Origin of the sequence: Streptomyces sp. NPDC048111, assembly GCF_043202815.1 — a bacterium.
Classification (GTDB): Bacteria; Actinomycetota; Actinomycetes; order Streptomycetales; family Streptomycetaceae; genus Streptomyces.
Genome location: NZ_JBIDBD010000007.1, coordinates 1 through 110678 on the forward strand (window position 1 = coordinate 1; position 110678 = coordinate 110678).

Annotated in this window: 107 protein-coding genes and 1 pseudogene (1 of these 108 running past the window's edge); 49 read left to right on the forward strand and 59 right to left on the reverse strand. The window is 70.2% G+C overall.

The window, feature by feature from the left end:
• Positions 1–316: 316 nt before the first annotated feature.
• The 3 genes from ACGF3I_RS14640 (at position 317) to ACGF3I_RS14650 (ending at position 4044) form a co-directional block, all read left to right on the forward strand.
• Positions 317–835, forward strand: a complete 519-nt coding sequence (locus ACGF3I_RS14640) for a MarR family winged helix-turn-helix transcriptional regulator (RefSeq protein WP_393131786.1) — start codon at positions 317–319, stop codon at positions 833–835.
• Positions 836–972: 137 nt separating this feature from the next.
• Positions 973–3111, forward strand: coding sequence for an MMPL family transporter (locus ACGF3I_RS14645; protein WP_393131788.1), 2139 nt, complete (start codon positions 973–975; stop codon positions 3109–3111).
• 132 nt (positions 3112–3243) lie between these two features.
• Positions 3244–4044, forward strand: a complete 801-nt coding sequence (locus tag ACGF3I_RS14650; RefSeq protein ID WP_393131790.1) for a hypothetical protein — start codon at positions 3244–3246, stop codon at positions 4042–4044.
• Between the two features lie 127 nt (positions 4045–4171).
• Here the strand turns inward: ACGF3I_RS14650 and ACGF3I_RS14655 are convergent, their stop codons facing one another.
• Positions 4172–5149 carry an esterase/lipase family protein gene (locus ACGF3I_RS14655; protein ID WP_393131792.1) on the reverse strand — a complete coding sequence of 326 codons (978 nt, stop codon included), beginning with the start codon at positions 5147–5149 and terminating at the stop codon, positions 4172–4174.
• Between the two features lie 176 nt (positions 5150–5325).
• Here ACGF3I_RS14655 and ACGF3I_RS14660 point away from each other — a divergent pair, with 176 nt between their 5' ends.
• A complete protein-coding gene (locus tag ACGF3I_RS14660; protein ID WP_393131794.1) occupies positions 5326–5472 on the forward strand; it encodes a hypothetical protein in 147 nt (48 codons plus the stop codon).
• Between the two features lie 105 nt (positions 5473–5577).
• On the opposite strand, the gene ACGF3I_RS14665 is transcribed toward ACGF3I_RS14660, so the two are convergent.
• Entirely contained in the window at positions 5578–6147 is a 570-nt protein-coding gene (locus ACGF3I_RS14665; protein WP_393131796.1) for a TetR/AcrR family transcriptional regulator, read from the reverse strand.
• A gap of 82 nt (positions 6148–6229) precedes the next feature.
• Here ACGF3I_RS14665 and ACGF3I_RS14670 point away from each other — a divergent pair, with 82 nt between their 5' ends.
• Together ACGF3I_RS14670 and ACGF3I_RS14675 are read left to right on the forward strand one after the other, a co-directional pair.
• Complete coding sequence (locus tag ACGF3I_RS14670) at positions 6230–7150, forward strand: NADP-dependent oxidoreductase (protein ID WP_393131798.1); 921 nt, start codon at positions 6230–6232, stop codon at positions 7148–7150.
• 138 nt (positions 7151–7288) lie between these two features.
• A complete protein-coding gene (locus tag ACGF3I_RS14675) occupies positions 7289–7861 on the forward strand; it encodes a GNAT family N-acetyltransferase (RefSeq protein ID WP_393131800.1) in 573 nt (190 codons plus the stop codon).
• A gap of 62 nt (positions 7862–7923) precedes the next feature.
• Here ACGF3I_RS14675 and ACGF3I_RS14680 read toward each other — a convergent pair whose 3' ends face one another.
• From ACGF3I_RS14680 to ACGF3I_RS14690, 3 genes are all read right to left on the reverse strand, one after another.
• Entirely contained in the window at positions 7924–8469 is a 546-nt protein-coding gene (locus ACGF3I_RS14680; RefSeq protein ID WP_393131802.1) for a hypothetical protein, read from the reverse strand.
• Positions 8470–8701: 232 nt separating this feature from the next.
• Positions 8702–9457, reverse strand: coding sequence for a hypothetical protein (locus ACGF3I_RS14685; protein WP_393131804.1), 756 nt, complete (start codon positions 9455–9457; stop codon positions 8702–8704).
• Between the two features lie 15 nt (positions 9458–9472).
• The gene (locus ACGF3I_RS14690) at positions 9473–10963 is read right to left on the reverse strand and encodes a hypothetical protein (protein ID WP_393131806.1); all 1491 of its coding nucleotides are present in this window, start codon (positions 10961–10963) and stop codon (positions 9473–9475) included.
• 258 nt (positions 10964–11221) lie between these two features.
• On the opposite strand from ACGF3I_RS14690, the gene ACGF3I_RS14695 reads away from it, so the two are divergent.
• The 4 genes from ACGF3I_RS14695 to ACGF3I_RS14710 are packed head-to-tail and all read left to right on the forward strand — an operon-like array spanning position 11222 to position 15190.
• Positions 11222–11527, forward strand: coding sequence for an acyl carrier protein (locus tag ACGF3I_RS14695; RefSeq protein ID WP_393131808.1), 306 nt, complete (start codon positions 11222–11224; stop codon positions 11525–11527).
• Positions 11524–12741, forward strand: a complete 1218-nt coding sequence (locus ACGF3I_RS14700; protein ID WP_393132275.1) for a beta-ketoacyl-[acyl-carrier-protein] synthase family protein — start codon at positions 11524–11526, stop codon at positions 12739–12741. The genes ACGF3I_RS14695 and ACGF3I_RS14700 overlap by 4 nt, the downstream gene beginning before the upstream one ends.
• Positions 12738–13682 (forward strand): hypothetical protein, encoded by a 945-nt coding sequence (locus tag ACGF3I_RS14705; protein ID WP_393131810.1) that lies wholly within the window; start codon positions 12738–12740, stop codon positions 13680–13682. The genes ACGF3I_RS14700 and ACGF3I_RS14705 overlap by 4 nt, the downstream gene beginning before the upstream one ends.
• Positions 13683–13711: 29 nt before the next feature.
• The gene (locus tag ACGF3I_RS14710; RefSeq protein ID WP_393131812.1) at positions 13712–15190 is read left to right on the forward strand and encodes a patatin-like phospholipase family protein; all 1479 of its coding nucleotides are present in this window, start codon (positions 13712–13714) and stop codon (positions 15188–15190) included.
• A 161-nt stretch (positions 15191–15351) separates the two neighbouring features.
• Here the strand turns inward: ACGF3I_RS14710 and ACGF3I_RS14715 are convergent, their stop codons facing one another.
• The gene (locus ACGF3I_RS14715) at positions 15352–17364 is read right to left on the reverse strand and encodes a flavin monoamine oxidase family protein (RefSeq protein ID WP_393131814.1); all 2013 of its coding nucleotides are present in this window, start codon (positions 17362–17364) and stop codon (positions 15352–15354) included.
• 313 nt (positions 17365–17677) lie between these two features.
• Between ACGF3I_RS14715 and ACGF3I_RS14720 the strand changes: the two genes are divergently transcribed.
• The 4 genes from ACGF3I_RS14720 to ACGF3I_RS14735 all read left to right on the forward strand — a co-directional run bounded on the left by ACGF3I_RS14720 (position 17678) and on the right by ACGF3I_RS14735 (position 22031).
• Positions 17678–19837: an NAD-binding lipoprotein gene (locus ACGF3I_RS14720; RefSeq protein WP_393131816.1), complete on the forward strand. Its 2160-nt coding sequence runs from the start codon at positions 17678–17680 to the stop codon at positions 19835–19837.
• Positions 19838–20067: 230 nt separating this feature from the next.
• Positions 20068–20523 carry a hypothetical protein gene (locus tag ACGF3I_RS14725; RefSeq protein ID WP_393131818.1) on the forward strand — a complete coding sequence of 152 codons (456 nt, stop codon included), beginning with the start codon at positions 20068–20070 and terminating at the stop codon, positions 20521–20523.
• Positions 20524–20735: 212 nt separating this feature from the next.
• The gene (locus tag ACGF3I_RS14730) at positions 20736–21194 is read left to right on the forward strand and encodes a MarR family winged helix-turn-helix transcriptional regulator (RefSeq protein ID WP_393131820.1); all 459 of its coding nucleotides are present in this window, start codon (positions 20736–20738) and stop codon (positions 21192–21194) included.
• A 327-nt stretch (positions 21195–21521) separates the two neighbouring features.
• Entirely contained in the window at positions 21522–22031 is a 510-nt protein-coding gene (locus tag ACGF3I_RS14735; RefSeq protein ID WP_393131822.1) for a DUF3995 domain-containing protein, read from the forward strand.
• 93 nt (positions 22032–22124) lie between these two features.
• Here the strand turns inward: ACGF3I_RS14735 and ACGF3I_RS14740 are convergent, their stop codons facing one another.
• From ACGF3I_RS14740 to ACGF3I_RS14750, 3 genes are all read right to left on the reverse strand, one after another.
• Positions 22125–22838 (reverse strand): nucleotidyltransferase domain-containing protein, encoded by a 714-nt coding sequence (locus ACGF3I_RS14740; protein ID WP_393131824.1) that lies wholly within the window; start codon positions 22836–22838, stop codon positions 22125–22127.
• Positions 22839–23102: 264 nt separating this feature from the next.
• Positions 23103–23537: a hypothetical protein gene (locus ACGF3I_RS14745; RefSeq protein ID WP_393131826.1), complete on the reverse strand. Its 435-nt coding sequence runs from the start codon at positions 23535–23537 to the stop codon at positions 23103–23105.
• A gap of 68 nt (positions 23538–23605) precedes the next feature.
• Positions 23606–24388 carry a hypothetical protein gene (locus tag ACGF3I_RS14750; protein WP_393131828.1) on the reverse strand — a complete coding sequence of 261 codons (783 nt, stop codon included), beginning with the start codon at positions 24386–24388 and terminating at the stop codon, positions 23606–23608.
• A 1855-nt stretch (positions 24389–26243) separates the two neighbouring features.
• Here ACGF3I_RS14750 and ACGF3I_RS14755 point away from each other — a divergent pair.
• On the forward strand, positions 26244–27035 hold the full coding sequence (locus ACGF3I_RS14755; RefSeq protein WP_393131830.1) for a hypothetical protein: 792 nt from the start codon (positions 26244–26246) through the stop codon (positions 27033–27035).
• Between the two features lie 192 nt (positions 27036–27227).
• Here ACGF3I_RS14755 and ACGF3I_RS14760 read toward each other — a convergent pair whose 3' ends face one another.
• The 3 genes from ACGF3I_RS14760 to ACGF3I_RS14770 form a co-directional block, all read right to left on the reverse strand.
• Complete coding sequence (locus ACGF3I_RS14760) at positions 27228–28109, reverse strand: S1 family peptidase (protein ID WP_393131832.1); 882 nt, start codon at positions 28107–28109, stop codon at positions 27228–27230.
• 243 nt (positions 28110–28352) lie between these two features.
• A complete protein-coding gene (locus tag ACGF3I_RS14765) occupies positions 28353–29321 on the reverse strand; it encodes an alpha/beta fold hydrolase (protein WP_393131834.1) in 969 nt (322 codons plus the stop codon).
• Positions 29322–29603: 282 nt separating this feature from the next.
• The gene (locus ACGF3I_RS14770) at positions 29604–30077 is read right to left on the reverse strand and encodes a hypothetical protein (RefSeq protein ID WP_393131836.1); all 474 of its coding nucleotides are present in this window, start codon (positions 30075–30077) and stop codon (positions 29604–29606) included.
• Positions 30078–30463: 386 nt separating this feature from the next.
• Between ACGF3I_RS14770 and ACGF3I_RS14775 the strand changes: the two genes are divergently transcribed.
• The gene (locus ACGF3I_RS14775; protein WP_393131838.1) at positions 30464–30961 is read left to right on the forward strand and encodes a hypothetical protein; all 498 of its coding nucleotides are present in this window, start codon (positions 30464–30466) and stop codon (positions 30959–30961) included.
• Positions 30962–31060: 99 nt separating this feature from the next.
• Here the strand turns inward: ACGF3I_RS14775 and ACGF3I_RS14780 are convergent, their stop codons facing one another.
• Positions 31061–31276 carry a hypothetical protein gene (locus ACGF3I_RS14780; protein WP_393131840.1) on the reverse strand — a complete coding sequence of 72 codons (216 nt, stop codon included), beginning with the start codon at positions 31274–31276 and terminating at the stop codon, positions 31061–31063.
• A 405-nt stretch (positions 31277–31681) separates the two neighbouring features.
• A complete protein-coding gene (locus ACGF3I_RS14785; protein WP_393131842.1) occupies positions 31682–31843 on the reverse strand; it encodes a hydrophobic protein in 162 nt (53 codons plus the stop codon).
• 513 nt (positions 31844–32356) lie between these two features.
• On the opposite strand from ACGF3I_RS14785, the gene ACGF3I_RS14790 reads away from it, so the two are divergent.
• Entirely contained in the window at positions 32357–33148 is a 792-nt protein-coding gene (locus ACGF3I_RS14790) for an SDR family oxidoreductase (RefSeq protein WP_393131844.1), read from the forward strand.
• A gap of 272 nt (positions 33149–33420) precedes the next feature.
• Here ACGF3I_RS14790 and ACGF3I_RS14795 read toward each other — a convergent pair whose 3' ends face one another.
• A complete protein-coding gene (locus ACGF3I_RS14795) occupies positions 33421–33999 on the reverse strand; it encodes a TetR/AcrR family transcriptional regulator (RefSeq protein WP_393131846.1) in 579 nt (192 codons plus the stop codon).
• 74 nt (positions 34000–34073) lie between these two features.
• Between ACGF3I_RS14795 and ACGF3I_RS14800 the strand changes: the two genes are divergently transcribed.
• Positions 34074–35258 carry an FAD-dependent oxidoreductase gene (locus ACGF3I_RS14800; protein ID WP_393131848.1) on the forward strand — a complete coding sequence of 395 codons (1185 nt, stop codon included), beginning with the start codon at positions 34074–34076 and terminating at the stop codon, positions 35256–35258.
• Positions 35259–35322: 64 nt separating this feature from the next.
• Here ACGF3I_RS14800 and ACGF3I_RS14805 read toward each other — a convergent pair whose 3' ends face one another.
• From ACGF3I_RS14805 to ACGF3I_RS14820, 4 genes are all read right to left on the reverse strand, one after another.
• The gene (locus ACGF3I_RS14805) at positions 35323–35574 is read right to left on the reverse strand and encodes a helix-turn-helix domain-containing protein (protein WP_393131850.1); all 252 of its coding nucleotides are present in this window, start codon (positions 35572–35574) and stop codon (positions 35323–35325) included.
• Entirely contained in the window at positions 35574–36074 is a 501-nt protein-coding gene (locus ACGF3I_RS14810) for a DUF2975 domain-containing protein (RefSeq protein ID WP_393131852.1), read from the reverse strand. Before ACGF3I_RS14810 ends, ACGF3I_RS14805 begins: the two co-directional genes overlap by 1 nt.
• A gap of 305 nt (positions 36075–36379) precedes the next feature.
• Positions 36380–37198 (reverse strand): class I SAM-dependent methyltransferase, encoded by an 819-nt coding sequence (locus ACGF3I_RS14815; protein WP_393131854.1) that lies wholly within the window; start codon positions 37196–37198, stop codon positions 36380–36382.
• A 202-nt stretch (positions 37199–37400) separates the two neighbouring features.
• Entirely contained in the window at positions 37401–38132 is a 732-nt protein-coding gene (locus ACGF3I_RS14820; protein ID WP_393131856.1) for a maleylpyruvate isomerase family mycothiol-dependent enzyme, read from the reverse strand.
• A 477-nt stretch (positions 38133–38609) separates the two neighbouring features.
• On the opposite strand from ACGF3I_RS14820, the gene ACGF3I_RS14825 reads away from it, so the two are divergent.
• From ACGF3I_RS14825 to ACGF3I_RS14840, 4 genes are all read left to right on the forward strand, one after another.
• Positions 38610–39626, forward strand: a complete 1017-nt coding sequence (locus tag ACGF3I_RS14825) for a hypothetical protein (protein ID WP_393131858.1) — start codon at positions 38610–38612, stop codon at positions 39624–39626.
• A 193-nt stretch (positions 39627–39819) separates the two neighbouring features.
• Complete coding sequence (locus ACGF3I_RS14830) at positions 39820–40059, forward strand: hypothetical protein (protein WP_393131860.1); 240 nt, start codon at positions 39820–39822, stop codon at positions 40057–40059.
• Between the two features lie 337 nt (positions 40060–40396).
• Entirely contained in the window at positions 40397–40963 is a 567-nt protein-coding gene (locus ACGF3I_RS14835) for a hypothetical protein (protein ID WP_393131862.1), read from the forward strand.
• Between the two features lie 330 nt (positions 40964–41293).
• On the forward strand, positions 41294–41554 hold the full coding sequence (locus tag ACGF3I_RS14840; RefSeq protein WP_393131864.1) for a hypothetical protein: 261 nt from the start codon (positions 41294–41296) through the stop codon (positions 41552–41554).
• Positions 41555–41659: 105 nt separating this feature from the next.
• Here ACGF3I_RS14840 and ACGF3I_RS14845 read toward each other — a convergent pair.
• Positions 41660–41950 (reverse strand): annotated as a pseudogene (locus ACGF3I_RS14845) (NAD(P)-dependent oxidoreductase); the annotation flags it as partial.
• 259 nt (positions 41951–42209) lie between these two features.
• Here ACGF3I_RS14845 and ACGF3I_RS14850 point away from each other — a divergent pair.
• From ACGF3I_RS14850 to ACGF3I_RS14860, 3 genes are all read left to right on the forward strand, one after another.
• Positions 42210–43412, forward strand: a complete 1203-nt coding sequence (locus ACGF3I_RS14850) for a helix-turn-helix domain-containing protein (protein ID WP_393131866.1) — start codon at positions 42210–42212, stop codon at positions 43410–43412.
• A 224-nt stretch (positions 43413–43636) separates the two neighbouring features.
• Positions 43637–44434: an aminoglycoside N(3)-acetyltransferase gene (locus ACGF3I_RS14855; protein WP_393131868.1), complete on the forward strand. Its 798-nt coding sequence runs from the start codon at positions 43637–43639 to the stop codon at positions 44432–44434.
• 266 nt (positions 44435–44700) lie between these two features.
• Positions 44701–45885, forward strand: coding sequence for a serine hydrolase domain-containing protein (locus ACGF3I_RS14860; protein ID WP_393131870.1), 1185 nt, complete (start codon positions 44701–44703; stop codon positions 45883–45885).
• A gap of 164 nt (positions 45886–46049) precedes the next feature.
• Here ACGF3I_RS14860 and ACGF3I_RS14865 read toward each other — a convergent pair whose 3' ends face one another.
• Entirely contained in the window at positions 46050–46895 is an 846-nt protein-coding gene (locus ACGF3I_RS14865) for an alpha/beta hydrolase (protein WP_393131872.1), read from the reverse strand.
• A gap of 92 nt (positions 46896–46987) precedes the next feature.
• On the opposite strand from ACGF3I_RS14865, the gene ACGF3I_RS14870 reads away from it, so the two are divergent.
• The 4 genes from ACGF3I_RS14870 to ACGF3I_RS14885 all read left to right on the forward strand — a co-directional run bounded on the left by ACGF3I_RS14870 (position 46988) and on the right by ACGF3I_RS14885 (position 55704).
• Positions 46988–47926, forward strand: a complete 939-nt coding sequence (locus ACGF3I_RS14870; RefSeq protein ID WP_393131874.1) for a LysR family transcriptional regulator — start codon at positions 46988–46990, stop codon at positions 47924–47926.
• A gap of 72 nt (positions 47927–47998) precedes the next feature.
• Entirely contained in the window at positions 47999–48889 is an 891-nt protein-coding gene (sigJ, locus tag ACGF3I_RS14875) for an RNA polymerase sigma factor SigJ (protein WP_393131876.1), read from the forward strand.
• A 70-nt stretch (positions 48890–48959) separates the two neighbouring features.
• Entirely contained in the window at positions 48960–49418 is a 459-nt protein-coding gene (locus ACGF3I_RS14880; protein WP_393131878.1) for a carboxymuconolactone decarboxylase family protein, read from the forward strand.
• 340 nt (positions 49419–49758) lie between these two features.
• Positions 49759–55704 (forward strand): hypothetical protein, encoded by a 5946-nt coding sequence (locus ACGF3I_RS14885; RefSeq protein ID WP_393131880.1) that lies wholly within the window; start codon positions 49759–49761, stop codon positions 55702–55704.
• Positions 55705–55782: 78 nt separating this feature from the next.
• Here ACGF3I_RS14885 and ACGF3I_RS14890 read toward each other — a convergent pair whose 3' ends face one another.
• From ACGF3I_RS14890 to ACGF3I_RS14900, 3 genes are all read right to left on the reverse strand, one after another.
• Positions 55783–56196, reverse strand: coding sequence for a hypothetical protein (locus ACGF3I_RS14890; RefSeq protein WP_393131882.1), 414 nt, complete (start codon positions 56194–56196; stop codon positions 55783–55785).
• Positions 56197–56255: 59 nt separating this feature from the next.
• Entirely contained in the window at positions 56256–57137 is an 882-nt protein-coding gene (locus ACGF3I_RS14895; RefSeq protein WP_393131884.1) for a hypothetical protein, read from the reverse strand.
• 980 nt (positions 57138–58117) lie between these two features.
• Complete coding sequence (locus tag ACGF3I_RS14900; protein ID WP_393131886.1) at positions 58118–58762, reverse strand: LysE family translocator; 645 nt, start codon at positions 58760–58762, stop codon at positions 58118–58120.
• A 427-nt stretch (positions 58763–59189) separates the two neighbouring features.
• Between ACGF3I_RS14900 and ACGF3I_RS14905 the strand changes: the two genes are divergently transcribed.
• Entirely contained in the window at positions 59190–60563 is a 1374-nt protein-coding gene (locus tag ACGF3I_RS14905; protein WP_393131888.1) for a S41 family peptidase, read from the forward strand.
• 422 nt (positions 60564–60985) lie between these two features.
• Here ACGF3I_RS14905 and ACGF3I_RS14910 read toward each other — a convergent pair whose 3' ends face one another.
• From ACGF3I_RS14910 to ACGF3I_RS14925, 4 genes are all read right to left on the reverse strand, one after another.
• Positions 60986–62131, reverse strand: a complete 1146-nt coding sequence (locus ACGF3I_RS14910; RefSeq protein WP_393131890.1) for a hypothetical protein — start codon at positions 62129–62131, stop codon at positions 60986–60988.
• Between the two features lie 73 nt (positions 62132–62204).
• Complete coding sequence (locus ACGF3I_RS14915) at positions 62205–62984, reverse strand: hypothetical protein (RefSeq protein ID WP_393131892.1); 780 nt, start codon at positions 62982–62984, stop codon at positions 62205–62207.
• A 267-nt stretch (positions 62985–63251) separates the two neighbouring features.
• Entirely contained in the window at positions 63252–64343 is a 1092-nt protein-coding gene (locus ACGF3I_RS14920; protein WP_393131893.1) for a helix-turn-helix domain-containing protein, read from the reverse strand.
• A gap of 329 nt (positions 64344–64672) precedes the next feature.
• The gene (locus ACGF3I_RS14925; RefSeq protein WP_393132277.1) at positions 64673–65944 is read right to left on the reverse strand and encodes a cytochrome P450; all 1272 of its coding nucleotides are present in this window, start codon (positions 65942–65944) and stop codon (positions 64673–64675) included.
• 386 nt (positions 65945–66330) lie between these two features.
• On the opposite strand from ACGF3I_RS14925, the gene ACGF3I_RS14930 reads away from it, so the two are divergent.
• Positions 66331–66948, forward strand: coding sequence for a GNAT family N-acetyltransferase (locus tag ACGF3I_RS14930; RefSeq protein ID WP_393131895.1), 618 nt, complete (start codon positions 66331–66333; stop codon positions 66946–66948).
• A 164-nt stretch (positions 66949–67112) separates the two neighbouring features.
• On the opposite strand, the gene ACGF3I_RS14935 is transcribed toward ACGF3I_RS14930, so the two are convergent.
• From ACGF3I_RS14935 to ACGF3I_RS14945, 3 genes are all read right to left on the reverse strand, one after another.
• Positions 67113–68354 carry an MFS transporter gene (locus tag ACGF3I_RS14935; protein ID WP_393131897.1) on the reverse strand — a complete coding sequence of 414 codons (1242 nt, stop codon included), beginning with the start codon at positions 68352–68354 and terminating at the stop codon, positions 67113–67115.
• A gap of 201 nt (positions 68355–68555) precedes the next feature.
• Positions 68556–69035, reverse strand: a complete 480-nt coding sequence (locus ACGF3I_RS14940) for a GNAT family N-acetyltransferase (protein WP_393131899.1) — start codon at positions 69033–69035, stop codon at positions 68556–68558.
• 177 nt (positions 69036–69212) lie between these two features.
• On the reverse strand, positions 69213–69368 hold the full coding sequence (locus tag ACGF3I_RS14945) for a hypothetical protein (protein WP_393131901.1): 156 nt from the start codon (positions 69366–69368) through the stop codon (positions 69213–69215).
• Positions 69369–69816: 448 nt separating this feature from the next.
• Between ACGF3I_RS14945 and ACGF3I_RS14950 the strand changes: the two genes are divergently transcribed.
• Positions 69817–71106, forward strand: coding sequence for a peptide ligase PGM1-related protein (locus ACGF3I_RS14950; protein WP_393131903.1), 1290 nt, complete (start codon positions 69817–69819; stop codon positions 71104–71106).
• 140 nt (positions 71107–71246) lie between these two features.
• On the opposite strand, the gene ACGF3I_RS14955 is transcribed toward ACGF3I_RS14950, so the two are convergent.
• Positions 71247–71693 carry a hypothetical protein gene (locus tag ACGF3I_RS14955; protein WP_393131905.1) on the reverse strand — a complete coding sequence of 149 codons (447 nt, stop codon included), beginning with the start codon at positions 71691–71693 and terminating at the stop codon, positions 71247–71249.
• A gap of 357 nt (positions 71694–72050) precedes the next feature.
• On the opposite strand from ACGF3I_RS14955, the gene ACGF3I_RS14960 reads away from it, so the two are divergent.
• Positions 72051–72455, forward strand: a complete 405-nt coding sequence (locus tag ACGF3I_RS14960) for a hypothetical protein (protein WP_393131907.1) — start codon at positions 72051–72053, stop codon at positions 72453–72455.
• A 251-nt stretch (positions 72456–72706) separates the two neighbouring features.
• Here the strand turns inward: ACGF3I_RS14960 and ACGF3I_RS14965 are convergent, their stop codons facing one another.
• Together ACGF3I_RS14965 and ACGF3I_RS14970 are read right to left on the reverse strand one after the other, a co-directional pair.
• Positions 72707–73348 (reverse strand): hypothetical protein, encoded by a 642-nt coding sequence (locus ACGF3I_RS14965; protein WP_393132279.1) that lies wholly within the window; start codon positions 73346–73348, stop codon positions 72707–72709.
• A gap of 308 nt (positions 73349–73656) precedes the next feature.
• Positions 73657–74622 carry an alpha/beta fold hydrolase gene (locus tag ACGF3I_RS14970; RefSeq protein WP_393131909.1) on the reverse strand — a complete coding sequence of 322 codons (966 nt, stop codon included), beginning with the start codon at positions 74620–74622 and terminating at the stop codon, positions 73657–73659.
• Positions 74623–74711: 89 nt separating this feature from the next.
• On the opposite strand from ACGF3I_RS14970, the gene ACGF3I_RS14975 reads away from it, so the two are divergent.
• A complete protein-coding gene (locus tag ACGF3I_RS14975) occupies positions 74712–75302 on the forward strand; it encodes a TetR/AcrR family transcriptional regulator (RefSeq protein WP_393131911.1) in 591 nt (196 codons plus the stop codon).
• A 321-nt stretch (positions 75303–75623) separates the two neighbouring features.
• Here the strand turns inward: ACGF3I_RS14975 and ACGF3I_RS14980 are convergent, their stop codons facing one another.
• Positions 75624–76019, reverse strand: a complete 396-nt coding sequence (locus ACGF3I_RS14980) for a nuclear transport factor 2 family protein (protein ID WP_393131913.1) — start codon at positions 76017–76019, stop codon at positions 75624–75626.
• 126 nt (positions 76020–76145) lie between these two features.
• Positions 76146–77417 (reverse strand): MFS transporter, encoded by a 1272-nt coding sequence (locus ACGF3I_RS14985; RefSeq protein ID WP_393131915.1) that lies wholly within the window; start codon positions 77415–77417, stop codon positions 76146–76148.
• Positions 77418–77517: 100 nt separating this feature from the next.
• Between ACGF3I_RS14985 and ACGF3I_RS14990 the strand changes: the two genes are divergently transcribed.
• Positions 77518–78105: a TetR family transcriptional regulator gene (locus ACGF3I_RS14990; RefSeq protein WP_393131917.1), complete on the forward strand. Its 588-nt coding sequence runs from the start codon at positions 77518–77520 to the stop codon at positions 78103–78105.
• A gap of 778 nt (positions 78106–78883) precedes the next feature.
• Here ACGF3I_RS14990 and ACGF3I_RS14995 read toward each other — a convergent pair.
• On the reverse strand, positions 78884–79462 hold the full coding sequence (locus ACGF3I_RS14995) for a quercetin 2,3-dioxygenase (RefSeq protein WP_393131919.1): 579 nt from the start codon (positions 79460–79462) through the stop codon (positions 78884–78886).
• Positions 79463–79605: 143 nt separating this feature from the next.
• Here ACGF3I_RS14995 and ACGF3I_RS15000 point away from each other — a divergent pair, with 143 nt between their 5' ends.
• The gene (locus ACGF3I_RS15000; protein ID WP_393131921.1) at positions 79606–80037 is read left to right on the forward strand and encodes a MarR family winged helix-turn-helix transcriptional regulator; all 432 of its coding nucleotides are present in this window, start codon (positions 79606–79608) and stop codon (positions 80035–80037) included.
• A gap of 312 nt (positions 80038–80349) precedes the next feature.
• Complete coding sequence (locus tag ACGF3I_RS15005; RefSeq protein WP_393131923.1) at positions 80350–81327, forward strand: L-threonylcarbamoyladenylate synthase; 978 nt, start codon at positions 80350–80352, stop codon at positions 81325–81327.
• Between the two features lie 277 nt (positions 81328–81604).
• Here ACGF3I_RS15005 and ACGF3I_RS15010 read toward each other — a convergent pair whose 3' ends face one another.
• From ACGF3I_RS15010 to ACGF3I_RS15020, 3 genes are all read right to left on the reverse strand, one after another.
• Positions 81605–82267 carry a hypothetical protein gene (locus ACGF3I_RS15010; protein WP_393131925.1) on the reverse strand — a complete coding sequence of 221 codons (663 nt, stop codon included), beginning with the start codon at positions 82265–82267 and terminating at the stop codon, positions 81605–81607.
• 77 nt (positions 82268–82344) lie between these two features.
• The gene (locus ACGF3I_RS15015) at positions 82345–82695 is read right to left on the reverse strand and encodes a DUF4190 domain-containing protein (RefSeq protein ID WP_393131927.1); all 351 of its coding nucleotides are present in this window, start codon (positions 82693–82695) and stop codon (positions 82345–82347) included.
• 230 nt (positions 82696–82925) lie between these two features.
• Complete coding sequence (locus ACGF3I_RS15020; RefSeq protein ID WP_393131929.1) at positions 82926–83633, reverse strand: DinB family protein; 708 nt, start codon at positions 83631–83633, stop codon at positions 82926–82928.
• Between the two features lie 656 nt (positions 83634–84289).
• Between ACGF3I_RS15020 and ACGF3I_RS15025 the strand changes: the two genes are divergently transcribed.
• Positions 84290–84835 carry a barstar family protein gene (locus ACGF3I_RS15025; protein ID WP_393131931.1) on the forward strand — a complete coding sequence of 182 codons (546 nt, stop codon included), beginning with the start codon at positions 84290–84292 and terminating at the stop codon, positions 84833–84835.
• 506 nt (positions 84836–85341) lie between these two features.
• Here the strand turns inward: ACGF3I_RS15025 and ACGF3I_RS15030 are convergent.
• Positions 85342–86712, reverse strand: a complete 1371-nt coding sequence (locus ACGF3I_RS15030; protein WP_393132281.1) for an FtsW/RodA/SpoVE family cell cycle protein — start codon at positions 86710–86712, stop codon at positions 85342–85344.
• A gap of 401 nt (positions 86713–87113) precedes the next feature.
• On the opposite strand from ACGF3I_RS15030, the gene ACGF3I_RS15035 reads away from it, so the two are divergent.
• Both ACGF3I_RS15035 and ACGF3I_RS15040 read left to right on the forward strand, forming a co-directional pair.
• Positions 87114–87344 (forward strand): DUF4240 domain-containing protein, encoded by a 231-nt coding sequence (locus ACGF3I_RS15035; protein ID WP_393131933.1) that lies wholly within the window; start codon positions 87114–87116, stop codon positions 87342–87344.
• Entirely contained in the window at positions 87301–87702 is a 402-nt protein-coding gene (locus ACGF3I_RS15040) for a DUF4240 domain-containing protein (RefSeq protein WP_393131935.1), read from the forward strand. Before ACGF3I_RS15035 ends, ACGF3I_RS15040 begins: the two co-directional genes overlap by 44 nt.
• Before the next feature lie 172 nt (positions 87703–87874).
• Here the strand turns inward: ACGF3I_RS15040 and ACGF3I_RS15045 are convergent, their stop codons facing one another.
• The gene (locus ACGF3I_RS15045; RefSeq protein WP_393131937.1) at positions 87875–89176 is read right to left on the reverse strand and encodes an FAD-dependent monooxygenase; all 1302 of its coding nucleotides are present in this window, start codon (positions 89174–89176) and stop codon (positions 87875–87877) included.
• A 197-nt stretch (positions 89177–89373) separates the two neighbouring features.
• On the reverse strand, positions 89374–89505 hold the full coding sequence (locus tag ACGF3I_RS15050; protein WP_393131939.1) for a hypothetical protein: 132 nt from the start codon (positions 89503–89505) through the stop codon (positions 89374–89376).
• 330 nt (positions 89506–89835) lie between these two features.
• On the opposite strand from ACGF3I_RS15050, the gene ACGF3I_RS15055 reads away from it, so the two are divergent.
• Positions 89836–90921 carry an ABC transporter substrate-binding protein gene (locus ACGF3I_RS15055; protein ID WP_393131941.1) on the forward strand — a complete coding sequence of 362 codons (1086 nt, stop codon included), beginning with the start codon at positions 89836–89838 and terminating at the stop codon, positions 90919–90921.
• Between the two features lie 102 nt (positions 90922–91023).
• Here ACGF3I_RS15055 and rpmF read toward each other — a convergent pair whose 3' ends face one another.
• From rpmF to rpmG, 5 genes are read right to left on the reverse strand one after another with little or no spacing between them, the layout of a single operon-like run.
• The gene (gene rpmF, locus ACGF3I_RS15060; RefSeq protein ID WP_393131943.1) at positions 91024–91194 is read right to left on the reverse strand and encodes a 50S ribosomal protein L32; all 171 of its coding nucleotides are present in this window, start codon (positions 91192–91194) and stop codon (positions 91024–91026) included.
• A 28-nt stretch (positions 91195–91222) separates the two neighbouring features.
• Positions 91223–91459 (reverse strand): 30S ribosomal protein S18, encoded by a 237-nt coding sequence (gene rpsR, locus ACGF3I_RS15065; protein ID WP_393131945.1) that lies wholly within the window; start codon positions 91457–91459, stop codon positions 91223–91225.
• Positions 91460–91490: 31 nt separating this feature from the next.
• The gene (locus ACGF3I_RS15070; RefSeq protein WP_393132283.1) at positions 91491–92624 is read right to left on the reverse strand and encodes a CobW family GTP-binding protein; all 1134 of its coding nucleotides are present in this window, start codon (positions 92622–92624) and stop codon (positions 91491–91493) included.
• 14 nt (positions 92625–92638) lie between these two features.
• Positions 92639–92896, reverse strand: coding sequence for a type B 50S ribosomal protein L31 (locus tag ACGF3I_RS15075; RefSeq protein ID WP_393131947.1), 258 nt, complete (start codon positions 92894–92896; stop codon positions 92639–92641).
• A 43-nt stretch (positions 92897–92939) separates the two neighbouring features.
• Positions 92940–93104 (reverse strand): 50S ribosomal protein L33, encoded by a 165-nt coding sequence (gene rpmG / locus ACGF3I_RS15080; protein ID WP_393131949.1) that lies wholly within the window; start codon positions 93102–93104, stop codon positions 92940–92942.
• 62 nt (positions 93105–93166) lie between these two features.
• Here rpmG and rpmB point away from each other — a divergent pair, with 62 nt between their 5' ends.
• The 3 genes from rpmB to ACGF3I_RS15095 all read left to right on the forward strand — a co-directional run bounded on the left by rpmB (position 93167) and on the right by ACGF3I_RS15095 (position 94460).
• Positions 93167–93403, forward strand: coding sequence for a 50S ribosomal protein L28 (rpmB, locus tag ACGF3I_RS15085; RefSeq protein WP_393131951.1), 237 nt, complete (start codon positions 93167–93169; stop codon positions 93401–93403).
• Positions 93403–93708, forward strand: a complete 306-nt coding sequence (gene rpsN / locus ACGF3I_RS15090; protein WP_393131952.1) for a 30S ribosomal protein S14 — start codon at positions 93403–93405, stop codon at positions 93706–93708. Before rpmB ends, rpsN begins: the two co-directional genes overlap by 1 nt.
• Positions 93709–93911: 203 nt before the next feature.
• Positions 93912–94460 carry a GNAT family N-acetyltransferase gene (locus ACGF3I_RS15095; RefSeq protein WP_393131953.1) on the forward strand — a complete coding sequence of 183 codons (549 nt, stop codon included), beginning with the start codon at positions 93912–93914 and terminating at the stop codon, positions 94458–94460.
• Positions 94461–94576: 116 nt separating this feature from the next.
• On the opposite strand, the gene ACGF3I_RS15100 is transcribed toward ACGF3I_RS15095, so the two are convergent.
• Positions 94577–94945 (reverse strand): STAS domain-containing protein, encoded by a 369-nt coding sequence (locus tag ACGF3I_RS15100; protein ID WP_393131954.1) that lies wholly within the window; start codon positions 94943–94945, stop codon positions 94577–94579.
• A gap of 164 nt (positions 94946–95109) precedes the next feature.
• On the opposite strand from ACGF3I_RS15100, the gene ACGF3I_RS15105 reads away from it, so the two are divergent.
• Positions 95110–95580, forward strand: coding sequence for an ATP-binding protein (locus tag ACGF3I_RS15105; protein WP_393131955.1), 471 nt, complete (start codon positions 95110–95112; stop codon positions 95578–95580).
• Between the two features lie 271 nt (positions 95581–95851).
• Here the strand turns inward: ACGF3I_RS15105 and ACGF3I_RS15110 are convergent, their stop codons facing one another.
• The 6 genes from ACGF3I_RS15110 to ACGF3I_RS15135 all read right to left on the reverse strand — a co-directional run bounded on the left by ACGF3I_RS15110 (position 95852) and on the right by ACGF3I_RS15135 (position 101182).
• Positions 95852–97069 carry a cation:proton antiporter gene (locus ACGF3I_RS15110; RefSeq protein ID WP_393131957.1) on the reverse strand — a complete coding sequence of 406 codons (1218 nt, stop codon included), beginning with the start codon at positions 97067–97069 and terminating at the stop codon, positions 95852–95854.
• Positions 97070–97269: 200 nt separating this feature from the next.
• Positions 97270–97908 (reverse strand): pyridoxamine 5'-phosphate oxidase family protein, encoded by a 639-nt coding sequence (locus ACGF3I_RS15115; protein WP_393131959.1) that lies wholly within the window; start codon positions 97906–97908, stop codon positions 97270–97272.
• Complete coding sequence (locus ACGF3I_RS15120; protein WP_393131961.1) at positions 97905–99038, reverse strand: globin domain-containing protein; 1134 nt, start codon at positions 99036–99038, stop codon at positions 97905–97907. Before ACGF3I_RS15120 ends, ACGF3I_RS15115 begins: the two co-directional genes overlap by 4 nt.
• 529 nt (positions 99039–99567) lie before the next feature.
• Positions 99568–99858 carry a hypothetical protein gene (locus ACGF3I_RS15125; RefSeq protein WP_393131963.1) on the reverse strand — a complete coding sequence of 97 codons (291 nt, stop codon included), beginning with the start codon at positions 99856–99858 and terminating at the stop codon, positions 99568–99570.
• A 130-nt stretch (positions 99859–99988) separates the two neighbouring features.
• A complete protein-coding gene (locus ACGF3I_RS15130) occupies positions 99989–100405 on the reverse strand; it encodes a hypothetical protein (RefSeq protein WP_393131965.1) in 417 nt (138 codons plus the stop codon).
• Positions 100406–100765: 360 nt separating this feature from the next.
• Positions 100766–101182 carry a DoxX family protein gene (locus ACGF3I_RS15135; RefSeq protein ID WP_393131967.1) on the reverse strand — a complete coding sequence of 139 codons (417 nt, stop codon included), beginning with the start codon at positions 101180–101182 and terminating at the stop codon, positions 100766–100768.
• A gap of 205 nt (positions 101183–101387) precedes the next feature.
• Between ACGF3I_RS15135 and ACGF3I_RS15140 the strand changes: the two genes are divergently transcribed.
• The gene (locus ACGF3I_RS15140; RefSeq protein ID WP_393131969.1) at positions 101388–102497 is read left to right on the forward strand and encodes a glutamate--cysteine ligase; all 1110 of its coding nucleotides are present in this window, start codon (positions 101388–101390) and stop codon (positions 102495–102497) included.
• A gap of 87 nt (positions 102498–102584) precedes the next feature.
• Here the strand turns inward: ACGF3I_RS15140 and ACGF3I_RS15145 are convergent, their stop codons facing one another.
• Entirely contained in the window at positions 102585–102866 is a 282-nt protein-coding gene (locus ACGF3I_RS15145; protein WP_393131971.1) for a DUF4190 domain-containing protein, read from the reverse strand.
• Between the two features lie 320 nt (positions 102867–103186).
• Between ACGF3I_RS15145 and ACGF3I_RS15150 the strand changes: the two genes are divergently transcribed.
• Positions 103187–103537, forward strand: coding sequence for a hypothetical protein (locus tag ACGF3I_RS15150; RefSeq protein ID WP_393131972.1), 351 nt, complete (start codon positions 103187–103189; stop codon positions 103535–103537).
• Positions 103538–103650: 113 nt separating this feature from the next.
• Here the strand turns inward: ACGF3I_RS15150 and ACGF3I_RS15155 are convergent, their stop codons facing one another.
• Entirely contained in the window at positions 103651–103938 is a 288-nt protein-coding gene (locus ACGF3I_RS15155; RefSeq protein ID WP_359838650.1) for an STAS domain-containing protein, read from the reverse strand.
• The gene (locus ACGF3I_RS15160) at positions 103938–108128 is read right to left on the reverse strand and encodes a SpoIIE family protein phosphatase (protein ID WP_393131974.1); all 4191 of its coding nucleotides are present in this window, start codon (positions 108126–108128) and stop codon (positions 103938–103940) included. The genes ACGF3I_RS15155 and ACGF3I_RS15160 overlap by 1 nt, the downstream gene beginning before the upstream one ends.
• 209 nt (positions 108129–108337) lie before the next feature.
• Here ACGF3I_RS15160 and ACGF3I_RS15165 point away from each other — a divergent pair, with 209 nt between their 5' ends.
• Together ACGF3I_RS15165 and ACGF3I_RS15170 are read left to right on the forward strand one after the other, a co-directional pair.
• Entirely contained in the window at positions 108338–109678 is a 1341-nt protein-coding gene (locus ACGF3I_RS15165; RefSeq protein WP_393131976.1) for a PP2C family protein-serine/threonine phosphatase, read from the forward strand.
• Positions 109675–110031 carry an STAS domain-containing protein gene (locus ACGF3I_RS15170; RefSeq protein ID WP_393131978.1) on the forward strand — a complete coding sequence of 119 codons (357 nt, stop codon included), beginning with the start codon at positions 109675–109677 and terminating at the stop codon, positions 110029–110031. Before ACGF3I_RS15165 ends, ACGF3I_RS15170 begins: the two co-directional genes overlap by 4 nt.
• A gap of 149 nt (positions 110032–110180) precedes the next feature.
• Here ACGF3I_RS15170 and ACGF3I_RS15175 read toward each other — a convergent pair whose 3' ends face one another.
• Positions 110181–110678, reverse strand: the 3' portion of a protein-coding gene (locus ACGF3I_RS15175; RefSeq protein WP_393131980.1) for an adenosylcobinamide amidohydrolase. 201 nt of this gene lie beyond the right edge of the window; the window shows 498 of its 699 coding nt (coding positions 202–699); its start codon lies off the right edge, out of view; its stop codon occupies positions 110181–110183.

Consider the following 110678-nt stretch of genomic DNA (forward strand, 5'->3'; position numbering starts at 1 on the left):
TCGACGGTGTCCCCCGTATTGCGCACCCGCAGCCTGACGACGGCGCTGTCACCGGGGGCGACGGTGGTGGCGGGGGGCTCCAGGGCAGTCCACATGGGCATCCTCGGTACGTAGGGTCTCTCTTCGGCCTTCTTGCCTGCCGCTGCCGACCTCTGAATCACTGTCAGGAAGTCGGTAGAGCACATCAATTGTGCGATGGACGAATGGCGCACCGGTACGCGGGGCAGAGCCCGGCGGCTCCGGCGCCCGGGAGCCGCCGCCCCGCGTGCGCCGGGCGCACCGGGACCGCCCGGGCCCGCCGGGCTACGGTGTGCACGTGGACAGTCGTGAACCTGATGGGGCCCGTGGAGCGGGAGATCGTACGAGCCGGAAGGCGGCGCGGGACGCCCCGCATCCGGATCTCCAGGCGCTGGCCGTCCAGTTGCGCCGCCTGAACGGCGAAGTCAACCGGCTCATCCACGGCTTCGCGGCGGGGCAGGGCCTGCATCCCACCGACGTCCAGGCCCTCTCCGCGATCCTCGACGCGAAGGATCCGCTCACCCCCAGCCTCCTGCGCCGGCGCCTGGGTCTCACCTCCGGCGCGGTCAGTGCGTGCGTCGACCGGCTGGAGCGCGCCGGGCACATCACCCGCGTGCGGGAGAGCACGGACCGCAGGGTGGTCCACCTGCGCTACGTGCCGGGTGCCCAGACGCGTGCCCGCTCCCACTTCAGCCCCCTCGCGGAGGCGACCGAGCGCGTGCGGCGCGGTTTCAGTGACGAGGAACTGGCGGTGGTCCTGCGCTTTCTGGGCACCCTGAACGAGGAGCTGGAGGAGACCCGCCGCCCGCAGGCGTAGTCGGCGCCCCCTTCCCCGGCGCCACATCGCAGCGCGGACGGAGCCAGCACCTGCCGGGTGCGATTCCCTCCACCATTTAACTCAATGATTGAGATACTTTCTCATCGAGCTTCTTTGGCCGTCGACCCGGGAGAACCATGCTCCGTACCCGTGCCACCCGCTGGCTCGTGCCTGTCGTCCTGCTGATCGTCTGGCTCGTCATCGGCGGCGCCCTCGGCCCCTTCGCCGGAAAGCTCGGGCAGGTCGCCACCAACGACCAGGCGGCCTTCCTGCCGCGCAACGCGGAATCGACCCGCGTGATCGACGCGCGACGCGCCTTCCAGGAGAACGAGACCCTGCCCGCCATCGTCGTATGGACCGCTCCGGGCAACGGGCCGCTCAACGACGATCAGCAACGCCAGGCCACCCGCGCCCTGGCGTCGTTGCGCGGTGCACCGGGGCTTGCGGGACAGGTTTCCCCCGCCGTCGCCTCCGGTGACCACAAGGCCCTCCAGGGCGTGGTGCAACTGCGTCCCGACCTCGGCGACGACCTCCCGGACACGCTGGACGCCGTCAAGGAGAAGGCCTCCCGCGTCACCGGCACCACCGTCGCCATCGCCGGGCCGGCCGCCAGCCAGGCCGATCTGTCCGGGGCGTTCGCCGGCATCGACGGCCTCCTGCTCGTGGTCGCCCTCATCACCGTGCTGGTCATCCTGCTGCTGGTCTACCGCAGCATCCTGCTGCCCTTCGTGATCATCCTGGGCGCCGTGTTCGCACTCGGCGCCGCCTGCGCGATCGTCTACGTACTCGCCGACCACGATCTGGTGCGCGTCGACGGACAGGTCCAGGGCATCCTCTCCATCCTCGTCATCGGGGCCGCCACCGACTACGCCCTCCTCCTCACCGCCCGCTTCCGCGAGGAACTCGCCGCCGGCGCCGACCGGTTCGCCGCGATGCGCGCGGCCCTGCGGCGATCCGCCGGCGCGATCGTGGCCAGCGCCGCCACGGTCGTCCTCGGCCTGCTCGCGCTCCTGCTGAGCGACCTCACCAACAACCGGGCGCTCGGCCCGGTCGGCGCCATCGGGATCGTCTGCGCGGTACTGAGCACGCTGACCTTCCTGCCCGCGGTCCTGGTGCTGCTCGGCGGAGCCGCCTACTGGCCGGCCCGTCCCCGGCCCGCCGAGGGCGCCGGAGGCGGGCACGGGGTGTGGCGCCGCATCGCCGCCCGGGTGGAAAGGGCGCCGCGCAGGATCTGGGCCGTCGCGCTGGTGGGGCTGATCGCGTGCGCCGCCTTCGCTCCGACCCTGAACGCCAAGGGCGTGCCCCTGGACGAGATCTTCGTCAACGACGCGCCGTCCGTCGCCGCACAGGCCACCCTCGCCGAGCACTTCCCCGGCGGCTCCGGCAACCCCGCCGTGGTGATCGCCGACGCGGACCGCAGCCGGCAGGTCATCGCCCGGGCCAAAGCGACCCGCGGTGTCGCCGACGCCTCGGCCGTCGGCGCGCAGGGCCGGCCCGGCGGAGCCCCGTACGTCGTGGACGGCGCCGTCCGGGTGGACGTCACCCTGCAGGACCCGGCCGACAGCGACGCGGCCAAGGCCACCATCGCCCGCCTCCGCCCGGCCCTGCACTCCATCGACGGAGCCCACGCCCTGGTCGGCGGCTACACCGCCCAGCAGTACGACACCCAGCACACGGCCGAACGCGACCGCACGCTGATCGTCCCCGTCGTCCTGGCCATCATCCTGATCATCCTCATCGGACTGCTCCGCTCTCTCCTGCTCCCGCTGCTCCTCGTCGCGTCCGTCGCCCTCAACTTCCTTGCCACGCTGGGCATTTCCTCACTCGTCTTCCACCATGCGCTCGGCTTCTCCGGCACCGACGCCTCCGTGCCGCTGTACGGATTCGTCTTCCTCGTCGCCCTCGGCGTGGACTACAACATCTTCCTCATGTCCCGGGCGCGGGAGGAATCCCTGGAGCACGGAGTGCGCGAGGGAATCCTCAAGGCCCTCGTGGCCACGGGAGGAGTGATCACGTCGGCCGGCGTCGTGCTGGCGGCGACCTTCGCCGCGCTCGCGGTCATCCCGCTCGCCTTCCTCGTACAGATCGCGTTCATCGTGGCCTTCGGCGTCCTCCTCGACACCCTCGTCGTGCGCTCGCTGCTCGTGCCGGCACTCGTCCGGGACATCGGGCCGGCGGCGTGGTGGCCGGGCAGCCTGAGCCGGCGTACGCGCGGGCCGGGGCAGGAAGCCGGACAGGGAAGCAGCCCCGGCCAGCCGCCTTCTGGCGGAAGGTGAGTCCTCCGTTCGAAGGCGGATGATCGTTTTTTCGGTCGGGGCGGGGCGGGGCGGCGGCGACGGCATGATCACGACGCCTCGCCCGTGCCTGCGGCAGGCTCATCATGCCGAGACTCCCGGAGGTGGCCCCGCGTGGCCCTCGTCATCGTCATCGCCGTCATCGCCCTGCTCGCCGGACTTGCGGCCAACCGCTGGCTGCGGCCGAGACTGCTCAGCGAGGACGACGACACGGGCATGGCCGTCAAGGACCTCGTCGGGCCGCTCCTCACCCTGACCGTCCTGCTCCTCGCCTTCGTACTGGTCACGGCCAACGGCTCGTACGGCAAGGCGGAGGTCGCCTCACGCGGAGAGGCGCGGGCCCTCGACCAACTCGTGGAGACCGCCGAATACGCCCCCGACCCGCAACGCGCACGCATCCAGGCCGACGCCGTGTGCTACGCCCGGGCGGTGCGCGCGCAGGAATGGCCGGCCATGTCGAACGGCACGGGTTCGTCCGGGCCGAGCGTCTGGTCCACCGATGTCCGCGAGACGTTCCGCCCGCTGGAGGGCAAGCCCGTCTTCGGCATGCTGATCGCCGCCGACAACAAGCGCTCCGACGAGCGGGACGAGCGCCTCACGCAGGCGAGTGCGAGCATCCCCAGCGCCTTCTTCTGGTTCCTTCTCGCCACCTTGTTCATCACCGTGCTGGCGCTCGGCATCTGTGTGCCCCGCAAGAACAACCGGGGTCAAGTGATCACTCTGGCGGTGATCACCGCGCTGCTGACGACGATGCTGGTCATCATCAGGGACGTGGACCGGCCCTTCGGCGGCATCATCGACGTCAAGCCCACGGCGATCGGCGAGGTGGAGCGCCAGGCCAACCGTGACTTCCTCGCCCACCACCCGGCCATTCAGCTCCCCTGTGACGGCGACGGCAAGCGCCGCGCGGCCTGAGGAGGACCGGACATCCGGCAGTGATGTGGTCGCGGTTCCTCCCGTAACCCGGAGCATCTGAAGGGCCCGGCAGAGACGAACTGCCGGGCAACAGTTCGTCACCCGGGCCCCTCCTAGTGCCGCTCGCCTACGGCAGGGGAGGAACGGCGAGGAAGCTCTTGCAGCTCCAGGCGGCGTGCCGGGCCGGGTCCAGGGTGTCCAGCGTCAGGTTGACGGCGTTGGGGGAGTACGCGATGGCGACGTGCCCCGATGTGTCGCCCGGGCACACCCCCTGGAGGGTGAGATTGGTGACCGCCCCCGGCTCACCGGCCGAAGGGGTGAGGAAGCCGGAGGTGTACGGGGTGACCACCTTGTCGTACGTGGTCGCCACGACCGTGTACTTCACTCCGGGCCGGGTGTCGCCCCCGGCGTTGAGCCTGGCCAGGAACCGCGAGCCGGTCACCTGCTCCAGGGTCGCGGGCCCCGCCACCGCGTCCGTCACCGGGGCGACCAGCCTGAACACGGTGCCGAGCCCGTCCACGGTCGTACCGTGGTTGTCAGGAGCGAGCCCGACCAGCCGGTGGACCTTCGCGGCGCCGCCCTCGAACTTCAGGTACTGCCGTGGCATGGGGCCGGCCCCCTGGGAGTGACCGACGAGATCCACCGCGCGGGCCCCTGTGCTGCGCAGCACGCGGTCGACGTAGGCCGCCAGCTCCTTGGCGGACTCCTCGATGGGGCCGGTCGCCTTCGCGCCGATCGCCGTGAGGGGGCCGGTGGCACCGTAGTTGATGGCGTAGACGCAGTAGCCCGCGTCGGCCAGGGCGGGGGCCATGACGTTCCAGTTGTCGTACGCGTTCTCCGCGGTGCCGTGGATCAGCACGACGGGCCGCGGGTGCGCCCGGCGGTCCGCCCCGGGCGGACAGGGCTGTTCGGGGTCCGTCTGGGCGCCCGGGGGACGGGAGTTGGCGACCGCCGGCGACAGCACGGTGGCTGCCAGGGCTCCCACGAAGGTGCCGTGGTCGGGCCGATGGCCGCCCCCACGGGCCGTCGCGGCGGGGGCGGCCAGCAGGAGGGCGAGGGAACATGCGGCGGCTGCGACGGCGGTCGCACCGAATCGCTGGGGCATCGCGGGACCTCACGGGTTGGACGGGCCGGGACGGGAGGGCCGACCGCGCGTGGACCGGGCCGGGGCACCGCCCAGGGGAACGCGTCGAACGGGACGGGGTCACGCGGACTCACCCGGGCGGGTGCCGTACGCACCGATCGCTGAGCCCGTCGGGCCCGCGCTCGCACGCATGCGGGGTGCCGAGCCGGACCGGTCCGGCACATGGGGTGTCGGCCCGGCCCGATGTCGCCGTCGAGCCCGAGGCCCGGTTGGCCGCGCCCGTCGCCGTCGAGTCCGAGGGCCGGCTCGCCGCGCCGTTGCAACTCCGGCCCACCAGGAGCTGACCGTCCTCGGGGCGCTCGCCTGGACTGTCCAGGCACGTGGCCATGTGCCGGCCGTCTGGGCGCGGCGGGGCACGGACGTACGGGTGTAGGGCGAACCGCCGGGCCTCAGCGCAGTGCGTCGGCCCCCCGTACCTCGGCGAGCGCCTGCCGGGCCAGTGCCCCGAAGTCCTCGCCCCTGTCGGCTCGGATCCACCGGTCGTGGGCGATCTCCCATACGAGCGTGCCCAGTTGGGCGGCCACACGTGCGTCGAGGTCCGGGACTCCGCGGCGGCCGAGCGCCTCGATCATCGAGGCGGTGAGATCGATCCTCTTCAGGGCTTCGCGCTCACGCAGTTCCGTATGGGCGTCGAGTACGGCCTGGCGCCGGCCGCTGAACTCCCGGCGGTCGCCGGTGAAGAACGTCCGGCCGAGCGCATCGAGGGCGTACGCCACCGCGTCCAGGGCCCCGGCCGTCGGCGGCGCCGAGGTGATCCCTTCGACGAGCAGGTCGGTCACCGTGCCCCCACCGAAGAGCACCTCTCGCTTGTCCGGGAAGTACCGGAAGAACGTGCTCTTGGTGAGCCCCGCGCGCTGCGCGATCTCGATCACGGTCGTGCTCTCGTAGCCCTGCTCCTCGAAGAGATCGAGAGCGGCGGCGGCGAGTCGTCCTGGTGCGTCGGGTTGCCAGCGAGCCATGGGAGCAGTGTACGGGACTTGGTCCCATCACTCGTGTACGGTCGATGAGACCAAGTCCCATCACTGGCCGGAGAGGTCACCCATGAGCAGAGCTGTGCGCTACCAGCGGTTCGGCGGTCCCGACGTACTCGAACTGCGGGAGATACCCGAGCCGCACGCCACGCCGGACGAGGTGCGCGTGCGTGTCACGGCCGCCGGACTGAGCCCGATGGACTGGCAGATCGCCAGGCAGCCCGCGATGGCGGCGCGGTTCGGGATATCCCTGCCGGCTGGGTTCGGCAGTGACTTCGCCGGCGTGGTGGACGAAGTGGGCACCGGAGCCACGGGGTTCACCACCGGAGACCGGGTGTACGGGGCCGCCATCGGGCGCTCCATCGTCGACTTCGTCCTGGTCAAGACACCGGCTGCCCATCTGTGGCACACCCCGCAGGGCATCGGCGACGAGGTGGCGGCCACGCTACCGGTCTCCGGCCTGACGGCCTGTGCGGCGCTAGCGGCGACCGGGCTCCGTGCCGGAGACACCGTGCTGATCGGTGGGGCGGCGGGCGGCGTGGGCATCTTCGCGGTGCAGCTGGCGAGGCTTGCGGGAGCCCGGGTGCTCGGCACCGCCTCCCGGGGCACGTTCGAGTTCCTGCGCCGACTCGGCGCCGAACCCGTGGCGTACGGGCCCGGCCTGGCGGACCGGGTACTGGCCGTCGCACCCGAGGGCATCACCGCCGCGGCCGACCTGTTCGGGCGCGAAGCGGCCGAGACCGCGCTCGAACTCGGCGTCGCACCCGAGCGAATCTCGGTCGTGGCCGACGGCCCCGCCCCGCCTTCAGGTGTCCGCACGGCGGGCGCCCTCGACGCGAGTCCGGGGTCCCTGCGGCGGATCACCGACGCCATCCGCGCCGGCGGGATCACCGTGCCGATCGCGGCGACCTTCCCGGTCGAGCGCATACGCGAAGCCGTGACGACACAGGCCGAACGGCATGTCCACGGCAAAATCGTGATCGCGCTGTGAACCGCGCCCGGGCCCGTCGTGAACGTACGCCACGCGCTGTTGACCGGGCCCAGGCCCGTTGCGGCCGTACGCCACGCTCCGTTCGGCCCGGACAAAACGCATGGCCGGGGGCGGGCCTGACACGGCAGGATGCCCTCCATGACATGGCCCGCCCCCGAACTGCCCACCGCCCGCCTACGGTTGCGGCCGTTCACCGATGCCGACGCGGCGCCGCTCTACGCGCTGCACAGCGACGCCAACGTGCTGCGCTACTGGGACTCCCCACCCTGGACCGAACCGGCCCGCGCCCAGCGCTTCATCGCGGTCTGCCGCAGGATCGAGGAGGAAGGCACGGGAGCGCGGTGGGCCGTGGACCGCGTTTCCGATGGCGCGTTCATCGGCTGGTGCGGCCTGACGCAATGGAACGCGACCTTCCGCAGCGCCTCCCTGGGTTACGTCTTCGACGCCGCCGCGTGGGGCCAGGGCTATGCCACGGAGACCGCGCACGCCGCGCTGCGCTGGGCGTACGACACCCTGGACCTGAACCGCGTCCAGGCCGAGACCGACACCCGCAACCTGGCGTCCGCCCGGGTCCTGGAGAAGCTCGGCTTCGTCCGCGAGGGCACCCTGCGCGAGGACTGCGTCGTCAACGGCGAGGTCTCCGACTCCTGGGTCTTCGGACTCCTGCGCCGCGACTGGAACCCGGTGACCACGCTTCCGGCGGGCCGCTGAACCATGTCCTCCGACACCGCTCGACCAGCAAGACCACCCGCTTCCGGGACCGTGACGTCGGGTCATCCATGCCAGTCGTCATTGCGCAGGCATTCGGTGACCAGGGCGACTGATACTCGGTTGAAGGGCGGTGCCTGAGCGGGGACTTGATGGTCTGCTGTGACGTCGGCGGTGCCTGAGCCCGGCATCTCCAGGCGTATGGAGACCTCACCGTCCACCGCTGAGACGCCGCCAGAACGTGACGCCTTCCACCCTTTGGCCTCCATCCGCGTGGCGACCTCGCGGGCGAGCTGGGTCGGCGAGCGCTTGTCCGACGGAAGTGTGTCGAGGCTGATGGAGGCGGACCCGATGACCTCACTCTCGTCCGTGGAGTCGCCGATGAAGTCGCTCGGGTGACACCCGCTGTGCCCGTCGGGGAACTCGTCCGGCTTGATGCCGGGGGCAACGGCGGCCACCGCGTCCAGTGTGGGCTGGTACATCGCCTTCCACGCCTGTCGGTCCGACCTCGCGGAGGGGTCGACGGTTCTGGCGCAGGCCGTTGTGGTGCCCACCACGGCGAGCAGTGCGGTGGCGCGCAGCGCCCAGGTGTGAGGCAGGGATCGAGGCATGCCTCCACCTCATCCCAATGCGGCGGCCGTGTCCTGAGTACGGGTACTCAAGGGCTCTCGTTCGTCCCGGCGGCCCCCCCGGCCCCCGCCCTAAATCCGCCCGCGCCGCAAATCTTGATGGAGGAACCACGCCGTACCTCCCACGACCACTCCGCAGACGGACGGCACGACCTGCCACGGAAGTCCGGACCCTACGGCGACCGACGACCACCCCGCCTTCGCACCGGCCACCTCACCGGTGGAAGTAGCGAGCGAACGCCGAGGCGTCGGTTCCCAGCACCTCGCCGAAAGGCGAGTCGAGTTGGTGGATGAGCAGCACGAGGAACGTGATGAGGCCGGCCAGGCCCATGACCATCACGACATGGGTGAAGCTGCGCTGGATGCCGAAGATGAACATGAAGGCGACCGTCAGCACGCCTCCCAGGATCAGGCCGAGCCACAGGACGGGGGACAGGCTGCTCTGCGCGTCCGCCTCCCGTCCGCGGCGTGCCTCGTCGAGGGTGCCCAGCTGGGAGAGAAGTTCCTGGGCGGCGAGTTGCTGGCCGGGCGTGGCCGTCGCGGGGAGCCTGGTGCCGGAGCGCAGGCGGTCCAGCATCGTCCAGCCCTCGGGGCCGAGGGACTCGCGGGAGGTCATCCGGGGCCACTCGGTGGCGACGACGTGGTGCGCGTACTGCTCGGAGACGGTCCGCACCTGGTCCCGCTGGGCCGGCGGCAGGGTCTCGGCGAGCAGCGAGATCTCGTGCAGGGCGCCGGCTTCCGCCTGTACGTGGGAGGACGCCTGGCTGTTGGTGTCCCATACGGTCACCAGGGCGAGGCCCAGGACGAGGGCGTACAGGACGCCGACCATCATGGAGATGTACTCGGCGACGTCCTCGCGCGGCTCCTCGTCCGGATCCGCGGGGAAGAAGCGGCCCTTGGCCACGACGGCCGCGGCGGCGAGCATGGCCACTCCGAGGACGATGGCGAGGCTTTGCAAGGCATCAGGCACGGGGATTCCCTTGGATCAGGGGCGGCGTGAACCCAGAAGTACCGCTGCGAGCGCTGCGGGGACGAGGAAGATGAGCAGGAGGGCCATGAGCGAGAGCGCGCGGTGCTTCTGGGCATGACGGTGCAACGCGCCGAGCAGTGACGTCTGTTGCTCGTCGGCGTGCGGCACCTTCGGCTTGGCCGGCGACACCGGAGCGGGTGGCTGTACCGGCGTGCGGGGTTGCACCTGCGCGGGCCCCACAGGACGCTCCCCGGGCGGTTCCGCCGGCGAGACCTCCTCGGTCGTGGGTGCGGCGGGCGGTTGCGGCGCCGCGCCGACGGGGGGCGGTACGGCGGGCGCGGCGCCGGTGCCGGGTGCCGCGCCCGTGCCGGGTTCCGCGCCGGTGCCGGGCGCGGCGCCCGGTGGTTGTGGCGCCAGGACGCCGACGGGGGGCGGCGCCAGACGCGCGTCGAACGGCGGCGGGGCCGCCGCGCCCGCGCCCCCGGGCGCCTGACCAAGCGCTCCCGCCCGGGGCCCCGCCGCCCGGGCGCCGGGAGGCAGGACGCCCGTACGCGGTGCCCGGGCCTGACCCGGTGCCCGCGGTGCGCCGGGCGGTTGCAGGTCCGCCGTACCGCGGGCACGTCCCGGCGGGGTCGCCCCCGGGCCGGGGGGCTGTGGCGGCGCGGGGGGAACGGCCACCTGGTCGAGAGTGAAGGAAGCGGTGGCGCGGGCGGTCAGGACGGGGGGCGGTTCGCTGCCGCCCGCCGGGTTCAGGGTCGCGTGACGGTCGCTGCCGGTAGCCGTGCCCGCGCTCTTGTACAGGCCCGGCGGGCGTGCGGCCCGCCCGGTACACGTCACCGAGGCGCCGGGCGGGAGTTCGGGCACGTCCGCCCGGCCGGCGCAGTCGAGGGCGTCGGGGTTCAGCTCCGGGTCGCCGAGCCGGACGTCGTACACCGTCCTGTCGCCCGGGTTGCTCAGGACGTAGCGGACCTCCGCCTCGGTGAAGCTCGTGACGCGGGCGGACTCGGCCAACGCGAGCTGCCCGGCGATGCCCGCGTAACCGCTGCGTGCGGAGGCCTTCACCCGCATCCCCAGCGAAGGGATCGAGCCGGACGCGGTGACCCAGTGGGCGTGGGCGCCGGAGGTGGCGGGAAGGGTGGCCGTACACGTGATGCCCGTCAGCGCGCGCAGGCCGCCGGGGTGGTGGCGTGCGCCACCCCCGCAGTGGATCGCCGAAGAGGGCACGTCCGGGTCGTTCAGGCGGATCGAGGTGATGTCCGCCCCGCCCTGATTGGTCAGCCGGTAGACCTTGACCACGGGGCTGCCGACCCTGATCCCGGGATCCAGCGCACCGAGCCCGGGACGGGTGTTGACGGTGACCGTCAGTTGCAGGATGTGATCCCCGGTGCCGCCGGCCAACGCTGTCGGGACCTGATCCGCCAGGGCGGCGATCAGCGCGGTCCCGAACGTGGAGACGGCCAGCAGCGCTGTTCGCCGACTCGTCGGACGCCCGGTCCACAGCCTCATCCCGGTGCCTCTCGGTCGACGGCCTCGTAGAGGGGAATGGTTGCCGCGAGGGTGGCGATCCGGCCGGAGGCATGCCGTGACAAGTCCTATTTTCAGATCACCATCACTCTGATGGATGGTCGTGCTCGCGCGCCGCCATCTCGTCGCGGACCACGACAGGTGTGCCCCGTCGGCGCGCCCACGGGACGGGTGGGGTGGGGGTGGCGCGCCGTGAGGGCCGGGGAGCCATGCGTCCGGCTGGAGCAACGGGGAGGCCGGATGGCCCTGGAGGGGCTCGTATGGGTACAGCGGCCCGCCCTGGTCGCCGTCCCGCAGATCGACTGGAGCGCCATGGGGATGCCCGTGTTCACCGAAGTCCGCACGCTCATCTCGGAGACCCTGAGGATCCCCGCCGACCACCTCACCCCCGACACCCGCCTGACGGACCTGGACTCCCTGGCCCGCGCCGAACTCGCCGTCGCGCTGGAGAACTCCTACGCGGGCAAGGTCGACGGCGACCGGGCGGCGCGCGCCGCAACGGTCAAGGAGCTGGTCACGCTTCTGGAGAAGGGGCTGAGCCGCTGACCGGGGTCCCCGCCGCGGTCACCGGGCTCGGCCTGGTGACACCGGCCGGCATCGGCGTGCCGCAGAGCTGGGCGGGCATCTGCGCCGGGCGGGGAGCGGGCAGGACGGACGCCTCGCTCGCACCGTCACCGGTCCAACTGGTCTGCCGCGTACCCGGCTTCGACGCCGAAGCCGCACTCGGGGCCGAGCGGGCCCGCCGCACGGCGCGGTTCGGTCAGTTCGCCCTCACCGCGACGGCGGAGGCCCTCGCCGACGCGGGGCTCGATCCCGCCACGTGGGACGGGACACGGGTGGGCATGGTCCTGGGCAATGCGATGGGAGGGCTCGACGTCTGCCTCCCGGCCCAGGAGACGATGCTCAGCCGTGGGGCACGAGCTGTCTCGCCGCTCGTCCTGCCGCAGTACCTGTCGAACATGGCCGCCGGTCAGACCGCGATCGCACACGGCATCACCGGCCCGTGCCTGACGGTGTCGACCGCCTGCGCTTCGGGCACCTCGGCGATCGGCGTCGCCCTCGACCTGCTGCGCGCCGGGCGCTGCGACATCGTCGTCGCCGGCGGCGCCGAAGCGCCGCTCACCGCTCTGACGGCGACGGGCTTCGCCCAGCTGGGCGCACTGTCGCGCGCGAAGGACCCGCGGAGCGCGTCCCGCCCGTTCGACGCCCGCCGGGACGGCTTCGTGCTGGCCGAAGGCGCGGGGATGCTGGTCCTCGAACGCGAGGAGCATGCGCTGGCGCGCGGGGCGCGTGTCCGTGCCCGGATCGCGGGGCACGGAGAGACCGCCGATGCCCACCACATGGTGGCGCCCCACCCGGAGGGCCTCGGACTGCAACGGGCGATGCGCGGCGCCCTGGCCGACGCCGGCGTGTCCCCGTCGGAGGTGGACCACGTCAACGCCCATGCCACCGGGACGCCCCGCGGTGACGCGGCCGAGGCACTGGCGCTGGTGAAGGTCTTCCCGCACCGTCCACCGGTCACCTCGGTCAAGGGTGTCATCGGGCACAGCCTGGGGGCCGCGGGCGCCATCGAGGCGGTGTGCTCGGTCCTGTCGATCGAGCACCGGACCATCCCGGGCACCGCCAACCTGCACGACACGGACCCCGAAATCGACCTCCAGCTGGTCCGGTCCACCACCAGCGCTCCCGTCACCACGGTCGTCACCCACTCCGTGGGCTTCGGCGGGCAGAACGCGGCGCTGGTGGTGACGGCGCCGTGAGAGGGCCCGGCCGCGGCGGCGCGCTGTCACGCGCGAGCGCGGCAAAGCGCTGTCTCCAGCTCGCACGGGCCTACCTCGTCCACTTCGAACTCCCGGCGCTGCAGGCCGTGTTGACGGGCCGCGCGCGTGGAGCCCGCGCCCGTGAAGAGCTTCTCGTACGCCTCAGTCACCGCTTGTTCACCTCGGGCCTGGCCAGGGCGGGGCTCGTCCTCCACGGCAGCCACCCGGCGCCGGTCCTTCCGGCCGACCGGCCGGTCATCGTTCTGGTGCGCCACGCCGGCCCGTTCAACACGCAGCTCCTGGCGCTGCTCGCAGGCCATGCACTCGGGCGCGACCTGATCTCGGTGGGACGCCTCCTGCCGGCCGGGGACCCGGCCGTCGCCCTGCTGCTGCGCCCGCTCCGGGTCGCCCTCATCCGGTGGAACCGGCACGGCCCGGCCCGAGCGATGCGGTTCCTCATCCGCCAGGCACAGGCACTCGGCCCGCGCGACGCGCTCGCCTTCTTCCCCGAGGGCGCGCACATGAGTGCCGGACGACGGCGCGCGGCGCTGGCCGCGCTGCACGCATCGGACCCCGAACGGGCGCTGTGGGCACGTCGGTTGAAGCACGTCCTGCCGCCCGTGTCCGCCGGGGCGGCGCGGGTGATCGCCCAGGCCGCCGCCGCGGACGTCGTCATCGTGGGGCACACGGGCCTGGAGGATCCGCTCAGCTGCCTGACGGACCTCGGATATCCGCCGGCCGCCGGGGGCCGGGTGCACCTCGCCTGGTGGCACACCCCGGCGGCCGAGGTGCCCCGGGAGCCCGCGGCGATCGCAGCGTGGCTCGACCGGCGGTGGGCGGCCATGGACGAGTGGATCGCCCGTGCCCGTCTGCCCGCCGGTGCCCCGGTGCTCGACCCGGCACGGAGGAGCACGTCGTTCCCGAGCACGTCCCCGTCGTGACCGGACCGTACGCAGGAGAGGCCGCGCAGATGACAGACCGACACATCACCACCCCCGAGGTCGCCTTCGTGCTCGGCGGCGGGGGCGCCCTGGGAGGCCATCAGGTGGGCATGGTCCGTGCCCTCCTCGAACGCGGAATCACCCCCGACCTGGTCGTCGGCACGTCCATCGGATCGATCCAGGGCGCCATGGTCGCCAGGAACCCCACCCTCTCGGTGTGCGAGGAGATGGTGAGGTTCTGGGACGACTTCGTGAACCGCCGCGTCATGGGGATTACCCCGAGCAGCCTGCTCAAGGCGCTCACCCTGCGACCGGAGATGAAGTCGAACACGGCCGTACGGGGCCTCCTCGCCGACCACTTCCCGCGACCCGGCAGAATCGAGGAGCTCCAGGTCCCCTACCAGTGCGTCGCCGCGTCCATCGAGCGCGCCACCGTACGCTACTTCGACTCGGGCCCGCTGGTCCCCGCGCTCCTTGCCTCCAGCGCGGTGCCGGGCCTGTGGCCGCCCGTCAGGATCGGCGCCGAGCACTACGTCGACGGCGGAGTCACCGAATCCGTTCCGCTGGCGCGGGCCGTGGCCAGTGGCGCCCGCACCATCTACGTCCTGCGCATGCGCCAGAACGAACGCCCGCTGCGCCCCGCGCGCACCCCGTGGCAACTGGGCGCCACCATCTTCGAAGTCTCCCGTCGCCACCACCTGCACCAGGTGCTCAACAGCCGCCCCGACGGGGTCCGCATCCATGTGCTGCCCAGCGGTGAGGACGAGTTCGGCCAGGCCGAGGAACTGCCCTGGCCCACCAGGCGCCGTCAACTGACCGCCATCCACCGCCGTATCGACCTGAGCTACGCGGCCACCAGCCGCTACCTGGACGAGCGCCTGGCGCGACAGCCCGTCATCCCCCGCCGGACGGCATCCACGCCCTTCCCCGAGCGCGCAGCGAACGGGAAGGTCCCCCCGATGGTGGCGGAGAAGCACCGCCGGCAGTTCGTCCTCTTCGACCACGACACGGACGGAGCCGTCACCGCCGCGGACTTCACTGCCGCCGGGACGCGGATGGCGGCGCTGCTCGGCCACGAGACGGACAGCCTCCAGGCCCGCGCGCTGCGCGACGCGTTCGTCACGTACTGGCGCGGTGTGACGGCCGAGGCGGGCGCACCCCCCTCGGCGACGCTGCGGCAGGAGACGTTCACCGCGGCCCTGTCACAGCTCGTCCGCACGGCCACCGCCTACGACACATGCATCCTCCCGTCCGTCACCGCGATCCTGATGGCCGCCGACGACGACCAGGACGGACTCCTCAACGCGGCGGAGACGCGCCGGCTCCTTCAAGTCCTGGGGGCCGACGAACAGGACGCCGGGCACCTCGCGCGCCGACTGGACACCAACGGAGACGGCATGACGAGTCTGGACGAACTGAGCGAGTCGTTCCACGACTACTTCACCAGTGACGAACCCGGCTGTGTGGGCAACCTGCTCTTCGGCGGCACGGCCCGTCGCACATCCTGACCGTGGCCGCTACGGAATGCCCTCAACTGGCCCGGCAAGCAGGCCAGTTGCTCTGCGCGGTTTCCTGACAGCGAACCGGTGCGCACTTGCGGGCCCCCTGGACGGGCGCGGGTGCGCACCGGCCGTGGCGGCGGCGCGGGCAGATGGACCCGCCGGCGCGGTCAGGACGAGGTGTGCACCTCGATCGCGGCCCGCACGCCCGACTCGATGGCTCCTTCGATCCAGGCGGGCTTCAGCGACGTGTGGTCGCCGGCGAAACGCAGCGGGCCTTCGGGGGCGGCGATGTCATGGAACAGCTCGGTGTGCTGACCCGGGAGCAGCACGGATGCCTCGCCGTACGCGTAGGGATCCCGTGCCCAACTCTGCGTCCGGCCCGCCCCGGTGTAGAAGACCTCGATGCGCTGACCGTAGATCTCCTGGAGCCCGGACAGGGCGTGCGGGTAGCGGGCGTCGTCGTCGAAGGCGTCCCAGCGCATCGCGTCGTCGGCCCAGGTGTACGACGCGAGCACCACGCCGCCGGGGCTGCCCGCGACGGGGTGGGAGGGGTTGAAGGTGAACCGGTTGGGATTGTCGCTGACCGACCCTCCGCCGAGCGCCCCGACGGCGGCCGGCTGGTCCCGGGTGACGTTGCGGTAGGCGGCGTAGTAGGCGCGCTGGTCGTCGGAGAGGCGCTCCCCGGTGACGGAGTCGTGCCGGCCGAGCATGCTTCCGTCGGACGCCGCCCGGCCCGTGCGGTAGGCGTCGTAGAGCCCGGGCTCGATGGTGTCCAGCTCCCGCTTCCAGTCCGCCTCGGTGAACTCCCACCAGCGGCGGCTGAATTCGAGGACCACCTTGGTGGCACTGTCGTAGTGGAGCTCGGTGACGGCCCGGCGCTTGCCGTACGACATCTGGGGGGCGACCTGGATGTGCCGAAGACCCGAGAACGGCACCGTCACGATGGCCAGGTCCGCGGTGAACTGCTCGCGCACGGGCGGCCCTTGGCGCCCCTCGGACACCGTGTCGACCCAGACGTGCGGTCCCGGGGCGCTCACATGGGATGTGGCGGAATGGTCGCCGTTGGGGTCCCAGTACTCGATCCGCGTGACACGCCGGTTGAAGTGCAGGGAAGGCCGGACTTCCTTGAGCAGCGCGTCGGGCAGGGCCGCGGTGCCGCCGCGAAGCTCCCAGAACGTCGTCTGCGGGTTGATGAGCGCGGCGTCGAGGAAGCTGTGCAGGAACGACAGCGGCAGCCGGGAGGTGAGGTCCTCCAGGCAGCCCACCAGGTCGATGGTGGGCTCGTCCAGCTTCGCGAACTCGCTCAGGTAGCGGCGCATGGACCAGTCACCGAATCGTTCGATGACCCGGGCCCATCCGGCGATCCGCTGCTGGACCGGCTTGTCGGTGCGCCGGCCGTCCGCGCCCTGCGTACTGAACTCGTCCCGGACCGGCGCGAGGGCATCACTGAGGATCCGGCTCGACGGGACGTCCCAGAGCGCGCGGGGGACCCCGAAGGAGCGGTTGACGCGCCGCGGGTCGCGGGCGTAGTCGGCCCGGCGCACCCGCACACCGTTCACATGGATCCAGGTCTGCAGGGCGGCGCTGCCGTCGGCGTGCTGGTCCACCAGCCGGAACTTCTGCCGCTGCACGCCCAGATGATCGATGAGCGCCATCACCAGCGGGTGGCTCTCCGGAATGCGCATGGCGCCGGCCTCGGCGTACTGACGCGGGTCGGCGAACGGCTGCTCGGCCTGCTCGTGGCCGCCGGTCCTGAAGGTCTTGATCCTGCCACCCACGCGGTTGCCATTGGCTTCCAGGAGCGTGACCGTGTGCCCCGCGCGACGCAGCAGCATCGTCGCCACCAGACCCGCCGGGCCGGCCCCCAGCACCAGCACCTTCTTGCGCGGCGCGGCCGAGCGGGGGAGCCCGCTGCCCACCAGCGCCTTGAGGTAGGACGGCACGAGATCCTGGTCCTGCGGTCCGCGCAGCAGCAGGGCGCGTGCCACCTCGGCACATCGCTGGGACAGGGAGGCCGAAGCCGACGGGGTCTGCGCCGCGAGGGAGATGTCTCGGGCGGCGGCAGGTACTGCCGAAGTCGCCGCGACCGTGGCCGCGGCCGCGACGGAACCCACGGCGAAGCCGCGTCGGGACAGGGAGCCACCCCGGGGGGAGGCCCCGGACGGTTCAGTTGATTGCATGGCCACAACCTTGCAGCTCCGCAAGCCAGTTGCCGCACCCACCTTCGCGAGTTACCCCGTATGGACCATCCAGGAGTGAGGCGGGGAAGCAGTGCGCGACGGCTCTGGCTCAGGCGCCTGTCGGGGGGCGCGTTCCGGTGCACGCGACCCGCCACGTGATCTTGTGCGCCGCGGGTTCACGCTTGTGGACGCGCGGCGCTCATACCTCCGGGTGAGGCCGACGGACTTAACCGGTCGCCCGGGACCATGGTGCCTACGGTGACGTCACCGTGGTTGTCGGCCGACTGTCCGCGTCGACCGTTCGGGAGGGCGCATGATGCACCACCTGGCGTCTCTCTGGAAGCGCCTGCAATACCGCTTCGACAACCGGGTCTCGCGCAGTCCGGCCGTCCTCATCGGGTGGCTCGTCCTCATCTGCCTGACGGCCGTCGTCCCGATGAGCGTGCTCCTGGTCCAGTCCACCCGCCGGCCGCCCACCACCTTCACGGGGCAGTTGGTGGCCGTGTGGGTCAGCGTCGGGCAGACGCTGAAGATCGGCGGAGCGGTCGGTTCACCGCTCTACGTGTTCGCCTCCGTCGTGCTCGCCCTCGTGGCCCTGTTGTTCGTCTCGTCGCTGGTCAGTCTGATCACCACCGGGCTCAACGGCCGGATCATGAAGCTGCGTCGGGGCCATTCCACGGTCCTCGAAGTGCGGCACACCGTCGTACTGGGGTGGTCGGACCAGATCTTCCCCGTCATCGCGGAACTGGTGTCGGCCAACGCGAATCAGCCGAAGGCCGCCATCGCCGTCCTGGCGCCCAAGGACAAGGTGGAGATGGAGGACGCGATCAGCGCCCGCATCCCCACGACCGGCACCACGACCCTCGTCTGCCGCAACGGCTGCACCACGGATCCCGCGGCTCTCGCACGGGTCAGCCCCCGGTCCGCGAAGGCCGTGCTGGTGCTGCCGACACACGCGCAGGGCGGCGACGCCCATGTGGTGAAGACACTCCTGGCCCTCAACGCGCCCCTGCCGCCCGGCGTGGCCGGCAGCGGCGCGCAGGGGGCGGAGCGCACCCGGGGTGGCGGGGGCGACTCGGGTGCCGTCGGGAAGACATGGCTCGGCGTCGGCGGGAAGAAGTGGCTCGGCGCCGACAACGCGAACGCCTCCGGCGCCGAACCGTCCGTCAGCAAAAGCGGCGACCGTGACGCCGAGGCGGACACCGTCGCCGGCACAGAACGGCAGGACGGCGGCAGCGCGGGTGAGGCCGTCCTGGTCGCCGCCGTGCACGACACGGGCAACCGTCTCACCGCCGCCCTGGCCGCCGGACCGCGCGGACGCGTACTGGCCATCGACGACATCGTCGCCCGCCTGCTCGTGCAGACCGCACGCCAGCCCGGCCTCTCTCTCGTCTACCAGGAACTGCTCGACTTCGCGGGTGACGAGTTCTACGCCGTCCCCGCGGACGCGCTGACCGGCCGCACCTTCGGAGAAGCCCTCCTCGCGTACACCACCTCCTCAGTCGTCGGCCTCCTGCGCGCCGACGACTCGGTGGCACTCAACCCCAGCATCGACACGAGGATCACGGCGGACGACCGGATCATCGTCATCACGGAGGACGACGACACGGCCGTCCTCGAAGACGCCACGCCATTCGTCGACGCGGAAGCGATCGGGTCGGCTCCGCCTCGCGAGGCGACTCCGGAACGGCTGCTCCTGCTCGGCTGGAACCGGCGCGCGCCCCTCATCGTCGAACAGCTCGCCCTGTGCACCGGCGTCGGAACCACCCTGGACATCATGGCCCTCGCGGACGAGGACACCATGCGCAGCGCCTGCGACCTCGCCATCGGCCACGGAGTGATCGACGTGGTGCTGCACCGCGCGGACACCACGAACCGGGCCGTCCTCGAAGCGCTGGACGTGCCGTCCTTCGACAGCGTGATCGTCATCGCGGACCCGAACCACGCCTCGACCAAAGCCCTCGCCCCCGCCCCCGGCGCCACCTCCGCCGAAGGGAGTGCGGAGGTGGACGTGGACGACGCGACGCTGGTCACCCTGCTGCACCTACGGGCGATCGAGCAGGCCACAGGGCTGGAGATCCCTCTCACGACGGAGATGTCCGACGACCGCAACCGGCTGCTCGCACCGGCGCGTGAGGGCGCAGACTTCATCGTCAGCGGCCGTCTCATCAGCCTCCTCATGTGCCAGATCTCTGAAAGCCCCTACCTGGCCGCGCTCTTCGACGAACTCTTCACGGCCGAGGGCAACGAGGTGTATCTGCGACCCGCCGACGACTACATCCGGACGGCGGGCGAGGTCACGTTCGCCACGGTGGTGGCCGCCGCCCGCGACCGCCACGAGTGCGCCATCGGCTACCGGCTCCGCACACAGGCGGCGAGGGGACCGATGTACGGGGTCCGACTCAACCCCGACAAGCGGCAGCCCGTACGTCTGACGGCGCAGGACTGGGTCATCGTGCTGGCGACGGGGTGAGCTGGGCGAGGACGAAGTAAGGGGGGCCCGCAGGAGGGAGTGGGTGCCCGTAGGCTCCCCCGCGCGGGGGAGTGAGTCCCCGCTGGAGGGGGAGGCCACGGCCCGGTGGGCGGTGGCAACGTGGAGGGGACGCTGCGCCCCCTCACCCACCGGAGCTTGTGATGGCTGTTTCCCTCCCTTCGTCGGTCCTTCGAACTACCGCCCCCCGATGGGCAGTTGTGGCGGCATGGGTGACCGTACTGTGCACCGTGCCGTCGTGCCTGTGGCGACTCTCGCTCGCCTGCGGGGTCGATGTCGGCTTCACCGGCCGACTCGGTTCGCTGTACAGGGGAACGCCGATCACGGTCTACGTACTGATCCTGTCTGCGGTCTCGCAGGCGGCCGCATGTCTGACGCTCGGCCTGGTGAAACCCTGGGGCGAGCGGATCCCGCGATGGGCGCCATGGATGGGTGGCCGCCGGATCCCACCCTCGGTGGTGGTCATACCCGCGGCGGGGGGCGCCGCCGCGGTCATGGCGCTGTGCGCGGCGGTCAGCCTGGTGCCGGGCGGGCCGCTGGACAACCCGGACTTCCCCCACGGTGCGGCAGGCGTGGTCATGGACATCTGCTACGCCCCGCTGCTGGCCTGGGGCCCGCTGGTCGCCGCTCTCACGATTGCCTATGCGCGGCGACACCGGGTCGAATGAGCGGTGTACCCAGGTGTGCGTGCGTGTGCGTGTGCTCGGTCGGCGAGTGAGCGGGCAGTGCGTGAGGGCGCAGCCCGGCAGGACGAGTCGACGGGAAAGCCCGTTACGCCCTTGACCTCAAGCCAACTTGAGCTTCTACGGTCGACCACATCGAACAGACACAGACACAGACACAGACACAGGTGCCTCGGACACTGACAGGGGTTTCGGCCATGGAGTATTCGCACAGCGACACGGATCTGACCAAGCAGCCGATCGGCTACTGGAGTTGGGCGGCCTACAAGGCAGTGGTCACCCGCACCCGGAGCGCCCTCGCCGATATCGGCACCACTCAGCCGCAGTGGTGGGTGCTCGCCCAGATCGCGAACGCCGCCACCACCAAGACCCGTGACGACGTGTCCCACCTGCTGCGCAACTATCTCGACACCGGCCCGGGAATCATGGAGTCGGAGATCGACGCCACCATCGCCCAGGGCTGGATCACCGAGGACGTCGAGGGACGGCTCGGCATCACGGCTGAGGGCAGGACGTTCTACGACAAGGTCGCAGCCCTTCAGGACGAGCTGTGGACGGAGCGGCACGCGGGCATATCCGACGAGGAGTACCTGACGACCCTCAAGGTGCTCCAGAGGTTCGTTCACAACACGGGTGGGCGGGCCTGGCATCACTAGCGCTGCGGAAGCGTTTCGAGGGGAGCGTGACAGTACGGCTGCGATCGTACGGCTCGTGTCGTGGCCTCCGTCCTCGCCAGGGGAGGGCCACCTCGCGCGCCCGCGGCGGCCAATCGGGGTGTGCCAGATCGGACCCCGGGAGGTAGCTCGCGCGGGGGAGGTGGATCCTGCGTGCGGATGACGTGCTGTCGCAGGGGTGCGGACCATGCTCAAGTCATGTCAGCCACGCGCTCCCTGAACAACACGATGCGTCCCGTCCCGCACCGAACCCGAACCACCCGCCTCCGCTCAAGCGGCTGGCCCGGATATGCCGCGGCTGGATGGGGGTTGCTGTTCGCGGTACCCAGTTTCGTCTGGGCGACGGGCAACTCCTTCGGGGCGCGGTCGACAGTGTCGCCGTCGTTGGTGAAGCTCGCTCACGACGGGGTTCCATGGTTCGTGGCCGTCCTGGTGGTGACCGGCTTTCTGAAGCTCTTCGGGGCGTTGGTCGGCATCGTCCTGACGCGACCACGGAGCCCGCGGATCCGCCGGCTCGCGGTGTTCTGCGGGGCCGGTGCCGCGACCCTGCTCACATGGCACGGCGGCCTCTTCGTCGTCCAAGGTGTGCTGGTGAAGGCCGGATTCGCCTCTGTGGAGCCTGAGCTTGCCGGACTGACTGGTTGGTACCTCTATCTGTGGGGGCCGTGGTTCGTCATCGGCGGGCTGGCCTTCGCCGGAGCCACGGCACTGCGTGTCCGCGACAGCGACGATCGGCGCGAGCTGCGGCGCTACGGTGCTGTGGGGGTGCTGGGAGCGCTGGGTCTGTCGCTGGGCGCGATGGTTACTGGGATGGGGTGAGGCCCACTCAGCTTGCCGGCCTACAGGTGAGCGGCCTTCGTACAGGGGTGGCGACGTCGTCGGGGATCGAGCAGCGCATGATCGGGGCGATCGTCAGACCGTCTTGCGCGGCCCACTGCGCCGGTACCCCTCCCAGATCGGGCCACCCGCCGCGTCGAGAACTTCCCCGACGAGGGATGTCAGGGCTTCCGGTGCGTCGCGCAACGCGGCTTGCGCCGCTTCGTCCAGGCGAGCGGCCAGGTCAGGCGCGACGGGTTCGAGGCGCCGGGCCAGCCACTTGCCGTTGCCGAGCCACGTGCCGTGCATGAGCAACGCCAACTCGCCGCTACGCCGCACGAGTTCGGCCACGACGAACAACCGCTCCCCCGCGTCCGTACAAGCGGCGAAGTCGTCGAGCAGGTCCGTCAGTGCGTACCGGGCGTCTTCGAGTGCCGCGTCGGCGACCGGAGGTGGGCCCGCCGCCGCGAGGCGTTGCGCTGTCTCCGCGATCCGGGCGCCCGTTCCGTCGGCGTCGAGCAGCAGCGCACCCTCGGCACACATCCAGAGCAGGGGCGAATTCCGCTGTGCGATCTCCGGGGTCACGAATGCGTGCCAGGACTCTTCGGTGTGCACGAACAACTCCACGGGCCAGTCCGCGTACCGCAGGCTCTCCCGGTAGGGGGCGGGTGGGCCGTCGAGCAGGACGACAACGTCCAGGTCGGACCGGGCGGTTCGCCGGCTCGTCAGGACACTGCCACCGAGGAACGCCGCGCGGGCATCGGGGTGGCGCTGTAGAACAAGGGCACGGGCAAGCTCGAGTACGTCCATGGCCACAGTGTGCCGTGGCGGCGTTGTAGAGCGACGGCCCGGCGTGAGTGCCTCCGCGAGATCAGGGCCATGAGCAAGGCGTGGGTGGGCTTTTTGCGCCGGCCTCGACCGGCGCGACCGAGCCGAGCAGGCCCGGCCCGGCCCCCGAGCCGAACTGGGCAGGCCCAGCTCGGGCGCCCCCGAGCCGAGCTGGGCCCCGGGGCGCCCGGCGGCGGAAGGGTGGGACCGGTGCCGGCACGGCTCCCGGGTGCCGGCACCGGTGGCTCAGGGGAGGTTGACGACCTTGTGGGACGCGATGTTGTGCCACATCTGCTCGCCCGAGCAGGACCCGCCCGAACCGAACCGCCAGTCGTGCAGGTCCGGGAGCCCCGCGCCGTTGTAGATCCCGCGTCCGGCACCGCCGTAATTGCTGTTGCAGTACACCCAGACGTCGTCATTGGATCCGGGGTACCGCAGGTTCCACACCGATTCCGAGGTGTTCTTGCAGTCCCCCCAGCCGGCCGAGTCGCCCCACCAGGACCCGCACTCGTGCTGGTACCAGGTACCGAAGTAGGTGTGGAATCGGCCGTCCGCCGGATTGGCGGCCGTCGCCGCCGTCGATGCCGGTGCTGTTTCGGTGGCGTTCGCCATGACGGGTGTGGCCATCACGGCCAGGACGGTCAGGGCTGCGCCGGCGCATGTGGTTCGCAGAGAAGTCACGTTGCTCCTTCGTGGTGTGGGACATGGTGTGGGAGTGCGGGTGGTCGCGGGCGCCGGAAGTCGCGGCGTCACCGATGTGCGTCCGCTGAGACGACCGAGCGGGCGCGGGGCAGTGCCGAGAGACGGAGCCGGAGCCATGTGCTGACCTCACCCCAGTACTGCTTCCTCAGCTCCGCGTCGTACTTCTGGTCCAGCCGGGCGGCCGCCGCCGCCAGGCCGGAACTCTGCGCGCAGCCGGCCTCGGCGACCGCCATGGCGACCTCGCGCGCGTGCGGCAGCGGATGGTCGGAAGGCGGCAGCGCGGCGCGGGCCGCGGAAGGGTCCTTGAACGCGTACCCTGCGGTCCGCATGCATACGGACCACCGGTGTGTGCCGCTCCCGAACTCGCTGTCGGCGATGACCTTTGCGCCCCGCAACGCCGGGAGCGAGTCGATGGTGACCCGTGCCTGGAACCAGCCCGGCAAGTCGCGGTAGAGGGTCCGTTGGGCCTGTGACTCGCATCCCTGGGCACTGTGGGTGATCGTCAGGCCGTCCGGTGTACGTGCCGTCAGCCCGTCCGGCCGGGGTCCGTTGGCGGCGACGATGGCCGGTCCTCGGCGCTCTTGCGGGAGGCTCTGGAAATAGCGTTCGTTGGCGTCGTCGGTGCGGAGCTTCTCTCTCGCGCGGTCCAGGTCACTGCCGTAACCGTGCCGGCGCGCCCAGGACGTGTCGTCCACGACGTAGGGGAACTGCCGGGCGTCGCCCAGTGGTTGGCGAAGAACCGGCACATAGACGAAGCCCTCGTCCTTCATGCAGTCGCGCAGCAGTAGCTGTTCCGCCGAGTGCAGCAGGTCCTGCTCCGCCTCCGTCACCTCCCGCAACGGCTCGGCGGAGGCGGACCGTGATGGCTGGACCTGACGCGGGTCACGGGCCTCTTTCCCACCTGCGCCGGCGGCCGCGAATGTGCCCCCTGCCGCGAGCAGAACGACTGCGCCCCATAACGCGAAGCCATTGCGCACGTGCCGACGACGATCCGTGCCACTCGTGCCCGCCGCGCCGCATTGTGGTACCGGGTCGGCCCGCCGATCAGAGCCATCGGCTCCTCCGGACACGGACACAGAAAACTCCTCCACCAGCAACCTCCTTTCCTGTTCCGTTTTCCTGTTCCGTGACGACCTCGAAAGATCCTTCCGTTGCTCCGGCGAGAGCCTTCCGCTGGAGGCAACCCCGTATCGCGCTCCGCTGGACGCAATCCCAGATTCGGGACGGCGGGATTGTCCGTCCACAATTCGAGCCGAAGACGCAGCTCGGCCGCGGACAATGGGCGTTTGTCCGGCGGACGTGGATCAGTACGTCGGCGATGTCCGCAGATTCAAGCCATCGGCGGGACCACGTTGTCCCGGCAAGTGCTGGAGAGGTCGGGCCGCTTCTGGTCTCCTGGGCATCGCACTGGACGAGGCGGGTGGGGGGACGGTGCCCGCGCGGAGGCAGAGGAGTGCTCGAATGGGCAGGGCGGGACGTCTGCAAGGGGAGCCGCGAGGTGAAACTCCCCAGGCGAATGCGTTGGCGGTTTTCCTGCGAACCATGACGGAAGGCCGTACGGTCCGAGAGCTGGCGCGGTCGTACGGGGCCGGAAAGACCAGCTGGAGCGAATACCGCTCAGGGGCGAAAATCATCCCCCTGGCTCTCTTGGAACACGTGATAGCGCGCCGGGTGCGGGATGAAAGGAGCCGCACCGAACTCTGGCGCCGGGCACGGCAGTTACATGCCGCGGCGTGTGCGGCGGAAGCGGGTAAAATTCTGCCGGTGGCCGACCGGATACGCACATCCGGAGCGCAGGAACTGCTCCGCGAAGCCCAGCACGCCACCGCCGAACTCGCCCGGTCCGAGGAGGCTGTCCGTACGTTGCTCGGCCTGACGGCCAAATTGCAGAAGGAACTCGACGCGGTTCTCCAGCAGCGGGACCGCGCGGCCGGCCGCACGCGGAGGGAGATGCCGGGGGAGCGGCCGGAGCGGCCGGAGCGGCCGGCCGTCGCCGAGGCAGCGCGCGCTGATCACTCGTCCGCGGACCCAGGGCCGGCGGCCATGGCCTACGCGCAGGAAGAGCCTCGTACGAAGGAAGAGCCCCATACGCAGGAAGCGCCCCCCGCGCAGGACGTGGCCCCAGCCGGGGCCGGCACGGCAGGGACGGCGCTGGTCCTCTGGCAGCCACCGCGGAACAACCTGCGCCCTCGCGACGAGACGCTGGGCAGCACCGGCTCCGAGGTAGCGCTCCGGCAGCCGGGGTATTCGGTCCCCCTGCACTTTTCGTCCCGGGAGCTGTGTTTGACGCGTCCCGGGTCGCCGGACGTCGGGGGAGTGGTCCGCGCGAGGCGCGCGCTCGTGCGTCGCGCCGTTTCCCACCGTGTGAGCCACGGCCCACACGGACCACGGCGGCTGCTGCACGTGCTGTTGCTCGCCGCCTTCGTCCTCGTGTGCGGCGTGACGGCCACATCGGTGGAACCCGGACGCCGGCCGCCCCCTCGTCCAACGGCCGCATCACCAGCGACGGCCGCGCCGGGAACGATCATGCGTGAATACGCGCCGGACAAGTCCGGCGGGCCACTGCCCTCGGCGTCGACACGTCCTGCGCAATCGCACAGCCCCATTGCCGGACCGGCACCCCGCACACTCCCGGCCCCGGCCGTCCCCGCCCCCGACGTCCCGGCCGCTGAGCCGCCTCGACCCGTGGAGGTGGCTGCCCCCGAGGGCAGCGGCGTCTACGCCGTCGCCGCGGACGGCAAGGCGGTCGTCCAGTGGAGCGGTACGGGCTCGCAGTGGTCAGCCATCGGCGGTCCAGCAAAGGATCTTTACGCCGGCCCGGCCGGAGTGTTCGCCACGGATCCAGCGACGGGCGAACTGCGCGGCTACAGCGGCGTGCCCGGCCACTGGGGGGTCGTCAGTGGGCGCGCCGCTGGCTTCGCCATCAGCGGTGCGAACCTGTACCGACTGGCGGACGACCACAGCGGCGTCCACCGGTGGGACAAGCAGCGCGGCACCTGGCGGCAGATCGGCGGTCCCGCAGGGCGCATCTACGGTGGCGGGGCGGGACTGTTCGCCACCGATCCGGTGGACGGCCGGATCTTCGCCTACAGCGGCAACGGCTTGACCTGGTCGTACGCCGGAGCCGCCGGTGCCGAATTCGCCGTGACGAACCAGCACTTGTACGGGCTCAACCCCGAACGCAGCGCCGTTTTTCGGTGGACGGGCGAAGCCGGAAAGTGGAACCAGGTCGGTGGCGCGGCCACCACCATCTACGCGAGTCCCACGGAGCTGTTCGCCACCAACGGAGCCGACAGCGGCATGTGGCGTTATCGCGACGGCAGTTGGGCCCGCATCGGAGACGCCGGCGCGGGGTTCGGGGGGCGTGCCGAACGCGTCTACCGTCTCGACAGCGACCAGAAGGCGATCTGGGAGTGGGACGGCGCCGCCTGGAAGCGGATCGGCGGCCCGGCCCGCTCACTCGTGGTCGCAAGCTGATTTGGCCGGCCCTGGAGTTGACGTGCGGGCCCGCCACAGGCTGGACGCGGCCCGCTCACTTGCGGTTGCAAACTGACTTGCGCAGTTCCGGAGTTGACGTACAGGCCCGCCAGAGGCCGGACTCCCCCGCCCGAACCTGGCGGAAGCCGCCGCGCGAGGGACGGGGTGCTCATGCGGCGGCTCCGTCGGCGATCAGGCGTCGCGTCCGATGGTCTCTCGGATCCAGTCCGCATAGGCGGGAACGCTGGTGTACAGGCCGGGGCCGTCGGAGCACGCAACGCCCGGGGCGCCCGGCCCCGAGGTGACTCCGACGAGCTCCCAGCGCCGGTGCCCGCCCTTTTGCAGCTGTGGCCCGCCGGAGTCACCGAAGCAGGCCATGGCCTGGGGTACGCGGCTGATGGTGCACAGCCGGGTCGTGCCGGCGTAACCGGGTGCGCACTCGGCCGCGGCGCCCCTGCGGGTTTCGAGCTCCTGCAGTCGGTCGGCGAATTTCAGCTCCGTGTCGGAGGTGGTGCCGAAGCCCAGGATCCTGCTCGGGGTGCCCGGTCGCCCTGCCCGCTTCGCGAGGGGGACGGGCCGCTCGGCCACCGGTCGGTCGAGGCGGACCAGCGCGATGTCGTCCTTGTTGGCGCCGCCCTTGTAGCTGTTGACGTAGCCGGGGTGGACGACTGTCCGGTCGATCAGCCGGACGGTTCCCCCGGACTTGCGGCGGTCGCTGCCGATACGCACGGTGCCGTCGAGCACGAGATCCTCGCCCTGCACGCAGTGAGCCGCGGTCAGCACCCACTGCGGATCGATCAGGGAGGCCCCACAGGTCCCGTCGAGCAGCCCCTGCGCCGGGGCCGACTCCGGGATGGTCGCCATGAAGGCGTAAGGCCGGGTGGCGTCGCTCCCGTTGACGATCGCCCCGGCGCTGCCGGTCATCACCGTGCCGCACACCGCGGCCGCGAGAGCGCCGACGGCCGTGATGCGCGCCGCGCGGCCACGCAACGAGTTGGTGTTGAACACAGAAGGCCCCACTTCCTTGAAGATCCAGAAGTGTCCAGCCTGGCCGTTCACGATCCACCGGACCATCGGGCCAGTAGGCCCATGTGCACGCCAGGCAGCGGTCCCAGGTGCGGTGGGGATAACCCCCGGCCGGGCCGGGCCGGGCCGGGCTGGGCCGGGCGGGGGCGGGCGGGGGCGGGGCGCCGGGCCTTGGCCCTGACAGGCTTCGGCCCGGAGCCCGTTCGGCCAATGGTCCCTGTTCGGCCAATGGTCCCCATGCGCGCCCCATGTGGGCCGCGACGTTCCGACAGCGCGCCTCCCGTCCGGTCCTCAGGGCAGCGTCTTGATCCACCCCGTGATCACGTCGACATACTGCTGTGCCATCGGCTCGTGCAGGGTGTGCGGAGCGTCGAGCTGCCTGAACGTCACTGGCCGGCCGGTGGATTCCAGCAGACGGCGGGCCTGGGCCGCTTGAATGTCCGTCATGGCGCCCATGAGCCGCCCGGTTTCGGGGTCGGTCATGTGGAAGTGGTGGGTGAGCAGCACCGGCGCCCTGACCTGAGCGAGCATCGTGGCGTGGTCGACGCCCGCGTTGGCGGTGTCGTCCGCCCATGCCCGGCCCCATTCGGGGTCGTACTCCTTCAAGTGCTGCACCGGAGTGGCGGACGCGCCCGCCTCGGGGTCGCCGTCGCCCATCATGAAGCCGATGCCGGGGTGCAGGAACTCGGGCAGTTCGGTAGGGGCGGCCCTGACCATGCCGGTCCAGTCACCGATCGACCATTGCGGCCCCAGCCACTTCGCCCAGAGGGCGAAAATCGGTCCCAGGGTCTGCGCCATGCCGGGCCCGTAGGGCGGGGCGGCCTGAGAGGAGAACAGCGGAGGGTCCTCCAGGATGGCGCCGCGAACCAGGCCCGGCTTTCCATAGGCGGCCACGTAAGCGGCGATGATCCCGCCGGAGGAGTTCCCTGCCACGACCACCGGCCGCCGGACGACCAGATCGATGAACCGCTCCACGTCGGCGCCCCAGGTGCCCAGGTTGTAGCGCCCCGGCGTCCAGGTGGAGCGGCCCTGCCCGCGCAGGTCGATCGCGAACACCTGGAACTCGGAGCTGAGCAGCCCGATCGCCTCCTCGTATCCCCACCAGGACTCGCCCTGCGCGGGGACGAGCAGCAGCGCCGGGGAATCCGGGTGGCCCTCGACGACGTAATTCATGCGGATCTCACCGAGGTCCACCAGCTGCTCGGTGAACCGGTGCGGGACAAAGCTGTCGGCGCGATCTGTGGCCTCTGAGATACCCATGGTCGTACTCCTCGTGCGGCAGGCCCCTGGAGCCGGCGGCTACCTGCGTGTTCATCCTGGCTATGAGCCACCGGATCGGCGACCCGGCACGACCGTAGGGGCCGTATAGGACAGAGGCGGTCCTCAACGCGCCCATGGCCCATCCCGACTTCGCCTCCGCACGGGGACCGCGCTACCTCGCCCACGCAGGGGGATCGCGCCGTGACCGCTCCTCCGAATCGATGACGTTCGGGCCCCAGCGGCTGAGCGACACCGCAGGGGCGGTGGTGGCCGCGCCGCGACCTATGGCGCTGCCCTGCGCGACATCAGGTACATGCTGCCGGCGTCGGGATCGCCGAAGAAGAAGAACAGGACCAATGCGTCATGCCGGTCGTGGTCGACAAAGAAGGACCACGTATAGGCGGAGGGGGGCGGAGGGGCCGGAACGTCGACCGGTGTCGTGGAGGAACGGCTCGCGACCTCCGTCCGACCCGTGAGCCTGAGAAGGACGAGCTGTCCGCTCTCGCTGTCGGTGAGCTTCCAGGTCCCCGTCCCGGACAGGCGCCAGCCGCGGTCGAAGTCGAAGTCCTGGCCGTCGAGCTTCTCGATCGAGGCTGTTCCGTCCGGCCGGAACATGACACGAGTACCCTCGACGTTCTCCCAGGCCCCCACGACTTCGCCGGCCTTCGCACCGTGAAACCCCGTGCCCCTGTAGTACTGATACGGGCCGCACGCCGTCAACAGGCCCAGAGCCATGGCGAAGACGATGACGCCCATCCTGTACGAACGCAGCCCACTTCTGCCCCACATATGGATCCCCCTGACCCGCGTCTGACCCGCGTCGGCCGAGCAGGCCGTTGGATGCACACCTTGTCAGAGTTATTGAACGCGTTCAACTCGGTGCGAACGTGACGCTGCGCCAGGGATTCGAGGGGCGGTGGGCAACGCATGGACGCCCTCCTCTGCTCGCTGCCGCGCCCTCTTCAGCGCGCGGCACGGATCAGTAGCCGGCCCGGTGACCTGCTGAAAGGACGGATCTAGGACGGCAGCAGGACGCGCCTCCGTAGGTTCACCCGCACCGCGAGCGCCGGCGAGTCGAGCGGCGCCGCTCAGCTCCCCGTGGCCAGGGTCCTGGCTCCGGGGCCGACCCCAGGGGGGAACAAGTGCCGGAGTGGACCGGAGGACTCGTCAAGGCCGTGGTCACGGGGCTCGTCGCCGTCAGCAGCGTGACCATCGGAGCCGGCAACGCTCACGCCGACAGCGCGTATGCGTGCCGCTCCGGGGACCCGAACCATCCCGGACGCTATGTGTCCGTGGTCGGCCGCTACGACCTGGTCGACCTCGACTCCTGTTACGACGTCCTGTCGGACGGCCGCACGATCGAAGCGAAGGTCCCCTTCCAGCAGGCAACCGGCGGCGCGCTCACGTACTGCGCGCACGCGCTCAACGTGAACAACATCTACGGTCCCTGGGCGCACGACTTCGGCTGCACGTCCTCCTCCGAACTGGGTGGATGGGTGTGGGCGGGCAAGGACGCCCCGTACGGTCCATCCTGGTCGGACTGGACCGCCCCGGCCGGTACGTACGTGATCTCCACGGGCGTCTGGTACCAGGGCCACTACTACGGTGACGTCCAGAGCCCGAGGACCACGATCGGGTAGCCGATCGCAAGGGCTGCCATCCATCACGTGCCTGGGCGCCGACCGTGCTCCGCGCCCACGCCGAACATCGGGCGGCGGCCTGCCCGTTACCCCTGCTGATCAGAGTGCGATCGACCGGTGCTTGAGGGCCTCGTCCACGATCCACTCCGCCGACGCGTCCTCAACGACAGTCGAGGAATGGAAGATCAGATCGCGCAATCGGGGATGCGGCACGTTCGCCTCCAGTAGCCGGAGATAGAAATCGCTCTCCGGCGAGGCCGTCAGCAGCCGGCGAACGATCTCGATCAGCTCGTCCCGGGCGATGCCCGCGACCACGGGGCGAGCCGGCCGGGCCGCCTCCCTCGCGAACTCCTCGACCCCGAGGAGCAGGCCGCGTCGTACGCCGCCGACCCGTACGTTCAGCTATTTCACCCCCGCTCTGCGGCGACCTGGGGCGAGGGTGCGTGTGCGGGCGGGCCGATGCGGAGCGCGTTTGATCGGTCGGTGGCTCCTTGCCTGGCGACCCTCGAATTGCCTGGCGCCCCCCGAACTCGCGTGACCGTGGCGCGGTTTCCCGGAGGCGCGGTTCCCATGCGCGGAAACCGCGCCACGGCCACATCAGGCCCGTACCCGCGATCCGGGCAGTAATGACTCCCACACCCAAAGTGATGAGGTACAGCAAAAAGATGGGTGCCCCCCGCCGAAGCGTGGGGCACCCATCTCTTTGCTCAGCTGCGCCGGCTACCAGCGATACCAGCGGCCGCTTCCTCCCTTGGGACGGGCGATGAATCCGATCAGCCACACGACGAGCACGATGATCGCGATCCACCACAGGGCCTTCAGGGCGAAACCCGCGCCGAAGAGGATCAGAGCCAGCAGAAGAACGAGAAGCAGGGGAACCATAGTTATCAACCTCCGAGGCATCGAATGCCCCGGCCTCCTCTGTTGACACAGCCTCCGCGGGATTGTTTGGATAATTCCTGTCCGGGAATTCGCTTGGAGCGTGTATCCCCGGACGGTAAGGCAGTAGCCGAAGAGCCAGGCGATCGACCGCTCAATCTTCCTACGGTGCCGGCCGAGGCGCTCGCTGGGCTCGATACCGGGTCGGGCGCTTCGCGGGGCGAGCTGTGACCGCGGAGCCAGCGCAGGTGTTCCGCGAAGTGGTACGCATTGTCCGCGCGAATTTTCACCGGTCGCCGTCGCGGTCCGCTCCGGATGATGCCCCATCAACCAGCGGCGAGGTGAAACATCTTCTACGGAGCGAGCTCCGCCCACCGTGCCGGGCCGGCATGCGTTGCTTGCTTGGAGTGCACTCCAAGGCCCTAGCGTTGGGACAGCTGAACCGAACACCCAACAGGTCGCTGCGTCATCACGCACGACCGCACCACGCATGGCCAACGGGAAGGCGGCACAGCCGTGGGCAACCACTTCACAACGCATGCGGCACTCTTCGATCTGACGGGAAAGCGCGCACTCGTCACCGGTGGCACCAGAGGCATCGGCATGATGATCGCGCGTGGTCTGCTCCAGGCGGGCGCCAGCGTGGTCATCAGCTCACGCAACGCAGAAGCGTGCGCCCGAGCGCAGGAACAGCTGTCCGCATTCGGTGAGGTGCGGGCCATCCCCGCCGATCTGTCCCGCCACGACGAGTGCCGGCGACTCTCCGACCTCGTCACCGTCGGCGCGGAGCAACTCGACATCCTCGTCAACAACGCGGGCGCCATATGGGACGAGCCGCTGGCGACGTTCCCGGACGCAGCCTGGGACACGGTCGTCGACCTCAACCTGAAGTCGCCGTTCTGGCTGGTCCAAGCACTGCTGCCGGCACTTCGCAAGGCGGGCACGGTTGACGATCCCGCCCGGATCATCAACATCGGCAGCATCGCCGCCATCCACATCCCCCAGCGTCCCAACTACTCGTACTCCAGCAGCAAGGCCGCACTGCATCAACTCACCAGAGTGCTCGCGAAGGAACTAGGACCCCAGCACGTCACCGTGAACGCCGTGGCGCCGGGGCCGTTCCCGTCGATGATGATGGCTGCGACCCTCGACGAGTTCGGTGAGGCGATCGCCGCGTCGGCCCCCCTGCGCCGGATCGGCCGCGATGACGACATGGCGGGTGTCGCCGTGTTCCTCGCCGGCCGGGCAGGCGCCTACCTGACAGGCACTGTGATCCCCGTCGACGGCGGCATCGCCACGACCGCGTAGGCCGTCCAGGGCCCGCCCGGTGCGATGGGGTGTGCGCCTGCGCGGGGCCACCCGCAAAGCCGCCGCCAAGACCGCCGCGTCCGGCAGGGCCCCTTCCCGCACCCGGACCCCTTCGCTACGGCCGCGGGCCTGCTCCTGCGGTTCAGCTCCGGGTATCCGGGCGGGCCGGTGCGTACGGGCTCAGATCGGTTGGCCCGGCTTGGGGCGCGGTGTTCTGTCCATGTGGGCCGAGCGTGCCTGGGTGATTCTTCGACGGCGGCGAGCAAGGCCGCCTAGCCCAGGGCCGCGTCCACCATGCGACGGGTGACGACTGTCAGTTCGGCCAGGTCCGGGGCGGGCCGGGACCTGGCGAGGGCGCCCGCGAGGCGGTCGTAGAGGAGGCCATCGGTCCAGCCGACCAGGAGTTCCGCGGACTCCTCGGGTCGCTCCGCCCCCAGGCCGCCAAGGACTTCGGCGACCCGGGCCCGTGCGCCGAGGCCCGCCCGGTGGAAGGCGCTCTCCAGCTCAGGATTGCGCGCCGCTTCCAGGCTCAACTCGAAGCGAGCCAGCTGCCGGGCCCGCCCGGTGGTCAGCCACCGGTGCAGCAGGGCGGCTAGCGCTGCCGCCACCGCATCGCGGTCCGGGAGTGACGGCTGTCCGTCGCCGTGAAAGTCGCCCAGGTCCAGCTCGGCGAGCCGCTGGTAGCAGGCGCCGATCAGCGCCGTTCGCGTACGGAAGTAGTACGAGGTGCTGCCGCTCGGCAGCTGCGCCGCGGCATCGACCGCTCTGTGGGTCAGACCGCGCAGCCCGGCGGAGGCCACGAGACCGATCGCCGTGTCCGCGATCAGGGTTCTGCGATCAGGGGTGGACATGCCGTCACTCTACAGCTGTAGAGTGGTGACATGCCTCTACGGGTGTAGAGGATCTGAGGTGAGGGGGACTCGTCATGGCGAGGACTGCACGCCACGCGGTCGTGGTGGGGGCGGGGATCGGCGGGCTGACGGCGGCGGTGGCCCTGCAACGGCGCGGCTGGCGGGTCACGGTGTGCGAGCGGGGGCCCGGACCGTCAGCGGCCGGCGCCGGCATCGTCCTGGCCCCCAACGCCCTTCGGGCCTTCGATGCCATCGACTTCGATGCCACCGACACCACGGGTCGCATGCTTCCGGCCGCGCTGGGTCTGCGGCGCCCGGGCGGAGACTGGCTCAACCGCGCCGACACCGCCGCGATGGCGGTCCGGTACGGCCGGCCTCCGCTCGCCGTGTACCGCCCGGCCCTCGCGGCCGCGCTGGCCGCCGCGCTCCCAGAAGGCGCGATCCGGTACGGCATGACCGTCACTGCGGTCGATGACGTCCACGGCAGCCCGGTCCTTCGCACTCCGTCCGGGGACGTCGATGCCGACGTGGCGATCGCTGCCGACGGCATCCGCAGCACCCTGCGCCGCCAGCGCTTCCCCGACCACCCCGGCCTGCGGTACAGCGGGGAGACCGCCTGGCGCACCGTAATGTCGGCCGACGGGCTCGCGGATCTCGCCGCCGCCGAGACCTGGGGCCGGGGCGAGCGTTTCGGCGTGGTTCCGCTGGCGGACGGCCGGGTCTACGTCTACGCCACCGCCGTGGTGCCCGAGGGGTACGAGCCCGTCGATCTCCGCGCCGAACTCCTGCGCCGCTACGGCACTTGGCACGCCCCGATCCCGGCGCTGCTGGACCGGATCGTCCCGTCGGCCGTGCTCCAGCACGACCTGTACGACCTGGCCGCGCCGCTGCCCCGCTACCACCAGGGCCGGCTCGTCTGGCTCGGCGACGCGGCCCACGCCATGACCCCCAACCTCGGCCAGGGCGGTTGCCAGGCCATCGAGGACGCCGTGGTGCTCGCGCACCTGCTGGACGGCGACGACGTACCGGCGGCCTTGGCCGCGTACAGCCAGGCCCGCCTTGCGCGTACCGATGCCATCCGCGTCCGCTCCCGCCGTGCCGGCCGGGTCGCCGCCCTCACTCACCCCCTCGCGGCGGCCGCCCGCGACCTCGCCGTCCGCGCCACCCCGGCCCGCGCCACGCAACGCGCCCTGGACGACCTCTTCAACGGCTTCAGCCTTCCCGCCGCGTCGGTAACACCGGGCTCGGCGCTGCGATGAGAGACGAGGGTCCGTGATCCGCGCCGTTCGACTGACCTCCGGCGCGGGCGAAGAGTTGCCCGAGCTAGTGCGACAGGGGCGCTTCGCGGACCGGGGCGCCGTCCGGCTCGTCCGTCGCCTCCCAGCGCAAAAGGTCTCCCGGCTGGCAGTCGAGTACTTCACAGAGGGCGGCGAGCGTGGCGAAGCGCACCGCTTTGGCGCGGCCGTTCTTGAGGACCGCCAGATTGGCCGGGGTGATCCCGACGCGTTCGGCAAGCTCTCCCACGGCCATCTTCCGCCTGGCCAGCATCACGTCGATGTCGACGACGATCGGCATCAGATCACCTCGTCCAGCTCGGCCTTCAGTTGTGACGCCTCGACATCGCGCGCGACGGCCTGATGCAGCAGCATCCGCAGCACGACCACGACGAGCGCGACTCCGAGCACCGCGAGTCCCATCCCGCCGATGAGGAGCACGACCCCCGGCGCGACGGCCTCGCCCGGCGCGAGGACGGCGCCAAGAACCCACAGGAGAACGGCCGCTGTTAGGAAAGCGCCGGTCACGAGGTCCACGTAACGGAACGCCGAGCGGGAGAAGACCGTGCCGCGCCGGGCCATGGTCGCCAGTCGCCACACACACATCAGGACGACCTCCGCGCATGCGATCACCAGGACGACGATGGTCAGCACACCCGCGCGCGGGACGTCCGCCGCGTCGTCGTCGAAACCGCCCGTCCCGCGGAACAGCAACACGGCCATCACCACCTGCAGGAACGCGGAGCCGCCGAGCAGCGCCACGATAACGGAGCGCAACGCCGGCACCGTCAGGTTCTTCATGAGCCTCTCCCTCTATCGAGCCTCGACCATATTCGATCGTTTCTCGATAGGTCAATCAGCGAGCGGGGCCGAGTGCTGATGGCCCGAGAGGCCGACGTCGAGCAGCCCTGCCCCCGGCACCCCGCACCCCGTCGGCGAACACCGGACGACCAAGACCTGGGTGACGGCTCGGCAGTCACCGGCGCCGCTTCAGCGGACGCGAGTCCGCGCCTGAACCGGTTGGTTCATGTACGGGCTGGCGGCTGGCGGCGATGGACACCGGACTGCTCGTCCAGCACCGCACAAGGTGATCCGAACGAGACGGCCTAGCCGGGAATCTCGCGCCCGGCCGCACAGCGGAACACGTACGCGGTCATCGGAGCGGTGACCGGCCCGGTGCCCAGCCGCGTCGTCATCTCTTCGAGGACGGCGGCCCGAACGGCAGGTCCGTCTCCGCGCCCTTCGACGGCCGCGCGCACGGGTGTTCCCGTGAGGAACCCCGTGGCAACGTCCTCGACGGACGCGGCGTGACCCTCCAGCGTCAGCTCCCGCGCTTCCTCGACGGCGAACCCGGCGGCCGTGAGATCGGCGGACACCCGAGCAGGGTCCGCGTAGCCGTGCGGCACCGTCGGGAGGAACCGCGGGGTGCCGACGGGGAAGGCCCGCTCCAGTCCGGCCTGAAAGGCGGCATCGAAGCTGTGGGATTCGAGCGTGCCCCAGGTGTTGCACAAGAAGTGGCCGTCCGGGGCCAGCACGCGCCGGACCTCGGTGAAGGCCGCGACCCGGTCGGGGAAGAACATGACTCCGAACTGGCAGACCACCAGGTCGAAGGCGCCGTCCTCGAACGGCAGGCGCTGCGCGTCGGCCTGCCGCCACACCGCGCTCGGGGCCCGGAGGGACCCGAAGCCAACCATCGTCTCGTTCAGGTCCGTGGCCGTCACCTGGGCCGAGGGGGCCGCCGCGAGCAGGGCCGACGTCAACGCCCCTGTACCGGCGGCCAGTTCGAGAATGCGCCGGGGCCGCAGCGCTGCCGCCCGGGCAGCCAAGTCCTCGGCGAAGGGCCGAAAAAGCACGGGCACGAGGAACTGCTCATAGGCGGCCGGCATGGACTCGGACCAGTGCCGATCGGCATCGCTTTCCATCATTCTGCTGACGGTAGCGCCGGGCCGGAGAACGGTCGGCCCGCCCCGCCGCGGGCGGTGTCCTTCCGAAGGTCGGGCACGTATCCGACGCTTCTGCCTCCGCATCGAATGGGGAGGGCTGGCGCGACCCGGTGCCGGACGGGTCAGTTGTCGCCGACCCAGACGGGTCGGCCTTCGGGCCGGCTCTGCTGACGGGGCCGATGGGTCAGCTTCGCCAGGTGGGCACGTCCGGCAGCGGTCCGGGCGGGCTGAGGGTGAGGCCGTGCCCGTCCGTGCGGCCGGTCAGCCAGCCCAGGAGAACTGCCGCCGGTCCCGAGACGCGTGGCCCGTGCCCGTCACCGATCGGACGCCGTGCCCCGTCTTCATCGGCGATCAGGACCATGCCGGGCACGTCGGCGCGCTCACGCAACCCGGCCGCTGTGGTGGCCAGTTCGCGGGCGACGAAGAAGGGGGGCCAGTCCGAAGGCCCGTGACCGCAGTCCAGGTCGGTGTGGTGGACCTCCACCTCACGCACCAGACTGCCCACGGCACGCCGCACGGGCCGCATCCCCGCGTCGAGCCAGCGCACCGGCACGTCCCACGCCGTGTCCGGGTGCTCGGCGGCGGCCTTCAGGAACCCGTCCAGCGCACCGCGCAGGTCCGCGGCCAGTTCTGGTGCCGGACGTCCGGCGCCCTCCTCGATCTCCCGCTCCCGCTGGGCCTCGTCGGCGTACTGCGGGGTGTCTGCGCCCGTGCGGGCGGCGGTCAGCAACCGGGTGCGCGAATCGGCGGCGCGGGCGATGTGCGTCAGCACGTGCGCGCGGCTCCACCCGGGCAGCAGCGAGGGGGCCCGCACGTCGTCGTCCGTCAGGCCCCGTGCCGTGGCGTGCAACCGCTCGATGGAGGCACGTAGGTGGGGCAGCAGGGCGGTGGGTGCCGTGTGTGCGTCGTGCGTCATGGGGGCTCCGTTCGGTGGGTGCGTGTCCTGCACTGGTTACCCCGGCTACCCCGGTTACCCCGGGACGGGTCTGCACCTTCCACGCACGTGCTGGGTCGATGCCGTCGATGTCCGTTAGTGACGTTCGCGACGTTGATGGGTGACGACCCGCCCGGCGTAACTACACATGTACGGTGCCGCCTCAACCCGCGGCGCGCGGCGGACCGCTGTGCCCGCCTGGCAACCGATACCGACCGCATGCCGCGGCCTTCTGCACGCTCGTGCTGTCGCTCGGGTCGGCGCGGGGGAAGGCGGACAGCGGGCGAAGGGGAGTGAAGAGATCCCGGGTGCTGTGTCGGCAGCGCCCGACTCCCGTGCTTCGTACAGGGGTTGGGTGCCGGGGGAGGGGCATGCCAGACTGGCGCTCATGAACCAAGGAATCGAGTTTTCTCACGCCCGGTGAGGCCGGCGCCCGTGCTGGATTTCGCTCCCCCTCCCGTGCCGCTGCTGCAACACGCCCTGAAGTTGCACCAGTTGAATCCGAATGCCTCTCTGTTCCACTGGGGTGAGCCGGTCCCCGGCCAAGCCGCCTTTCAATCTCGTCGCGGGGTAGAACACAACGAGCGCGGAGCGGCGGCGGCAGCGGCATTTGCTTGCCACCTTGCAGCCGGGCCGCCGTACTCGGCCCTGCGGGAGGCAATTCTCGACACGGGGCTCATAGATGCGGCGGATCCTCAGGTGGCTCAAGTGCTCGCGAACGTTCCGAGCGAGCAACTGAGGCGGCTCGGGTGCTCATGGGCGTACGAAGCCTTCGAGCCCGAGTTGGTGCACGCAGGACTTGAGCTGCTCCGAGGCAGGGCGACTGCGCGCGATGTACCCAATGTGCAAGTACTGGGCCTGCTCTCCCGCCTCTTCGGACGAGCGGCCCTCGACATCCTGGCCGGTCTGGAAGGTCAGTTGCCCGCGATGCTGTGGCCCGCCGATCGCAGTGACAGCTGGGGACGCGTTCACGCCGTCCACCTGCTGCGGCGAGAGCGGGATCACCGGGCCCGCGCATGGCTGTTGCGGCGTGCCGTCAATGGCGACCACCTCAACCAGTACTTCGCCGGCGAACTCGCGGAGGACCTTGCCATCCACAGCGTTCTCGCTACGCCTGCCCTCGACGCCGAGCTCGTGGATCATTTGGGCCGCATGCTGCGCATGATGACGAACTGTCAGGGCATGGGCCGACTTCTGGCCGACTACGTCTTTGCGGACACCGCACTGACCGAGTACGCGCGCCATGCAGCAGCACTTGCACCGACGATCGACCGCCACATCACTCTGCACGCGCTGCGGAAGTGGGCGCTGGTGCACACCTCCTCCACGGCCGCTGCGCTCACGACCCTCCTTCATCGACCTGGGTGGGAAGACGGCGTACGGCAACGCCTGCTCGATCCCGAGGAACCGTGGCACCCCGGAGGCGCCTGGCTGGCGGAGCAACTCTCACTGGACGTGGCCCGACTCGATCCTTGATCATGCGCACGGCCAAAGCGCTGCCCTGACGAAGGCTCTGTGCGGCGTGGGGGGGGCCTGATTTCGGTCCTTCGTACGATCGGGTGAGCTTCCATCGGCCAACGGCGAAGCCGAGGCGGGGCCGGCGCCCAGCTTGTTGTGACAACGGAGTGACCTGCCCGTATCCCTCGTGGAGGCGTCTCGTTGCCCAGGCATGAAGAAGATCGTTTCTGTAACTGCGCTCACTCTCGCTGGCCTAGCCCTCGCCGCCCCCGCCCACGCCGACAACGGCGACAACTTCGGGGGAGGTGTCAACGCGACCAACAACTGGAATTTCACTGCATCGGCGGTGTGCCTGCAGGAGGTCGCCGTCGTGCCGGTCCTTGGCGATTACGTTTCGGACCACGTCAACAACTGCTCCAACGGCAACGTCATTGACCACGTGGGACGGTAACCCCACGCCACAACTCCCTGGTTCGAGTGCCGGATTCCGGGCTTGCGCCAGGGGTGAGGGCCCTTCTGGAGGGGTGCTGGGGCCGCACCTGCGGATGCGGCTGATCTGCTGTGCTGGCAGGAGAGGGTGTGCTGCTCGGCCCGGAGGCGCGGTTATGGATCTGGTGTGTTCCGCCCGCTGGGCGGGCGACCGCTTGCGGCTCCGAAGGGAACCCTCTCGTTGCCCGCGCGCTGTCAGACGCGTGCCCGCCCCGGCGGGGCCGGCGCTGGCGCGGGCCGGTGTACCGAGGCGCGACAGGGCGCTGTACCTCAGGGGAGCGACTCGGGATGATGCCGACATGGACGCAACAGGTGTTGCCGCGATCCTGGCTCTCACCGGGATACCCGTGAGCGTGTTGGTGAGCCGCTGGCAGCTGCGCGCCGCGCTGCGGCAGGCGGAAGTCTCGCATCTGGCCGCTCTGCAGCTGGCGGCCGAGAACCACCGAAACGCCTTGGAAGCCGTGGAGGTCAACCATCGCAACGCTTTGGCACTCGCGCGGAGACAGGCCGAGGCAGAGCGCATACGGTGGCTGACCGAGGCCCGTCGCTCCGAGTACAGGCTCTTCGAGTCGGCGCTGGCGCAGTACCGGCGCGCACTCATGGCTCCCGAGCCCCTCGCGGAGGACGTGATCGCTGCCTTCGACGAAGTGCACCACAGCGTGAACCACATTCATGCCGTGGGGCCCGAAGAGGTGAGCCGAAGCGCGAGCAGCATCCTCGGCGAGTGCAGACAGCCGGCGATCGACTATCAGATGGGCAGGGCCCCCGATGCGGAACGACGGGAGGAGTGCTGGGCTCGCATCAGGACCCTACGGCGCGACTTCCATGACGAGGCGAAGACGGTCCTCGAAGGAGCGCCGAGTTGAATGTCCGGGCTGTGCAGCCACGCGCAGATGGCCGTGGCGGCGGCGGACTGTGAGAGGTGATGAGCGTCTTCGACGGGAAGGCCGCGCCTGCCTTGTCGTCATCTATGCCGGCCCAGAGGGACCACTCTTCGCGGTCAGGAGGGTGACCCGCGCCGTGCACTCACCGTCGGCCGGCCCTGGTAGTGCCTGGGTCGTTCATGGGCTGTTGGGGTGGTCTGGCGTGGCTGGGGCCAAGAGGCGGGGTAGCTGGCTGAGGTGCCATCAGGCACGTCCATGCGATGTGCCGCACATCTGCTGTCGCGGGTGTGCCGGCAGACAGAAAGGGACCCTATGCGTAAGTTGCTCGTCACCCTCTCGGCGCTCGCTGCCACCGCCCTGGTGCCGTTGGCCGGCGTCGTGGCGACCGCTCCGGCTGCTCATGCGGCCGACTTCGGTGGATGCCTGGAGTTCATGGAGCAGTTCGGTGCCGGCGAGGCGTGTGCCGTGGGGGCCCGGGACGGCGCCGACGCGTGTGTGGAGGTCGCGCGGGACAAGTTCGGCGTTCCGGAGTTCCTCTCGCAGCGTCCGTGCGAGCTCGCGACGCGCCCCTGATCCACGAGTGGCAGCCTGACGCCGGGCCTTCCGCACACAGGCCGCGCACAGGCCGCGCATCGGCCGGGCGCGAAGTGTCGCCGCAACGGAGCACGTCGGGCCCGGCCGGATCGATGTCTTCTTTGTGGATCAGGGCGAAGGCTGCGCGGCACCGGCGAACATCCCGTACATGGCGCTGAGCAGAGCCACGTCGTGCAGGGCCGCGAAACCCGCGTCCTTGCCGACGTAGGTGGTGCCGGCCGGTACGGCGAGGGTCTCCCGGTGCCGCTCGAACAGTTCCCGCGAGCCACTGTAGAAGACGTAACCGGCGGCCTCCGGGACGCCGATCATCGGCGGGACGGACATGATCCCGCCGTCCAGGTAGCGGGCGCCGCGTTCGCGGGTGACCTCCACTCTGACGCTCAACAGTTTGTTGAACTTAGAGTCGATAGCGGGGAATGTCAACGCGTTGCCAAACAGGTTTGGGTGAGCCTACGGTCTGTCTCGCTGCCCGCGGCCCGACGGTCACCAGGCGACAGCGAACGCACATGAGGACGACGTGGATCAGAGTGTCCGCGTCGGAACAAGGAAGACATGACATGGAGCCCTCGATCAGAATCGCCCCGGCTGTCCGCGCCTCTGTCACGCACTGATGCGCTGGATGAGGACCGTAAGCATGATCGAGCAGCCATCGTTCGGCCGCCGGTTGCGGCAGCTGAGGCGGCAGCAGGGGAAAGCGCAGTCGGAGCTGGCGGGACCGGGCATGTCGGCGGCCTACCTCTCCCGGCTGGAGTCGGGTGCCCGGCCGCCGACCCAGCGAGCCGTCCAGTACCTGGCCTCACGGCTGAATGTGACGCTCGACGCCTTCAGCACGAACGAACCGTCGAGTCTGGTGGACGTTCTGGCCGCAGTTCAGGCTTCGGCCGCCGACGAGCCCGAGCTGCGCGCGCGGCTGCAGACGGCCCTGGCCGCCGCAGGCACAGAGGATCCGGGCCTGCGCTGGCAGGCCCACGCCCACCTGGCCTCCCTCCTGTCCGACGAGGGGGGCCGGCAGGAGGCTTCCGAGCACCTGCGCATGCTGGTATTGCTCAGTGACGAACTGAGGCACACGTCCTTGCAGGTGCACTCGCGCCTGAGGCTGGCCCGGTGCCTGCGGGCGCTGGGGCACGTCGAGGAAGCGCGGGCCGTCGCGCGTGAGGGCCTGCGCCTGGGCGACGAAATGGCCTGGGTCGGGCCGGACTTGCTCCGCTGCAGGCTGTTGGTCGCTTCCGTCACGGCCGAACTTGGGGATCTGGCAGAGGCGCTGCGCCTTTCGCAGGAGGCCTGTGACAGCCTGCGCAACCGCACGGGGCCGCTGGCCGCAGAGGCGTTGTGGACGATGGCCACCCTGTCGAGCAGGCAGGGTGATCACGAGCGGTCGGCCGTCTGCATGCGCCAGGCTGCGAGCGTCCTGGACAGCCGGGACGACCTGCTGCTGTGGATGCGGCTGCGGCTGGCCGCGGCGGCCCTGGTCCTTCGGGCCGTGCCGCAGGATCTCGCCGAGGCCGAACGCCATCTCGACGAGGTGCGCCCGGCCCTGGGCCTGGTGGGAAGCGTCCTGCACGAGTACGAGTACGCCTTCTTGCGGGCCCAACTGGCTTACGGTCGAGGCGACTTCAGTGAGGCCGGGTCGCTCTGCGCGGTAGCGGCCGAAGGGGAGGACCACCTCAACTTCCGCGACCAGATCCTCTTGGGGATGCTGCAGGAGCAGATCCGGATCAAAGAGACCGGGGACGCGGGCGGTGGCCATCTCGGTGACCTCGCCGCAGCGGCACAGCGCCAGGGCATGCTCGATCTGGCTGCCGAAATCTGGCGCGTCCTCGCGGAGGCGCGTGCCTGACGCCATCTTCAGGCGCCCCTCGGTGCCGCCGCGGCGGCCCGCGCGGCGCGACAACCGGCCCCCTGGTCGCGGCGGGGGCTGCTGTTCGCCGGATCCACCTCGAACGAGTTCGGACCACCCCTTCCGGCCTGGCCGGCGCCTGCCTACGCGAGGCCCGGCTCCGGCCCGCCCCCGGAATCCGCCCCCCCGATCCTGCCCGACCACCACGATCCCCTTGGAGAACCATGACTTCGTCCATTCCGTCCACTGGCCTCGGCAGGGCCCAACTTGAGGACGGCCTACGGGAGTTGGGGGTGCGGGCAGGTTCCGTGCTCATCGTGCACGCCTCGCTGTCCGCGTTCGGGCCCGTCCAGGGCGGTGCCGACGCCGTCGTCGGTGCGTTGCTCGACTGTCTCACTCCCTCCGGCACCCTCGTCGTACCCACCTTCACCCCCGAGGTCAGCGACCCTCATGCACATGTAGAGCAGCCCAGCAGTGACAAGGTGATGGCCGCCCGCGACGAGGTCCCGCTCTTCCACGACGCCCTGCCCACCTCCATGGGGGCCGTGCCCACCGCCGTCCTCGCCCGCCCGGACCGCCTGCGGGGCACCCACCCCCAGGCCTCTGTCGCCGCGATCGGGCCCGCCGCCCGGCGCATCACCCGCCAGCAGCCCTTGGCCTACGCACTCGGTACCGGATCGCCCTTCGACGTCCTCCACGAGCTCGACGCCGACATCCTGCTGCTCGGAGTCGGCCACAACCGCAACTCCTTCCTGCACTACGCCGAGAGCCGCGTCCCCCATCACCGCCGCAAACTGCGCCGCTTCCCCTACCTCGTCGACGGGCAGCGCCTATGGGTCGAGGCCCGTGACGTCGGCGACGACAACGGCACGCACTTCCCGCGCATCGGCGCGGAGTTCGCCGCCACCGGCCAGGACCGCACCCGCACGATCGGCCGGGCCGAGTGCCGGCTCATGAACAGCCGCGCCCTCGTGCCGTTCGCCGAGCAGCGCCTGGGGGAGCTGCTGAGCGCCGGCGCGTGAGGCCCTTGGGGCCGTCCGGCGCCGTAGCGGTTGCGAGGTCCGTCGGCGCCGTACGAGAGCAGAACGGCGGCCCGTAGGGCAATGGGGGCAGCCCCACCTCCAACCGGGTGGGTGACCGGATCACATGCAGGGGCTTCGCCGACAAAGACTGGGTCCGTCAAGCACGTTGTCGCCCATCTGCCTCGGAGGAGCCTCCTGTGTATGTGCACGCGCACGCGACGGACCAGTCATGTCCCGTGGGGAGGAGGGCGGGTGCGAGCCTCGGGGTGCGGAGTTGGCGCATCGCCGCTGTCGGCGCCGTCGCGAGCGCTTTGTTGGCCGCCGGATTTGCTCCGCCCGCGGCGGCCGCGGACTCCCGGGCGACGTCCGCCGTGGGGGACGGGCACCGCGCTACCCGGCAGGCGCTCGACGGCGTGGTCCGGGACGGGCCGCCCGGCGGGGTCGTGTTCGCCGAGCAGGGACATGACGTCTGGGCGGGCCGCGCGGGCGTCGCCGATCTGGCAACCGGCCGCCCGGGGAGAGTTGACGACCGGTTCCGAGTGGGTTCGATCACCAAGACGTTCGTGGCCACCGTGATGCTCCAACTGGAGGCCGAGCGCAAGCTGAGCCTGGACGACACGGTGGACCACTGGCTGCCCGGTCTGGTCGAGGGCCACGGACACGACGGAGCGAAAGTGACGCTCCGTCAACTGCTGAACCACACCAGCGGTATTTACAGCTACACCGACGACGCAGGCTTCAAGCACAAGGAGTTCAGCACCGACTTCCTGCGGTACCGCTACGACACGTGGACGCCGCGACAACTCGTCCGGCTGGCGATGAACCACCCGCCCGTCTTCGAGCCCACGGGCGAAGGCGACAACTGGAGCTACTCCGACACCAATTACGTCCTCGCCGGCATGGTCGTCCAAGCGGCCACCGGCAACTCGTACGCCCGGGAGATCGAGCGGCGCATCCTGCGTCCCCTGCACATGGACTCCACCACCCTGCCCGGAACCGGCGCCCGCGTACCCGGGCCCGCGGGGCGGGCCTACTCGAAGCTCACCGGGGAGCTAGCGGGGCCCGGTGAGCCGGCGGGCGCCACGTACGACGTCACCGAACTCAACCCGTCGCTCGCGGGCGCCGCGGGCGAGATGATCTCCACCTCCCGTGACCTGAACAGGTTCTACCGGGCCCTGCTCTCGGGGCGCCTTCTGCGGGAACGGCAGCAGAAGGAGTTGACCGCGACCGTGCCGGTCCCCGGGGCGCCCGGTGTCTCGTACGGCCTGGGGCTGATGAAGATGACACTGTCCTGCGGCGTCGAGATATGGGGCCACAACGGCGCGATCCAGGGCTCCATAGCGCAGACCGCCGCCACCGCGCGCGGCGCTCACGTAATGACGCTCCACTTCAACGGCGACTGGAACGTGCACGAGCAGCGCGTCGTCGACGCCGAATTCTGCGGGAGCTGACAGCGCCCCCGCCGGGGCCTGGTCGTGGGCCGGGCGTTACGGAGCTGGTCCGCCTCCAGGGTTTCCGGCCATCACGGCATCCGACTCGTCACGTCGGCGCCCCCGCTGTGGGCGTCGCCGGCCCTGCCCTGCGCCCGCCCACCACGTCCGCGCGGTTCACGGGCTCACGCCAGCAGCGCTGCGGCGAGTTCGTGGGGACGGGCGGCGAACGGACTGTGACTGCCCGGCAGGGTGCGCACGGTGAACGGGTTGGCGGGCATGGCCCGGTCGGCTTCCGCGATCATCAGATCCTGCACGGCCACGGGCAGCGCCCGGTCGTCCGCGCAGCGCACGAAGGTCCGCGGGACGCGACCCCACCGGTCCGGGGTCACGACGACCGGGGTGGTGGGGATCGCCAGCGGCAGGTCGGGGGTCAGCGCGCGGCGCCAGCGGTCGAAGCGGTGCGGGGGAGTGTCGTGGTAGTGCGTCTGCCGCAGTTCCTCGACGTAGGCGGGGTCCTGTGAGAGGGGGTTGATCCGGACGGCGCCCAGTTCCCCGGGGTCGCCGAGGTTCAGACCCCGGCCTCGTGCGGCCGAGTGCTCGGGTGCGTCGAGGTAGTCGAAGAACCGGGGCCGTGCGGCGGGCACGAACGCGGAGAGGTAGACGATCTCGTCGACGAGTTCGGGTGCGCGCTCGGCGGCCAGTGACGCGGGGGCCCCGCCCGCGCTGTGCGCCACGAGCACGACACGACGGTGGTGGCGGGCCTGGCGCAGCGCGTCCAGTACGGCCTGGGTGCTGTCGTCCATCGTCACGGTGGCCAGCGCGGACTTCTCGGTCAGCAGGCCCGGTTGGCCCGGCTGGAGGTATCCGCTGGGCAGTGGCGCGTCGAAGCCGTGTCCCGGCAGGTCGATCGCCGTGCTCGCGGCTCCGAGTCCGGCGAGTGCGCGCCGCGTCGCCGCCCACTGCGCGGAACCGTGCCAGGCCCCGTGCACGAAGACGAAGACGGTGTCTGTGGAGGAAGGAGCAGTCATGACCGCATTCCACGTGTCCCGACTCCGATCATCCATCGAAAGATCTGGCAAGCTGGTCCGCGATATCCGTGAGGTATGGAAGGGAGCCCTGCGTGGAGGCGCGGCACCTGCGATACGCCTTGGCCCTCGCCGAGCACGCGCACTTCGGCCGGGCGGCGCGTGCGCTGGGCATCGCGCAGCCCCCGCTGTCCAAGCAGATCGCCGACCTCGAACGAGACGTGGGTGCCCGCCTGTTCGACCGCACGCGTCAGGGCGTGTTCCCGACCGCCGCGGGTGCGGCCTTCCTCGCCCGGGCGCACAGGGCGCTCGACGAGATGACCGCGGCGTCGGTCGACGCGGCGAGGGCAGCACGCGGCGAGACGGGACGGCTGCGCCTGGGGTTCATCGCCTCCGCGCTGCTCGAACCCCTGCCGGACGTCCTCGGGCGGTTCGGCCGCGAACGCCCCGAGGTGCGACTGGAACTGCGTGAGATGGCGACCAGCCGCAGCACGGCCGCACTCGTCGCGGGCGAGCTCGACGTGGCGATCGGTCTCGGCCGTCCACGAGGCATCGGGGCCGAGCGGTTGCTGTCGGTCCCGATCGGTCGTGACCACCTGGTCGCGGTGGTGAGCAGCACCCATCCGTATGCGGGACAGTCGTCGGTGGGCGTGGACCAACTGCGGCAGCAGCCGTTGATCGTGGCCCCGGAGGAGGACGAGCCCGCTGTTGCCACCGGGCTGCGGACTCTGCTGGGCGGCGACTCCCCGGCGCTGCTCGGTGCGACCGTGGCCAGGGACGTCCACACCATCATCGGCCTCGCCGCCTGCGGGATCGGCGTCGGCCTCGGTCCCTCCCGCATGCTGACGGCGCCGCGGCGGGGCACGTGGTTCTGCGAGGTGACCCCGCACACGCCCCTGCCCGATCTGGTCCTGTCGTGCCAGGCTCGCGACCGCTCCCCGGCATTGAACGCCTTCCTCGACGTCGTCCGACAGGACTGTCCCGAGGCCGGTGCCGTGCTCGACCACCGGCTCGGCTCACTCGAACCACGATGAGGCGTCCAGTTCGATGGTCCCGGGGTGTGGATGGTTACGCTGGGTCCGCGAGCTGAGGAGGCTGTGTTCCCTATGGGTGACGGGCAGGGTTCGGCGCGGTCCGAGCAGGAGGACGCGCTCGGAGCTGCGTGGGAAGCTCACCGGCCTGCGGTCTTCGGCGCGGCGTACCGGTTGCTGGGGAGCGTGGCCGACGCCGAGGACGTGACCCAGGACGTGTGGCTGCGGGCGGCCGGAGCCGATCTGCGGGACGTCGGTGATCTGCGGGCATGGCTGGTGACGGTGGCCGCTCGGCGGTCGTACGACATCCTCAGGAGTGCCCGGTTCCGCCGCGAGAGCTACGTCGGGCCGTGGCTGCCGGAGCCGCTCCTGACGGGACCGGACGCTTCGCAGCCGGTACTCGTCGACGAGTCCGTCACCTCGGCCATGTTGCTGATCATGGAGGAGCTCAGCCCGCCGGAGCGGGTGGCTTTCGTCCTGCACGACGTCTTCGGCGTCGAGTTCGCCAAGATCGCGGAGGTGCTGGAGGTCGCCGGGCCGGCCGCCCGGCAGCTCGCCTCGCGGGCGCGACGGCGGGTGGCCAAGGCCAGGCAGTCCGTGCCGCAGGCGTCGAAGACCGAGCGCGAACGCCTCCTCGCGGTGTTCCGAGCCGCGTACGAGGCCGGAGACCTGGCCGCACTGGTCCGGCTCCTGCACCCGGACGCCGTCTACGTCACCGACGGCGGAGGCAGGGTGTCCGCGGCACGCAAGCCCATCCACGGCGGCGAGCGCGTCGCCGAGGTCATGGTCCGTGTGGGGCGCCAGTGGCAACCCGACCGCATCGACTTCGCCGAGGTCGGTGGCGAGCTCGCCCTCGTGTTCCACCGCGGCGGCCGGGTCTTCTCCGTGGACACGGTCCAGATCACGGACGGATTGATCAGCCAGTACCGCCGGGTCGTCAATCCCGACAAACTCGCGCGCCTCTGAGCTGTCACACCCGCGGGGGCTACCTCGTCTCCCTGGTGAGACAGCACACGAGCGACGAATCGAAGGAACCATGAACGACCCCCAGCGCGTCAACATCGCCAAGCAGCACCCCGCCTCGTACAAGGCCCTCACCGCCCTGTCGACCGAGGTGCAGGAGGCGGCCGCCGCAGTGGACCTGGATCCGCTCCTGGTCGAACTGCTCAAGATCCGGGCCTCCCAGATCAACGGCTGCGCCTTCTGCCTGCGCATGCACGTGCGCGACGCCCTCGCGATGGGTGAGAGCGCCGACCGGATCGCCGTACTGCCCGGGTGGGAGGAGACCGGCTACTTCTCCGAGACGGACCGCGCCGCACTCCGCCTGACCGAGGCCGTGACACGCGTGTCGGACGGGCATGTCAGCGACGAGGACTACCACGCCGCTGCGGCCGTACTCACCCACGACCAGATCTCGGCCGTCGTCTGGCTGGCCATCCTGATGAACGCCTTCAACCGGGTCGCCATCGCCAGCCGCTTCACCGTCGACCGCTGACGGTGCTGATGACGGCCCGCAGGCAGTAGCCGGCGAGGCGCCGCCCCGGCTCCGGAGACCGCGGCTCCGGACCGCGGGCTGCGGGCTGCCGGCTGCGAGTGAACGCCAGGACGAAGTTCTCGCGGACACCCGACGCCGGCAACTCCCCGCAGCGCAGGACCAGTTGCGATCTCCAGGTCGTGCCCCGGCCGGGCCCGCGCCGGTCGTGTCCGAACCCTTTCTGCCCACTTAGTCCTTCGACGGATCGAGGGACTGCCCGGACGGGGTGGCCGCCCACGATCGCCCGTCCTCGTCGAGCGAGGACGGGACGTCACGGGAAGCAACCCGAAGGGGATCAGACATGAGCGTGGCAACCTTTCTCAACCGTCCTGTGTCTCTGAGCGACGGTCCCGCCGACCCGACGATCGATCCATCCCTGCTCACCCCCGGATCCTTCACGGTGTCCGCCCAGTTGCTGCAGGACGCGGTGGCGGCGAACGGCGTTTCGGTGGGCGACGGCGCCTACAACCAGGAAGCCCTGTTCGCCAACCCGTTCAAGGACGGGCGTGAAGAGGCGCTGGTCATCGACGAAGGCAACTTCCTGACCTACCTCCAGCGGACCGACACATCGGACACGGGCTGGGCCAAGTCGCAGGTGGTGGACGACAGTTCCACTGCCTACAGCCTCGCCGAGGTCGTCGTCGTGCGGCACCCGAGCGGGGACATGTACGCCGTGTGCAGCCCGCAGTCGGCCTCGGAGCCCGCGTTCTGCCTGAAGCTCGTCCTGAGTGAACGGCTCGCGGACGGCACCGCGATGTGCACATGGACGGACAAGCTCGAATTCCCCAGCGTGCCCTCCACCTACGCCCGTTCCCTCTGCGTCTCGTACGCGCCGGACACGGGACCGGTGGTGCTGGCGGGCGGCCGCGGCGGCGGAGTGTACGGACTGGGGCTCTACCCGGTGCTCCCGGGGACGGGAACCGTCCCGTGGGTGAACATCCTGGGCACGCTCGGCGTGTCGGACCTTCCGCTGGCGGGCGGCGGCCTGGTGCCGTACCGCTCCCAAACCGGCCAGTCCATGGTCGTCATCAGGTACTACCTGAACGGGCAGACGCTGATCCGGGAGGAGTTGAACAAGAACGGGACCACCCGGCACGCCACGGTCAGTACGAACGTGCAGCAGTTCTGCGGCACGTTCTACGTCCCTTACTTCAGCTACACCTACCCCCGCGGTGACGTCGGCTTCGCGTACCTGGACACCCTGGGCAACCTCGTCACCGGGAGCGGATACCCCGGAGAGGACCTGCAGAGCACGATCACCTCCGGCCTCGGCTTCGCCGGGCAGACGACCTGCTGGCAGGACGCGGACGGACTGCTCCATGTGTTCGGCCTCGACAGCGGTGCGACGCTCCGGGTGCTGCACTCGACGAGCTGGCGGCAGGTGGCGAACTCGATGGGGTCTCCCTATGTGCAGCCCCAGTGGACCTCGGCCGTGGTGGCCGGAGCGCCGTCGGGCATCGGCGGATTCGACCTGATGAACGCGGCGGACCGGCTGGTGGCCTTCGACTTCACCGGATCCGGCACATCGGACCACCTCTTCGCCTACGGGCCGGGTACGGCATCCGACCGCCCCGCGGTCGCCGTCCTCGAGCACGTCCCGAACGGCTTCACCACCGTGTACGAGGCGACCGGTGTCCCGGGCTACTCCTTCGATCCCGTCAACGACGACGTCGTGGCGATCGACTACACGGGGTCGGGCAGCGCGGACCATCTGCTGATCTACAACCGCCTCGGCAACTCGGGTGCGTACGCGATCGTCAAGGGCGTGCCGACCGGCGACGGGGAGACCGTCATCGAAACGGTGGCCACCGGCTTCAACGGCCTGGCCGCCCGGTACCCCGAGTTCACCCCGGAAGACCGCATCGTCGCGTTCGACTACGGCCGGACGGGCAAGAACGAGTACCTGCTGGCCTACCGGCCGGGAGCCGGGCAGGCGTTTCTGCTCACGCCGAGCACGGGCACGTCACCGGCGTTCCCGTACGAGGTCGTGAAGGTGTTCAACGGCGGCATCGTGCCCGGGTTCAACCTGATGAGCTACGCGGATCTGATGGCCGGCTTCGACTTCAACTCCACCGGCAGCGCCACCCACCTGCTCATGTACCGGCCGGGCACCGGGCTGGTCTGCATCGCGACATCGGACGGCAACGGCGGCCTCAAAGCCGTGATCACCAACACGGACGGGATCGGCGGCTGGGACCTCGCCGAGCCCGAGGACCGGCTGGTTCCGTTCGACTACACCGGATCGGGTTGCAACGACCACATCCTGTCCTACCGTCCCGGCAACACCACCGGGCACAGCGACGGTCAGGCATGGGTCCTGGCGAGGGAAGGAACCACCAACAACTACCTCGTGCCGGTGCGTTCGGACAGCGGCGGTCTGGGCGGCTACGACTTCCGGTCCGCCGCCGACACCGTGACCGGCCTGGACTACGCGGAGACCGGCGGCCTGTCCTTCCTCGTCGCGTACCGGCCCGGTACCGGCAAGGTGTCGGTCATCGGCCGGCGCGGCGGCCAGGACGTGGTCAGTCCGGTCTATCAGGCCCCGCCGAACTCCAACATCCCGGTCACCGTGGGTCTGCACGCCAAAGTCGTCGACTTCCAGCTGGACCCCTACCCGGACTACAAACCCTCCGAGCTGATCAAGATGGAGGGGGCGACGGACGCGGAGGCGTACTGCGTCTGCACCCAGGACGTGACGACCTCTCAATGGCAGACCGACAAGGTGCGCCTTCCCGCCGCGACCCCCGACACGCCCGCCCCGGTGTACATGGTGTCCCACTACCTCGCCAACGCCACCCTGCTCGACAGGACGGGGCGCCCGATGGGCGGGCACAACGTCAGCGTGTCGGCCAACACGCTGGTCGAGGTACAGCTCGGCGAGGTCTCCTACCAGGTCGGGCCGGGCCGGGCCATCGTCACCACCACGGACGCCAGCGGAAAGCTGGTCATCGCGATCGCCGCGCGGGGTCTCAACCCGCCGACCGTGCATCTCAACGCCGACGGCCTGGAACGGGGCACGGCGATCGACTTCGCGTCGGACGTCAACAACTTCCTGGCGGGCAACGGATCGCTGCCCTCACAGACCGGCACCTTCACCGCGGAACTCCTGGAGACGGCCCAGACCCACTCCAACACCACGGGCACTCCGGACGAACCGCTCGCCGACTGGACGAAGCTGAAGGACCGCGGGCTGACTCCGCAGGTCGTCATCGACCACTGCACCACCGTGTACGGGCAGGCCGCCGGCAGCACCGAGATGCCGAAGGTCGTGTTCGACGGGTGCGACGAACCGCAGCCGATCATCGGCTACGTCATCCAGCTGTGGAATCCGGACCGGCCGGCGTTCCAGGCCTTCCGCACCCAGGACGAACTCGACGGCTACAAGGCGCAGCGCAGCACACATCCGTCCTACGGCGGCCTGTGGGACGACTTCACCGGCTGGGCGTCGGACGTCTGGGAAGGCATCAAGACCGGTGCCACCCAGGTCGCCGAGGTCATCGTCTCCAGCATCACGGAGATCGCCGTCATGGTGGGTGACGCCATCGTCTCGCTCGGCGAGATGATCATCGAAGCGATCGAGCAGGCCATCCAGGTCGTCGAAGCGGTGTTCCAGATGATCGCCGACGCCGTCATGAGCGTCATCGACTGGCTCAAGTCCCTCTTCGCGGTGAAGGACATCTGGGACACCAAGACGGTCATCGAGAGTGTGGCGACCCAGTCCATCTCCTTCATCGCTCCGACCATCACCCACTACCAGGGCGAGGTGAGCGGCTGGTTCGCGCAGCAGAAGCAGGAGGCCACCGCTCTGTTCGAAGGCCTCAAGGTCCAGTACCGGGGAACGCGCCTGGGCGACTTCCAGAACAGCACGCCGTCGGTCAGCGACTCGACGGGCACCTCGGTGAGCCAGGACAGCATCAAGGAGAATCCGCAGGCCAACTGGATGTCGTCCAAGATCTCCGGCATGGAGACCAGGAACCCCCAACTCTTCGACAGCGTCCACCAAGGCTTCGGGGACTCCAGCATCCTCGACCAGATCATCGCCGCCGTCACCAGCAGCGGCATCCCGGCCGTCTTCGAGAGCTTCGAGACGCTTCTGCTCGACCTGTTCTCCTTCGACGATCCGTCCGCTGCGGACCACAGCCTGGTGGTCGATCTCATCGACGTGATCGAGAAGATCGCGCTGGCCGTCCTCTCGATCTTCGACCAGATCGTCTCGACGATCCTCGGCCTCGTCGCCGGCGCGGCCAAGACGGCCTTCGATCTCCTCACGGCGCCGCTGGACATCCCCGTCGTCACTCAGCTCTACAACTGGATCGTCGAACTTGCGGGCGCACCCGAGGAGGACATGTCGATCCTGCGCCTGATGTCCCTGGCGTTCGCGTTCTTCGGCACGGTGATCTACAAGCTGTGCGTGGGCGTGGACAGCGCGCCCTTCCCGCGCGACGCCAACGGCAATCTGCCCGCCTTCACCATCCCGGCGCCGCCCTGGATGCCGACACCGCCCCCGAACGCGGGACAGGGAGGCGCGGGTGCCGCACCACAGACGGACATCAACTTCATGGCCCTGCTCTACAACGGATTCATCGGCGGCATCGGCGGCTGGCTGACAGCCCTGTTCGGCGGGGTGTTCACGGACGCGGCGGTTCCCGGTGAAGGGACGACGATCGCCGGCAAGTGGCCCTTCTACGTCAACTTCGCGAGTCTGCTGTTCGGCGTGCTGGTGCCGGCGTTCCCGCCGATGACCGGAACGGCCTGGGGAACCAAGTGGTACTGGGACGCCATCGCCGGCACCCTGTGCATCTACACCGCGATGGAGGCCGTCTGCCTGGGATTCCCCATCGCCCTGAAGAACGCGGGCGTCGAACCCGACGACAGCCCCCTGCCCAACCCGGGCTCCATGTGCGCCTTCCTGATCGGCTGCCTCCTGCTGGGGTTCCAGGCCTACGCGGTCAGCCAGGAAGGGGACGAGATCCCCGTCGGCCTCCAAGTGACCCTCATCGCGGGCCCGTTGCCCATGATCTTCCAGATCGTGCGGGCCATCGTGAAGAAGGTGACGAAGGCGCCGGACAAACGCCTCGCCGTGTGTGCCGTCCTGGCCGGGGTCAACGCGGTGGTGAACACCATCTCCTTCATGTCGGCCGCCATCACCGACATCATCGAGCTGGTGAACGCGCCCCAGTTCACGGGAGCCGGCGCCGTCGCCGAGGGCGAAGTGGGGATGAACTTCGAGTACACCCTGCAAGCGAGCGGCGGGACGGGGGAGTACCACGGAAAGCTCGAGGCGGGCAGTTCGCTCCCCGACGAGCTGGAGTTCGAGCAGGAGGACGGCAAGAACTCGGCGGCTGTCGTCGGAGTCCCCGTGCAGTCCGGTACGTTCCCGGTCTCGCTGCGCATCAGCGACTCGTTCACCCCGCCCCTCACCACGCAGGCGGGCACCGTCACGTTCACCATCGCGCCGACGCCGGTGGGCTCGATGTCGATCGAGGGGGACGCCGACCCGTCCATGGAGGCCGCCACCCTGCTCGCCGAACCGTTCGCGGTCACGGTGTACGGGAAGCCGGAAGCGGGAAAGGCGGCGCAGCCGCTGGCCGATGCCGTGGTGCGCTTCTCGGTCGGCGGCGCGCCGGCGGCGGACAGTGCGTCGGGCGCGTTCTACCCCGCTGGATTCGACGCCTCGCCCCAGCTGACGTGGGACGTGGTCACCGACGAGGAGGGCACCGCTACCGCGCCGTCGTTCTGCGCCAACGGGGTGACCGGGACGTACGAGGTCACCGCACAGGTCCCGGGCACCAACGCCAAGGCCACCTTCAACGTGGTGAACACGGCATCGACGATCACCGACCTCGTGGCCGCCTCGGGCACGCCCCAGTCCACGAGCGCGCCGTCGCAGGCCCTTTCCCTCATCTACGTCCCTGGCGGGACCTTCGACATGCAGATCATCGCGAAGGTGACGGCCGGCGGGAATCCGTGCCCGAATGTCCTGGTCACGTTCTCCGTTCCGGCGCTGGCGCCCATTTCGCTCCCCGCGGGTTTTCCGCAGCACAATTACGGCGCGTTCTCGGACAGCGGGACTCAGCAGCATCAGGTCCTCACCGATGAGGACGGGCGGGCGAATGCCGGGCTCTTCACCGGAAGCCGTGCCTGGATCGAGTCAGGCGACGCGAACCCGTTCACGGTGACGGCCCAAGTGGCCGGCGTGCCGGACAAGAAGGCGGAGTTCTCCCTGAAGTACACCTACTCCGACTGACCTCCCCCACTCATACGCCCTGCGGGGGTTCACCGGACGGCCGGCGAACCCCCGCAGGGTCATGTGGGCAGCGCTTGATTATCCCTTTTCCTCCGCATTCGACGTGCTGTCGGTCCGATTCGGTTCCGTCACCTGCCGAGGCGCCCGGCCGTTCAGGAGAGCGTCGAGCCGGGCCTTCGAATCGCCCGGAAGGAATTGCCGGACCAGGCCGAACAGGAAGTCCGGGCTGCTCATTTCAGCGGGCATGGTGATGGAGAGCTTGGCGCACCTGGTGCACTGTTTGGCCGTCGGCTTGTCCCGTCGGCACGGCCGCCTGGACGTCAGGAGGTGGAACGCGGTGAAGGGATCGCCGCACTCCTGCCCTGTGCACTCGACCGCACCGTCCGCGTGGACCCACACGGTTCCGTCGCAACGGGTGTCGTCGGACAGACCGTGCCAGGCGAAGGCCAGCCGGGTCCACGCCTTCCGCTGCGCCGTCGTATCGGCCTTCATCGACGGTGACGACGCAGGGGTGGCCCTTCTCCGGCCGTCACGCGCGTGCCTACTTCTGGTCATGATTCCTCCTGGTGACGGCATCCGGCCGCGGACCTTTCGCGCTGCGGCGGCAGACGGCGCCGGCTCTCCTGCGAGAAGGGCGGTCGACGGTGCTGACTGCCGGAGTTCCGAGACGTGCCGAAGCGCCGGTCAAGACCGCTCGAAGTCTCCAAGCGGGCCACCAGGGACGGCAGATGCGCGCCCAGACGGTGCCGCAGACGCGGGGGGAGGTCGCCCGCGTTCGTGTCCAACCAGGAGAGGACGGAGCGGTGCAGATCGGGTGGCAGGTCGTCCACGATCCAGATCCGGACGGCTCCGGACTCGATCATCGCGATGCAGGAATCGTCCACCGGGACCTGATCGTCGACGGGCTCGGCCACCGCTTCGAGGGGGGACATGGACTGCGCGCCGCGCAGCACGTTCATCACGCCGCCTCGCGGGGCGAGGGCGGCGGCCAGGTCGTAGGTCTCCCGGGCGGACAGGGTGCGCGACAGCTTCTGTGTGAGCTGCTCCTCGGCGGCCAGGAACTGCTCGCGGGCCCGTCGCTGGCCCCGTGTCAGGGTGTCCTCGTGCCGGGCGACCGAGGTGAACGCACCCCGCAGCCGAGCCTTGAGCAGGGCCGGCCACTCGTGGAAGCGCCGCCAGTCGATGCGTTCGACGGACTGGTAGAACTCCCACACGGCCTCGCTGCGCACCGCGTCGCGATCGGCTCGCGCCGGAAGGTGGGCTGCCATGCGGTTGGCCGTGCGGGTGATCCACGGCCACAGGAGGTGGACGAGCTCCTGCTTGAGGATTGCCTCGGGTTCCCCGGAGAGCGCCCGCGCGGCGAGCGGCGCGAGTGCCCCGTCGATCCATTTCCGGTCGTACGGGTTGACGGACGTGCTTTCCGGTTCCGTCACGTCTCTTTGGCTATCGGCATCGTTGGGCGCGGTGGATAAGGTGCTCATTCCTGACCAGACTTTCTGTGCGCGACGCAGAGCGCGACGTGCGTCGCAGCAGGCGTCCGCGCGCGTGTGCAGAGGGTGTGGCAGCTAGGATCCCGACGACATCTGGCTCAGTCGATGGAGAAGCCATTCCTCGAAAACCGTGAATGAGGTGGCCACGATGTCCAGGAAATCCGAGTCTATTTCGTGCGGACTCTGCCGACAGGTGTGGCAATGGTGAGGCTGCGCCATTGTGGCTCCAGGGTGGAGAGCGTGGGTTCTCTGCGAGAAATTCCCGTGCGAATGCATCCCGTGCGCGACCGACAGCGCAACGGTGAACTGCATGAAACGCGCAGAGGCACTGCTCCCCAAGCGAGCCTGCGTCAATTCCCTACAGGCGAGTCTGCTACGCGCGTACCGGCCATTCAACGACGCGGTATGCCAAGAAACAGTAAAGACGGCGCCCCGTGGTTTAGGGCATAGGGTGCGGCTTTACCGTGGGTGACGATTATGGCGTTCACGGCATGGTGAAGCCGAGTTCTCTCGGTCCACCGCCGTCGTCGGTGCCGGGCTCGGCCGCGTTCGGTCGCCTCCGCCGACACCGTTCCGCGCGGACGGGCCTCATTGTTCGGACGGCCCCGCCCATGGAGCCAGCATCGTCAACTCGGCGAAGTAGCCGTAGATCGCCGCCTGTTGAACGGGCGGGGAAGCTTGTCGAACAGCGTGCGGGCACCCGCGTCGCGTCGCGATCTCCTCGTGTCTGACCAGCGGTGACGTTGTGCGTCCGGGCGGCGGTGGCTTGGCGGGTGCGTGCGGGCGGTCTGCTAAGTGACGGTGGTGACGTGAATCCGCCGGATGTGGGCCGGCGTTCCTTTCGGCGAGAGCCGCTTCGTCCAGGTCGCGCACGCCGTGTGCTCGACGTGCGCCTTCGGTGCGACCAGGCTTCCGGCGGCGACTCAGGTGGAGGCGGCGTTGCCGGACAGTGCGGTGTGCAGGGCGAAGCCGCCGAGTAGCCCGCCCGCTGTGAACCGTTGCGCGAGCAGGACGCGAGGCCGCGTGGCCAGGAACCTCGACAAGCGTGCTGCGCCGAGCATGATCAGACCGTTCACGGCGATACCCACGACGATCTGCACGGCACCGAGCTGAAGCAACTGCGCCCAGTCCGGGCCACGTTGGGGGTCGAGGAATTGGGGCAGCAGCGCGGCGTACATCAGGGCGATCTTGGGATTGAGCAGATTGGTCAGGAGGCCCATGGAGAACAGACGGGCGCCGGACATCGGAGGTACGCCCTGGGCCGGGGCGAAGGGCGACCGTCCGCCGGGCCTGAGCATGTCCCAGGCGAGGTAGGCCAGGTAGGCCGCTCCGGCGAGCTTGACCACCATGAATGCCACCGGCACCGCGGCGAACAGCGCGGACAGGCCCGCAGCGGCGGCCAGCAGATAGCACACGAACCCGACGGCGGTTCCCCCGAGGCTGACCAGCCCCGCCCTGCGGCCCTGCGTGATGGCCCGGGAAGCGAGGTGAATCATGTTCGGTCCGGGCGTCAAGGCCATGCCCAGTTCAACGAGGGCCACTCCTGTGACGGCGGTCGGAGCGATCACCGGCGAATCTCCCGTTCTTCGTCGGGAGCCCCTTGAGGAGCAGGGCTGCCCGATGGTGAGGGGCGGAGGTGGCGCTCGTAACGCGCCGGCCCGCCCACGGGTCAGCATAAGGCTTAGCTGATCAGCATTGTTATGCGCCTACCCTCTTCCTGGGCGCTCGCTGCGACCCCGTCCACGGAGTGGAAAAGGCATCTTCCCCGGGATCCATCGAGGCAGGGTCGACGGCATTCAGAAGGTGACGGATCGTCAGTAGTACGGCGGCGGCCTGCGCGTACTGCGCGGTGGCTGCCCGCGAGTACTACCGGTAACGGGGGCTGGCCATACCCTCGTTCAACCGGGCAGCCGGATGGTCGCGAGCGTGCCGCTTCGGCGACGGTGGACCTGTCCCGAACAAGTCGCCCACAGATCCCACAGACAAGGCACCATCGTGCGCATCGTCACCGCCACCGCTGTCGCGCTGGCCCTCGCCTGCGGAGCCGCGCCGGCCAACGCCGCCCCTCGGCCCACCCCCGACGGCATCTGGCGCATGGACGGCTACGGCACAGTGCTGTCCATCCGGAACGGAACGCTCCAGGAGTACCAGACCACCGGCGTCAGCTGCCTCGTAGGCGACTCGGCACAGCAAACCGGCCCCGACACCTACACCACGCCTGGCGGGACCGTACTGACGATGCGCACCCAGGGCCGCGACCGTGGAGCCCTGCGGGAGCACGGCTCGGTCGGCGACCGGAACCTGCGGCGGATCCCGAAGTTGCCCGACACCTGCACTCGTCCGACCCCCAAGGGTCCGATCGCCGCCTTTGACGTCTTCTGGCAGTCCTTCGAAGAGAACTACCCCTTCTTTGCTGCCAAGGGCATCGACTGGCACGCCGTACGCGACCAATACCGGCCGAGGGTGCACGAGAAGACGACCAAGGACGAGCTCTACGCCGTCCTCTGCGCGATGGTCAGGCCGCTCTACGACTCCCACGTCGCCGTCCAAGACGGTGACCGCGTCTTCGCGCAGGGGCGCCCCGGCACCGTCCTGCCCACCGGGACGTTGGACGCCAAGGTCAAGCAGTTCATCGTGGCGCACGACCTGAAGGACGCCCGTAACCGCCAGGACTTCGCCAACGGGCGGATCACCTACGCCGACCTCCCCGGCGGGCAGGGCTATCTGCGGATCTCCGGCTTCGGCGGGTACGCGGGCGACGGCGCGCCCTACGCCGTCCAGCTGGCCGAGCTCGACAGAGCGCTCGACACGGTCCTCGGCCAGGGGCGCGCCGGGCATCTCACGGGCCTGATCATCGACCTGCGGATCAACGGCGGGGGTTTCGACTCCCTGGGAATCCAGCTTGCCGGACGCCTGACCGACACCCCCTACGCCGCCTATTCCAAGCGGGCTCGCAACGACCCCGCCGACCCCACCGGGCACACCCGTCCCCAGCCCGCGTATGTCACGCCCGTCGCGGGCCCGCGCTACACCGGTCCGGTCGCCGTGCTGACCGGCGGCTCGACCGTCAGCGCGGGGGAGACCTTCACCCAGGCCCTCATGGAACGGCCCGGCAGGACGGTCCGGATCGGACAGCCCACCCAGGGCGTGTTCTCGGACGTCATGGTGCGCAGGCTCCCCAACGGCATGTCGGCCTGGCTGCCGAACGAGGAGTTCCTGACCAGCTCGGGGAGGACCTTCGACGGCACGGGCATCCCGCCGCACCTCACCGAGCCGGTCTTCACCAAGGACGAGTTCGACAAGAAGAGGGACTCGGCCTTCAGCAGGGCTGTCCACGTCCTCCGGAACCACGGTGGCACACCGAACTGACGCAGGAGCAGCGGGAATTGCATGCCGAAGGGCCCCGGGTGGGCCGACGGTCGGCGAGCAACTTCCCGCCGGCCGACGAGTGGATGGCGGCACTCGGCCGCACGGCGCCCGTGGCCGGGACGACGTGCGCCGCGGTGCCCGTGCCGCCGACCCAGCCGTAACGGCCTTCTGACACAGGTGGCAGCGCTGGGTTCGGCGCCGGCAGCGGTGCTCAGGGACTTCTGGCGGTACGCGACGGACCGGGCCGGCAGCCAACTGGCAGGCAGGCGGGCTGTGACCAGGGCAGCGCGCACAGGCCGGGACTGGCCGGCCAATGGATGCGTTCGCCGCTTCCTCTCGGGAGGCGGCCCCGCGCTGCGACCGCGCGCCGACACGGCCGCGTGGACGATGGGGACGACGCGGCTCGGAGCAGGCCCCTACGGTTACAGCTCCACGGCGGCGGTGGGTGTTGTGTTGTCCAGCGCCTGTTGCGCCCGGGCGGTCACCGTCCGGGTGAAGGCGTTGAGCGCGTCGAGGTCTACGGTGGTGCCATCGTCGTCAGCGATGATGACCCGCACCAGGATGCTCTTGCAGCGGACCACCGAGAGTCCCTGCGTCAGGTGCACACCGAGGCCGGGCACGGTGCCGTGCATGGTGACGGCCGACGACTCGTCACCGTAGGACGGCAGCGTCGCCTGCGACACCTGCTTCGCCTCGTTGCTGTCGGCGTTTTCCGCCTCCACCCCCACGAAGCCCTCGGCCGCCGCGGCCACCGAGGGGTATGCCAGAACCTCGACATGCACCTTGTTGTAACTCGCCCCGGGCCCCGGGTCGTATCCCGACTGCAGGTCGAGGACCGAGCCCTGCTTGCAGATGTAGTGGGACTGCCCGTCCGTGGAAATGCCGACGCGGCGGGTGGGGCACTGCTCGGTCGTCGGTGAGCCGCTCGCGACGGCCCAGCCCTGCGGCAGGCTTGCTGCGTCCGGGAGGATCTGCCGGCCCGCGTCACTCACCACCGGGGCCGCACCGCCCGGTGGGGCGGAGGCCGACCGGGAAGGCGTCGCCGCAGGAGACGTCGCGCCGGACGGTGCCCCGGCCGCCGAGCGGGGGGAATCGTCACCGGTGAACACCTGCACGCCCTCGTAGAGTCCCAGGGTCAGCAGCGCAATCATCAGGGCCGCGATCCCGGTGAGGGATGCGCGGGTGGCGCGGGTGTTGGTGATGGTCAGCGGGCCCAGCGAGATCTGGCTGTTCCGTACCTTGCTGCCGCCCCCGATGATGATGCTGCCGGTGTACTGGGGGTTGACGACGGGCGCGGGTGGCGCATCCGGCGGCGGGCCGGCGAGCGCGACAGTCAGGCGGGTCCGGAAATCGGGATCGGCGGCCAACGCTTCCCGGATCGCCTCCTGCAACCCGTGCACGGCCGAGGGATCCGCGGGGTCGGCGCTCACCCCCTGCAGGGCGGCGCGACCTTCCTCGGAAGTACCCAGTCGCGCCCGCACGAGGTCACCCACTGCCCGGCCCGCCTCGGTTCCTGCCGCGGTGGCCGCCCCTGTCGCCAGACTGGTCAGTATCTGTACGGCGGACAAGGCCATGCTCCCTGCCGCATCCATGTGGCACCTCCTGGGCCGTCGCTTTCGGATTTTGCCGGGGCGGGGCCCTCTACTCGGCCCGTTCCATTCGGCTGAGGACCGCGCGCCGTGCCCGGGCGCGGTCGCTGTCCTGTGAGAGCTGGGGAAGACAGGAGCTCAGTCTGCGGACGGTTCCCAGCTGAACGTTGTCCGCCCCGAGGGCGTCGATCACCGCGCCGACCGCGTGGAAGGCCCAGTACTGGTTGAAGGCCATGCCCTCCTGGACGGCCGCGTTCACCAGGGCCTGCAGGTGGCGCGGTTCGGGGCGGGCGTACAGGCGCGCGTACGCGGTGAGCCGCGTCCCCCCGTCCGGGGAGGCCAGGACGGCGTCCGTGTCGAACTCGGTCAGCTGTGGCGTGAGCCTGATCAACTCGGTGAAGATCTGCTCCTGGCGGTAGGTACGTGCCGGGCTCGGGGCCTCATTCCGGCGCAGAGCGGTGAACTCGCGGACGAGCCGCTCGACCAGCTCGGCCGCCGCATCGCCGGTCATGCCGTCGCCGACGGAGGTCACCAGGGCGACCCGCGCCTGGCGGCTCGCGTCGTCCACGGCCAGCCGGACCTCCTGGGCCTGCTGCTCGGCGGCCTCCACACGCTCCTCCAGCCGCCGGTACTGGAGCTTGGTTCCGCCGGGAAGCTCGATGCTCTCGAAGAGATGGCCGAGCCACGGGATCACCGCGATCGCGGCCAGGACGAGGGTGACACCGTCGATCTTCAGCTCCGGTTCGACGATGTGGACGACGCCCACCCCCACCGCCCCGATCGAGATCGCGGAGGCTATCCGCCACTTCCACCGTCCCTCGGACGCACTCATCCGGCCCCCGCCCCCTGATTCCGGCACGTGCCCAGCATTTCAGAGACCCGCAGCCGGGCGGCGCGGGCCTCGCGAAACCCGAAAGAGACAGCCTGGCCTTCGTGCCCCGAGACAACCACAGCCCCAGCAACAGCGCCAGGACGCCTGCAGCCCCCTCACGCGGCGACCAAGGGCGCTCCCTGCTGGAAGCTCAGCAAGCCGGCGCGTCCGGCGTGGGCCACCGAGCGCGGACCGGTCCGGGAACGCCGCCGTGGGCCCGGGCCCCTGCTATCCCGTCCGCACCCGCGGGCCGGAGGAGGGCTGCACCGTATGGCCGTGGCGGTGGTCGCTGGGGGACAGGCCGTAAGCCGCCTTGAAGGCACGGGTGAACGCGGAGGCGTGCGTGAACCCGCAGCGTGCGGCCACGGCCTGGATGGGCAGGGCGCGCAGGGCCGGGTCGGCGAGGTCGTTGTAGGCCTTGGACAACCGTTGGTGACGGATGAAGGCGACGAGGGTCGTGCCGTGCGAGTCGCGGGTGAAGAGCCGGTGCAGATAACTGACCGAGACGTGGTGCGCCGCGGCGATCGTCGGCGGGGTCAGTCCCGGGTCGTGGAGGTGGTGCCGGATGAACGCCCGTACGTCGTGCAGCATGGCCCGGTGCCGGGTCTCCGCCGGCAGGCTGTCCTCGTCGTCGAGCTCCCTCGCCAGGTAGGCGGAGAGCAGGTCGATGACCACGCCTCCCAGGCGGGTGGCCTCGTCGGGCCGCAGAGTGGGCAGTTGGCGATCCAGACCGAGCAGGAACGATGTGAGCAGAACGCCCGAGCCCTGGTCCGCCGGCAGGGCTCGGCCGAGGAGACGGTGGACCCTGCGCGCGGGCAGCGGCAGCAGTGACACCGGGAGGTCGATGCCGATTCCCTCGGTGCGGGGGTGCTCCGCTCCGGTGCCGGGCGCGGCGGAGAACCGGGAGTCGTACGGCTGTGAGCTGGTCACCAGGTGGAGGTGGCCGGGTGCGAGGTGCTGCGTGGGCCCGGTGCCCGACGTCACCGCGCCGGAACCCGCCGTGACCATGGTGAGGTGGTAGAGCTCCGGGTCGGACCGGCGGATCATCCGCACGGTCCGCCTGACCCGTATGGACGGGAACGCCGTTCCCAGCACGACCGCCGGCCCCAACTGCGCCTGTCGGACGGTGGCCGTGAAGACGGAGGCGTGGTCGCTGGTCATGTCGGCGGCCCGGGACTGGCCCATGACCTGCCGCCAGCGATCGAAGCAGTCGGCGTCGCCGGCCCCGTCCGGGGCGCCGCCGCCCTGCCCGACGGTCTCGTGCGAACCGCCGCTCGTGTCCGAACCGCCGCTGCCGGCCGTGGCTGTCGCCCTCGGCATGGTGCCTCCGTCGCTGTGATGTTCCTGCCGTGTGAGGGTCAACACGGCTCACAGGCTGAGCGGTTCGCGAGGCCCGGCGGGACGGCCGCCGTCCGACGGTGCCGAAGTGGAACGTTTGTAGACGGAATGTTAATGCGCGTCGACCCGGCGTCAACGCGGGCCCCGTGCTGTCCTGGCAGGGTTCTCTCGCGGCCGCCGATCATGGACGGCCCAGGGAAGGGGCGACCGCCTGAGACGGGTGCCGGCGCCCTCACTTCCCCGCCGATATCGGGGGTGCGGGGAATGGAAGGTGCCGGCTTCCCTGCGCGACCTGATGCGTTTCCGCAGGGTCAGGTGCTGACGGGGTTCAGCCGTACCGGCAGTGCGGTGTGGCCGTTGCTGATCAGCGACGGGAGGGGCACCAACTCGGCCGCTTCACAGGCGAGTTCGAGTCGGGGGAAGCGAGTGAAGAGCAGGCGCAAACTGGTGGCGACCTCGATGCGCGCCAAGGGTGCGCCGAGGCAGAAGTGAACGCCGTGGCCGAACGCGAGGTGGTCCTTGCTCGGGCGGCGTACGTCGAAGGCGTCGGCGGTGTCACCGTGCCAGCGGGGGTGACGGTTGGCGGCGGCGTAGGACGCGAGGATGGCGTCGCCGCGCACGATGGTCTGCCCGTCGGGCAGCTCGATGTCGGTGATGGCGTAGCGCAGCGGGAGGTGTTTGACGGCCGGCTCCAGGCGGAGCGTCTCCTCGACCACGTTGCCCCAGCTCGCGCCTCCACTCTGGACGAGGCGCAGTTGGTCGCGGTGGCACAACAGCAGGCTGATGGCCTGGTCGATGACGTTGACCGTGGTCTCGTATCCGGCGCTGATCATGAGGAGGAGGGTGTCGCGCAGCTCGGCGCCGGACAGCCCGTCGCCGTCGCCGCGGTCGTCGCCGTCCTCGTCCCGGGTGGCGATGAGGAGGGAGGTCAGGTCCTCGCCCGGGTGCTCTCGACGGGCCTCGATGAGCTCGTCCAGCATGCCGTACAGCACCTTGGTGTTGGCGGCCTGCTGGGCCGTGGTGAGGGTGGTGTCGAAGACGCCGTCCACGGTGCTGCGAAATGCGGTGCGTTGATCGTCGGGGACCCCCATGAGGTGTCCGATGACGGCGATCGGCAGAGGATAGGCGAGGTGCTCGCGCAGATCCACGACTGCACCGGCGGGCAGCGCGTCGAGGTCGTCGAGGATCGCCGTGACGAGGTCCTCGACGACGGTGGTGAGGCCGGCGATGCGGCGGGCCGTGAAGGCCGGGGCCACGAGCTGCCGCAGGCGCCGGTGGTTGGCGCCGTAGGCGGTGAACATGTTGGACACGCCGATCCACAGGCTCAGCGGCCAGGTCTGGACGACCTGCTCGAAGGAGGGCCAGTGCGCCGGGCCGTCCTTGGAGACGCGGGGGCTGGTGAGTAATTCCTTGAGCAGGACGGGATCGCTGATGGACCAGGCGGGCACACCGAGGACGTCGACGAGGACCGCCGCGCCGTGGGAGCGCAGCAGCTGGTGCTCGGTGTGGTGGTCCGCACCGGTGGGGTCCAGCACAACCGGGGTTGCGGGAACGGGAGTTGTGGGCTTGGGGGTTGTCACGATGGGCTCCTGGGGGTTCCGGGCTTCTGGGTAGGGGGTTCGGGGTTTTTGGGCGGCGTCGGGTGCGGGGGAGGGGGCCGGCAGATGACCAGGGGGGGAGTTTTCGCGGGTGTGGGCAGGGGGGGGCAGGCCGTCGCTGTCGATCGGTTGCGACGAGGGCGAGTGGTGGACGGAGGAGGGTCGAGGACGGCGGCGATGTCGGCCACTGCCAGGACGCTTGTGGCATTGGGGGCCAGAGACAGGATCCGGCGTTGGACGGGTCCGAGCAAGGGGAACATTCCGGTCGGGCCTACGCCACAATCACCATGTGTCGGCGGGCGTTGGGTGTCGGGGATTCCGGGGCCGATAACAGGAGGACGTCGGGTGATTCGGCCGGACACAATACGGCCATGGTTGATCACGTCGGTGCTGCTTCACGCCCGGATTTCCGCACTAAGCCGTCGCTGCGAGGGGAACAGGTGCTGCTCCGGCCGGTCACGGTGGACGATGTGCCTGCGCTGATGCCGATGCTTCTGGACGCGGAAGTCTCACGGCTGACCGGCAATCACAGTGATGGTGTGCCCGATGAGAGCAAAATCCTTACCTGGTACGGCAGTCGAAGGGCGCAGGATGACCGGTTGGACCTTGCCGTGGTTGAGGTGGCGACAGGGAGCGTCGTCGGCGAAGTGGTCCTCAACGAGTGGGATCCAGGCAACGAAAGTTGCAACTTCCGCATCTGCCTGGTGCCGGGCACCTATGGATCCGGCCTGGGGACGGAGGCGGCCCGTCTGGTCGTTGGGTACGGCTTCGAAAGGCTGGGGCTGCACCGCATCTCGCTGGAGGTCTACGCGTTCAACGCGCGCGCCCGCAGAGCGTACGAGAAGGTGGGGTTCGTCGCCGAGGGCGTACTGCGCGACGCGCTGCTCTGGGAGGGGGATCGGGTGGACGCGACGGTGATGTCGATCCTGGCGCCGGAGTGGTTCGAGCACGGCGGGCATCCGGAAACAACCGGTCACACCTCGGCCTGACCATCGGCGTCGTATCGCTGGTCGGCGGTCACACCTCGGCCTGACCACCGGCGTCGTATCGCCGGCCGCAGGGCTGGTGGCGGCTCGGTCCGGAAGGGTGCAGCCGGCATTCCCCGGTGTCTCGGCATCAGTCCCTGTGGCAGTCATGATGCGGAACGTCCTCCTCACCCGTTCAGGGCGGCTGCTTCCTTCCCCGCGACCTCTGGGTGTGCCTGCCGGTTGCGCTGGTGGCGTTGTGCCCAACGGACGGCAAGTGGTGATGCCAGGCCCGTCAGGGCGAACAGGGCGCCCGCGACGTACCATCCGGGGCGGCCCCACGTGATGCAGAGGGAGATGAGCAGCGCCGGGCCGAGGGCTTCGGCCAGTCCCGCGCCGAGGCCGAACACGCCGAGGTACTGACCGGTGGCGTGCTGCGGGGCGAGGGCGAAGGACACTTCGAAGCCCGCCCCGGAGTGCCACAGCTCGCCGATCGTGTGAATCACCATCGCGGTCACGAGCAGCACGGCGGCGGCCCAGGCCGATATCCCCGCGGACAGGGAGATCAACGAGCAGGAGAAGAGGAACGCCACGCCTGCTCGCCGGTATGCGGCTCCGCCTGCCGTAGGGGAGTTGATGCTGCGGCTGGCTCGCATCTGGAACGCGATCACGATGACGGTGTTGGTGAGCATGGTGCCCGAGATGAGCCAGCGCGGGGCGGTGGTGGCCGTGACCAGCCAGAGGGGCACCGCCACGGTGAGCACCTTGAACTGGACGGCCATGACGCCGTCGAGGGCGGTGAGCAGGAGGTAGGGACGGTCCCGCAGGGCGACCAAGCGAGGACCGGCGGAGGTCGGGACGGGCGCGACCGACGGCAGGCGGATCAGGACTGCTGCGGAAGCCGCGAAGGCGACCGCGTTGCCCATGACCAGGACTCGGTAGGCGGGGAGGGTGCCCACCTGGACGGCCCAGCCCGCCAAGAGGGCGCCGAGGGAGATCCCCACGTTGGTCACGGCGCGGAGGTACGCGCGGAAGGCCTGCGGCCGGTCCCCTCCGAAGTGCCGGATGAGCGGACTGCGTGCCGCCAGGCCGGCCGCTTTGGCGCCCATCGCCGCGCCCACCGCGAGGGCGAACACCCAGAAGCTGTCTGCCAGTAGGAAGCCGGCGGTGGCCAACGCCTGCACGACGAGGGTGATCGCATAGACACCACGTGCTCCGTGCCGGTCCGCGAGATGACCGACAGCGATGCCCACGGCCAGCGAGAGGACACCGGCGATGCCGAGGCCCAGGCCCACCTGGGCGGCCGGTAACCGAACGGCCTCGGTGAAGTACAGGACTCCAGCGGTCAGATAGAGGCCACTGCCCACCGTGTAGATGAAGTTCGAGGCGGCGAGGACGCGCTGGGGCCCGGCTTCTGGCATCAAAGGCATGAGGGAGGCTCCGCAGCCCGAGTCGACAGTAAGGAGTGACGTAGCATTGCGCATCTTACGTGCAATGGCAACAGGGTTGCAGCAGCGGGGGAGTGTCTGGTGGTCATCTGCCTTAGCACGTAAGGGAGTTACTGCGACAGAACCTCTCTGGCGCGGCCGTGACGCGCTGTGGGCGGGCGGGGGACAGTAGACATACGCGGGCTAACGGGCGGGCCGCCACTCCATGAGAAGGCTGCTGCCCTCTCGCGCCACGGGGGCAAAGCCCGCCTTCTCCCAGGCGCGCACGGCCCGGACGTTGGTCGCCACCGGATCCACGGTCACGCGCCGCCAACCAAGGTCCAGCCACAGATGTGTGAGCAGGGCATGAGCAGCGTCCGGTCCGAGTCCCCGCCCCCGTGCCCCGGCCGTGAGCACCAGGTCGATTCCGCCCTCTGTCGCGGCGGCGTGCCAGTACTGCGCGTAGCCCACGGCCGTCCCCTGCGCGTACACCAGGAACGACTCCACCTGCGGGCGGCGCCGCCCCACGTACTTCTCGGCAACCTGTTGACGTGACAGGGGTACCCCGCCCCAGTTCTCCACGAACTCGGGGTCGGCGAACCACGAGGCCAGCAGGTCGAGGTCGTCGTCGGTCGTCGGCACAAGGCGCGTCAGCACACCTTCGAGCGCGATGCCACCGGTCATCCGACCACCCCCTTCACAGGTCATACGTGCACCAGCCGGTCCATGGTCACGCGGCGTACGTGGCCGCAGCAAGTGGACCAGAGGCGCAACTCACCGGCACCACCAGCACTTCCGTACCGGTTCGCAGGACTCCGGTCCGCGTCCTGCACAAGTCGGCGGCGCCGGGGGCGAGGGGTGCTACTCCTGGTCGTCCCTGGACTCGTCCTCGTCGTACGGGTCACGCTTCACTGAACGGACCAGGAGGGCGATCAGGACGACGATGCCGAGAACCACGAGCGCGCCCCAAAGTCCCGAGGCCCAGGGCCCGCCGTCGTTGGCGAACCGGGTGATCACGCCGTGAGCCCGAGCGGGCCGCGTACCCGCCGTGCCTCGCCGAACCGGGACGCCTGCCGGACGGGACGGACGCCGTTCACTCCTGGCCCCCGATGTCGTCGCCCACGACGTGGATCGGACGGCTGTAGGCGTCGATCATGCCCTGACTGCTGACGCGGACCAGGTACTCGCCGGGCGGAGTGCCGGCCGGAACGGTGGGTATTGACTCGGCGCAGCACTCGGCCCAGCACGCTCATCGCCCCTCGCGGCCGAACGGCGTCAACCGGCATGGAATCTCCTCTCCTGACCAGGTCACGCACCACTACGCCCCCACGGTAGAGAACGGGCAAGGCGCGCGTATCGGCTGAAAGGACGAGCGCCTGGGCGGGCATGGTGGCCGTCCCGCGTGTCGGGAGCGAGCCTCGCGAATGACAGGTCAGTGCGTTCAGGTCGTGGAAGGCTGTGTGCCATGAACACCGAGTGCGAGGATCCGGCCGCTCTTGTCGTACTGGCCAATTTCGAGTCTCCGCTGGCGGTCGGTGCGCGTGAGGTGTCGATCCAGCGCCAGTGGTCGCAGCAGGCGCCGCGCAAGTTGTGGCTGACGCGGCCCGGCGATGTGGTGATCACCCCGGTACCGATCAGCGAACCTTTCCGTCGCTACGTCGCAGAACGGCTGGGCACACCCCGAAACTCGGTCAGGGTTGTCACGCTGCCGGACACGCCGGGCCTGCCGATGTCCCAAGCGCTGAAGGGGCAGGGGCTCCTGCGACCCCTGCGTGCCATGGTTCGCGACGCTCCGGGGGCGCGGCTGCTCCCGACGGCGCTGGACGCGGCCTCCATAGCTCTCGCCGCGGACCTCGACATCCCCGTCCTTCCCTACGAAGCAGGTAGGCCGCGTCCCGATGTTCTGCGGGCGGTGGCCGAACTGAACACGAAGTCCGGCTTCCGTATCCGCGCCGGGCAACTCGCCCTGCGCCTGCCCCACGGGGTGGTGTGCACGGGCGCGCAGCTCGGCCGCGTCATCGGGGAACTCCTGAGCACGTACGAAGAAGTGGTCGTCAAGCCCGACCGCTCCGCCGGCGGCCACGGCCTGCGCTTCGTCACCCGAAACGACCGGTCGCGGCCGGCACCGCCCCCGCACAGCCGATGGGTTGTGGAACGGTACGTGGCCGACGCGCGGGCCGTCAGCGCACAGGGCGAGGTGACCGCTGCCGGCGTCGAGGTCCCCTACGACGGGGAGATGCGCATGAGTGGCGGATCCTTCACCGGTTACCGCGCGCCTCTCGACGACCTGCCGGAAAAGACCCGCGAGGAATTGGCGGGCTGGACCCGGGCGCTGGGTCGGCACCTGGCGGCGACCGGCTACCGGGGCCCCTACAGCCTGGACGCCGTGGCCGACCGGAGCGGAACCTTGTACGCGCTGGAGTGCAACGTCCGGCGCACCGCGACGACCACGGCCCACGCGCTCGTGACGCGTCTGACCCGTGCCGGCCACCCGGCGCCGGCCTGGTCCACCGGAACCGTCAGGACCGGCTCGCGGCTCTCCTTCGACAGGGCGGTCGCCCGACTGGACAAAGCCGGTCTCGACTTCCGGCCCGGCGATGTCGAGGGCGTACTCCTGTACACCGATCGTCCGAAGGACGGTCGCGGCTGGCGGTACGCGGCCCTCGCCCCCGACCGCGCCCGCCTTGCCGAGCTGGAGGCTCGGCTGACAGCGGCTCTGGGGTCTGCGCAGGGCGGGCCGAAGGGGAGGAATTGAGAGGGGTGCCTGGCTGGGCCCGGCTCCCGCTGCCGGGTTGCTCCGGGCCGTGCAGCTGGCCGACGGTCGCCGTCACATCCACCCGTTGCAGGAGCGCCACGGCCGTGCCCTGCCCACGCCCCCGGCCATGGGCGCCGCGTCTACAGAGCCCACCAGCAGTACAGGCGTCGCTGCCCGGCGCCGGCACGGGCTGCCAGCGTGGACAGCAGGATCAGCACTTCGTCGGCGGTGTCGCCGGTGACCCCAGAGGCCCGGAGCTCGTCCGTCTCGGCCCACGCAGCAGCGGCGTCGGCCAAACCTTGGTGCGACGCTGAAGCCAAGGCCTCTTGGAGGGTGTCGGAAAGGCTGATGATGAACGCGCTCTCGTGGTCGGGAGACGAGAGAATCCGGCCAGCGCGGGGACGGGCCGACGCCTCGTCGTAGGTGCAGCCGGTGAGGATCGCCTCAAGTGAGGCCATCGTCACGCACGGATCGATACCCGCGAGGGGAACCACGTCGAACCCTGAAGCGCCGGGGCCGCCGGGCTGGTCGAGAATGCCGACGGCCGCATCGTCGTGGGGAGCTGAGAAGTAGTCACACATGGGCATGCCACGATGCTTGCACGCGACACTGACAACCACCCGCACCCGATGGTGCCGGCACTCACGCAACGCCCGTTCCAATTGCAGGTCACCTGCCCTCCATCGCCCATGCGTCAACGAACCGGCATCGCCCCTGAGAGGCCCAGAAGTGCGAACTCCATTGCAGGACAGGTCAGTTCATGACGACAAATCCTGACCCCGCCGAGGCGATCCACTCCTCGGAATCATTTGACGACGAGTCTCAGGGGGACGTCTCAGGTGTTTGCGCGGTCGATGTCAGTGGTGGCTGCCACGATGGGCGCTACCACATCGATATGCCGGCCCTTCGCCGGCTATCGCTCGCTGCTCACTCGGAAGGCCATCATGAGCTGGGACGTGCTGCTCCTCCGCCTGCCCGCTGGGGTCACTGCGGTACAGGACATACCCGACGGCTTCAGTCCGCCCCCGATGGGCTGGACGGCGGACGTCGTTGCGACCCTGCGGGCGACGGTTCCCGACGTCGACCTCACGGACCCCGCATGGGGAGAACTACCCGGCCCCACTTGGAACATGGAGCTCAATATCGGTTCCAGTGACCCCGTGGACTCGATCATGCTGCACATCCGGGGCTATGGAGACGACGTGCTCGACTTCATAGCCCGGATCGCGCACGCACTCGGCTGCGACGCGCTGGACATTTCCACGGGGGGTCTGGTCACCGCGCGAGAGGTGACAGGGTGGCATGGGTTCCAGGCGTATCGCGATCGCGTGGTCGGTGCTGACGAATGAACGCGTCGAGCGGCAACGGCATTGGCCGGAGCGTCTACCGCAAATGCTTGACGAGGTTGGGGTGCTGGTTGGGGTGGCATCCCTGCTGAGTCTTGTTGGTCACGCCGGGGCGGGGAGCGGATTCCGCCCGCCCCCATGGGCATCAGCACCGCTGAATATGGCTGGCTGGGGCACCGACACCATCGCTGCGGTCCCGGCCGCCGAAGGCCGATGGAGGGGAAGCCCCGCGTCTTGCACGCGCGCTCGGTGCGTCAGGAAGCTGGGCATGGTGGGGGAGCCAGGTCCAGCGCACGCGCCAGTGCAGTGGTGACCGCCGCCGCATGGGTCGGCAGATGTTCCTCGGCCCAGGTCGCGGCGAGATCGAGGAAGTCGCGCAGGTCTTGCTGGGCGCCGGCGACGAGCCCGCGCACCTGATCCGCCGGCAACTCGGTCACGGGGTTGCCGGCGGCCGCGTGAGCGTCGAGCGTGAGCCGGACGATGTCGTCGACGCGTTCGGCCGTCGAGGACGGATCGTGGCCGAAGTAGGCGCAGCCGGCGCCGTCGAGCACGTCGAGCCAGTCCCGCCAGGCTTCCAGGCCGTTGCAACAGCCCGGCTCGATGAGGACGGTGTCCGTGGCGTCGTCAGTCACCCGGAATCCGCCGGCGGCGAGCAGGTCGGGCTGGGTGAGCAGCCCGTGCAGGAAGCTCGCGAGCGCGTCGGGCTCGCGCGCCCCGTCTCCCTCTTCTCCCTTTTCCGGGGCGATGCCGTTGCAGTCGGCGATTCGCATGACGGCCGTGCCGGTCTCCGCCGACGTCAGCTTCCCGTGCAGCACGAGGTAGCCGTAGGACGAGTGCGCGCTGACCGGCCAGAGCTCGAAGTCGTCGGAGGCGAAGATCTCCAGGACGGGTTGCATGACAATCACATGCGGATCATGCAGGACCCGCGGGTGTGTCGCCACGTTTTTCCGCTGCGGCCCCGAGCCCTCGCCGCCCGCAACCGGCATGGCGAGGTGCACCTGCGGGGCCGATGCGACTGCTGGCGGGCTGAAGTCCCCTTTCCCCAGGCCTTGTTGGCGCCCCGAACCCGAGGTGACCAATTGCGCGATGCGCGCTGCCCCGGTGGCGCGCCGCGCGGCGGACCGACGCGTCGACCAAGCGGCGCACCTCGATGCCTCGACGACTTGAGGTGCGAGGTGAAAGCGGTCCGTGTGTGAACGGGACGTCAGGCCTTGTGCTGCTCCCCGGCATGGTGGCGATCGATGAATGCGGTGAGCGCGTCCACAGTGGCCTCCGGTTGCTCGTCGGGGATGAAGTGTCCCGCCTCTGGGATGACGACGCCGGTGGCGTTGTTCGCCCACGGCTTGAGGGAGGCGGCCATGTCGGGGATGGAGCCGTGCGAGCTGGAGATTCCCAGGACGGGAAGGGTCAGGGGCCCTCGTCGTGCGAGGGCGTCGTGGTTTTCGCGCGCCGAATCCGCGGCGTCGCGGTAGTAGCCCAGGGACGCGGCGAGGCGGCCGTCGGCCGCGAGGGCTGCGGCGTAGTGGTCGATCTCGGCGTCGTTGAAGGCGTCGGCAGACAGGGCCTTGGCCTTCAGGAACCAGGCGACGTACTCGCGTTCGCGACCGGAGAGCAGGGTTTCGGGTAGGTCGGGCACGAGGTGGAAGGCGAAGTGCCAAGTCTTCCAAGCCCGTTCGGGGTCCGTCGGGATGGCGGACGGGAGGGAGACCCCGGGGATGCCGGCGTCGAGCAGAGCGAGACCGCGCAGGCGCTCCTCGTGGTCCAGGGCCAGTGAGAAGGCGACCCAGGCCCCGATGTCGTGGGCGACGAGCCAGTACTCCGGCACGTCGAGACGAGTGAGCGCGCTCTGTATGTGGGAGGCCATCGTGTGGGTGTCGTAGCTTCCCGGGGAGCAGTCGGAGTGGCCCTGGCCCGGCAGGTCGATCGCGATGACATGGAACCGCTCGGCGAGGCGTGTCATCACCTTTCGCCAGGCCCACCAGGTCTGCGGAAAGCCCGCGAGCAGGACGACGGTAGGACCGACCGGGCGGCCACCCTGCACCGCGTGCAGCCGGATTCCTCCCGCGTCGATCCAGTCGTGGGTGAACCCGGCAAGCTCATGGAGCGGCAGCCCCGTCGGCGGAAGGCTCTGGTCGTGGGGGCTGCTCGGCGTGCTGGTGTCGTCGGTCATGGCCCGAGCCTAATGTATCCTGGACTGACCAGTTCAAGATGGGATGGATCAAGCCGTAGCGGCTGGTTCGGGAACGAGGTGCACTGGCTATGGCCGGGAAGAAGCAGTTCGACGTGGACGTCGCGCTCGACGCGGCGATGATCCAGTTCTGGCGGGCGGGATACGCCGACACCTCGGTGGACGACCTGTCCAGGGCCACCGGGTTGAACCGCAGCTCCCTCTACTCCTCGTTCGGCGACAAGGACTCGTTCTATCTGCGCTGCCTGGACCGTTACAGCGCCCGCTACGGAAGCAGATACGACGAGGCGCTCTCGCGCGCGTCCGGCGAACCGGTCCGGGCGCTGCGAGCGTTCTTCGAGGTCACCCTCCGGCGCATCGCCGACCCCGAGGTGCCTGACGGGTGTTTGATCGCCCAGACCGCGATGGCCGCGCCGGTGCTCAGCCCCGCCATCGCCGCACGTGCGCACGAGGCCCTGGGCTCTCAGCGTGCGCGACTGCGAGCCGCACTGGAGTCCACGCGGCTTCCCGTGGACGATGCGGACGCCTTCGCGGTGCACATGGCCGCCGTCAACCAGTCGCTGGCCGTGATGAGCCGGGCCAAGGCGAGCCAGAAGCAACTTCGCGCGGTCATCGACATCAGCATGGGCGCGCTGGCGCATGCCTTGACCGCCCAGGGCTGACAGCGTCGTAGGCACGGCCGAGCGCTCTCCCGGCACGGCCTGCGGCGCACGGGGCACCTGAGCGGTCCCCGGGAGCCGGCTCCCCTCTCGCGCTCTCGGAGGAGGTTCAGGCCCCAGAACATCGAGGGCAACGAGCTATGCCTCGGTACGGCCTCCGCCATGCGCAGCGACCAAGTCCCTTGTTCCGACAGGGGGTTCGCGCGGCCCCCGCCATGCGCTGCTGTTCCGTGCGGTCGCAGGGGGCGAGCCGAGGCCGACGCCGCCCCCGAAGAACGGGACGCAGGATCGACCTCGGACGACCACTCTCGTGGCAGGGACCGGTTACGAGGCAGCCCCCAACTGGGCCTTGAAGACGGACTGATTGAAGTACGCCTTCGCCTCCCGAATGAGGCCGATGTCGTCCAGTTCGTAGATGTTGATTCCGGACCAGTTGACCGGACTGCCGTCCAGAGTGACGGCGGCGCCGTGCCAGGAAACAGCGACGTGGTTGCCCACGGTGTAGGCCTCGACGGGAGTCAGCCCGAGGAAGGGATGGAAGTTGGGCAGGACGGAGGCGATGAAGTCCCTGATCGCGGTGCGCCCGGTGATCGGCGGCGTGCCGATGGGGTCGTGGAAGACCCCGTTCTCGGCGAACGCCTCGGCCCAGGTGTCGGCGTCACCTTCTTGCGAGGCGCGGAAGAACTGCAGGATGGCGGGGGGCATGGCCGGGAAGGTCATGAAGATTCCTTCGAGTTGGTGGGCGCTGCAGATGGGCGGGGTGGTGGTCGGCCCCGGGGGCGGTGGCCGCGGGGCGGGGTGGTGGTCGCCCCCGGGGCGGTGACCGCGCGTAAGTCCGGCGGGCCGTCACCGTGGCGTGCTCATGGGCGGCGTCACGGTCGGGGTGGCGGACGAGTCTGCGTGGTGTGGGGGACGCCGGCGGCCGGCGAGAAGGGCGCCGAGGGCGAGAGCGGCCGCGGCCGCGATGCATGCGCACACTCCTGGCCAGCCGAGGTGCCCGTAGGCGCGGATGCCGAGCCAGGAGCCGGCGCTGCCGCCGAGGAACGAGCACGTCATGTAGGCGGTGTTGAGGCGACTGCGGGCCTCGGGGCGCAGGGCGAAGATGCGGGCCTGGTTGGCGACTTGGCTGCACTGCAACGCGACGTCCAGCAGCAGAAGCCCCACGGTGAGCGCGGCGAGTCCCGCCGCGCCGCCCGTGCTGCCCAGCATGAGGACGGCTGAGGCGGCGAGGGTGGTGATGATGCAACAGGCGTTCACGCGGTCAGCGCCGTGTCGGTCCACCCAGCGCCCGGCGGCCGGGGCGCAGAACATGCTGGCCGCGCCGATCAGCGCCAGCATGCCGACCGCCTGGGTGTCCAGGTGATAGCGCGGGCCGGTGATGAGGAGGGCGAGAGCGGTCCAGGCGGCGCTGAATCCGCCGAAGAGGGCGGCCTGGTACAGGGCGGAGCGGCGCAGGCCCGGCTCGGTGCGCACCATCCGTACGGTGCCGACGAGCAGCACCGGGTACCGGTCGCGGACGGAGACGGTGGTGGCGGGCAGGGCCAGGCCAAGGACGAGTGCGAGCAGGGCGGTCAGGGTGGCGGCGACCAGGTACGGGGCGCGCCAGCCGAGATGTTCGCCGAGCACCCCGCCGAAGGTGCGGGCCAGCAGGATCCCGCCGATCAGACCGCCCTGCAGGGTGCCGATCACCGAGCCGCGCCGATCTGGAGCGGCCAGGCCGGCCGCCATGGGTAACAGCAGTTGGGGTACTACCGTCGCCGCTCCGACCACGACACCGGCGGCTATCAGGGGAGCGGCGGTTGGGGCGAGGCCGGCGGCCAGGAGAGCGCAGGCGGCCACCGCCAGCAGGACGGTGATCAGGGGACGGCGCGGAAGCCGATCGCCGAGCGGGACCAGGAAAAGGATCCCGGCCGCGTAGCCGAGTTGGGTGAGCGTGGCCAGGCCGGCTGCGGCGGACGGCGCGATGCCGAGGCTCTCGGCGATGAGAGGGGTCAGCGCCTGCGGGAAGTACACGTTGGCCACGCCGACGCCGCATGCCAGGGCCATCACCAGCGGCAGTCGCCGCCCCAGCCCTGCTGACTCGTGCTCGGGAGAGGCGGGCGGATTGCTCGGGGACACCTGAACTCCAATCGAACGAACTAGATGGTTCGGAAGCTGGAAAGGAGAGTCGCAGACTGCGGCACGATCGTCAAACGAACTGGTTCGTTACTATCGAGGCATGGCATACGACTCCGCGGCGACCAAGGAACGCATCCTCACCGCAGCGGCCACCGAGTTCGCCGCCCACGGCGTCGCCGGCGCCCGCGTGGACCGCATCGCCGCCCAGGCCAAGGCCAACAAGCGGGCGATCTACGACTACTTCGGCGACAAGAGCAGGCTCTTCGCCGCCGTGCTCGAACGACTCATGGCCGATCTTGCCCAGGCCGTCCCGCCGGGCGACGACGACCTGCCCGCCTACGCCGAGCGTCTCTTCGACTACCACCGCGCCCATCCCGAGGCCCTGCGCCTGCTGATGTGGGAAGCCCTCGAACTCGGCGACCAGTCCGTCCCCGGCGAGGAAGCCCGCACGCGGCACTACCAGGACAAGCTCCGCGCCGCACAGGCAACGGACGGCGAAGCCGACCCGCGCACGCGTCTGTTCTTCACCCTCGGCCTGGTCGGCTGGAGCCTGGCCATGCCCCAACTCCGGCGCATGATCCTCGGCCGGGAAGAGAACCTCGACCAACTCCGCCCTGCGATCGCTGAAGCCGTCCGGGCTCTGCCGACGCAAGGCGGGCCCGGTGGGGCTGCTCCGCCAGCCGTGTGACTCGCCGGTCGTGGACCTCGGGCGATGTGAACGGCCGGCTGGCTGACGGCGATCGGCTCGGTCGCCCACCAAGGGGTCGAGTAGGCCGACCTTGAGGCTGAACGTGCGTCGGCCGGCGGCCAGTTGAGTATTGCTTTCAGACTTCGACCGTACGCCCTGGCTCCGTGTGGGCAGGTTCCGAACAGAGGTCAGGCCCTGCCGCCGTTGCCGACAGTCGAATGTCTCGGGCCTCTCGCGGCCGACCCCGCGCCCCACTTGGCGACCGGGTGCGAACCGGATACATCGCGCGCTGCTGCGGTTCATCGCAGAGGCCGAAGGTGCTGGAATCGTCGGCGGCGCCGGAATCGCCCGGTGGCGTGGTCTCGTCAGGGTCGCCGACGGCAGGCTGCTCTGGGACACCGACCATCCCGACCTGCCCTATCCGGGGTACATGACCGGATACGCCGGAGTCGCGATGTCTTTGCTCCGCCGTGCGGACCCCAGTCGCCCGACCCAGCTCTCCCGGGCCGGCTTCCGGGACAGCCGACCCAGCCACCGGCCAGAAGCCGGGCTGCCGGCCCGCACCGCCTCTGCCGCCGGCTCCCGTGCCGTGGCCGGGGCCGGTCCGGACTGCGAAAGCGCGGTCGTGCAGGGCGGGCAGACCGCGCTCGGACGGCTCGCGTGAAGGAGCGTCACGAGCCCGGCAGCCCGACAGCCCGGCACCGAGCAGGACAGGACCAGCCACTTACCACAGCGCTGGGCAGCGAGTTGCATCAAGGGCGGGGGAGGGAGGGGCCGATCAGCGGCCACCCTCCGCTGTTTGCCGGGTGTGCCATTGATGGTCGGGCAGGAAGCGGACGTCGTACTGCTGCGGAACAGTGCGGAATTTTTCGGGGGACGGAACGACGGGCTTGACGGGCAGGCCGAGCTGCTCGACTGGTGTGCCGAGGTTTTCGAAGAAGCGCTCGAAGGTGCCGCCGGGGCCCGCGGCGACGCCGACGACCTGGCTGTGGTGGCGCTCCATGCGGTAGGCATGCGGACAGTTCTTCGGTACGAAGCCGAAGTCGCCGGGCGTCAGGAGCTTTTCTTGCTGATTGCCTTCGGTGTCCTGGACGAACAGGCGGACTGCGCCGTGCGTGACGTAGAAGACTTCATGGGTCTCGGGGTGGAGGTGGGCCGGGATGATGTCGCCCTTGGGGCCCTCCACGGTGAAGAAGTTGAACATGTTCCCGGTCTGCTCCCCGCCCGCGTAGACGGTGATCAGATCGCCGAACAGATGGGCCCGGTCGCCCTCGCCCTTTTCGATGAAGTAGGGCTTGCCCGGGTCCGCGGGTATGCGTGAGGCGCGCCGGTAACGGGTGGCGTACTCGATGGTCATCGTCTCTCCCGGAAGGGTCGCGAAAATAACGTCAGGTAGCCTGACATTATCCGGAGCTGAGTCGCAGGCCACCCGCCGACAACCAAGCCACCCGCCGACAACACGGACTCACGCCGTGCCCGACCAGACCTCATGAGGAACCGATGCCGACCAGTCGCACCCTCCCTCAGCTGCTCAATGACGCCCGCAGCTGGTTCGACCAGGCGCTGCAGGCGGCCATGACCACCGCGGGCGCGCCGCCGGTGACGCCCACGCAGCTTCAGCTCTTCGCCGCCCTGGACGAGGAGGGCACGACCATCTCCGAGCTGGCCCAGCGCATGGGCGTCACACGGCAGACCGGCCACCAGGCGGTGCACAGCCTGGTCGCAGCCGGCCTGCTGGAACAGATCCCCCACCCCACCTCGGACCGAAAACGCCTGATCCGCCGCACCCAGGACGGCGCCCGCGCACACCGCCAGGCACTCCACGCTCTGGAAAGGCTGGAAGCGGAGCTCGCTCAGCGGATCGGCCGCCAAGCGGTGGATGCGCTCAGGACGGCTCTGGAAACGCCGTGGGGGGATCCGCCCGCCCTTTGACGGGCAGTGCACGGCTCATCCCGCCCGACCTAGCGGCCCGGCACCCGGCGCCGCAGCACGTTCAAGCCTCATCACGCCGGGCTTGTACGGGCGTGGGCCCGGAGGCCCCGGGGGGGGCGTACTCGGGCTTCAGCGGTTGCGCGACGGCTGTGGCCGCGCGCCGTACGCGCTGCACTCGGCAGCGACGGGACCGAGTCGGCGATGGAGCCGTCCGCCAGGCGGCATCATGGACGCGGCACAGAGCGTGAGCCCGGTCGACGCGCCGATGAGGCCGTGAACGCGGCGGGCGGCAAGGATGAAAGGAATTCAAGGGTGACGGCAACAGCCAGTGACATCGAGAGGGCGGCGGGTGTGCTGCGCACCGGGGGCCTGGTGGCCCTGCCGACCGAGACCGTCTACGGTCTGGGCGCGAACGCCGAAGACCCCGCCGCCGTCGCGCGGATCTTCCAGGTCAAGGGCCGGCCGCCCTCGCACCCGCTGATCGTCCACATCGCCGCCGCGGATCAGTTGGACGACTGGGTGGAGGACGTGCCCGCGGCCGCGCGCGTGCTGGCCGAACGTTTCTGGCCCGGGCCGTTGACCCTGGTGCTGCGGCGCGGACACCGGGTGCCGCTGGAAGCGACGGGTGGTCTGGAGACGGTGGCCGTGCGCGTGCCCGATCACCCGGCGGCTCTCGCGCTGCTGACGGCGTTCGGCGGCGGCGTCACCGCCCCCTCCGCCAACCGTTTCGGATCGGTCAGCCCGACCACCGCCGCCCACGTCCGCGCGGAACTCGGTGACGCCGTCGATTTCGTCCTGGACGGCGGATCCTGCGAGGTCGGTGTCGAGTCGACCATCGTCGACGTCACGGGGGAGACCCCGAGCATCCTGCGGCCGGGAGGGGTGACGCGTGAGGACCTGGAGGCGGTCCTGGGTCACCCGGTCGCGGTCCCGTCCACGAGTAGCGTCCGGGTGCCGGGCCAGCACCCGTCGCACTACGCGCCGTGTGCACGGGTCGTGCTGGTCGAGCCGGAGAGGGTCGTGGACGAAGCCCAACTCGCCCAGGAGGCTGGGCATCGGGTAGGCGTCTTCCTGCCCCCGTCCCTCCTCGGTGCCGAAGTGAAGGCGCACGCCGTGATGGCCGTGCCCGCGTCGCTGGATGCCTACGCCCAGGGGCTGTACGGGTTCCTGCGCGAGCTCGACCAGCAAGGGTGCGACCTGATCGTCGCGTCCCTGCCGACGGAGGAAGGCCTGGGCCTGGCGATCGCCAACCGGCTTCGCCGCGCCGCGGGGCCCCGGGCTGACGTGTAGGCGGCGACGGGGGCGGCCAGGGCCCGGCGGGTTTCTGAAGGACCAGACGGATGCCGGTGCCGGTCTCCTTGACGAGTGGCAGAAGGCTCTCGTGTCCGCGGAATCCGGACCGGCGGGCCCGCCGCCGAGCGGCACCCCCTCCGCGTGGCTGCCGAAGGCGGCCGGCTTCTGCCATCCGTAGCCGCTCCGCGCAGTCGAAACGGAGTCCACGTGACGTATGCCGCGTCCGAACCCAGGGGGCTTCGCCGTCCCCTGGGATCGAGGTGTGGTGCTCGAATCAATCGTGGCGCAGGACCGCCAGCGCGAAGGCCAACCGGCGGTCGAGCCAACTCGCGTGCGGTATATAGGACTTGACGCCTTGAGTGTGCCCTGCGGTCAGGGCGACCTCGTCGCCGGCCCGCCAGGTGACGGGCCTGTTCGGGCGTGTGTGGTTGGTGTCCTGGCCTGCCAGCTCGCCGAAGAGCACGGACTCGACGACGGAGGCGGCCAGACTGCCCGCGCCTCGAACGGCGGTGTCCGTGCCGCGTGACGCGATGTCCCGGGCGCTGCCCCTGGCCCAGTGGTAGCGCGCCACGACATCGGGGTGACCCGGCTGCCTGAGCCACCACCCGTGCTGTACCGCGCGCTTGGCCGCGCCGGTACGGAAGACCACGCCGAGTTCGTGCCCCGCACCATCACGCACCAGATACCGCTCACCACCCGCTCCGTCGGCGGGTGCGACGGTGCACACCACCTCCTGCGCCTGGGTGGCGTCGTGCAGGGTGTATATCCGGCTTCCCGGGTCCTGTTGCTCGATGAAGGCAGCCGCAGCGAAGTACCGCACCCCATCAATGGTCACCGACCTGCGCACGGCGTGGCGGCCGACCAGCTTCTTCCGCCGGGAAGCGGCCGGGCGCACCACCTCGCCGATCATGAACGGGCCCTCCGCGTCCCACGGCATGGGGGCGACCGTCGGAAGTGCCTCTCTCCTGCCGAACACAGCGGCCTTCACCTCACCTTTCCGGCCTGGGAGTTCATTCAGTGAAAGACGCTGAAGAGCAGGGCGAACTCACCGAGGGAAACCAGCGTGACCAAACCCGCGTACAGCGAGCACACCCAGCCCGTCAGGACGCAGACGAGCGCCCACCAACGGCCCGGCAGGCTGTGCCGTTTGGCGCGTCGACGGGCCACGTGCCCGGCCAGGATCGCCGTCCAGGCCGACAACTCCATCAGCACGAACCAGCCCAGCGTGGCCGGCGTATACAAACTCACCGGCGCCGTCAGCATGCCGCCGCTCGCCACGACGGCCGCGAGCAGAGCCGCGATGATGCCGATGGCAGCGGCCCGGTTCTCCGGCTCTGCCCATACCTCTTCCCCCACGTCAACCACGGGCGGAAGCCTAACAAGGCGCCATTACGGTCGATGCGGCCACCGGAGCGCTGTGTTCACGTAGGCCTGACGACTTGGCGATGGGGGCCGGCGTCAGCGACGGCGCGGATACGTCCGCGGCGACGGGGGTATCGACAGGGCCGGCGGTACGCCGAAGAGCAGCGCCGCTACCTCTGGCACACCGTGGGCCTTGGGGTCGCCCCCGCAAGGTGTCGAGCCCGTGGTCGCCCCTACTCGGCGTCCTGTGCCGCGATCAGGTCGAGGTCGCGCAGGCAGAAACCGAGGTGCTCGAACGTCTCGTTGAGCACCGTGCCGAGGCACTGCCGCACCGAGCGGCCCCGGGCGTACGGCGGCCAGACGTCGTCGTCGGGCACCGGCGCTCGCGCTGCGAGCTGTACAGCGGTGATCTCGGCGAGCCAGGCCTCGAGTTCGGCGGTCTGTGCGTTACGCACGTTCACGATCTCGTCAAAGCCCGGATCGAGCGAGAGGTCGAGCCCGTGCGCTCCACGATAGGGCTCGACGGCCGGCCCGATGCCCATCGGCGTGAACAGCTCCGTCGAGCCCAGGCAGCAGCGGCGGAACCATGAGTCGTGGACGAAGACCAGGTGGCGCATCGTCTCCACGGCCGACCACTCGTCGTTCACGCTGCGGCGCTCGATGCCAGGCGTCCGGCGCATGCGCTCGATCGCGGCTGCCCAGCCCGCGTGGAGCTGACGGGAAGCCTCGCGCAGATCGGCAGGACTTTCGGAGCGGATCAGCACCCGCACCGGATGGCGCCGATCGAGCTCTGCCTCGACGTACTCGGTGACTTCGACACCGTTCACCACGACGTTGGTGACGGGCCCGTCGATCACGGCATCCTGCGTGACGACGCCGATCAGGCGTGCCCCGGTCAGATCGCACTCGCGGAACTCCACCCCGCGCAGATCCTCGTCCACGTACCGTGTCATGCCCCGCATAGTACTGATCTTTTCGTAGATGATCGGTCCGCCGCATGCTTGAAAGCCCCCAATTTCGGGGCGAGTTGACGTATGTTCAGGGTCCTGCGTCGCCGATAGCTCCATGACCAGTACAGCCTCCTCCCTCAGCTGCAAGCTCCACGGGCGCTGCGCGTAGGCCGCGTCCCCTACCCGCGCGCAGCTGCACCGGTTGCCGGGTGGGCAGGGTCCAGCCGGTGAGCCGCCTTCAAAGGACGTCTCGGACGCCGTTCGGCACCGGTCGCGGTGCGGTCATCTCGGCCCTCTATGATCACAGGCGAAGAGGTGGGCGCCGGCGAGAGGTCTATGGGAATGACCGCAGCGCGTATGTCCGCAGTTGTGCTGGCCACGTGGGGCGTGCTGGTCGCTCTTCTTCTCGCGCCGGCACCCCTGCCAGAGCAGTGGCGCTACTCCATCTACTCTCCAGCGAGCGTGGGCCTGTGGCTGCTGACCATGCTGGTTGCCCCTGTCGTGGCCTGCATCGCCAAGTGGCCATGGATCAAGTCGGGCTCGCCCAGCGCTCCGAGCGAGGTGGATGCCACCGGGCCTGTCAGATGAGCCGCGACTCCCGCACGGGGCCTGCGGCTGCCCCTTAACGTCCCGTCAGCAACTGCGGGATGGCCCACAACTGGGACGCGCTCGCGGATTGCCTCCACGACTGGCACGGCCCCGGCCATGGGAACCAGGATCTCGCGATCCTCATCGAGCACGCGGACGACCTGTTGAGGACGGACTTCCTCGGGGTGTTCGTATCAGTGCTCGCCCAGGCAGCCTGGCATTCCAACCTGCGCCTGGACGGAGACGGTGAGCTCGATGAGTGGCGGCCGCGCACAGCCCAGCACTTCGTCTTCCTTCTGGACCACGCTGCACCTGTTGCATTCGCAGAGAAGGCGGCGCGCGGTGTGGGCGTGGCGGTGGCGCTCTCGGACGGCCGCCTGCTCGCCACCCTGGCCGACACCGACTGGCCCGGTGGAGATCCCGCGGACGCCGCATGGACGGCCGGCCCGCTCTCCTTCGCGGACCAGGAGCTCCTCAGCGGATTGACTATCGAGGCCCTCAAGCTATTCCGACACCATCTCGACTGCTCGATCCACGAGGCCCTGGACATCCTCCAGTCTCGCTCTGAACACCTGCGCCACGAACATTGGACGACGACTGATTGACGGTTTGGGCCGCCCCAGCCAACCACCTGAACTCCTGAGTGGGCGCTTCCACTAGCGAGCAACAGCCCATCACTCGACGGCTGTTGATGACGGCACGCCCCGCCTGCGAACTTCCTCCGGTTGCCTCCGGGACGGCACCACCACAGTGGCCCGGTCCGCCCGTCGCTCCCAGCCCTCATCGACTCCTACGGCTACGTCTGAGCGCGGCCGTCGGTGGCGCCTGTTCGTTGACGCCGTTCTTCTGCACCCCGCTGCATGGCCGGCGCTTCTGTCGCGGTGGTCGCCACGCCGGGATGGACGCCGGTCTTGTCCGGGTCGGCTTTGACTGCCGATACAGCGGACGCTTCGGCGACACGGGAGTGGTCTCCGCGAGAAAAGCTCAACCATGGATCTCATCCCGTCCCGGCGGCCCACGTCGCGGTCGTATCTCGGCGGATGCCGCCGCAGCGCATGTCTCAGAGCCCCGCACGCATGTCGTGCCCGGCGGTCGGGCGCGATGACGGGGTTCACGAACCACCCCTAGGTGCTATCGGTTCCCGCCGCCGTTGGGCGCTGTCGCTGATGCGGATCAGCAGGGCGACCATGAGCCAGTTGGCGACCATGGACGAGCCGCCCTTGGCCAAGAAGGGCAATGCCTTCCCGGTCAGCGGGATGAGGCCCGTGACACCGCCGGTGACGACGAACACCTGGAGTACCAGGGCACTGGAGAGGCCGACGGCGAGGAGCTTGCCGAACGGGTCGCGCGCCAAGAGGGCGGCACTGAAGCCCCGTTGGGCCAGCAGCGCGTACAGGGTGAGCACCGCCATCACCCCGGCCAGGCCGAGTTCCTCGCCGACGCTGGTGAGGATGAAGTCGCTGTTGCCCGCGAATTTGATGAGCTCCGGATGGCCCTGGCCGAGTCCGCTGCCGGTCAAGCCGCCGCTGCCGAAGCTGAACAGTGCCTGGCCGAGCTGCTCGGAGATGCCGGCCTTACGTCCGGCGTCGGTGAAGGCGTCCATGGGGTGGAGCCAGGCGGCCACCCGGCCGTGTACGTGCGGTTCGACGGAGCCAACCACTCCCGCCCCGACCACCGCCATGAGCAGGCCGCACACCACCCAGCTGGTCCGTTCGGTGGCCAGGTAGAGCATGATCACGAACAGTCCGAAGAAGATGAGGGAGGTGCCGAGGTCGCGCTCGAAGACCAGCACGAGCAGGCTGAGTGCCCAGATGGTCACGATGGGCCCGAGTTGGCGCCCGGGCGGCAGGCGCATTCCGAGGAAGCGGCGTCCGGTCAGGGCGAGCGCGTCGCGGTTGACGGTGAGGTAGCCCGCGAAGAACACCGCGATCATGATCTTCACGAATTCGCCGGGCTGCACCGACAGCGGCCCCAGCATGATCCACCGCTTGGCGCCGAACTGGTCGGCACCGAAGAAGGCGGGTGCCATCAGCAGAATCAGGGCGACGGCCATGGTGACGTAGACGTACCGCTGCAGCCACCGGTGCTCGCGCACCACGAGCAGTACCCCGATGCACAGGCCGACCGCGATGACCGTCCACACCAACTGGCCGTTTCCTACCGGGGCGATCTTCAGATCCGGTCTCGCGCGGTAGGCCACGTCGAGCCGGTACAGCAGCACCAGGCCGAGACCGGTCAGGAGCAGCGCCACCGGCAGGATCAGCGGATCCGCCCGTGCCGCCCAGCGCCGGACGGCCAGGTGCGGCACCAGCGCCAGCAGCGACACGGAGGCAGCGAACTCCGCCAGCCCTGCGGGCAGGCTGCCGGCCATCGACAGACCGGTGTACGCGTAGGCGCCCACCGTGATCGCTACGACGAGGGCCAGCAGCCCCGCTTCGGTACGCCGCCGGTTGGGCGCCCGCGCGAACGCCGCGAACGACATCGTGTGCGCGACGTCCTGCCCGGCTCGTTGCCCCCCTTGCCGGTCGACCCCTGTCAGCACCCGCACCAGTCCTTCATTGGGACACCCCCCTCATGACACCCGCCGCGGACCCGGTGCCCCGCAGCGGTGACGTGCCGGGAGACGATCACCGGCCTCGACCGGTTCCCGGAGGTGCTGCTTCTCGCCAACTTGTCCATCGGCTTGCACTGCGGGCCAGGGCGTTGAGCAGTTCAGGGTGGTTGTACCAGATCACCCCGCGGAAGCGAACGGCCAGCGGGACCAGGCCAATTGGCGAGCCTGCGAACCATCGACATTCCCCATGCCCACCGGCACGCCTCCACGACCCAGCGGCACGATCAACTCCGCAGCCGGTTGTCAGTACCCGATGAGACGGTGTGGTCATGAACATCGACGACTTCTGGACGGTCATCGACACGGCACGCATCGACGCAGCTTCGGCCTCCGCCGACCAAGGCCAAGCGTTCGCATCGGCCTTGGTCGACCGCCTCGCGGCGACATCGAAGCGGACGATCCTCGAGTACCAGCAGCGCTTCGATCAGCTCCACGGGGGCGATCTACCGCTGGGACATGTGGGCAGCCGCCTATCTGATCGGCGGAGGATGCTCCGATGACGCCTTCATGGACTTCCGGTCCGGGCTCATGGCCCAGGGCCGGGATTGGTACGCCCGGGCATCCATCGCACCTGACGTTCTCGCCCAGCATCCAGACGTCATCGCAGCGGCAGCCGAAGGTTGTGACGAGGCGCTGTTCAACGAGACAGTCACATACGCGGCCTCCTACGCCTACGAGCGCATCTGCGGTGGCGAGGATGCCTGCATTTTCCACCACGACTACGATCAGTTCTGCGGACCGCAAACCAACCACCGGCCTGCCGATATGGGCGAGGTTTTCGACTTCGACAACGCATCCGAGATGCACGCCCGCCTTCCCCGGCTGGCCGCACTCTTCCTCGAGCGCTGTGATCACTGAGTACGCGAGCCAACGAGCTGGTAGGTGGCGGCAGGCATGGCCTCGTGGCCCGTCACGGTCCTGGATGCGTTGCGGACGTACGCGGGTGAGCGGTGCGGGACTTCCCAGGACCGCCACCGCCTCGGTTCCGGCTGGAACTCCCAAGCCAGCGTGAGCTGAACCAACTGCGCAGCTACGGCTTGGCTGACGAGGTGTTCGGCGATCCGGTTGGGGCTGCCGAATCGGGCACCCCGGCGTAGTCGGGCAGCTCGATGCCGTTGATTGCGCGTCCGGCCAGGTCGGTGAACCACGCGCCGGTGAAGTCGGGGCGCGGCTCGGTGTCCGGGCCCGGGATGTCGCGGCTGCGGGCGTTCAGGCGGCCGATCTCCTGGTTGGCCTCGACGAACGGGCGCATCCGCGTCTCGTAGCGGGTGAACGCGGTGTCGGGGTCCCATCCCGCGGCGGCCAGTTCTCCCGCCAGGAGGTAGGCGCCGACCAGGGCCAGTCCGGTGCCCTGTCCGGACATCGGTGAGGAGCTGAATGCGGCGTCCCCGAGCAGCCCCACCCGTCCGCTCGACCAGCGGTCCATCACCACTTGGGCGACTTGGTCGAGATAGAAGTCCGGGGTGTCGTCCAGGTGCGCCAGGATGCCCGGGGTCCGCCAGCCCAGACCCGCCATCCGCTCGCGCAGCAGGCGCTTCTGTGACTCGATGTCACGGTGGTCGACGTCGAAGTCGGTCGAGGGAAGGTAGAACATGGCCATCGCCCGGGTGGCGTCCTGAATGGGACGCAGGAGGGCCGAGCGCCCGGACTCGTGGTCCTGGTGTTCGAGCAGCCAACGGTCCAGCCCGAACTCGTTGGGCACGCTGTAGAAGGCCAGCACGTGCCCGAGGTGGCGCAGGAACCGCTCATGCGGTCCGAACGCCATCGCCCGCAGCTCCGAATGCAGCCCGTCGGCCCCGACCACCAGGTCGAAGCGTCGTTTCCCGCCGCCCGCGAAGACCACGTCGACCCCGTCCGCATCCTGGGCGAGTTCGGCGATCCGGTCGCCGAAGATGTACTCGACACCGTCGCGGGTGTCGTCGTAGAGCACCTGGGACAGGTCCCCGCGCAGGATCTCGATGTCCGCGATGAACCCGTCGCCGCCGTCGTCGTCCGCACGGAAGGTCTCCAGCACCTGTCCGTCCGCGTCCACGGTGTGCGCGCCGGCGGTGTCGGTGCATGCGGCGCGGACCGCCGCGTCGAGCCCCATGCGCCCGATCACCTCCCGGGCCACCCCGCGTGCGTCCACCGCTTGGCCGCCGGGACGCAGCTCGGGGGCCCGCTCCACCACGGTCACCTCGGCGCCCCGCCGGCGCAGCCAATGTGCGAGCGCGGGTCCCGCGATGCTCGCCCCCGCAACCAGCACCCTGGGACCGCTCACCCGCATCCCCTGCTCGCCCGTCCGGACGCTGCGCTCCCGCTCGGAGTCGTCGATGCCCACCACTGCCTCCACATGCTTGCTCCCGCGCCGGGACGTTTCCGGCTCGGGCTCCCACCGCCGTCGGTGGACTCAGGGGTTTCGACTGCGCATGGACACCAAACTCATCGGTACGGCCGAAGGTGCGTCCGCGCTCCTACGAACGCGCGGGCCGGCGTCCGGGATCCGGGCGGGTGCGGAGCGGTCCGGGTGGGCGGAGCGCCCGTACCGGCTCAGTAGGGCCAGAGGGCGAACAAGGCGATCGCGCACAGGATCAGCAGCGTCCAGCCGAGCACCCCGATCTTTCGGCGCTGCGGGTTGCGCCCTTGGCGCCATGCGTCAGCTTCGTGTCGACTGTCTTCCATAGTCAAGGCAGCATATGGCTTGGAATCCCGTTAGGGCCCGGCAAGTTGCACCTGCGGGCGGGGGGCGGCTCATTCGACGGGGGCTCACCACTCCTCCAAGCCCCAGTTCGCTGAGGCCGGGCGCAGCAGCGGCACTCGCTCTGACCTGGTGAACCTATTTCGCTTGCCTTCGAGCGACGGCAGCCGATGCAATGACCACCATGATCCCGCAGCGCGCCCGCCTCGACTGCGCGCACCGCGCACCAGGGCCGGCCACCCGCGGTCCTGCGCGCCGTGCCGTGCGGCGGTCCGGGCCGCTTGCGCCGGCTGGACATCTGGGAGGCACCCCGTATGAGTACGTCACCGTCCTCGGCCATTAGCATCGGCGCGCTCCTTCCGCTGACCCGGCCCGGGTGGCTGGAGGCGGGCCGGCATCTGCTCGCCGGGTTGGAGCTGGCAGTTCGCGAGGTCAACGAAGCCGGCGGGGTCAACGGCAGTGCGCTGGAGCTCCTGGTTCGGGACACCGCCGCCGATCCGCGCAAGGCCGAGGCAGCCATTGAGGAACTCGCAGCGCTGGGCGTGAGCGCACTGGCCGGGGAGTACCACAGCGTCGTCGCCCGCTCCGTCGCAGCCAGGGCCGACGCCCTCGGGGTGCCGTACCTGTGCTCATCGGCCGTCCTCGACGAGCTGGTCGAGCAGCCCACACGGTGGGTGGCGCGCCTGTGCCCGGCGCAGTCGCACGGCTGGCGGATTTACGCGGACTTCCTCCTCGACGCCGGTCACCGCCGCATCGCCGTAGCCACCCAGCCCAGTGCCTACTGGACGGCCGGGATCCACATCCTCCGGGAGCACCTGGCCGCGCACGGCGGCGACCTCGTCGAGATCGATGCGGCCGCGCTCGACCCCGCGGCCGTCTGCGACGAACTCGCACAGTGCGACGCGACGGCCCTGCTCCTCCTGGTCGGCCAGCCGGACCCGGCAGTTCCCATTGTCCGGGCCGTCCGCCGCGACCGACGGCTCACGGGCGTCCTGATAGGCGCTCCGGCGGGGCAGCCGGAACTCGCCGAATGGGTGCGACTGCTCGGCGACGACGGCTGCGCCGTGCCCTTCCTCCGCTATCTGCCCGAGCGAATGAGCCCACTCGGCGCGCGGGTCGAGAAGGCGTTGCGCGAGCAGCTGGGCCAAGCGCCGTCCTTCGTCGCGTTCGAGGGCCATGACACGGTGACCGTCCTGGCGGAAGCAATGCGTTCCGCCGGCAGGGACCGCGCACGGATCTCGGAGTCGTGGGGGCATGTGGAGGTCGAGGGCACCCGTGGGCGGATCCGGTTCTCCCGTACGCCGGAAACCGGTGTGTGGCAGTGGGTCTGGCCCCCGGTTCAGGTCGTCGACCGGGACCCGAAGGACTTCGACCGCTTTCGGGTCCTGCGCACCGGTTGACCGCATCCCAGGACCGTCTGCGCGCACCAGTGAACCCGGACGGGAAGGACAGTCATCGGCGGCAGGCCGACGGGTCGGCCTGCCGCGTCCCGGTCCAACGCGTCAGTCCTCCGGGCGCAGAAGGCCGCGCTCGTATGCCTTGCGCAGGTGCTGGGGTACCAAGTACGCGCTTCCGTCGATCGTGACGGGGACGAGTGCCGGGGTGGTGGCACGCCACTGTGCGCGACGGTGACGGGTGTTGCTGCGGGACATCTTGTGTTTGGGGACGGCCATGACGGTCCTTTGATGAGGGAGGTGAAGGTCAGCGGGAGGAGTGGGGGAGGAGAGCCATTTCGCGGGCGTTCTTGACGGCCGCGGCGATCTGTCGCTGCTGCTGCGGGGTGACCCGGGTGATCCGGCGGCTGCGGATCTTTCCCCGGTCGGAGAGGAATTTCCGCAGCAGGTCGGTGTCCTTGTAGTCGACGTGTGTGATGCCGGCGGCGTCGAGGGGGTTCGGCCGGTTCCTGGGCGAGTGGGGGGACTTGGTCAGACGGGGCATGTGGGGTCCTCGGTCGGGGGTGGCGGATGCATCAGGCGACGGGGTCGAGCAGGCGGTCGAAGCCGGTGGGCCCAGGGCGGGCGGCGGATCCGGATGCGATCTCGGCGTCGGTGAGCAGGCAGGAATCGAGCAGCGCGAGCAACCCGGCGCGGTCGAGGTCCGGAGAGGTGAAGACGAGGTGCTGGCAGCGGTCGCCGTGCTCGGAGTGCCAGTCCAGTGCGGCCGCTGCGCGGCGCTCGGCGGGCACCATCTCCCAGGCGGCGTCCGGAAGAGCGGCCATCCACGGGCCTGCGTGCTCCACACACAGCGCACCGCCCGCGGCCTCCCAGGCGAGCAGGCTGTCGGGCCGGTCCGCCAGCCAGAACCTGCCCCGGCTGCGTACGGCGGCACAGCACAGCTCCTCCAGCGCCTCGTAGAGACGCCCGGAGTGGAAGGGGCGGCGCCGCTGCCAGACGAGTGTGCCGACCCCGTCCTCATCGCAGTCGTGCGGCAACCGCGCACAGGCCGGGTGCTGGGCCGTCGCCGCGGCTGCCACGTCGAAGCCGGCGAGGGCGGCTGCGCCCAACTGCCCTGATGTGATGCCGAGTTGAAGCGCGAGTGGATGCAACTGGCGCAGCAGTGCCAGATCGTCGGGCCCGGCAGCGGGGCTCTCCGCGACGGAAAGGACCGGCGCGTACTCCAGCTGTCGTGCGAACGTGTCGCCCACGGTGCGCCCGTCCCTCGGTGCCGCGGCGAGTCCGGCCTCGGCCAGGTCGTCGCCGTTGGACAGGTACGGCAGGACGAGTGCCGGGTCCACGGCCGTCATGACGCTGCTGAGCCGAAAGGCGCCGTCACCGTGGGCGGCGATGACCTCGGCCATGGTGCGCGGTTCCACCGAGTCCCACAGTTCCACCACTGCCAGTCGGGTGAGGCCGCCGCCGGCAAGGCGTTCCAGTTCGGGAACGAGGTCCTCGCGCAGGGCGCAGCAGGCGCAGTCGTTGACCAGAGGTACCTCGTCCTGGGAGACATCGCCCGTGGCGTCACGGACGCCGCGCCGGACGGTGCCCATCGGGCCGTTCGACAGGTCATGGTGCAGCACTGCGCTGCCGGGCACTTCGCGCAGCAGCTGTTCGACCGTGGCGCGGCGGGCGTCGGCGTGCAGGCCGGCCACGACCACCACGGGCATCGGTGCTTCGGGCCTCACCGTCGGCCACCGTCCCGTCCGTAGCGCTGCTCGAAGCGCTCCACGCGGCCGGCGGCGTCCAGCACGCGGGCGGTGCCGGTGTAGAAGGGGTGGCTTGCGCAGGAGATCTCGACGTCGATGACGGGATAGGTGCGGCCGTCCTCCCACTCGGTCGTCCGGTCGCTGGTCATGGTGGATCGGGTCAGGAAGGCGAAGTCGCCGGCCTTGTCTCGGAAGACGACCGGGCGGTAGGCGGGGTGGATCGCGGGCTTCATGAGGTGTCCCTGGTTCGGGGTGCGGACTGGCGGGGCCGGGCGGTCAGCGTTCCTCGCGGAAGTCGACGTGGCGCCGGGCGATGGGGTCGAACTTCTTCAGGACCAGCCGGTCCGGGCTGTTGCGGCGGTTCTTGCGGGTCACGTAGGTGAACCCGGTCCCCGCGGTGGAGCGGAGTCTGACGATCGGGCGTAGGTCGTTGCGAGCCATGGGGGTAGCATACGACAATGATTTCCATTATCAATAGGAGCCAAGAGAAAGGCGCAGTCCTGATGTCCGCTCGCTGCCAACTGACCGGCGCGGAGCCGGGATTCGGCAAGAAGATCTCCCGCTCCCACCGGCGTACCTCGCGCCGCTTCGACCCCAACATCCAGAGCAAGCGCTACTGGCTGCCCAGCGAAGGGCGGCACGTCCGCCTGCGGCTGAGCGCACGTGGCGTCAAGACCGTGGACGTGATCGGCATCGAGGCCGCCGTCACCCGTATCCGAGCCCATGGAGGACGTGTCTGATGGCGAAGCAGAGCAAGATCGCTAAGAACGAGAAGCGGAAGCAGGTCGTGGCCCGCTACGCGCGGCGGCGCGCCGCGCTCAAGGCCGTCCTGGTCTCTCCGGCGAGCACGGACGACGAGAAGGCGGCCGCGCAGGCGGAACTGCGCCGCCAGCCGCGTGACGCGAGCGCGACCCGTGTGCGCAACCGCGACAGCACGGACGGCCGTCCTCGCGGCCATCTGCGCAAGTTCGGGCTCTCCCGCATCAACGTACGCGAGCAGGCGCATGCCGGCTGCCTGCCGGGAGTGACCAAGTCGTCCTGGTAACAGGGACGCCGGGGGAGGGGGCGGCATGCGCGTGCCGCCCCCTTTGTCCTCTACGGACGTCGTAGGGGTGGAGCCCGGCACAGGTGTCGGGGCGTCCGCGGGACGAGCGTGATCACCAGCGCGTCCGCGACGTCCGGGTGGGTCAACAGTGCGCCGGTGTAATGCGATGGACAGCGCTGGGGCTCTGGGTGAGTATCACCGCGATGAACAACGACACTCTCTCCCCACTCAAGCGCGTCCGCTTCGTGGATCTCAGCGAGAAAGCACTGCGGGCGCTCGCCGAGGGTGACCTCGCCGGTGGCAGCGCCGAAGCCGGGATCGAGCTTGACGAGCACTTCGTCGGCGAGCGCGCCCGCCGGATCTTCGGCTACCGAGCCGATCAGGTCGCCAACGACCCCTCTGCCGCGCGGTGGATCACGAGGGCCGTCGTGTCCGAGCCGGACGGCGTCGTCGTGGGCGACGCGGGGTTCCACGGGCCGCCCGACGAGGCGGGCATGGTCGAAGTCGGCTATACCGTGGTCCCCGCCTGCCGTCGTCAGGGCTATGCCCGCGCCATACTCAGGGCGCTGCTCGTCAGGGCCGCCGCCGAACCCGGTGTCAGGACCGTCCGCGCCAGGATCCGATACGACAACACCGCCTCCCTGGCCTCCATCGACGGCTTCGGCTTTACGAAGGTCGGCGAGCAGGGCAACGAGCGCGACGGGCTCATCATCGTCTTCGAGGTTCCGGTGCACGCCATTCGGACGATGTAGCTTCCGGGCTTTCCAGTTTCCGCGGGCCGGTGATCATCGCGCCCGGACCAAGCCATGAGAAGGGCCGCGCGCGGCTTGGCTCGGCCGCCGACCTCGCCAGGACGGTACGGTCGCGATCAGTTGTCCAGGGCCTGCTGGAGCGTCGGGTGGGTGTCGACGACGGTGTCGAGGCCGACCATCTGGAGGGTGCGCAGCACGGTTTCGGTCGGGGCGGCCAGTTGCAGCCGGCCGCCGCTTTCGGTGCGGGCGTGGTGGGCGGAGATGAGGGCGTTGATGCCGCTCGAGTCCAGGAAAGTGACCTGGTGCAGGTCGGCGATCACGCGTGAAACGGGGCAGCCCGTGGTGTCCAGCGCGCGACGCAGAACGTCGGCGCTGTCGTAATCGATCTCGCCGGTCAGGGTCACGACGCGTACGCCGTCCTTGTCCGAGACCACGGCCGACAACTGCTCGCCGGGCTCGGCCCCCGTCGTCTTCGACTCAGCCATACGGCCGATCCTGGCACACTCGGAGCCCTGCTCGAAGCGCGCGGTCGGCCAAGACCTGGATCGGAGCGCGATCGGAGCGCGCGCACGCGACTGCTCGGCGTGCGTCAATTGTGCAGTGTCTGCCGTCGGCGGGGTACCTGCTGGACGATGCTGAGGGTGGACGGATGGGCGCGCTGCAGAAGAGAGAATTCGTGGAGGACGACGGCGAAGCAGCCGAGGCACAGCCGCTCCGGGTCAGTGCGGCGCTGGAGGGCGAGGGGGCGTGTATCGCCCGGGCCCGCCACGTGGCCGCACAATTCCTGTCCTGGGCACGGGACGAGCACGGCGTGCCGGTCTCGCCGTACGTCCAGGACATGACGCGCCTGGTCGTCAGCGAGCTCGTCACCAACGCCCTCAAATACGCGCCCGGGCCGGTGCTGCTGGAGCTGACGATCGAGGACGACACGGTGATCATCGCCGTCTGGGATTCCGACCCCGTGCTCCCCATCGCCCGTGCCGCGGACGCCGGCCGGGTCGGGCAGCACGGTCTGGAGATCGTGCTGCTGGTGGCCGCGAGTTTCGAGGCGAGGAAAGAGGCGGTCGGCAAGCGCATCACTGTCGGCATCGCCCTTCACTCCGCACCCGGGCCCCGCTGATCCGCTGACCGCCTGCCGAAGCTCGCAGCGCTCGCGCAGGCCAGGCGGACGCAGGCCAGGTGCAGGAGCCAAGCGGCACAGCTGACGGTGCCTAGGCGTGCGCCGCGCCTATTCGGACGCCTGCCTGCCATCCAGTCTTTCGAAGGTACGCGGAGCCGCCGCACCCGGGTCGTCGGTCAGCCCGTCCCCGCGGGCAGGCCCAGTGCGGCGCGGCGACAATGGCACAGCCAGCTGTTCTCGGCGGGCGTCCCACCTTGCCGGCCGGCCCGGCTCACCAGGACTCCCCGCTCTCGCTGACGGGTGACGGTCGTGCGGTCGGCTCGCCGCCGCGGGTACGGATCCACAGCGCGATGAGCGGGAAGGTGAGGACGGAGATCATGGCGGCGCCCACCAGGGACGCCGCTTCGCTGCTGGTGATCGCCTTGTCGCTGAGACCGATGGTGGTGATGGCGACGACGAGAGGCAGGCAGGTGGAGCCGTAGAAGAGAAGCCCGAGGCGGTTGTGGCGCGGTAGGTCGGGGGGTGCCAGGAGGTACTGGGGCAGACCCCGGACGAGGAGGAACAGCGCCAGCAGCACGGGGAGGAGGACGAGGGGCCGGCCGGCCGAGAGGAGGGCGTCGAGGTCGAAGTCGACGCCGGTGACCACGTAGAAAAGCGGGACGAGGAAGCCGAAGCCCATCGCTTCGATGCGGCCGAGCACTTCGGAGCTGCTGTCCGGGGCGGCGCCCTGAAGGATCAGTCGGGTGATCACTCCGGCGGCGAAGGCACCGAGGAGGGTGTCGACGCCCAGCGCCTGGGAGAGGCCCAGCATCGCGGCCAGCAGGAGCATGATGTACCGGACGGCGAACTGACCGCTGCTGTGCAGGGTCTTGCTGATCAGGTGCGAGAACCAGCGGGGGCGGGGTCGCAGGGCCCACCACACGGCGGCGGCGGTGATGGCGGCGAAGGTGAGGAGTACGGCAGTGGACCGGCCGGGCGCGCGGCCGCCGAGCAGCAGCGCCATGGTGATGACGGGGCCGAATTCGCCGACCGCGCCGAAGGCGAGGACCACCGTGCCGAAGCGTCCGCGCAGATCGCCGGAGTCGCGCAGCATGGGCAAAACTGTGCCGAGGGCGGTGCTGGTGAGTGCGGTGCCGATGACAAAGCTCTTGGTGGTCTGGGCTCCGGTGAGGGCGAAGGCGATGCCGAGCGCGGCAGCGAGGGAGATGAGCCAGGCGGTGACCGAGCGGCGCAGGGTGTCGCCGGGGACGGCGGCGAAGTCGATCTCGTAGCCGGCGAGGAAGATGAGCATGGTCAGGCCGAGGCTCGACAGGGTGTCGATCACCTGGTCGTGATGCGCCCAGTCGAGGACGTCGGGACCGACCAGGATGCCGAGCACGATCTCGAAGATGACCAGCGGGACCGGAATCCAGCGCCGCACCGCATAGGTGAGCAGGGGAGCGAGGACCGCGATGGCCATGAGCAGGATGAGCGTCCCGGGGTGCGACATGTCTCGTATCTAAATAACCTTGCGCGAAACGGACAACCTGAAGGTGTTCCGCGGAGGGCCTGCCGGGCGGGGAGCGCGCCGAGCCGGCCTCCCGCCCCGGGGGCCGCGCTGGCGGGGCGGCCTTCGGGCGTGGACGAGGGCACGCGCCGCGGACAGGCTGCGAGGCCGAGCATTCCGCGGGGCCCCGCGCCGTGGATCCGTCAGTACGAGGCCGAGGCCGAGGTCGCTGAGTCCTGTGGCTGCTGGGGAGCGGTGAGGGTGAAGTAGTCGCTGTCTTTGGGGCGTTCGGTCGAGGATCCGCGTCCTGGGCGGACGGCGGGCTCCAGGTGGGGTATGTGCTTGGAGCAGTGGACGTAGGCTTCCTGCACCGTGATGCGGATCCACAGCTCGGGCTTGCGGCCGGGGGCGGGATCCACGGGAATGTGGGCGTGGTCCGCACGTGGGTCGTCGGGAGCCAGGAGCGCGGCCGTTCCGTTGACGTGCAGGCCTATGTGATGGTGGGTGAAGTCCATGAAGAGCAGGCCGACATGGGGGTTTTCCGCGATGTTGCCTGCGCTGGCGAGTACGCCGTTGCCGCGGTATTCCGGGTAGGTGAGCGTGTAGTCGTCGAGCACGGCGACGAACCCCGGTGGTCCGGCCCGGAAGCTCGCGTCGCAGTGGCCCAGTGCGCCGGCGGTCGACAGGAACACCATCGACTGGCGGGCGATGAAATCCTTCATCGGCGGTGTCAGGGCCGGGTGCACCTGGCGCGAGTAGAAGGAGTCGGCTCTTTCCTGCGTGGCGAGGTGGGTCTGGAGGGCGCGTTCCCCCGGAGAGGGCATGGCGTGAGGGCTGGTCACAGTGGTGCGTTCTCCTGGGGGTGTCGGGGTGGGGTGAGCGGAGTGTTGAGGACGGGGGTGTCGAGCGGGTCGTGGTGGATCCGGGCGGTGGGGACGCCGGCACGGATGAGGGTGTGGGCCGCGGTGGTGACCATGACGGGTGGTCCGCACAGGAATGCTTCGTGCTGGTCCCAGGGGCCGAACTCGCGCAGGACCTGTGGCAGCGTTCCTTCCCGGCCGACGATGTGCTGGTGAGAGACGGCGGCACGCACGGACAGCCAGTGCTGGCGCTGGGCCATGCGCAGCATGTCGTCCAGTCCGTAGAGTTCCTCGGCGGTGCGGGCGCCGATGAAGAGGTCGACGTAGCGGCGCAGTCCGGTGCGGGCCGCTTCCTCCAGGATGGCGCGGATCGGCGCCAGGCCCGTGCCGCCCGCCACGCACACCAGGTCCCGGTCCTCGGCGGCATCCAGGCACATGTCGCCCTGCGGAGGCCCGAGTTGGACCGCGTCGCCGACCCTCGCGTGATGAACCAGGGCGCTGCTGACGGTGCCGCCCGTGACAGCACGGACGTGGAAGGTGAGCGTGTTGTCCGGGCGGGGCGCGTTGGCCGGTGAGTAGTGGCGCCAGGCCTTCGGTCTCCAGGGTGTCTGCATGCTGACGTACTGGCCCGCGGCGTAGGGGTAGGGCTGGTCGGGGCGGACGGTGACTTCGGCGATGCCGTGGCCGCGGGGCACATGGCTGACGATTTCCGCCCCCCATGTCGCCGGACGCAGGCGCGTGTCGTCCCGGGCCGCGAGGATCATCACGTGGGCCGCGGTGTTGTAGGCGCGGGTCCAGGCCGCGGCCATCTCGTGGCTCCACGCAGGGCCGGCGTAGCGGGCCAGCGCTGCCAGCAGGCATTCACCGACTGCCGGATAGTGCGCGTCGAGCGTCCCGAACTTGCGGTGGTCGCGGCCCAGGAGACTGCAGAACTGCACGAGGCGGTCCGGGTCGTCGACCAGTTCGATGATGCGGAGCAGACCACGCAGCAGCCGGTCGCGCTGGACGTCCATGTCGTGCGGAAAGAGTTCGCGCACCTGGGGGTAGCGAGAGAAGAGGATGGCGTAGAAGTAGACCGTCACCTCCGCCGCCTGCGGTTCGACGACCGCCAAGCCGGCGCGTACGAGGGAGATCTCACGCTCTGTCAGGGCCGCGACGGCCGGCGCGAGGGCAGGACCTTGGGGGTGAGCAACCGCGGAAGCGGGGGCAGGAGGCGCTGAGGCGCGCTGGACGGGGGACAGGCGCGGGAGTCTTCGGGGCACAGAATTGTCGCAATCACAGAGACGCCGTTGCAGGCTTGCTGAACGCCGGATGGACAGGGGGACACGATGGTTTTTGCAGTTCACCTTCCAGCCGGGCACGAGACGTAACGGGGGGCGCCTTCCCCTGAATTACTGCGCCAGTCCTCCGTGAGGTGTTACGGCGGGGTCGTGTGGGGCGGCTGAGGTTTGCGGATGGGCAGGGCGAGGGTGCCGTCGGCGCGCGGGTTGCTTCGCACGCCGGCGGTGATGGGGTACGGGATGTCGGCCACCGGCTTGGGGCTGTGGCTTCGGGGTCGTGGTTGCGGCCGCTTTGATGAGCCGGGGCCCGCCCTCATAGGAGGTGCGGGTCTCTGCGGCTTTCGGCCGAGTCGAACCAGGCTCAGCAGTCGAGTCCGCGATGGGCGGCCCACAACGTTCCGGCGCGGTCGGCCGCCTCGGCAATGAGAGCCGCCAGTTCTGGTCTGTCGAGGACCGGGAACGAGACATATGCGCCCCGCCCACCGCCAACCGGCCGGCCATAGGCTTTCGCGGCGAGGCGACCGTCAGGGAGAAGCCGGACGTTGAGTGTGGTCAGTTGGAACTCTTCGCCACGTCGAGTGTCCGTCCAGCGGAGCGCCTGCGGGATCGTGACGTTGATGGCCAGAGCGCTCACTTCCAGGTCGCTACTCATGGACGGATGCTCTCACGCACGTCGCTCCGAGGTCCTGACAACGGCGTTGGACGTATAGGTGGCGGCACGGGGAGACGTGGAGGACGAGGAGCGGACGGTGGTGACGCAGAGGTCCTACGCTCGGTGCCGCTCACTCAAAAAGGCCGGCCGCACCGGTGCAGGAGCTGCTCGTGACGTTCAGGAACACGTACTTCAAGGGCACGTTGGCCTGGACGGGGCTTCCGGGCTCGGAGACGTCATGTTCGGCGCTCACCGACAGGCGCAGGTCACCCTTGGCGAATTGGGTGTTGGCGGGCGTGCCAGGGACCGGGATCCAGCCGTCCTTGACGAGGTTGGCCAGGGAACGCGGCACCTTGGCCCGGTCCTCCTGCTCGTAGGTCGTGCTCAGCCGGTTGGTGCACTGCCCCGGGGCCCATGGCTCAGCCCCCGACGGGTTGAGCCCTTCCGAGAAGAACGCCTGCTTGATGCCCCATTCGGTGTCCCCCCAGGCCTTGCGCGAACGCTCCAGGGCCAGGTTGCCGGCGTCGCGGGCCGTGGCCGTGGGCATGGAGGTGGGCGGAGGGGTCGACGGTCCCTCGAATCCGCCGCATCCCCCCAGCACGGCCGTCATGACGGCGGCAAACAGTGTCGCCCGGACCGATCTCACCTGCACAAGCCCTCCCCAAGTTTCCCGCAGCTCCGCAGGAGTGTGACACGGGCCGGTGACCGCCTTCGCCGCAGCCCCGTTCGGCCAGATGCCGTAGGGGTCTGGGGCCGCGCAGAGCCTGCTTCTGAGCGGGGTGGGTGATCGGTACGGAGGACAGATCGGTTGTCGTCGGTCAGTCGAGCAGCGCGACGGCCAGGCGAACAGATCGAGGGCGTCGGCACACCACAGAGGGATGCCGACGGTTGTGCGGGTCCCGCCCGATCAGCGCGCGATTCCGAGAAGCTGCGCCACTTCGGCGCGCCGGTTCCACGCGATGACGGCCAGCGGAACCATGAAGAGGAGCGGGGTCCCGGCGTTCTCGCCGTGCAGGGCGGTGAGCTGGGTGGCGAACGCGCAGGCCAGGAAGACGATGAGCGCGGTCGCGGCCGTCCCGGCCAGTCGGCGGATCAGCAGGCCGATCGCCCCGGCCAGCTCCACCAGACCCGTCAGGTACATGAGCCAATGGCCTGCGCCGATGGCGTCGAAGGCCACGGTGGCAGAGGGGAGCGCCAGCAGCTTGGGCAAGGCGCTGCCCAGGGCGAAGAAGGCGCCGAGCAGGATCTGGAGGGTCCAGACGGTTCGGACGACGCTCTTGCTGGGCTTCACGCGGATGGCGGTGGCGGTGGCGGTGCTGGACATCGGGTTCCCCCCTTGTGCGGCTGCATTGCTGTCTCTGGTCTGACCGGCGCGAGCGGGTGAGCTCATCGGTCGTGCGCGGAATTCTTTCCCTTCCGCGCGGTCGTGCCCCTGCGCACCAAGGCATCGTGACCGCCCGCGGTACCGCTGTGGGCGAACGCGTGCGATGCGACCGGTAGAGGCGGCTGCCTGCGGGTACCTCAGTGGTGTGATCACTGTTGGCGTTGAAGAGGAATACCTGCTGGTCGACCCCGCGACGGGGTGCCCGCTCGCGCTGTCGGACGAGGTGCGCCGCGCAGCGGGGCTCGATGACCTGTCCGAGGACGGTGAGATCCAGCCCGAGCTGTTGCAGGCCCAGGTGGAGATCGCCACGCCGGTGTGCCAGGAGCTGCCGGAAGTGGCCGGCCACCTGCTGCGTCTGCGACACGCGCTGGGAACGGCGGCCGAACGCTTCGGCGGCCGTCTGGCCGCGACTGCCTCCGCCCCGGTCATGGGGGAGGGGCAGGTGCCGATCACCAGCGGGCGCCGGTACACGCGGGTTCATGACCAGGGCGGTCGGATGGCCGAGGACCTGCTGGTCAACGGGATGCATGTGCATGTCGGGATGCCGGACCGGGAGTCGGGCGTGGCGGTGTTGAACCGGTTGCGGCCGTGGCTTCCCACGCTGCTGGCGATGTCGGCGAACTCTCCGTTCTGGGAGGGCCACGACACGTCGTTCGCGAGCTGGCGCACCCCCGTCTTCAGTCGCTGGCCGGTCAGCGGCGTTCCTCCGCACTTCGACGGCCTGCAGGAGTACGAGGAGTGCATCGAGAGGCTGGTGAGGTCCACGGCCATCGCGGACACGGGACAGCTGTACTGGCAGGCACGGCTCTCGGAGCGCTACCCCACTCTGGAAGTGCGCTGTATGGACGTTCAGCTCCGCGTGGACGACGCCGTCATGCTGACCGGCATCGTGCGCGCCCTGGCGGCGACCGCCCTGCGTGAGTACAAGGACAAGGTCCCCGAACCGGAGTGCCGGCCCGAACTGCTGCAGGCCGCGATGTGGCACGCGGCCCGGCACGGCCTCACGTCCACGCTCCTGGACCGCGAAGGGCATCCGCTCGCGGCCGGCGACATGCTGTGCCGCCTCACCGACCACATCGGCCCGGCGCTGGAGGAGCACGGCGACACACGGCACGTCGAGCCGCTGGTCCACCGTCTCCTGCGTGAGGGCACCGGCGCCGACCGGCAGCGCCATGCCCTCCAGGAAGGGGGAATGACGGGCGTCGTCGGCTTCATCACCGGGGAGACCCGCGGCACGCCGCAGGGCACCGACTGACGCGGATCCGATCCCCGCGAGGGTTTCCGCAGGGACAGCTGAGGGGCTCGACGCGGCACCCGCGTCGAGCCCCTCCCGCAGGGTGGGTCAGCCGCCTACGTACCAGTGGAAGCCGCCGTTGGAGGCGGCCACCAGCAGCAGCACCACGAAGAGCAGTACGTCGATGATGCCGAGCGCGAGAGCGGCCTTCGCCATCCCGCCACCCCCCTTGGCCCCGGACTGCCGCAGGGCGACCGCACCGAAAACGATGGCCAGGGGGCCGAGCACGATGTTCAGGAAGAAGATGCCGACGATGCCGCACACCAGCCCGGCCACGGCCAGACCGTTGGTGCGGGACGGGGTGGCCTCGGAGTTGCTGAAGTGTGTCATCGCTGTCTCCCACCTCGGGCTTCGGATTCCGTATGGATTGCGGGTGCCCTGGTTCTCGGTGAGCAGTCAACTACGGTGACAAATGGGCCAGTTGAGAAGTCTGCTTCCGCTTCCTGCCTGCGGGGCGTGGGCGCCGCCGCGCCCGCACCCCGGGTCATCGCCCGCACCCCGCCCGCGTTGAGTGCCGGTCCGTCCGGAGCCGGCCGACTGGCGCCGGACGGCCCTCTGCGATCCGGTGGACGCTTCCCGCTCAGCGGCCCGGCTGCCGCTCGCGATCGAGGGCGTCGTAGGGTGGCCGGACTGGTCGAGGGGGTTTCGTAGTGACAAGTAGTGCCGAGCAGAGTGCTGTTCCGACCGCGCTGCCGCGCAACGTCGCGGCCCGTGTGGGTGCCTGGGCGGCGGCGGTCGGCGTCGGCTCGATCGTCGCGATCTTCGTGACGCCCATGCTCTGGTTGTTGTACGGCGGGGTCTACACGTTCTTCATGGCCGTGTCGGGGCTGGTGGCGATCGTGGCGGGCCATGTCGGCCGCATCCGGGGCAAGCGGATGGGAGGCCGCGACCGAGGCTTGGCGCTCCTTGCCATCGTGACGGGGTGGCTGCTGCTGTTCTGCGTCCTCGTCATCGTCGTGACGTACTTCGGCCTGGCCGTCGGGCTCGCCGCTCTGTCGTGACCGGTGGAGCGACGCGCGGGCTGACGGTACGTCAAGAACGGCTCTCTCGCGGAGTGGAGGCGGCCGGAGCGCCAGCAGCGGGTGTGGAGTTCCGGCCGCCGCCCGCGCAGCGCCTACTCGCCGTGGACCGTGGTCAGATCGATCAGGCCCGAGATGGTCAGGACGGGCACCAGGAGCGGGTTGGTGATGAGCTGGAGGCGCTCGGCGTGCGGGAACAGGACGCTGAGGCCGGCACTGTCGAGGTATTCGACGCCGCTGAGGTCGAGGACCAGGGGGTCGGCCGTGCCCGTGAGGGCGGCGGCCAGCTCACCCGCGTTGCTCATGTCGATCTCGCCGACCGCGGTCAGCAGCGCGGTGCCGTCGGGCCGTCGTCCGTGAGTGAGGGTCAGGTCAGTGGTCATCAGGCGATCCTCGTGTGCATGTCGACGGTGGTACCGGAGGGGCCCGGTGTGACGGTGACCCGCTGCATCAGCGCCCGCATCAGGCTCATGCCGCGGCCGCGGTGGGTGTTGAGTTCGGGCTGTGGGTCCTTCCAGACGCCACTGTCGGCGATGATCAGGCGCAGATCGTCGACGTACGCCTCGGCGCGGAAGTAGATGGGGTCGCCGGGGGAGTGGCGGTGGCCGTGCTCGACGGCATTGGCACAGGCCTCGCCCGCGGCGACCAGAATGTTCTGCATCGTGGTGGGCGGCAGGTCGCACTGGTTCAGCCAGCTGCGCAGCGACTTGCGCACGGGGGCGAGCTGGGACGACTCGGCCGGAAAGGACATCTCCAGCGGGGCCGGGTGCCGGTAGAGCAGCAGGGCGACGTCGTCGTCGTAGCCGCCCGCGGGAGCCAGCCTCGACATGACGTGGGTGGCGAGTTCGTCGACCGCGGTGTTCCGGCCGTCCTGGAGGGCCTCGCTGGCCCGGTCGATGCCGTCGCTGAGCGGGCGGCGGCGGCGTTCCACGAGGCCGTCGGTGTAGAGGAGCAGGGTGGACCTCGCCGGGATGGCACACGTCCCCTCGGGGCGCGGGCTGCCGGTCCGTACGGCCAGCGGGAGCGACCGGCCGTCCTCCAGAAGCAGGGTGGCACCGTCCGGCCGGACGAGGATGCCGGGCGGGTGGCCGGCGCTGGAGTACGTCAGCTGCCCGGTCTCGGCGTTCAGGACGCCGCAGAACACGGTGGTGCAGGCCGCGCCGGCAACGCCCGCCGCGAACTGGTCCAGGGCCATCAGCGTCTGCGCGGGGCTGGCGTCCTGGAGCAGCAACGCCCGGCAGGCGCTGCGCAGTTGACCCATGACGCTGGCGGCCTCCAGGCCCCGGCCGACGCAGTCGCCGACGACGATGCCGATCCGGCCGTCGGGCAGGAGGACGGTGTCGTACCAGTCGCCGCCGACCTCCAGCGGCTGGGTGGCGGGCTCGTACCGGACGGCGAAACCGTCGGGCAGGCGCGAGGGGCCGAGGATGGCCCGCTGGAGGGCGATGGCGGTCTCGCGCTGCTGGTCGATCTGGTGGGCGCGGTTCAGCCCCTGGGCGAGGTGCCCGGCCAGCAGGGAGAGCAGCAGCTGGTCCTCGCCGGTGAAAGGACGGTTCTCGCCGACGTGGATCCACAGGACGAGCGGGCCCTCGGGGAACTCCAGGAGGATGCCGGCCCCGGTGGGGTCGTCGATCGGGGTCAGGACCGGCCCCTGGCGCAGGGTGTTGAGCACCGCTCGCCGTTCGGCGGGCAGGTCCTGCCAGTCGGGCGTCTCGTCGGTGGAGGTCAGCGTGGGTTCGTCGCCGTGGTCGAAGACGGCCGCCAGGACCGATCGGGCCCGCCACAGCTTCTTCAGCTCGTCCAGGGCCCCCGCCAGTGCCTGCTGCACGCTGGTCGCCCGGGACAGGCAGGTGCCCAGGGCCGCCAGGGCGCTCTCGCGCTGGATGGCGTAGTGCTCGGCCGTGACGTCACGGAAGGTGCCGACGGTCACGCGTCGCCCGGTGTCGGGATCGTCGACCTGGTTGAACGTGGCCGTCACCCACAGCCGGTGGCCGTCCCGGTGGGTGATCGGAATCGTGTAGGAACCCTTCGGATGGCCGAGCAGCTGCGAGAAGGCGCCGCTGACCTGCTCGTACGCCTCGGAGTCGGCGCGGTCGGGCCACCAGGGATGGACCGGTCGGTAGGGCAGTCCCTCCTGCCCGTAGCCGAGGATGTCGGCGAACGCCGTGTTGATCTCGATGACGGCGCCGTCCTCGTCACAGACGAAGAACGCCTCCTGCAGGGAGTCGACCAGGGCGGTGCGCCAGCGGGCGTGATGCCCGCGCAGACGCGCCAGCTCGACGTTGGCCCGTACCCGGGCGAGGAGTTCGGCCGCCGCGAACGGTTTGACGAGATAGTCGTCGGCGCCCGCCCGCAGGCCCTCGATGGACGCCTCCTGCCCGGCCCGCGCCGACAGCAGCAGCACGGGGACCGAGGCGGTCCGCGAGTCGGCCCGCAGCGCCGCGACCAGGCCGAGCCCGTCCAGGTGGGGCATCATGACGTCGCTGATCACGAGGTCGAACGCCTGGGCGCGGACGGCCCGCAGGGCCGCTCGGCCGTCGTTGACCGAGTCCACCCGGTACCCCGCGCCGCGCAGCAGTCGGGTGAGGTACTCGCGCATGTCGGCGTTGTCGTCGGCGATCAGAACGTGGGGCGGGAGGTCCTGGCCGATGGCCGGCTCGTCAGCACTCGCGCCCGCGGAAGTCACGTGCGCGGCAGTCCCGTTGGTGATGCTCTCGACCGCGGCGGGCAGCGCCGCGCTCTGCTCACCGGGCAGCCAGCGAAGGGCCTCCTGCACGAACGGGTCGGCCATGGGAGTCGCGGAGTGGCACGACTCCGACCGGACGGTGCCGGCCGGCAGGTGCGCGGCGCCGAACGGCAGCCGGATGGTGAACCTGGTGCCCCGGCCCTCGACGGAGGTGGCGCTGATCTCGCCGCCGTGCAGTGCGACCAGTTCCTTCACCAGGGCGAGGCCGATGCCGCTGCCCTCGTTGGAGCGGGAGCGGGCGTTCTCGATGCGGTGGAACCGTTCGAAGAGCCGGGGCATTTCCCCCGCCGGGACACCGATCCCGGTGTCGGCGACGGTCACCACGGCCCTGCCGTCCTCAACGGCGGTGGCGACACTGATCGAGCCGTCGAAGGTGAACTTCAGCGCGTTGCTGAGCAGATTGAGAACCACCTTCTCCCACATGCTGCGGTCGAGGAAGACCGGCTCGGGCAGCGGCGGGCAGTCCACCCGGAAGTCCAGGCCCGCCCGGTCGATGGCCGAGCGGAACACGCTGGCCAGCTCACCGGTCACCGCGGCCAGATCGACCGGCTCGTAACTCGCCTGCATCCGGCCGGCCTCGATGCGGGAGAAGTCGAGCAGGGTGTTGACCAGTTTGCCCAGGCGCAGGCCATTGCGGTGGATGACCTCAAGTTCCGCACGGGCGCCGTCGTCCGGGAGCCGGTTACGCAGTTCCTCGACCGGCCCCATGATCAGCGTCAGCGGCGTGCGGAACTCGTGACTGATGTTGGAGAAGAACGTCGTCTTCGCCCGGTCCAGCTCCGCGAGTTCCTCCGCGCGACGCTGCTGCGCCTGATAGCTGCGGGCACTGGCGACTCCGGAGGCGACATGTCCGGCGACCAGTTCGACGAAGCCGCGGTAACCGTCGTCCAGAGCCCGATACCGGTTGAGGCCGACCACCATGAAGCCGTACGGGTCACCGCCCTGCTGCCGCAGCGGCACGACCAGCGCCTGCCGAGGCGGTTCGGCCCACGCCCCCGTCGGCAGCTCCGTATGCGCTGCTCCGTCCAGCGGGGCGAGGACGGACTCGCCCCGCGCCGGGGCCGCGGTCGGCCACACCGCCTCGGAGCCCGGTGCGAGGTGCGGCACGGCGGCCGGGTGCTCGTCCGGCATCCCGGTGGCGGCGGCCAGCGCGGCACTGCCGTCGTCCTGGAAGAGATACGTCAGCGTGAACGGCAAGTCGTACGGATTGCGGCCCAGTTGCACGCGCGCGAAGTCGAGCATCTCCTGCTCGGTGCGCACCACGCTGGGGTCGGATCCCAGATCGCGCAGGGTCGCCATCCGCCGTTCACCGATGACCCGTTCGGTCTCCTCACTGACCACGCACAGCATCCCGACCACGAGACCCGCATCGTCGCGCAAGGGGCTGTAGGAGAACGTGTGGTAGCTCTCCTCCGAATAGCCGGAGCGTTCGACGAACAGCAGCAGCGCCTGGTCCCAGGTGGCCTCGCCGGTGGTGAGCACGCTGTCGATGCGGGGACCGATGTCGCGCCAGATCTCGGCCCAGACCTCGCTCGCCGGCCGTCCCAGCGCCCACGGATACTTGCGCCCCAGGGTGTCGCGCCGGTAAGCGGCGTTGCAGAAGAAGGTCAGCTCCGGCCCCCAGGCCATCCACATCGAGAACTTCGACGACAGCAGGATGCTGACGGTCGTCCTCAGGCTCTGCGGCCAGCCTTCCGGGTCCCCGAGCGGGGTGGTCGCCGCCCAGTCCACCAGAGCCAGCTCCCCGCCGACCTCGGTGTCCACGGCGAACACATCGCTTCCGGCCGCGGCCGGGCCCTCGGGCTCGGCACCCTCGGAACGCGTCACTACCCACCCCTTCGTTCACGACAGCCGATGCCCGAGCACGTGCCGCCGGCGCTCGTCGTGCTGTCGTCCCTCCGCGCGCCGCGGTCTCCATGAGGGAGATACCCGCGTGATCGCTGGACCATCCGGGGTACTTGCAGACGCGACCGTAGGATATATCTGCCGCGCCTGGCACCAGCAGGCACGATCCAGCGGGCGGAACGGGGGGTGGCATGGCGGTGTGTGAGTACGGTCCGCGCCGCGATGCGGGCTCCGCGACCAAGGACGGGATGACGGACGAGGAGCGACGGCTCACCGCGGTCCGCCGCTACGCGGTCCTGGACGCGCCCGCCGACCCGGTCTTCGACAAGATCGCCTCCCTCGCGGCGCGCGTCTTCGCAGCTCCCATGGCCATGGTGGCGATCGTGGACAGCGACCGGGTGTGGTGCAAGGCCGCGTACGGCCTCGGGGACGTCGGGGAGCTCAGCCGTGCCCCGGACGCGTGGCCCCTCGCGGCTGCGCACGAGGGCCCCCAGGTCGTCCCCGACATCCGCGCCGATGCCGGCCCGGTCGCCGGCTTCCGCGTCCCCGCCCAGCTGGGCGTACGCTTCTGTGCCGCCGCGGCGATCACCACGCCGGACGGTCACCAGCTGGGCAGCGTCACCGTTTTCGACACCGTCCCCCGCCGGCCGGCCGACGACCAGCTCGCCGCCCTCCAGGAGCTGGCCGCGCTCGCCATGGACGAACTCGAGCTGCGGCGGGCCGCGTTGCACACGGTGGCTGCCGAACGTGAACGGCGCGCGGACGCCGAACGGCTGGCCCGCACGCTCCAGCGCACCCTGCTGCCGCCGGCCCTGCCGACCGTCCCCGGGCTGGACACGGCCGCCGCCTATCACCCCGCGTCTGTCGACGAGATCGGCGGCGACTTCTACGATCTCTTCCCGCTCGACGACGGCCGCTGGGCGTTCTTCCTCGGGGACGTGTGCGGCAAGGGAGCCGATGCCGCCGCCCTGACCTCGCTGACCCGCTATACCCTGCGGGCCGCCGCCATCTACGATCCCGACCCCCGAACCGCCCTCGCCAACCTCGACACGGTCCTCAAAGGCGAGTTCCAGGGCGACTTCCACCGGTTCTGCACGGCCGTGTTCGGCGTGCTCGACGCCGACGCGGACGGGTCGTTCACCGTCACACTGGCCGGCGGCGGCCATCCTCCGGCCCTGGCCGTGCGCGCGGACGGCACGGTCGAGCCGGTGTCCACCGCCGGCGGTCAGCTGATCGGCCTGCTGCCCGAGCCCCAGTTCGTGCAGGCCCGCACCCGCCTCGCGCCGGGCGACGCACTGCTCCTGTACACCGACGGGCTCATCGAGGCGCGCACCGCGAACGGACAGATGCTGGGCGAGGAAGGACTCGCGCGCCACCTGTCCGCCCACACCCCTCGCGGAGCCGACCACTTACTGGCCACGGTGCACAAGCTTTTCACCGATCTGGGTACCGGGGTGAGCGACGACACAGCGCTGCTCGCCCTGTCCGTCCCGCCCCGCCGCACACCCCCATCAGCTCAGGAGAACCGGTGACCGACCCCACCCTGACCGCCACCCGCCACACCCACGCCGGCGGGGCCACGGTGCTGGCCGTGGCCGGCGAACTCGACCACCACACGGCGCCGCAGCTGACACGGCTCATCCAGGAGGAGCCCTTCCGCCCCGCCCGTCCCGTACTGATCGACCTCTCCGACCTCACCTACTGCGACTCGACCGGCATCACCGTGCTGATCGGCGCCGACCGCCAGGCGCACGAGACCGGCACCCCGCTGGTCCTGGTCGGCGTGACCGCCGACCTGATGCATGTCTTCCGCATCATCGGCCTCGACCGGCTCTTCACCTTCCAGCCCACCGTCGAGGACGCGATCGAGGCGCTGAGCGCCTGAACGGGGAGGCCCCGCACGCGGCGTACGCACGAGGCATACGCGTTGTCGGTGACCCGGGCCCGGTGCGGTGGGGACGCCGGAGCGGGGGCGGGCCCGGACCGGGGGTGGCGCGCGCAAGCCGGTTCGGACCGACCGGGCGGACGGCCCGTTCAGCGCTCGGATGTGGCCTGAGCCGCAGTGCGCACGGCGGCGTGGACCGCGCGTGCCAGGCGGGCGCCCCACAGCGAACGCGGACCGGCGAACGCGTGCACCTCGTCATCGGCGTCCTCATCGGCGCGAGGCTCCCTGGCGGCCACGCACACCGCGTCCGTCGGCGTCCCCGAGCAGTCGAAGCCGGCGTCCAGCAGCGCCTGCACCTTGGCCTCCGTGGCCGTGGCCACGGCGTTGACCAGAGCCGCGTCGCTCAGCGCGACCGGCACGGCGGCCACGATGTTGATCGTGCCGGGCCGGGCGGGCACGTCCGTACCGGACGCGGGGGAGGCGGCCCAGCCGCGCACACCGAGTCCGGCGGTCGCGACGGCTGCGACCCCGCCGTCCTCCGCGCGGCCGGACGACCTGATGTCGGCGGCCGTCATCAGACCGACCCCCGGCCCCTCGGCGCCGATCCGCCGGGCGAGCGCCGCCAGATGCCGGTCCGGGTCCGTACG

Coding starts and splice junctions, on each gene's coding strand:
- ACGF3I_RS14645 (WP_393131788.1), top strand. CDS start 973: ATGCTCCGTACCCGTGCCACCCGCTGGCTCGTGCCTGTCGTCCTGCTG.
- ACGF3I_RS14655 (WP_393131792.1), bottom strand. CDS start 5,149: ATGCCCCAGCGATTCGGTGCGACCGCCGTCGCAGCCGCCGCATGTTCC.
- ACGF3I_RS14665 (WP_393131796.1), bottom strand. CDS start 6,147: ATGGCTCGCTGGCAACCCGACGCACCAGGACGACTCGCCGCCGCCGCT.
- ACGF3I_RS14670 (WP_393131798.1), top strand. CDS start 6,230: ATGAGCAGAGCTGTGCGCTACCAGCGGTTCGGCGGTCCCGACGTACTC.
- ACGF3I_RS14675 (WP_393131800.1), top strand. CDS start 7,289: ATGACATGGCCCGCCCCCGAACTGCCCACCGCCCGCCTACGGTTGCGG.
- ACGF3I_RS14680 (WP_393131802.1), bottom strand. CDS start 8,469: ATGCCTCGATCCCTGCCTCACACCTGGGCGCTGCGCGCCACCGCACTG.
- ACGF3I_RS14690 (WP_393131806.1), bottom strand. CDS start 10,963: ATGAGGCTGTGGACCGGGCGTCCGACGAGTCGGCGAACAGCGCTGCTG.
- ACGF3I_RS14695 (WP_393131808.1), top strand. CDS start 11,222: ATGGCCCTGGAGGGGCTCGTATGGGTACAGCGGCCCGCCCTGGTCGCC.
- ACGF3I_RS14710 (WP_393131812.1), top strand. CDS start 13,712: ATGACAGACCGACACATCACCACCCCCGAGGTCGCCTTCGTGCTCGGC.
- ACGF3I_RS14715 (WP_393131814.1), bottom strand. CDS start 17,364: ATGCAATCAACTGAACCGTCCGGGGCCTCCCCCCGGGGTGGCTCCCTG.
- ACGF3I_RS14720 (WP_393131816.1), top strand. CDS start 17,678: ATGATGCACCACCTGGCGTCTCTCTGGAAGCGCCTGCAATACCGCTTC.
- ACGF3I_RS14730 (WP_393131820.1), top strand. CDS start 20,736: ATGGAGTATTCGCACAGCGACACGGATCTGACCAAGCAGCCGATCGGC.
- ACGF3I_RS14740 (WP_393131824.1), bottom strand. CDS start 22,838: ATGGACGTACTCGAGCTTGCCCGTGCCCTTGTTCTACAGCGCCACCCC.
- ACGF3I_RS14760 (WP_393131832.1), bottom strand. CDS start 28,109: ATGGTCCGGTGGATCGTGAACGGCCAGGCTGGACACTTCTGGATCTTC.
- ACGF3I_RS14765 (WP_393131834.1), bottom strand. CDS start 29,321: ATGGGTATCTCAGAGGCCACAGATCGCGCCGACAGCTTTGTCCCGCAC.
- ACGF3I_RS14770 (WP_393131836.1), bottom strand. CDS start 30,077: ATGGGCGTCATCGTCTTCGCCATGGCTCTGGGCCTGTTGACGGCGTGC.
- ACGF3I_RS14785 (WP_393131842.1), bottom strand. CDS start 31,843: ATGGTTCCCCTGCTTCTCGTTCTTCTGCTGGCTCTGATCCTCTTCGGC.
- ACGF3I_RS14795 (WP_393131846.1), bottom strand. CDS start 33,999: ATGTCCACCCCTGATCGCAGAACCCTGATCGCGGACACGGCGATCGGT.
- ACGF3I_RS14800 (WP_393131848.1), top strand. CDS start 34,074: ATGGCGAGGACTGCACGCCACGCGGTCGTGGTGGGGGCGGGGATCGGC.
- ACGF3I_RS14805 (WP_393131850.1), bottom strand. CDS start 35,574: ATGCCGATCGTCGTCGACATCGACGTGATGCTGGCCAGGCGGAAGATG.
- ACGF3I_RS14810 (WP_393131852.1), bottom strand. CDS start 36,074: ATGAAGAACCTGACGGTGCCGGCGTTGCGCTCCGTTATCGTGGCGCTG.
- ACGF3I_RS14815 (WP_393131854.1), bottom strand. CDS start 37,198: ATGATGGAAAGCGATGCCGATCGGCACTGGTCCGAGTCCATGCCGGCC.
- ACGF3I_RS14820 (WP_393131856.1), bottom strand. CDS start 38,132: ATGACGCACGACGCACACACGGCACCCACCGCCCTGCTGCCCCACCTA.
- ACGF3I_RS14830 (WP_393131860.1), top strand. CDS start 39,820: ATGAAGAAGATCGTTTCTGTAACTGCGCTCACTCTCGCTGGCCTAGCC.
- ACGF3I_RS14835 (WP_393131862.1), top strand. CDS start 40,397: ATGGACGCAACAGGTGTTGCCGCGATCCTGGCTCTCACCGGGATACCC.
- ACGF3I_RS14840 (WP_393131864.1), top strand. CDS start 41,294: ATGCGTAAGTTGCTCGTCACCCTCTCGGCGCTCGCTGCCACCGCCCTG.
- ACGF3I_RS14850 (WP_393131866.1), top strand. CDS start 42,210: ATGATCGAGCAGCCATCGTTCGGCCGCCGGTTGCGGCAGCTGAGGCGG.
- ACGF3I_RS14855 (WP_393131868.1), top strand. CDS start 43,637: ATGACTTCGTCCATTCCGTCCACTGGCCTCGGCAGGGCCCAACTTGAG.
- ACGF3I_RS14865 (WP_393131872.1), bottom strand. CDS start 46,895: ATGACTGCTCCTTCCTCCACAGACACCGTCTTCGTCTTCGTGCACGGG.
- sigJ (WP_393131876.1), top strand. CDS start 47,999: ATGGGTGACGGGCAGGGTTCGGCGCGGTCCGAGCAGGAGGACGCGCTC.
- ACGF3I_RS14880 (WP_393131878.1), top strand. CDS start 48,960: ATGAACGACCCCCAGCGCGTCAACATCGCCAAGCAGCACCCCGCCTCG.
- ACGF3I_RS14885 (WP_393131880.1), top strand. CDS start 49,759: ATGAGCGTGGCAACCTTTCTCAACCGTCCTGTGTCTCTGAGCGACGGT.
- ACGF3I_RS14890 (WP_393131882.1), bottom strand. CDS start 56,196: ATGAAGGCCGATACGACGGCGCAGCGGAAGGCGTGGACCCGGCTGGCC.
- ACGF3I_RS14915 (WP_393131892.1), bottom strand. CDS start 62,984: ATGAGTGCGTCCGAGGGACGGTGGAAGTGGCGGATAGCCTCCGCGATC.
- ACGF3I_RS14920 (WP_393131893.1), bottom strand. CDS start 64,343: ATGCCGAGGGCGACAGCCACGGCCGGCAGCGGCGGTTCGGACACGAGC.
- ACGF3I_RS14930 (WP_393131895.1), top strand. CDS start 66,331: ATGGTTGATCACGTCGGTGCTGCTTCACGCCCGGATTTCCGCACTAAG.
- ACGF3I_RS14935 (WP_393131897.1), bottom strand. CDS start 68,354: ATGCCTTTGATGCCAGAAGCCGGGCCCCAGCGCGTCCTCGCCGCCTCG.
- ACGF3I_RS14940 (WP_393131899.1), bottom strand. CDS start 69,035: ATGACCGGTGGCATCGCGCTCGAAGGTGTGCTGACGCGCCTTGTGCCG.
- ACGF3I_RS14950 (WP_393131903.1), top strand. CDS start 69,817: ATGAACACCGAGTGCGAGGATCCGGCCGCTCTTGTCGTACTGGCCAAT.
- ACGF3I_RS14955 (WP_393131905.1), bottom strand. CDS start 71,693: ATGCCCATGTGTGACTACTTCTCAGCTCCCCACGACGATGCGGCCGTC.
- ACGF3I_RS14960 (WP_393131907.1), top strand. CDS start 72,051: ATGAGCTGGGACGTGCTGCTCCTCCGCCTGCCCGCTGGGGTCACTGCG.
- ACGF3I_RS14965 (WP_393132279.1), bottom strand. CDS start 73,348: ATGCAACCCGTCCTGGAGATCTTCGCCTCCGACGACTTCGAGCTCTGG.
- ACGF3I_RS14970 (WP_393131909.1), bottom strand. CDS start 74,622: ATGACCGACGACACCAGCACGCCGAGCAGCCCCCACGACCAGAGCCTT.
- ACGF3I_RS14975 (WP_393131911.1), top strand. CDS start 74,712: ATGGCCGGGAAGAAGCAGTTCGACGTGGACGTCGCGCTCGACGCGGCG.
- ACGF3I_RS14980 (WP_393131913.1), bottom strand. CDS start 76,019: ATGACCTTCCCGGCCATGCCCCCCGCCATCCTGCAGTTCTTCCGCGCC.
- ACGF3I_RS14990 (WP_393131917.1), top strand. CDS start 77,518: ATGGCATACGACTCCGCGGCGACCAAGGAACGCATCCTCACCGCAGCG.
- ACGF3I_RS14995 (WP_393131919.1), bottom strand. CDS start 79,462: ATGACCATCGAGTACGCCACCCGTTACCGGCGCGCCTCACGCATACCC.
- ACGF3I_RS15000 (WP_393131921.1), top strand. CDS start 79,606: ATGCCGACCAGTCGCACCCTCCCTCAGCTGCTCAATGACGCCCGCAGC.
- ACGF3I_RS15010 (WP_393131925.1), bottom strand. CDS start 82,267: ATGCCGTGGGACGCGGAGGGCCCGTTCATGATCGGCGAGGTGGTGCGC.
- ACGF3I_RS15025 (WP_393131931.1), top strand. CDS start 84,290: ATGGCCCACAACTGGGACGCGCTCGCGGATTGCCTCCACGACTGGCAC.
- ACGF3I_RS15030 (WP_393132281.1), bottom strand. CDS start 86,712: ATGTCGTTCGCGGCGTTCGCGCGGGCGCCCAACCGGCGGCGTACCGAA.
- ACGF3I_RS15035 (WP_393131933.1), top strand. CDS start 87,114: ATGAACATCGACGACTTCTGGACGGTCATCGACACGGCACGCATCGAC.
- ACGF3I_RS15040 (WP_393131935.1), top strand. CDS start 87,301: ATGTGGGCAGCCGCCTATCTGATCGGCGGAGGATGCTCCGATGACGCC.
- ACGF3I_RS15050 (WP_393131939.1), bottom strand. CDS start 89,505: ATGGAAGACAGTCGACACGAAGCTGACGCATGGCGCCAAGGGCGCAAC.
- ACGF3I_RS15055 (WP_393131941.1), top strand. CDS start 89,836: ATGAGTACGTCACCGTCCTCGGCCATTAGCATCGGCGCGCTCCTTCCG.
- rpmF (WP_393131943.1), bottom strand. CDS start 91,194: ATGGCCGTCCCCAAACACAAGATGTCCCGCAGCAACACCCGTCACCGT.
- rpsR (WP_393131945.1), bottom strand. CDS start 91,459: ATGCCCCGTCTGACCAAGTCCCCCCACTCGCCCAGGAACCGGCCGAAC.
- ACGF3I_RS15070 (WP_393132283.1), bottom strand. CDS start 92,624: ATGCCCGTGGTGGTCGTGGCCGGCCTGCACGCCGACGCCCGCCGCGCC.
- ACGF3I_RS15075 (WP_393131947.1), bottom strand. CDS start 92,896: ATGAAGCCCGCGATCCACCCCGCCTACCGCCCGGTCGTCTTCCGAGAC.
- rpmG (WP_393131949.1), bottom strand. CDS start 93,104: ATGGCTCGCAACGACCTACGCCCGATCGTCAGACTCCGCTCCACCGCG.
- rpmB (WP_393131951.1), top strand. CDS start 93,167: ATGTCCGCTCGCTGCCAACTGACCGGCGCGGAGCCGGGATTCGGCAAG.
- rpsN (WP_393131952.1), top strand. CDS start 93,403: ATGGCGAAGCAGAGCAAGATCGCTAAGAACGAGAAGCGGAAGCAGGTC.
- ACGF3I_RS15095 (WP_393131953.1), top strand. CDS start 93,912: ATGAACAACGACACTCTCTCCCCACTCAAGCGCGTCCGCTTCGTGGAT.
- ACGF3I_RS15100 (WP_393131954.1), bottom strand. CDS start 94,945: ATGGCTGAGTCGAAGACGACGGGGGCCGAGCCCGGCGAGCAGTTGTCG.
- ACGF3I_RS15105 (WP_393131955.1), top strand. CDS start 95,110: ATGGGCGCGCTGCAGAAGAGAGAATTCGTGGAGGACGACGGCGAAGCA.
- ACGF3I_RS15110 (WP_393131957.1), bottom strand. CDS start 97,069: ATGTCGCACCCCGGGACGCTCATCCTGCTCATGGCCATCGCGGTCCTC.
- ACGF3I_RS15125 (WP_393131963.1), bottom strand. CDS start 99,858: ATGAGTAGCGACCTGGAAGTGAGCGCTCTGGCCATCAACGTCACGATC.
- ACGF3I_RS15130 (WP_393131965.1), bottom strand. CDS start 100,405: ATGCCCACGGCCACGGCCCGCGACGCCGGCAACCTGGCCCTGGAGCGT.
- ACGF3I_RS15135 (WP_393131967.1), bottom strand. CDS start 101,182: ATGTCCAGCACCGCCACCGCCACCGCCATCCGCGTGAAGCCCAGCAAG.
- ACGF3I_RS15145 (WP_393131971.1), bottom strand. CDS start 102,866: ATGACACACTTCAGCAACTCCGAGGCCACCCCGTCCCGCACCAACGGT.
- ACGF3I_RS15155 (WP_359838650.1), bottom strand. CDS start 103,938: ATGACCACTGACCTGACCCTCACTCACGGACGACGGCCCGACGGCACC.
- ACGF3I_RS15165 (WP_393131976.1), top strand. CDS start 108,338: ATGGCGGTGTGTGAGTACGGTCCGCGCCGCGATGCGGGCTCCGCGACC.